The organism is Spirosoma validum (assembly GCF_014699035.1).
GTDB classification, from domain to species: domain Bacteria; phylum Bacteroidota; class Bacteroidia; order Cytophagales; family Spirosomataceae; genus Spirosoma; species Spirosoma validum.
Genome location: NZ_JACXAA010000001.1, coordinates 518696 through 634038 on the forward strand (window position 1 = coordinate 518696; position 115343 = coordinate 634038).

Annotated in this window: 88 protein-coding genes and 1 pseudogene (1 of these 89 cut by a window edge); 67 read left to right on the forward strand and 22 right to left on the reverse strand. The window is 47.2% G+C overall.

Features of this window, described 5'->3' with window-relative positions; translation table 11 throughout:
* The first annotated feature begins 208 nt into the window (after positions 1-208).
* Positions 209-1777 carry a Na+/H+ antiporter gene (locus IC230_RS02025; protein WP_191037291.1) on the forward strand — a complete coding sequence of 523 codons (1569 nt, stop codon included), beginning with the start codon at positions 209-211 and terminating at the stop codon, positions 1775-1777.
* 39 nt (positions 1778-1816) lie between these two features.
* Here the strand turns inward: IC230_RS02025 and IC230_RS02030 are convergent, their stop codons facing one another.
* The gene (locus IC230_RS02030) at positions 1817-2515 is read right to left on the reverse strand and encodes a response regulator transcription factor (RefSeq protein WP_191037292.1); all 699 of its coding nucleotides are present in this window, start codon (positions 2513-2515) and stop codon (positions 1817-1819) included.
* Positions 2516-3160: 645 nt separating this feature from the next.
* Here IC230_RS02030 and IC230_RS02035 point away from each other — a divergent pair.
* From IC230_RS02035 to IC230_RS02060, 6 genes are all read left to right on the forward strand, one after another.
* On the forward strand, positions 3161-4249 hold the full coding sequence (locus IC230_RS02035) for an efflux RND transporter periplasmic adaptor subunit (RefSeq protein WP_191037293.1): 1089 nt from the start codon (positions 3161-3163) through the stop codon (positions 4247-4249).
* A 24-nt stretch (positions 4250-4273) separates the two neighbouring features.
* On the forward strand, positions 4274-7480 hold the full coding sequence (locus tag IC230_RS02040; RefSeq protein ID WP_191037294.1) for an efflux RND transporter permease subunit: 3207 nt from the start codon (positions 4274-4276) through the stop codon (positions 7478-7480).
* Complete coding sequence (locus tag IC230_RS02045) at positions 7470-8903, forward strand: TolC family protein (protein WP_191037295.1); 1434 nt, start codon at positions 7470-7472, stop codon at positions 8901-8903. The genes IC230_RS02040 and IC230_RS02045 overlap by 11 nt, the downstream gene beginning before the upstream one ends.
* Before the next feature lie 250 nt (positions 8904-9153).
* Positions 9154-12003 carry a PAS domain-containing protein gene (locus IC230_RS02050; RefSeq protein ID WP_191037296.1) on the forward strand — a complete coding sequence of 950 codons (2850 nt, stop codon included), beginning with the start codon at positions 9154-9156 and terminating at the stop codon, positions 12001-12003.
* 78 nt (positions 12004-12081) lie between these two features.
* Positions 12082-13014 (forward strand): M20/M25/M40 family metallo-hydrolase, encoded by a 933-nt coding sequence (locus IC230_RS02055; RefSeq protein WP_191037297.1) that lies wholly within the window; start codon positions 12082-12084, stop codon positions 13012-13014.
* Between the two features lie 66 nt (positions 13015-13080).
* Entirely contained in the window at positions 13081-14508 is a 1428-nt protein-coding gene (locus IC230_RS02060; RefSeq protein ID WP_191037298.1) for an arylsulfatase, read from the forward strand.
* Here IC230_RS02060 and IC230_RS02065 read toward each other — a convergent pair whose 3' ends face one another.
* Positions 14509-15480: a helix-turn-helix transcriptional regulator gene (locus IC230_RS02065; RefSeq protein WP_191037299.1), complete on the reverse strand. Its 972-nt coding sequence runs from the start codon at positions 15478-15480 to the stop codon at positions 14509-14511.
* 172 nt (positions 15481-15652) lie between these two features.
* Here IC230_RS02065 and IC230_RS02070 point away from each other — a divergent pair, with 172 nt between their 5' ends.
* From IC230_RS02070 to IC230_RS02090, 5 genes are all read left to right on the forward strand, one after another.
* Positions 15653-16945, forward strand: coding sequence for a hypothetical protein (locus tag IC230_RS02070; RefSeq protein WP_191037300.1), 1293 nt, complete (start codon positions 15653-15655; stop codon positions 16943-16945).
* A 373-nt stretch (positions 16946-17318) separates the two neighbouring features.
* Complete coding sequence (locus IC230_RS02075) at positions 17319-18203, forward strand: ABC transporter ATP-binding protein (protein WP_191037301.1); 885 nt, start codon at positions 17319-17321, stop codon at positions 18201-18203.
* 4 nt (positions 18204-18207) lie between these two features.
* Positions 18208-21834, forward strand: a complete 3627-nt coding sequence (locus tag IC230_RS02080; RefSeq protein ID WP_191037302.1) for a M1 family aminopeptidase — start codon at positions 18208-18210, stop codon at positions 21832-21834.
* Positions 21835-22051: 217 nt separating this feature from the next.
* Positions 22052-22771 carry a 3-keto-disaccharide hydrolase gene (locus IC230_RS02085; protein ID WP_191037303.1) on the forward strand — a complete coding sequence of 240 codons (720 nt, stop codon included), beginning with the start codon at positions 22052-22054 and terminating at the stop codon, positions 22769-22771.
* Between the two features lie 383 nt (positions 22772-23154).
* Positions 23155-24078 carry an aspartate carbamoyltransferase catalytic subunit gene (locus IC230_RS02090; RefSeq protein ID WP_191037304.1) on the forward strand — a complete coding sequence of 308 codons (924 nt, stop codon included), beginning with the start codon at positions 23155-23157 and terminating at the stop codon, positions 24076-24078.
* 79 nt (positions 24079-24157) lie between these two features.
* On the opposite strand, the gene IC230_RS02095 is transcribed toward IC230_RS02090, so the two are convergent.
* The gene (locus IC230_RS02095; protein WP_191037305.1) at positions 24158-25456 is read right to left on the reverse strand and encodes a hypothetical protein; all 1299 of its coding nucleotides are present in this window, start codon (positions 25454-25456) and stop codon (positions 24158-24160) included.
* A gap of 384 nt (positions 25457-25840) precedes the next feature.
* Here IC230_RS02095 and IC230_RS02100 point away from each other — a divergent pair, with 384 nt between their 5' ends.
* The 8 genes from IC230_RS02100 to IC230_RS02135 all read left to right on the forward strand — a co-directional run bounded on the left by IC230_RS02100 (position 25841) and on the right by IC230_RS02135 (position 35370).
* Complete coding sequence (locus tag IC230_RS02100) at positions 25841-26845, forward strand: ABC transporter transmembrane domain-containing protein (protein WP_191037306.1); 1005 nt, start codon at positions 25841-25843, stop codon at positions 26843-26845.
* The gene (locus IC230_RS02105; protein WP_191037307.1) at positions 26838-28190 is read left to right on the forward strand and encodes an HlyD family secretion protein; all 1353 of its coding nucleotides are present in this window, start codon (positions 26838-26840) and stop codon (positions 28188-28190) included. The genes IC230_RS02100 and IC230_RS02105 overlap by 8 nt, the downstream gene beginning before the upstream one ends.
* Positions 28187-29785: a TolC family protein gene (locus tag IC230_RS02110; RefSeq protein WP_191037308.1), complete on the forward strand. Its 1599-nt coding sequence runs from the start codon at positions 28187-28189 to the stop codon at positions 29783-29785. Before IC230_RS02105 ends, IC230_RS02110 begins: the two co-directional genes overlap by 4 nt.
* Before the next feature lie 73 nt (positions 29786-29858).
* A complete protein-coding gene (locus tag IC230_RS02115) occupies positions 29859-30437 on the forward strand; it encodes a Uma2 family endonuclease (protein WP_191037309.1) in 579 nt (192 codons plus the stop codon).
* A gap of 106 nt (positions 30438-30543) precedes the next feature.
* Entirely contained in the window at positions 30544-32436 is a 1893-nt protein-coding gene (locus tag IC230_RS02120; RefSeq protein ID WP_191037310.1) for a CocE/NonD family hydrolase, read from the forward strand.
* 197 nt (positions 32437-32633) lie between these two features.
* Complete coding sequence (locus tag IC230_RS02125; protein WP_191037311.1) at positions 32634-33737, forward strand: vWA domain-containing protein; 1104 nt, start codon at positions 32634-32636, stop codon at positions 33735-33737.
* 65 nt (positions 33738-33802) lie between these two features.
* Entirely contained in the window at positions 33803-34684 is an 882-nt protein-coding gene (locus tag IC230_RS02130; protein WP_191037312.1) for a serine hydrolase, read from the forward strand.
* Complete coding sequence (locus IC230_RS02135; protein ID WP_191037313.1) at positions 34684-35370, forward strand: uracil-DNA glycosylase family protein; 687 nt, start codon at positions 34684-34686, stop codon at positions 35368-35370. Before IC230_RS02130 ends, IC230_RS02135 begins: the two co-directional genes overlap by 1 nt.
* Positions 35371-35433: 63 nt before the next feature.
* Here the strand turns inward: IC230_RS02135 and IC230_RS02140 are convergent, their stop codons facing one another.
* Complete coding sequence (locus tag IC230_RS02140) at positions 35434-35940, reverse strand: lipocalin-like domain-containing protein (protein ID WP_191037314.1); 507 nt, start codon at positions 35938-35940, stop codon at positions 35434-35436.
* Positions 35941-36224: 284 nt separating this feature from the next.
* Here IC230_RS02140 and IC230_RS02145 point away from each other — a divergent pair, with 284 nt between their 5' ends.
* Positions 36225-36545: a heavy metal-binding domain-containing protein gene (locus IC230_RS02145; RefSeq protein WP_191037315.1), complete on the forward strand. Its 321-nt coding sequence runs from the start codon at positions 36225-36227 to the stop codon at positions 36543-36545.
* 68 nt (positions 36546-36613) lie between these two features.
* On the opposite strand, the gene IC230_RS02150 is transcribed toward IC230_RS02145, so the two are convergent.
* Complete coding sequence (locus IC230_RS02150; RefSeq protein WP_191037316.1) at positions 36614-38146, reverse strand: P-loop NTPase family protein; 1533 nt, start codon at positions 38144-38146, stop codon at positions 36614-36616.
* Between the two features lie 215 nt (positions 38147-38361).
* On the opposite strand from IC230_RS02150, the gene IC230_RS02155 reads away from it, so the two are divergent.
* Complete coding sequence (locus IC230_RS02155) at positions 38362-39918, forward strand: IPT/TIG domain-containing protein (protein ID WP_191037317.1); 1557 nt, start codon at positions 38362-38364, stop codon at positions 39916-39918.
* A gap of 40 nt (positions 39919-39958) precedes the next feature.
* Here IC230_RS02155 and IC230_RS02160 read toward each other — a convergent pair whose 3' ends face one another.
* Positions 39959-40903, reverse strand: coding sequence for an NAD(P)-dependent oxidoreductase (locus IC230_RS02160; protein WP_191037318.1), 945 nt, complete (start codon positions 40901-40903; stop codon positions 39959-39961).
* A gap of 155 nt (positions 40904-41058) precedes the next feature.
* Between IC230_RS02160 and pdxA the strand changes: the two genes are divergently transcribed.
* From pdxA to IC230_RS02175, 3 genes are read left to right on the forward strand one after another with little or no spacing between them, the layout of a single operon-like run.
* Positions 41059-42588: a 4-hydroxythreonine-4-phosphate dehydrogenase PdxA gene (gene pdxA / locus IC230_RS02165; RefSeq protein WP_191037319.1), complete on the forward strand. Its 1530-nt coding sequence runs from the start codon at positions 41059-41061 to the stop codon at positions 42586-42588.
* 53 nt (positions 42589-42641) lie between these two features.
* Positions 42642-43529 carry a YicC/YloC family endoribonuclease gene (locus IC230_RS02170; RefSeq protein WP_191037320.1) on the forward strand — a complete coding sequence of 296 codons (888 nt, stop codon included), beginning with the start codon at positions 42642-42644 and terminating at the stop codon, positions 43527-43529.
* A 2-nt stretch (positions 43530-43531) separates the two neighbouring features.
* Positions 43532-44176: a DNA-3-methyladenine glycosylase gene (locus IC230_RS02175; protein WP_191037321.1), complete on the forward strand. Its 645-nt coding sequence runs from the start codon at positions 43532-43534 to the stop codon at positions 44174-44176.
* 80 nt (positions 44177-44256) lie between these two features.
* On the opposite strand, the gene IC230_RS02180 is transcribed toward IC230_RS02175, so the two are convergent.
* Positions 44257-46146, reverse strand: coding sequence for a pseudouridine synthase (locus IC230_RS02180; protein ID WP_191037322.1), 1890 nt, complete (start codon positions 46144-46146; stop codon positions 44257-44259).
* 252 nt (positions 46147-46398) lie between these two features.
* Here IC230_RS02180 and IC230_RS02185 point away from each other — a divergent pair, with 252 nt between their 5' ends.
* The 7 genes from IC230_RS02185 (at position 46399) to IC230_RS02215 (ending at position 55359) form a co-directional block, all read left to right on the forward strand.
* The gene (locus IC230_RS02185; RefSeq protein ID WP_191037323.1) at positions 46399-48399 is read left to right on the forward strand and encodes an acetoacetate--CoA ligase; all 2001 of its coding nucleotides are present in this window, start codon (positions 46399-46401) and stop codon (positions 48397-48399) included.
* A gap of 371 nt (positions 48400-48770) precedes the next feature.
* On the forward strand, positions 48771-52220 hold the full coding sequence (locus IC230_RS02190) for a pyruvate carboxylase (RefSeq protein WP_191037324.1): 3450 nt from the start codon (positions 48771-48773) through the stop codon (positions 52218-52220).
* A 193-nt stretch (positions 52221-52413) separates the two neighbouring features.
* Positions 52414-52803 carry a DUF4870 domain-containing protein gene (locus IC230_RS02195; RefSeq protein WP_223860185.1) on the forward strand — a complete coding sequence of 130 codons (390 nt, stop codon included), beginning with the start codon at positions 52414-52416 and terminating at the stop codon, positions 52801-52803.
* Positions 52804-52912: 109 nt separating this feature from the next.
* Entirely contained in the window at positions 52913-53236 is a 324-nt protein-coding gene (locus IC230_RS02200) for a DUF3467 domain-containing protein (protein WP_191037325.1), read from the forward strand.
* Positions 53237-53386: 150 nt separating this feature from the next.
* Positions 53387-53812, forward strand: coding sequence for a 30S ribosomal protein S12 (rpsL, locus tag IC230_RS02205; RefSeq protein ID WP_191037326.1), 426 nt, complete (start codon positions 53387-53389; stop codon positions 53810-53812).
* Between the two features lie 124 nt (positions 53813-53936).
* A complete protein-coding gene (gene rpsG, locus IC230_RS02210) occupies positions 53937-54404 on the forward strand; it encodes a 30S ribosomal protein S7 (protein ID WP_191037327.1) in 468 nt (155 codons plus the stop codon).
* A gap of 85 nt (positions 54405-54489) precedes the next feature.
* The gene (locus tag IC230_RS02215) at positions 54490-55359 is read left to right on the forward strand and encodes an aldose 1-epimerase family protein (protein WP_191037328.1); all 870 of its coding nucleotides are present in this window, start codon (positions 54490-54492) and stop codon (positions 55357-55359) included.
* Positions 55360-55451: 92 nt separating this feature from the next.
* On the opposite strand, the gene IC230_RS02220 is transcribed toward IC230_RS02215, so the two are convergent.
* The 5 genes from IC230_RS02220 to IC230_RS02240 all read right to left on the reverse strand — a co-directional run bounded on the left by IC230_RS02220 (position 55452) and on the right by IC230_RS02240 (position 62112).
* Entirely contained in the window at positions 55452-57023 is a 1572-nt protein-coding gene (locus IC230_RS02220; RefSeq protein ID WP_191037329.1) for a hypothetical protein, read from the reverse strand.
* A gap of 243 nt (positions 57024-57266) precedes the next feature.
* Positions 57267-57941 carry an OmpH family outer membrane protein gene (locus IC230_RS02225; protein WP_191037330.1) on the reverse strand — a complete coding sequence of 225 codons (675 nt, stop codon included), beginning with the start codon at positions 57939-57941 and terminating at the stop codon, positions 57267-57269.
* A 19-nt stretch (positions 57942-57960) separates the two neighbouring features.
* A complete protein-coding gene (locus IC230_RS02230; protein ID WP_191037331.1) occupies positions 57961-58539 on the reverse strand; it encodes an OmpH family outer membrane protein in 579 nt (192 codons plus the stop codon).
* 118 nt (positions 58540-58657) lie between these two features.
* On the reverse strand, positions 58658-61249 hold the full coding sequence (gene bamA, locus IC230_RS02235; protein ID WP_191037332.1) for an outer membrane protein assembly factor BamA: 2592 nt from the start codon (positions 61247-61249) through the stop codon (positions 58658-58660).
* A 125-nt stretch (positions 61250-61374) separates the two neighbouring features.
* Positions 61375-62112, reverse strand: coding sequence for an isoprenyl transferase (locus tag IC230_RS02240; protein ID WP_191037333.1), 738 nt, complete (start codon positions 62110-62112; stop codon positions 61375-61377).
* 280 nt (positions 62113-62392) lie between these two features.
* Between IC230_RS02240 and IC230_RS02245 the strand changes: the two genes are divergently transcribed.
* From IC230_RS02245 to IC230_RS02260, 4 genes are all read left to right on the forward strand, one after another.
* Positions 62393-63352, forward strand: a complete 960-nt coding sequence (locus IC230_RS02245) for a fasciclin domain-containing protein (protein WP_191037334.1) — start codon at positions 62393-62395, stop codon at positions 63350-63352.
* A 93-nt stretch (positions 63353-63445) separates the two neighbouring features.
* Positions 63446-64387, forward strand: coding sequence for an FKBP-type peptidyl-prolyl cis-trans isomerase (locus IC230_RS02250; protein ID WP_191037335.1), 942 nt, complete (start codon positions 63446-63448; stop codon positions 64385-64387).
* 195 nt (positions 64388-64582) lie between these two features.
* Positions 64583-65479: an FKBP-type peptidyl-prolyl cis-trans isomerase gene (locus tag IC230_RS02255; protein WP_191037336.1), complete on the forward strand. Its 897-nt coding sequence runs from the start codon at positions 64583-64585 to the stop codon at positions 65477-65479.
* 207 nt (positions 65480-65686) lie between these two features.
* Positions 65687-68731 carry a TonB-dependent receptor gene (locus IC230_RS02260; RefSeq protein WP_191037337.1) on the forward strand — a complete coding sequence of 1015 codons (3045 nt, stop codon included), beginning with the start codon at positions 65687-65689 and terminating at the stop codon, positions 68729-68731.
* Between the two features lie 103 nt (positions 68732-68834).
* Here IC230_RS02260 and IC230_RS02265 read toward each other — a convergent pair whose 3' ends face one another.
* The 4 genes and pseudogenes from IC230_RS02265 to IC230_RS02280 form a co-directional block, all read right to left on the reverse strand.
* A complete protein-coding gene (locus tag IC230_RS02265; RefSeq protein ID WP_191037338.1) occupies positions 68835-69614 on the reverse strand; it encodes a 3-hydroxyacyl-CoA dehydrogenase in 780 nt (259 codons plus the stop codon).
* A 141-nt stretch (positions 69615-69755) separates the two neighbouring features.
* A pseudogene (locus IC230_RS02270) lies at positions 69756-71315 on the reverse strand (FAD-dependent oxidoreductase); the annotation flags it as partial.
* Positions 71316-71343: 28 nt separating this feature from the next.
* Positions 71344-72033 carry a YjjG family noncanonical pyrimidine nucleotidase gene (locus IC230_RS02275; protein ID WP_191037340.1) on the reverse strand — a complete coding sequence of 230 codons (690 nt, stop codon included), beginning with the start codon at positions 72031-72033 and terminating at the stop codon, positions 71344-71346.
* Between the two features lie 99 nt (positions 72034-72132).
* Positions 72133-72438 (reverse strand): (2Fe-2S) ferredoxin domain-containing protein, encoded by a 306-nt coding sequence (locus IC230_RS02280; RefSeq protein WP_191037341.1) that lies wholly within the window; start codon positions 72436-72438, stop codon positions 72133-72135.
* A gap of 208 nt (positions 72439-72646) precedes the next feature.
* On the opposite strand from IC230_RS02280, the gene IC230_RS02285 reads away from it, so the two are divergent.
* Complete coding sequence (locus tag IC230_RS02285; protein ID WP_191037342.1) at positions 72647-73225, forward strand: RNA polymerase sigma factor; 579 nt, start codon at positions 72647-72649, stop codon at positions 73223-73225.
* Between the two features lie 184 nt (positions 73226-73409).
* Here IC230_RS02285 and IC230_RS02290 read toward each other — a convergent pair whose 3' ends face one another.
* Together IC230_RS02290 and IC230_RS02295 are read right to left on the reverse strand one after the other, a co-directional pair.
* Positions 73410-74867, reverse strand: a complete 1458-nt coding sequence (locus IC230_RS02290) for a Gfo/Idh/MocA family protein (protein ID WP_191037343.1) — start codon at positions 74865-74867, stop codon at positions 73410-73412.
* A gap of 135 nt (positions 74868-75002) precedes the next feature.
* A complete protein-coding gene (locus IC230_RS02295) occupies positions 75003-75365 on the reverse strand; it encodes a hypothetical protein (RefSeq protein WP_191037344.1) in 363 nt (120 codons plus the stop codon).
* Positions 75366-75615: 250 nt separating this feature from the next.
* Between IC230_RS02295 and IC230_RS02300 the strand changes: the two genes are divergently transcribed.
* From IC230_RS02300 to IC230_RS02310, 3 genes are all read left to right on the forward strand, one after another.
* Entirely contained in the window at positions 75616-75912 is a 297-nt protein-coding gene (locus IC230_RS02300) for a hypothetical protein (RefSeq protein ID WP_191037345.1), read from the forward strand.
* Between the two features lie 74 nt (positions 75913-75986).
* A complete protein-coding gene (locus IC230_RS02305) occupies positions 75987-76154 on the forward strand; it encodes a LytTR family transcriptional regulator DNA-binding domain-containing protein (RefSeq protein ID WP_223860187.1) in 168 nt (55 codons plus the stop codon).
* Positions 76155-76233: 79 nt separating this feature from the next.
* Positions 76234-77517 carry a Gfo/Idh/MocA family protein gene (locus IC230_RS02310; protein WP_191037346.1) on the forward strand — a complete coding sequence of 428 codons (1284 nt, stop codon included), beginning with the start codon at positions 76234-76236 and terminating at the stop codon, positions 77515-77517.
* 3 nt (positions 77518-77520) lie between these two features.
* Here IC230_RS02310 and IC230_RS02315 read toward each other — a convergent pair whose 3' ends face one another.
* Positions 77521-80382, reverse strand: a complete 2862-nt coding sequence (locus tag IC230_RS02315; protein ID WP_191037347.1) for a hypothetical protein — start codon at positions 80380-80382, stop codon at positions 77521-77523.
* Positions 80383-80670: 288 nt separating this feature from the next.
* On the opposite strand from IC230_RS02315, the gene IC230_RS02320 reads away from it, so the two are divergent.
* The 3 genes from IC230_RS02320 (at position 80671) to IC230_RS02330 (ending at position 86761) form a co-directional block, all read left to right on the forward strand.
* Complete coding sequence (locus tag IC230_RS02320; protein WP_223860189.1) at positions 80671-83694, forward strand: SusC/RagA family TonB-linked outer membrane protein; 3024 nt, start codon at positions 80671-80673, stop codon at positions 83692-83694.
* A 17-nt stretch (positions 83695-83711) separates the two neighbouring features.
* Positions 83712-85211 carry a RagB/SusD family nutrient uptake outer membrane protein gene (locus tag IC230_RS02325; protein ID WP_191037349.1) on the forward strand — a complete coding sequence of 500 codons (1500 nt, stop codon included), beginning with the start codon at positions 83712-83714 and terminating at the stop codon, positions 85209-85211.
* Positions 85212-85339: 128 nt separating this feature from the next.
* Positions 85340-86761: a glucoamylase family protein gene (locus tag IC230_RS02330; protein WP_191037350.1), complete on the forward strand. Its 1422-nt coding sequence runs from the start codon at positions 85340-85342 to the stop codon at positions 86759-86761.
* 80 nt (positions 86762-86841) lie between these two features.
* On the opposite strand, the gene IC230_RS02335 is transcribed toward IC230_RS02330, so the two are convergent.
* Positions 86842-88386: an FG-GAP repeat domain-containing protein gene (locus tag IC230_RS02335; protein ID WP_317171744.1), complete on the reverse strand. Its 1545-nt coding sequence runs from the start codon at positions 88384-88386 to the stop codon at positions 86842-86844.
* 227 nt (positions 88387-88613) lie between these two features.
* Positions 88614-90737 (reverse strand): S9 family peptidase, encoded by a 2124-nt coding sequence (locus IC230_RS02340; RefSeq protein WP_191037351.1) that lies wholly within the window; start codon positions 90735-90737, stop codon positions 88614-88616.
* A 118-nt stretch (positions 90738-90855) separates the two neighbouring features.
* Here IC230_RS02340 and IC230_RS02345 point away from each other — a divergent pair, with 118 nt between their 5' ends.
* The 24 genes from IC230_RS02345 (at position 90856) to IC230_RS02460 (ending at position 115121) form a co-directional block, all read left to right on the forward strand.
* Positions 90856-91566: a DUF3431 domain-containing protein gene (locus IC230_RS02345; RefSeq protein WP_191037352.1), complete on the forward strand. Its 711-nt coding sequence runs from the start codon at positions 90856-90858 to the stop codon at positions 91564-91566.
* A gap of 118 nt (positions 91567-91684) precedes the next feature.
* On the forward strand, positions 91685-93178 hold the full coding sequence (locus IC230_RS02350) for a M20/M25/M40 family metallo-hydrolase (protein WP_191037353.1): 1494 nt from the start codon (positions 91685-91687) through the stop codon (positions 93176-93178).
* A 124-nt stretch (positions 93179-93302) separates the two neighbouring features.
* Positions 93303-93710 carry an FtsL-like putative cell division protein gene (locus tag IC230_RS02355; RefSeq protein WP_191037354.1) on the forward strand — a complete coding sequence of 136 codons (408 nt, stop codon included), beginning with the start codon at positions 93303-93305 and terminating at the stop codon, positions 93708-93710.
* On the forward strand, positions 93700-95814 hold the full coding sequence (locus IC230_RS02360) for a penicillin-binding protein (RefSeq protein WP_191037355.1): 2115 nt from the start codon (positions 93700-93702) through the stop codon (positions 95812-95814). Before IC230_RS02355 ends, IC230_RS02360 begins: the two co-directional genes overlap by 11 nt.
* Positions 95815-95898: 84 nt before the next feature.
* Positions 95899-97362, forward strand: coding sequence for a UDP-N-acetylmuramoyl-L-alanyl-D-glutamate--2,6-diaminopimelate ligase (locus IC230_RS02365; protein ID WP_191037356.1), 1464 nt, complete (start codon positions 95899-95901; stop codon positions 97360-97362).
* A gap of 123 nt (positions 97363-97485) precedes the next feature.
* Entirely contained in the window at positions 97486-98694 is a 1209-nt protein-coding gene (mraY, locus tag IC230_RS02370; protein WP_191037357.1) for a phospho-N-acetylmuramoyl-pentapeptide-transferase, read from the forward strand.
* 125 nt (positions 98695-98819) lie between these two features.
* Positions 98820-99263, forward strand: coding sequence for a 50S ribosomal protein L13 (rplM, locus tag IC230_RS02375; protein ID WP_191037358.1), 444 nt, complete (start codon positions 98820-98822; stop codon positions 99261-99263).
* 6 nt (positions 99264-99269) lie between these two features.
* On the forward strand, positions 99270-99656 hold the full coding sequence (gene rpsI / locus IC230_RS02380) for a 30S ribosomal protein S9 (RefSeq protein ID WP_191037359.1): 387 nt from the start codon (positions 99270-99272) through the stop codon (positions 99654-99656).
* Positions 99657-99812: 156 nt separating this feature from the next.
* On the forward strand, positions 99813-100646 hold the full coding sequence (rpsB, locus tag IC230_RS02385) for a 30S ribosomal protein S2 (RefSeq protein ID WP_191037360.1): 834 nt from the start codon (positions 99813-99815) through the stop codon (positions 100644-100646).
* A gap of 171 nt (positions 100647-100817) precedes the next feature.
* Positions 100818-101651: a translation elongation factor Ts gene (gene tsf / locus IC230_RS02390; protein WP_191037361.1), complete on the forward strand. Its 834-nt coding sequence runs from the start codon at positions 100818-100820 to the stop codon at positions 101649-101651.
* A gap of 371 nt (positions 101652-102022) precedes the next feature.
* Positions 102023-102178: an RNA polymerase sigma factor gene (locus tag IC230_RS34730; RefSeq protein WP_394355463.1), complete on the forward strand. Its 156-nt coding sequence runs from the start codon at positions 102023-102025 to the stop codon at positions 102176-102178.
* A gap of 147 nt (positions 102179-102325) precedes the next feature.
* Positions 102326-102931 carry an RNA polymerase sigma factor gene (locus IC230_RS02400; protein WP_191037363.1) on the forward strand — a complete coding sequence of 202 codons (606 nt, stop codon included), beginning with the start codon at positions 102326-102328 and terminating at the stop codon, positions 102929-102931.
* A 15-nt stretch (positions 102932-102946) separates the two neighbouring features.
* Complete coding sequence (locus IC230_RS02405) at positions 102947-103150, forward strand: hypothetical protein (protein WP_191037364.1); 204 nt, start codon at positions 102947-102949, stop codon at positions 103148-103150.
* Positions 103147-103974 (forward strand): mechanosensitive ion channel family protein, encoded by an 828-nt coding sequence (locus IC230_RS02410; protein WP_191037365.1) that lies wholly within the window; start codon positions 103147-103149, stop codon positions 103972-103974. The genes IC230_RS02405 and IC230_RS02410 overlap by 4 nt, the downstream gene beginning before the upstream one ends.
* A gap of 51 nt (positions 103975-104025) precedes the next feature.
* Positions 104026-105024 (forward strand): DUF3078 domain-containing protein, encoded by a 999-nt coding sequence (locus IC230_RS02415; RefSeq protein ID WP_191037366.1) that lies wholly within the window; start codon positions 104026-104028, stop codon positions 105022-105024.
* Positions 105025-105068: 44 nt separating this feature from the next.
* A complete protein-coding gene (gene mscL, locus IC230_RS02420) occupies positions 105069-105401 on the forward strand; it encodes a large-conductance mechanosensitive channel protein MscL (RefSeq protein ID WP_191037367.1) in 333 nt (110 codons plus the stop codon).
* An 89-nt stretch (positions 105402-105490) separates the two neighbouring features.
* Positions 105491-106846, forward strand: a complete 1356-nt coding sequence (gene murD, locus IC230_RS02425; protein ID WP_191037368.1) for a UDP-N-acetylmuramoyl-L-alanine--D-glutamate ligase — start codon at positions 105491-105493, stop codon at positions 106844-106846.
* 71 nt (positions 106847-106917) lie between these two features.
* A complete protein-coding gene (locus IC230_RS02430; protein WP_191037369.1) occupies positions 106918-108039 on the forward strand; it encodes an FtsW/RodA/SpoVE family cell cycle protein in 1122 nt (373 codons plus the stop codon).
* A 2-nt stretch (positions 108040-108041) separates the two neighbouring features.
* Positions 108042-109133 carry an undecaprenyldiphospho-muramoylpentapeptide beta-N-acetylglucosaminyltransferase gene (gene murG / locus IC230_RS02435; protein ID WP_191037370.1) on the forward strand — a complete coding sequence of 364 codons (1092 nt, stop codon included), beginning with the start codon at positions 108042-108044 and terminating at the stop codon, positions 109131-109133.
* 69 nt (positions 109134-109202) lie between these two features.
* A complete protein-coding gene (gene murC, locus IC230_RS02440; RefSeq protein ID WP_191037371.1) occupies positions 109203-110588 on the forward strand; it encodes a UDP-N-acetylmuramate--L-alanine ligase in 1386 nt (461 codons plus the stop codon).
* Between the two features lie 37 nt (positions 110589-110625).
* Positions 110626-111399, forward strand: coding sequence for a cell division protein FtsQ/DivIB (locus IC230_RS02445; protein WP_191037372.1), 774 nt, complete (start codon positions 110626-110628; stop codon positions 111397-111399).
* The gene (gene ftsA / locus IC230_RS02450) at positions 111396-112811 is read left to right on the forward strand and encodes a cell division protein FtsA (protein ID WP_223860191.1); all 1416 of its coding nucleotides are present in this window, start codon (positions 111396-111398) and stop codon (positions 112809-112811) included. The genes IC230_RS02445 and ftsA overlap by 4 nt, the downstream gene beginning before the upstream one ends.
* Before the next feature lie 83 nt (positions 112812-112894).
* Positions 112895-114346, forward strand: coding sequence for a cell division protein FtsZ (gene ftsZ / locus IC230_RS02455; protein ID WP_191037373.1), 1452 nt, complete (start codon positions 112895-112897; stop codon positions 114344-114346).
* Between the two features lie 70 nt (positions 114347-114416).
* The gene (locus IC230_RS02460; RefSeq protein WP_191037374.1) at positions 114417-115121 is read left to right on the forward strand and encodes a DNA alkylation repair protein; all 705 of its coding nucleotides are present in this window, start codon (positions 114417-114419) and stop codon (positions 115119-115121) included.
* A 79-nt stretch (positions 115122-115200) separates the two neighbouring features.
* On the opposite strand, the gene ffh is transcribed toward IC230_RS02460, so the two are convergent.
* Positions 115201-115343 carry the 3' end of a signal recognition particle protein gene (gene ffh, locus IC230_RS02465; protein WP_191037375.1) on the reverse strand. 1177 nt of this gene lie beyond the right edge of the window, so only the last 143 of its 1320 coding nucleotides appear in the window; its start codon lies off the right edge, out of view; its stop codon occupies positions 115201-115203.

Below are 115343 nucleotides of genomic sequence, written 5' to 3' on the forward strand. Positions count from 1 at the left end.
ATTACGATCCATAAATCAGAAGGCTTTTTCAAAATACAGGCAGGTTCGATATAACCTATAATCCGCTGTTAACCAACAATACTATCGCCGACAATTACTTCTTTATTCCTTAAAAAAGGTTAAAAATCAGGTATTTGGGCCGCATTTGCCACTGTAGTGACGTAACAGGTTAAACCGGTAAGCTGGCTTATCGAATTTGAATACAGCTATGTTTGAAAGCCTTTTGGTTATTGCCATTGTTCTGCTTCTGGCAACCATCGTTTTAACGGTCATTAGTAACCGACTGGGAATTTCTGCGCCCATTTTTCTGGTGATTGCGGGCTTAGTAATCAGCCTGATGCCGGGCATTCCTCACCTGCGGCTCGACCCGGACCTTTTGTTTGTTATCCTGTTACCTCCTCTATTATACCGGGCGGCCTGGAACACCAACTGGAACGATTTCTGGTCCAACCGTCGACCGATCAGTTTGCACGGACTGGGCCTGGTTATTGCAACCGCTGTTGGCATTGCTTATTTATCGCACGCGCTGATTCCTAATTTCTCACTGGCACAAGGTTTTCTGCTCGGTAGCATCGTTGCTCCACCCGATGCGTTAGCGGCTACGTCGGTGCTTCAGCAGTTGAAAATTCGCCAACGTATCGTTACTATTCTGGAAGGCGAAAGCCTGATCAACGATGCGGCCAGCCTGATTGTGTTTCGCTTTGCGCTGGCCGCTGTCGTATCCGGCCAATTTTCATTCTGGGAAGCCAGCGCCGACTTCCTGCTGGCCAGTTGTGTAGGGATCAGTATTGGCTGCGGCATTGCGGGTCTTATGTACTTACTCCAGCGGTTTGTTCCAACGAGCCCCAGTATGGATACGGTACTGTCCATAGCCGCTCCGTACGTAATGTATCTATGTGCCGAGAAGGCAGATGCGTCTGGCATACTAGCGGTTGTTAGCGGAGGTTTCGTATCAGCTTATTATGCTTCAAAAACACTTACTCCTCAGGCAAAATTGCAAATACAGGGCGTTTGGGAAACCCTGGTGTTCATCTTAAACGGCTTCGTTTTCATCCTGATTGGCCTACAGTTGCCCATTATTATCAGCAAACTAAAATGGATTCCGTTGCCGGTTGCAATAGGATTTGGCTTGGCAATCAGCGTGGCCGTTGTGCTGATCCGGATGGTGTGGGTTTTTCCGGCTACGTATCTGCCCCGATTACTCAATCCACGTTTACGGGCTAACGATCCTTATCCGGGCTGGCGAGCTGTTTTTCTGCTGGGCTGGTGCGGTATGCGGGGTGTTGTTACGTTGGCATCGGCCCTAACGATACCTCTGTTACTGAATGACCAGCGTGTGTTTCCGTTCCGGACGCTCATCATTTTTATCGCCTTTACCGTAATCATCTTTACCCTGATTGTCCAGGGGCTCAGTCTGCCTTACCTCACTCGGTACCTGGCGCTCAATGAACCTGACAATGATGAAAACCAGCTGACTGATTTAACGAACCGATTAACCGATCGGGTCCTGGATCACCTGCTTAATCATTATAGCGAGAACGTTTTAACCCATGAGATGCGGGAACAACTGGCGCAGAAGACACTCATTATCCAGACCGATACGGAAATTGTTGTCAGTGAATCGGGTACTCCGCAGCAGTATCAGCAGTTAAAGCGGGAAATCATTACGATCCGGCGTGAAGAGTTGGCGCGACTCCGCCGTCAGAATGCGTTTAGCGAAGCAATCATACGCCAAAAAGAATTCGAGCTCGACCTCGAGCAAATAGCCTTATCTTAGTTAAGTGGCAAGCGAATAAAATTCAATAACATTCCTTCCTTACTCACCAGATACTTTCATCTGAAATCCGAAGCCTTTTCGGGTGTGAATCAGCTTCGTGTCGAAACCTTTGTCAATCTTTCGCCGAAGTGAATTGATGTACACGTTGAGTAAGTTTACTCCCGTACTGATGGGCGTTTCCCATACATACTGCTCAATTTCCTCCCGACTCAAAACGGTTCCCTTATTCCGAAGAAAGTACTCCAACAGTGTAAACTCACGGGGCGTTACGTGGATTTCCTTATTACCCGCCCGGCTTACCGTCTTTCTCCGCAAATCCAGTGTCAGGTCAGCCATGGTTAACTGGTGTGGCTTGCTCAGTTCGGGATCATAAGAAGGATAATTACGTTTCAGATGGGCCTGTATTCGGGCCAGTAATTCACTGAATTCGAACGGCTTCACTACGCAATCATCGGCTCCCGCATCAAAACACATCAGCTTATTGTCGATCGTTCCCAGCGGTGTAAGAACAATAATCGGAATCTGATTATTTTGGGTTCGGATGTCTCGACAAAGTTCGTATCCGCTGGAATCCGGTCGGTTAACATCCAGTATAACCAGGTGAAAATCGCCCGATTCTACGTCCTCACGAGCCGTGGTACTGTTAAGCGTTACAAAGACCTTAAATCCATTTTCCTTTAAGCTCCGTTGCAGAGGCACGGCCAGTTTGCTCTCATCTTCAACTATTAATATTCGCATGCGTGTACGACTTTTAAGTGTACGACCTTAATTACCGCCAAATTAGTAAACCCGTATTCGTATATAACGGCTTTAAAGAACTTCTAATCCTCTTTTAATGATTCTTTAACTTATACTCACTTCAGCTACCATAACAACAAATTATTCTATAAATTATACAATTTTAACTATCTTATGATTGTGTAACTCTGTAACTTCCACGGTATTATCCTAAAAAGGGCGATTATTTAAAGAAGTTCTAATCTTCTCTTAAGTTTCTTTTAATGTACCCCGTCTACAGGTAAAATACCTTTGTATTAATCAATGATGAGACATTGGTGATAAGGCTCTATCGGCTTTTTCTGTGGCTAGTAAGTCACTCTCCAGCTTGCCAGAGTCGACGACAACCCGTTTGTAAAACCGTACAGTTTATGGACTTGGGATCATATCAAAGCAAGCATCTTTCATGTATTAACCCAGCAACGATTTCGTTAGAGGCCGCTTTTGCCTTCTATACCTGGTTGCCTCAACTTCACGATGAATGCAGTCAGAAATACGCTTGGACGGGTTAACATGGAAAATAACTTAGTCCAATCGCAAATAAGCTTAGCGAAGGTCTACCTAATAAATAGTATCACAATAGTTCTGCGTAAAAAATAAGTCCTCATGAAAAGAATTATCATGCTCATGCTCATGAGCGTTTGTGCCTTGTTATTCTACACAAGCTGTTCACACAAAGAAGAAGAAAAGGAAGAGGAAGTTAGCTATTCAGTTACCAGTCCACTGAAGACAGACACCACTATTACGAACCAGTTCGTGTGTCAGATTCACGCTATTCAGCATATTGAATTAAGAGCGCTGGAAAAAGGCTATTTACAGAAAATCTTTGTAGACGAAGGACAGTCCGTTCGAAAAGGTCAGCTCATGTTCCAGATTCTGCCAATCCAATACCAGGCTGAACTACAAAAAGCAGAGGCTGAAGCCAGTTTTGTTGGCGTCGAATTCAAAAACACAAAAGCACTGGCCGATAGCAACATCGTCTCGAAGAATGAATTAGCCCTGGCGAAAGCCAAGCTCGACAAAGCAAACGCGGAAGTATCCTTAGCAAAAGTTCACCTGGGCTTTACGGAGGTACGAGCGCCCTTCGACGGGATCATGGACCATTTTCAGGTACGGCTGGGTAGTCTTGTCAACGAAGGCGATCTGCTAACGACACTCTCCGATAATAGTAAAATGTGGGTGTATTTCAACGTACCAGAAGCGGAGTACCTGAACTATAAAACCCATGCGCAACAGGAAAACCTGAACAGCGTAAACCTGCTGATGGCCAATCAGCGGATATATGATCATTCTGGTGTGGTTCAAACCATCGAGGCTGATTTCAACAACGAAACCGGCAACATTGCCTTCCGTGCTACGTTCCCCAATCCCAACGGGCTATTACGGCACGGTGAAACGGGCAACATCCAGATGACCTTACCGCTTAAAAATGCGCTGATTATCCCGCAGAAAGCCACCTTCGAAGTCCTGGAAAAGAAGTACGTCTACGTAGTGGATAAAGACAATAAAATTCGATCGAGGGAAATCTCTATAGCCGCCGAAATGCCGCACATTTTTGTGGTTCGATCAGGTCTGAGTAAAGATGATAAGATCCTGCTGGAAGGCTTACGTCAGGTTCGGGAAAACGAAAAAATAGCCTACAAATTCGTTCAGCCTGCTTCTGTCATCTCGAATCTGGAGTTGTACGCCGAATAATCCGATACTCTAAAACTAGAAGACATGTTCAGTAAATTCATACGAAGACCCGTATTCGCTATTGTGATATCGGTCATGATCGTCTTTATCGGTGTACTGGCTATTAAGAAATTGCCCATTTCTCAATTTCCGGATATTGCTCCTACCACGGTAAACATCTTTATCGCTTATCCAGGATCCAGTGCCGATGTCCTGGTGAAATCTACGCTCATTACGCTGGAACAAGCCATCAACGGCGTCCAGGACATGCGGTACATAGCGACTGATGCAACCAGCGCGGGTGAGGCTACTCTTCGGATCATTTTTGAACCGGGTACGGACCCGAATGACGCCGTTATTCGGGTGAAAACGCGGGTGGACCAGGTTATGCCGCTCTTACCCGAACTGGTTCAGCGTGAAGGGGTTATTATTTCGCCGGTTCAGCCCAGTATGTTGATGTACGTCAACCTCTATTCCAAGGAAAAGAGTATTGACGAAAAATTCCTGTTCAACTACGCTACGGTTAAAATGATCCCTGAAATCCAGCGGACCAAAGGGGTAGCCAGAGCACAGATACTGGGAAGCCGACGTTATGCGATGCGCGTTTGGTTGAACCCAGAGCGCATGCGGGCCTATAACATCTCTACCGAAGAAGTCATGAAGGCGATCGGCGAGCAAAGTATCATTGGTCGACCCGGTCGGATTGGTCAGAGCTCTGGTATCGCTGCCCAATCGCTGGAATACGTGCTTACCTACAAAGGCCGGTATAACAAACCGGAAGAGTATGAAGGAATTATTGTCCGGGCCAATCCAGAAGGGGAAAGCATTCACTTAAGGGATATAGCTAAAGTAGAATTAGGTAGTGAATTCTTCGACATATATTCCAACCTGGATGGCCATGCGTCGGCCGCCATTGTCCTGCGGCAGAACTACGGCAGTAATGCCAGCGATGTCATTGAAGAGGTTAAAAAGAAGCTTGAGGTAATGAAAAGCTCCTTTCCGCCGGGGGTCGATTATAAAATCAGCTATGACGTTTCTAACTTCCTGGATGCCTCCATCGAGCAGGTAATTGACACACTGCGCGATGCGTTTTTGCTGGTTGCTTTGGTTGTTTTCATATTCCTGGGCGATTGGCGTTCTACACTGATACCGATCCTTGCGGTTCCGGTATCCTTAATCGGGGCGTTTTTTGTCATTCAGGCGTTTGGCCTGTCCATCAACTTAATTACGCTGTTTGCCCTGGTGCTGGCCATTGGTATTGTGGTCGATGACGCGATTGTGGTGGTGGAAGCTGTGCATGCCAAGATGGAAGAAGAGCCGCATCTATCCCCCTTCGGTGCGGTCAGAAAAGTGCTTGGTGAGATTAGTGGCGCCATTATCGCTATTACCCTGGTGATGGTATCGGTATTCCTGCCCATCTCGTTTATGTCGGGTCCGGTCGGTACTTTTTATCGGCAGTTCTCCATTACGATGGCCAGTTCTATTGTGATTTCGGCTCTGATTGCCTTAACGCTTACCCCCGTGTTGTGTGCCATGTTGCTGAAAAATCATCATGGACATCCGCCCAAGAAAAACATATTGACCCGAACACTCGACGGTTTTAACCGGGGGTTTGATAAAATGACCGGACGCTACGTTGGCTTGTTAAGATTAATCGTCAGCCGCCGGTTCGTTACGTTCGCCATCTTGGTGGGGTTTTGTCTTGGCATAGCATTCGTGAATAAAATTTTGCCGGCAGGCTTTATTCCGAACGAAGACCAGAGTACGATTTACGCTATTATCCAAACGCCACCGGGCTCTACGCTGGAAAAAACCAACGAGGTTTCCCGACGGCTACAGAAAATTTGTGAAGAAGTTCCGGGGATCGAGTCAGTATCGTCGCTGGCGGGTTACGAGATCATGACCGAAGGACGGGGATCGAATGCCGGTACGTGTCTGATCAACCTGAAATCCTGGTCGGACCGCGACAAGAACGTGAAGGAAATCATGGAAGAACTGGAGGTGAAATCGAAAAACCTTGGGGCTACTGTCGAATTCTTCGAGCCACCAGCCATCCCTGGTTTCGGTACGTCAGGCGGTTTTTCCATGCGTTTGCTGGATAAAACGACCGATACGGACTACCGGGAGTTTGATAAAATCAACAAGGAGTTCATGGATAATTTGGGTAAACGGAAAGAGCTCACGGGCTTGTTTACCTTCTTTGCCGCCAACTACCCGCAATACGAACTGGAAATCGATAACAACCTGGCCATGCAGAAAGGCGTGTCGATCGGGAAAGCGATGGATAACCTGAACATCATGATTGGCAGTACGTACGAACAGGGGTTCATCAAGTACAACCAGTTTTTCAAAGTCTACGTACAGTCTGATCCCAGCTTCAGACGACTGCCATCCGATCTGCTAAGTCTTTTTGTCAAAAACGATTCGGGAGAAATGGTGCCTTACTCGGCGTTCATGAAGCTGAAAAAAGGCCAGGGGCCCAATGAAATCACCCGGTTCAATTTGTATAATTCAGCCGCTATCCAGGGTCTACCTGCTAAAGGCTATACCACAGCTGACGCCATACAGGCCATTCGGGAAGTTGCCGCCAAGACGTTGCCCAGAGGGTACGACATCGCGTTTGAAGGTCTTTCGTATGACGAGTCGATACGGGGGAACGAATCGCTGTATGTGTTCCTGATTGTCTTAGCCTTCGTTTACATGGTGTTGGCCGCCCAATACGAAAGTTTCATCATTCCATTGGCCGTAGTGTTATCATTGCCCGTTGGGATATTCGGTTCGTTCTTATTGTTAAAGCTCATGGGGCTGGAGAACAACATCTATGCCCAGATTGGCCTCATCATGCTAGTTGGTTTGCTGGGTAAAAATGCCGTGCTGATCGTAGAATTTGCCGTTCAGAAGCGCCAGCAGGGCGAAACGATCCTGAATGCAGCCATTGAAGGAGCCAGAGTTCGTTTCCGTCCGATCCTGATGACTTCCTTCGCCTTTGTGGCCGGATTGATCCCCTTGATCAGTGCCAGGGGGGCAGGCGCTATCGGCAACCGGACCATTGGTGCTTCTGCCATGGGCGGTATGTTATTCGGAACCATTTTCGGGGTCATCATCATCCCAGGCTTGTACTACATCTTTGGTAGTTTAGCCGATGGCCGGAAGATGATTAAAGATGAAGAAGCTGATTCGTTAACCGAAAATCTGGTGCATTCAGTAGACGTTTTTCCACAACCCGAAGAAGCTGAAGTCGATGAGCAATAAACAAATCATAAATTGGGCTGGTATCACGCTCCTTATCGGGCTTAATGCCGCCTGTAGTGTGCCGCGCCTTGTTGAGAAAACAGTTAACAAAAGTATCCCTGCGAGTTATTATGACTCGCAGGACTCTACCAATACGGCAAAGAATACCTGGAAGCAGTATTTCACGGACCCGTATCTGACTGCCCTGATTGATACAGCCCTGTATAATAATCAGGAGTTAAATGTTACGCTACAGGAAATTCAAATTGCCAACAACGAAGTACTGGCTAGAGCCGGGGCTTACCGACCATTCGTTGGACTCGGTGGCGGAGCCGGTCTTGACAAAGTATCCCGGTATACCAGCCAGGGGGCCGCTGATGCCGCTACCGAAATACGACCAGGGATCGAAACCCCTGAGATTTTGCCAAACATGTATTTTGGGGCTACTGCCAGTTGGGAGGTAGATATCTGGCACAAGCTACGTAACGCCAAAAAAGCGGCCGTAGCCAGTTATCTGGCGTCCATTGAAGGGAAAAATTTCCAGGTTACGAATCTGGTTGCCGACGTCGCCAATTCGTATTATGAGCTGATGGCGTATGATAATCAGTTAGATATCATCAAGCAGAACCTTGTTATTCTGAACAACGCGCTGTCCATCACCAAGCAGGAAAAAGAAGCAGCTAAAGTAACCGAACTGGCGGTACGTCGATTTGAGGCTGAGGTGGCTAAAACGCAAAGCCTTCAGTACGAAATTCAGCAGAAGATTGTTGAGACGGAAAACCGGATCAACTTTCTTATAGGCCGGTTTCCGCAACACGTTCCACGAAATTCCCAGACGTTCAACCAATTGCTACCGACCAACGTTTCGGCAGGTATTCCGTCGCAACTGTTGGCGAATCGCCCCGACATCAGACAGGCAGAATGGAATTTAGAAGCCGCCAAATTAGACGTAATGTCGACCAGAGCTAACTTTTATCCTTCGTTAAATCTTAGAGGATTTTTAGGCATTATGTCTTACAATCCTTTATATCTGGTGTATACTCCTCAATCGTTAGTTGCTTCGCTGGCCGGCGATCTAGTTGGACCTATCGTGAATAAGAACGAAATCACAGCCAGGTACAAAACCGCGAATGTCAAGCAGATCCAGGCTATTTATAACTACGAAAAGACGGTTCTGAATGCGTATATCGAAGTGGCTAATCAGTTATCCAATATCAATAACCTAGGTAAAAAGTACGAAACGAAAAACAACCAGGTGCAGGCACTGACTCAGTCAACTAGTATTTCGCTTAAGCTATTCACATCGGCAAGGGCCGATTATATGGAAGTGCTGTTGACACAACGTGACGTACTGGAAGCCAGAATTGAGCTTATCGAAACAAGAATGCAACAACTAAATGCCCAGGTCAATGCATACCGGGCATTAGGGGGTGGTTGGAAATAAAGAAGTGAGGTTTAAATTTAAGAAGAATGCCCTATACGACTTTGTGTAGGGCATTCTTCGTTAGTAGAGGAATGTAGAATACCATAGTCGCATAGAAATAACTTTTGATTCCTGCTCTTATCTACCACGTTATAAAGGAGATGTTTCAGCCAACAATGTGGCAAACTAGAAAGTTACACAGTTTCGCGAGTGAAAACACATCGTTCAATGTTGTTCACTAATTTGCGCTGCACCCTTTAAGAAAATGTCAATGACCGGCGATCAACAGCCCTTTCATCCGACCAGTAAACTCACCGAGCGACTCGATATTGATTTTGCGTTACAAGCGGCCGGACTCGGGGTATGGGAGCTTGACCCGCTCACTCTACAGGTGCTCCTGGACGACCGGTGCCGGGAACTATACGGATTAAAGCAAGGCAACCAACTTTCCTATAAGCAACTTATTCAGTACATCCACCCTGACGATGCAAGCCGGGTAGATAAGGCCGTACAGTGGGCAATGACGCCTGAGTCGGGCGGAGTTTACGACGAAACGTATCGCCTAATAGGAGTCGACAATGAAGCATTTCGCTGGGTACGTTTCCAGGGTAAGGGTTATTTCACGGAAGATGGAAAGTTATATCGCTTCGCCGGTGTAGGTCAGGATGTAACCCAGCAAGTGTCAGCTCAGCAACGTATTGAAGCGAGTCAGCAGCAACTGCTCACTCTTTTTGAGCAATCGCCTGTAGGTGTTGCCATTATCAGAGAAGAGAATCTGACATTCGAAATGGCAAATCCTTTTTACGGCCATCTGGTCGGTCGACAGCCCGATCAGATTGTAGGTAAGCCTTTGTTGGAAGCTTTACCCGAGCTGGCTGGGCAAGGTTTTGACGAACTGCTGAAGAACGTCATAAGCACGGGTACGCCTTTCATTGCTCAGGAGGTTGCTGTCGATCTCATTCGCCACGATCATCTGGAAACAATTTATGTAGACCTAACGTATCAACCGCTACGTGACGAGCAGCACATTTCGGGCGTACTTGTTGTGGCCACGGATGTCACGCAGCAGGTGCGTAGCCGCCGGGCAGTTGAAGCGAGCGAAACCCAGCTGCGAAGCCTGGTAGATAGCGCCCCGTTCCCGATCGGGGTTTACATAGGCCCTCAGATGCAGATTCTGCTGGCCAACCAGTCGATTATGGATGTCTGGGGGAAAGGCAACGATGTCGTCGGAAAAAGCTATAAAGAGATTCTGCCTGAACTGGAGACTCAGCCCATCTTTGCCCAGATTATGCAGGTTCTGACTACGGGCCAGGCCTTTCACGCTCGTAATCAACAAGTCGACATCGTCGTCGATGGTCGCTTACAGTCGTTTTATTTCAACTACAGCTTTACGCCCCTGTTTGATGCCGACGGACAAGTATACGGCGTTATGAACACCGCTGCCGAAGTAACCGATCTGATTCAGGCTAAGCAAGCGTTAGAAGCCAGCGAGACTCGCCTGCACTCAATTATTGCAACGGCTCCCGCTGGTATGGGTTTGTTCGTAGGCCGGGATCTGATCGTTGACCTGCCCAACCAAACCTTCATTAATATCGTAGGTAAAGGACCCGATATAGTTGGCAAGCCGCTCCGGGAAGTGATGCCTGAATTATTGACGGAAAACCAGCCTTTTCTCCAAATTCTGGACGATGTCTATACCTCGGGGAAGATGTTCCAGAGCTTCGGCTCTCGGGTAGACATCGTGCAACATGGCATAATGACCCACAATTATTATAACATCACTTATACTCCGCTGCGAAATGATCAGGGGCAGGTGTATGCGATTCTGGACATTGCTATTGACGTTACGGAAGAGATAAAAGCCCGCCAGCAACTTCAGGAGGTAGAAGCCACGCTACGGGGAGCCATAGAACTAGCCGATATGGGCACATGGGAATTGGATATGATCTCAGGGTTGACTACGTACTCGGACCGGCTTAAGCACCTTTTCGAGTTCACTCAGGATTATATTGATCGAGAACATCTATATAACCCCATTGACGAAGTCGATCGGGCACGTATTATGGAAGCAGTGGCACAAGCGTCCAGTCCTGATTCCGATGGTTTATTGGATGAGGAGTATACCGTCATCACCCAGCAAACCGGACGACAGCGCATTGTACGGGCGCAGGGTAAGGTATATTTCGACGATCAGGGAAACCCAATCAAGATGGTGGGTAGTATGCGGGACATCACTGAGGAGCGACAAACGCAATTAGCCTTGGAACAACTGGTTCAACATCGAACTGAAGAATTGGCCGCCGTGAACGAAGAACTAGCCGCTACGAACGAAGAAATAGCCGCCAGCAACGAAGAGTACGCTGCTCTCAATGAAGAACTGGAGGAAGCCAACGGGTTGTTGATACGTTCAAACGATAACCTGCAAAAGTTTGCTTATGTAGCCAGCCACGATTTGCAGGAACCCTTACGTAAGATTCAGCAATTTGGTGATCTCTTGAAGACACGCTTTGACGCTTCTACCGGCGAGGAACTAGTGTATATAGATCGTATGCAGTCGGCCGCCAGTCGAATGTCGACGTTAATTCGAGACCTGCTCGATTTTTCACGCATCTCTACCCAGCAGGACACTAGCATTTCGGTACCGCTCAATGCGATAGTAGACCAGGTGTTAACCACACTGGAGCTTGTTATTGCAGAAACGAATACTGAGGTGAAGGTCGGACTCTTACCAACTGTTACAGGGGATGCGTCGCAGTTAAACCAGTTATTTCAGAATCTGATCGCGAATGCCATTAAGTTTCGTCAGCCAACTACTCCCCCACTGATTCAGATCAATGCTTATGCCGTTTTAGCCACTGATTTGCCACCCTCAGTAAAGCCTACCCGGGCAGTAAGAACCTATTATCGGATCGATATAGCTGACAACGGGGTTGGTTTTGACGAAAAATACTTAGACCGTATTTTTCAGGTATTTCAGCGATTACACAGTAAGAGTGAGTTTGCTGGCACAGGTATCGGTTTAGCTATTTGTGAAAAGGTGGTGGCCAATCATGGAGGGGCAATTACGGCTACGAGTCGACCGGGCCAGGGGACAACCTTTATCGTGTACTTACCCACGTAATGTTTGTCATTGCTTAGTTAATAGCGGGTTAACGTAGTACTATTGTCCCGTTTTATACGACTACCACCAATAGCATTCATGAAAATCGTTCTTTGCCTTTTCTTTTTTTCGCTTGTCTTCACCGGTTTCGGTCAGCAGCCGTCCGCCAAACAGATTAGTAAACACGTACGCTACCTCGCTTCCGATCAGATGCAGGGCCGGGGAACAGGCAGTCCCGAAAATAAAAAAGCGGCCCGCTACGTTGAAAAGTACTTTAAGAAATACGGTCTGAAACCGCTGGGGACGGATGGTTACTATCAGTCGTTCACAGCGAAAGTTCGGCGGGTTGTTGTCCCGGATAGCCTAAGGGAAACCAAAAACGTCATTGGTTTTCTGGATAATGGCGCGCCGTATACGATTGTCATCGGTGCTCATTACGATCACTTAGGTTTGGGCCGACAGGGAAGCTCGCTGGATTCATTACCGCAAGGGAAAATTCATAACGGTGCCGACGATAATGCATCGGGCGTAGCCGGTCTGCTGGAACTTGCTCATTATTTCACGAAGAACAACGTAACGGAGCCGTACAATTTTCTGTTTATGGCCTTCGGCGCTGAGGAATTGGGCTTACAAGGCTCTCGTCATTTCCTGAACAACCCGACGCTGCCGCTTGAGAAGATGAATTTTATGGTGTGCATGGACATGATTGGCCGCTACAATCCGCAACGGGGTGTCGGTATTGGCGGCTACGGCACCAGCGACACCTGGCCAGCGGTATTTAAAGGCATTGAAAGCTCCATCAAATTCTTCACCGACCGGGCGGGGAACGGCGGATCTGACAACGCGGCTTTTTATGCCAAACAGATTCCGGTTCTGTTTTTTCATACCGGCGGGCATCCCGATTACCACAAACCCACCGACGATCCGGACAAAATTAACGCTACGTCGGAGGAGGCCATTCTTCGCCTGGAAATCAAACTGCTCGAAAACGCTTTACAACAACCCAAAATGACGTTTACCGCAGTCAAGTAGCGCAAGACTCATTCGCACTTTATAAACTACAACCTGTAAGTACCCACGTCAACAGTGACTTGTTCTATGACTAAACTCCTCTTCTGCCTACTTGTCGCTACGTCCATCTGCTCATTTGGCGTAGCACAGAATCGTCCTGTTAACAGACCCAATATTGTTTTCATTCTGGCTGATGATCTGGGCTACGGAGATGTGGGCATCAATGGACAAAAGCTGATCAGAACACCCAATATTGATCGGCTGGCGAAAGAGGGAATGCGCTTTACGCAGTTTTATGCCGGTACGTCGGTATGCGCCCCATCGCGGTCGTCGCTGATGACGGGCCGACACACAGGGCACACGTATATCCGGGGCAACAAAAGCGTAGAACCCGAAGGACAGGAACCCATTGCCGATTCGGTGACGACGGTTGCTGAACTCCTGCAACGCGCAGGCTACTTAACGGGTGCTTTCGGGAAGTGGGGACTGGGCCCAGTAGGGTCAGTAGGTGATCCCAATAAGCAGGGCTTCGACCGATTCTACGGTTATAATTGTCAGTCATTGGCGCATCGTTACTACCCTGATCATCTCTGGGATGATAGTCAGAAGATTACACTGGCGGCCAATCAGGACTTACGCCAGGCCAAAGAATACGCGCCTGATCTGATTCAGAAACAGGCGATGCGCTTTCTGGATGCACGCGACGATAAACAGCCTTTCTTTTTGTTTTTACCCTATATCCTACCCCATGCCGAACTGATTGTCCCTGACGACAGTCTTTTCCAGTATTACAAAGGAAAATTCCCCGAAAAGCCGTTTAAAGGTGCTGATTATGGCCCTGATGCGAAAACAGGCGGCTATACTTCGCAGGCTTATCCGCACGCTACGTTTGCCGCGATGGTCGGTCGTCTCGATCTATACGTAGGGCAAGTGATGGCAAAGCTGAAAGAAAAAGGGCTGGATCAGAACACACTCGTTATTTTCTCCAGTGACAATGGTCCTCATATCGAAGGGGGTGCCGATCCAACGTTTTTTAATAGCAGCGGAGGTTTTCGGGGTGTTAAACGGGACTTATATGAGGGTGGTATCCGCGAACCTTTTTTCGCGCGTTGGCCAAAGGCTATTAAACCCGGCTCAACCAGTGATTACATTGGCGCTTTCTGGGATTTGCTACCCACTTTCGCTGAACTAGCCGGAGCCAAAACGCCAGCCCGTATCGACGGCGTTTCGTTTGCGCCGACACTGACGAGCAAAGGCACACAGAAAAAGCACGACTATCTGTACTGGGAATTTCACGAAAACGGCGGCAGACAGGCTGTGCGGCAGGGTAACTGGAAAGCCGTACGGCTACAGGCAATGGCTAATCCAGCTAGTCCCGTTGAATTATACGACCTGGCGAAAGACCCCAAAGAAGCGCATAACGTAGCCGCTCAGTATCCAGATAGAGCCAAACAACTCAGTGAGTTAATGAAGCAATCGCATGTCGAATCGCCGTTATTTCCGTTTGCGCATTAATCAGTCACGCAGGCCACCCGGCAGATAACCAAAATAGCGCCGGAAAGCGTACGTGAAGTGTTGAACATGTTTATAACTTAACGCGTCAGCCACTTCGCTAACCGTCTGTTTACCAGCCAACAACTGCCGACGCGCGTAGGTCATGCGTAAGTCTGTCAGGTAGCTGAATACAGTGGTGTTAAACAATTCCCGAAATCCTTTTTTAAGCTTGAAATCATTCAGTCCAGCCGAACGGGCTACGTCCAGCAACGTAACGGGTTGAAGAAAATGCTCATTCAGCCACTCCTTAACCGCTATAAGTTTATCAACATCATCGGATTTGAATGAACCGGTCAAACGGGTTGTTTCTAACTGATCCATTTGCAGGGCAATCAACTCGAGTAATTTTGCCTCCAGAAATAGCCGTTTAACCATACCGACAAATGGGCAATTCAGAATGTCATATACGATAACTTTCATGGCAGGCGTGGCAAACGAGTGGTTAGGAATTATCGCGTACGGTTGCTGTTGGTCCATTTTTTCAGCCAGCCGATCTAATTGTTCTACACCCTCATCCAGAAATCGGCCGAAATAGCCATCCGCAAATTCGATAACCAACGTCGATACGGTCGACCCCGAAAACTGCATGTCGCCTTCGAAGGCAGGCGTATACATTAAGCTATACTGATTTGCCTGATACGGCCGATCGGGCTGACAGCTACTTCGAACCAGATTATGGCCCGCCAGCTGCGTAAAAAATCGCACGCTCGGTTTAGTCTGCTCTGCCCTGACGACTATGTTCCGGGTAAGCTCGCTGAACGCGTAAATGATAGAGAACTGGTCTGTAGACAACTCCGTAATTGACCACTGCGCTGCCGGATCGGGCACAATAATCTTTCGCTGCACCACGCCTGCCTGCTGGTCTACCTCGATCAGGTATTGATTCTGATAGGAGTCAAATCCTCCCTGCTCATTCTGCACCTTAACTATCATCGCGGTAGTCTATGATCGATAAACACTCGTTGACTGATCAGGAAAACAGCCGCTCTCAGTCAACCAACAGCAGATAATCCGTTTGACGTCAGTACGAATCCGCTTAGCGAAGCCGGGAGTGAAGTCAATAACCCATCTTTACCCACAGAATATAACTTAAAACAACAAGGGTATGATAAGGGTTTTCTCAGCGTATAACGTATTGGTTATCTGCCTGTTTAACGTAACGACGTCCACACTGGCTCAGAAAGTCGTCGAACAGCACACGCGCTTCCGTTTCGCGCAGATGCATCTGGGTTTCGAAGGTCAATACATACCACCTGTCAAGGGTGGGTACGTTAATGAAGCGGGTGCGCAGCAGCCTCTGACAGTCCCCGGTACGTATCACCCACGGTTTACCATTGGCGCCACGCATTTTTGGGGACTGGTCGACCTGTATGTATCCTTTCCGCTCGCGACCCTCCGCCCTAAACTAGCTGAACTTCAGGATTATGGCGTGTCCATGAACGTATCGACTGGCGCTCGAATTCATCCGTTGCAGCTACGGTATCACCGAATCAATCCCTACCTGGGTGCTAACTGGTCAACACTTTCGTATAACCAGCGGGTCAACGAGCGGCTTTCGGGAACGACGTTTACGAAAGATGTCATTGCGCTGGAAGGCGGGATCAGCTGGCTGACCGGCCATCACTGGTTTGAGCTGGGGGCGCAGCATCTGCCTGCGCGCGAATTTCGGTACGCTACGTCCCGGCAGACATTCACGCCCGTTCAGTTTCCAGCCTTTACGTTTCAAGTAGCTTATAAGTACTTGCTGGACGTAACGCGTCCGCTGGAGAAGGATGATAAATCTGATTTTGGGCAATACCTGCGTGAACGGAATCTGTTGAGCGGCTTTCACCTTGACGTCGGACCATCGGCAGCGTTTACCTTACCTCGCTCCGAATACAACACCCGCACTCGTCCTTACCTGAACAATCCATCGGGCAATAGCGCCTTCCTCGATCTGTCGGTGGGGTATTACTTTTTCAAATCCGACTTCGACATTCGGCTGGCCCATCGCCACATCGTAGCTGACCACGCAGCGTACGGACTAAGCCAACAGCTCGACCGTCGATCCTTTAGCCTGGAGGTGTACAAAAATCTCTTTGATTATAAAGGCTTTGTGCCATTTTTGGGCGTTAGTCTCTCACGAGAACAATTGGGCGTTTACGAAACCGACAATAGCGTTTCGGCAACGAATCAAACCGAAGTCCAATACACACCGGGTCTGGTCTTTGGCTGGGATATTCGCCCGGTTCGCTACGAATCTATATTGTTGCGAACTAACCTACGCTACGCTCCTTTTCTTAAAACGCAGGTCAACGGGCAAACCGTCTCGTTCCAGCAGCTTGAGTTTAACTTTATTCAGGCCGTAGTTTATCCTCAGCGCTTGCTAGCGCGTCGTCGGTTTCTGAAAAACAGATAAGTTATATCCAATGGTAGTGTCCGTATTTTATCTATGCTGATTAACGATCCGGGTTGTCTTTTTGCTCGCTCCGCCTGTCAGATACGCGACCCAACAACTCTATCTGGCCTGCGTCAGTGCTATGGTTTTAGCCGCAGGTTTGTTACTGGTAAGAATAGGGTTAGTTCGTAAACCAAAAACAGCATTCCTATCACGGATACGTGACGCACTTAGGGCGAGTTCAGGCGTAAAGAGCCTTAACCGAGTCAGTAAATTGATTCGGTTAAGGCTCTTTACTGTATCCGTTTGTCCTTATCCTACAACCATTTACCCAAAAAAGCTATCGCATTGGTAAGCCATGCTTATTTTTGGCGAAATCCCTTAAATTTCCCCTATGCAGCTGATAATCGAACACTTATCAAAGAAATACCCAAACGGCGTTCTCGCTCTTGACGACGTATCGCTGACGATCCCCAATGGCATGTATGGTTTGCTGGGTCAGAATGGCGCGGGCAAATCCACGCTCATGCGTACGCTTGCTACGTTGCAGGACGCCGATTCAGGAACCGCTATGCTTGATAATCTGGATATTCTGAATCAGAAAGACGCGGTACGTCGGGTGTTGGGTTATCTGCCGCAGGAGTTTGGTGTGTATCCAAAAGTATCAGCAACGGATTTGCTCGACCATTTTGCTATTCTAAAAGGCGTTACGAACAGCCGCGAACGTAGTGAGTTAGTCACCGCACTGCTTCATCGGGTGAATCTGTATGATGTTCGGAAGAAAGCGGTTAGCAGCTATTCGGGCGGGATGAAGCAGCGGTTCGGCATTGCGCAGGCGCTTATCGGTAATCCCAAACTCATTATTGTCGATGAACCGACCGCGGGCCTCGATCCCGGAGAACGGAACCGGTTTTATAATCTCTTATCTGAAATCGGCGAAAATGTCATTGTGATTCTGTCGACGCACATTGTGCAGGACGTCATGGAGCTTTGCAATAACATGGCCATCATTCACAAAGGCAAAGTGCTTTACAGTGGTTCTCCGCTGGATTCCGTAGCTGCGCTGAAGGGTAAAATCTGGGAGAAATCGATTACGAAAAGCGAATTACCGACGTACCAGCAACAGTACAATATCATCTCCAACAAGCTTGTGGCGGGCAAACCACTTGTTCATATTTTCAGCGAGACCGAGCCCGGCAATGAATTTCAACCGGCCCAGCCCGACCTGGAAGATGTGTTCTTCTCTACCATCGAAAAAAGCAATTTCGTAGCCGCCTAAGCCTATGTTCGGACACATATTTACCTTCGAAATTCGCTATTGGCTCCGTCAGCCGATGGTGTATATATTCCTCTTGGTTAACGTACTGATGTTTGCCTGGGCGGGCGCTTCCGACGATTTAACGATTGGCGGAACGTTTGGCAACATCTACAAAAATGCACCTTACGTCGTTCAGAATCAGTACGGTATCTGGTGCGTTTTCGCCTTGTTGATGACAACCGCTTTTGTACAAAGCGCGGCCATTCGTGACTTTACGTACAAGACCAACCAAATCGTTTTTGCGTCACCGATCCGTAAGTTCGATTACCTGGCCGGGCGATTTTTCGGCTCGTTTCTGGTCGCGTTGATTCCGTTTCTGGGCATTTCCATCGGCATTATCCTCGGCTCATGGATTGGGCAGGTAACCGGTGCTACCGACCCTGAACGCTATGGACCTATTGTTTGGTCGGCACACGTAAACAGCTTTCTGGTTTTTGCCATTCCGAATACGTTTCTGGCGGGTGCGTTCATTTTCATGCTGGCGGCCCTGACCCGGTCATCCATAACCGCGTTCATTGGTGCCATTGCTTTGTTAGTAGCGCAGCTCATTGCCGGTAATTTTTTGAGTGACGTCGAGTACGAACACCTCGCTACGTATTTCGACGCACTGGGCTTTGGTCCGTTCTCGCTCATCACGAAATACTGGACGGTTAGCGATAAGAATACCCGTTCGGTGGGATTGACCGACGGCTTGATGCTAACGAATCGACTGATCTGGGTCGGTTTTGGTCTACTTCTGCTGGCCGTTACGTATGTCCGGTTCTCGTTCGAAGAGAAAGTGAAGAAGGCTGGCTGGTGGCGGAGGAAATTTGCCGGTGACGACACAGGCAAAGCCGTTTTTACCCCCCTACAACGGCTTCCCCAAGTAGGTATGCATTTCGGCTGGTCGGCCCAGTGGGTGCAGATGATCCGGATTTTTAAAACCGATTTCTGGGGAACGGTGAAAGGCACCGCGTTTATTATTATTCTGCTGCTTGGCCTCATGAATATGGGTTTTTCGCTGCAATACGCCGGAAAATCATACGGGCTGAGTTCATATCCCGTAACGTATGAGGTTATTCAGCTCATTCGGGGCACTATTTCGTTGTTTCTGTTCGCCATCATCATTTTCTATTCGGGCGCCATCATCTGGAAAGAGCGTGACGCCGAACTCGACCAGATTTATGACGCCATGCCCCACCGGAACTGGAGCGTGTTTGTCGGGAAATTTCTGGCGATGCTGGGTATCGTGGTGATTATTCAGATGCTGTGCATCATCGCGGGCGTAACGACGCAGTTGCTAATGGGGTATTCAACCCTTGAACCAGGGCAATACGTTATTGAGTTTCTGGTGATTGCCCTGCTCCGCTTAGCGCCGATCATTATTCTGTCGATGCTTGTACACACGCTCGTCAATAACAAATACATTGCCTTCTTCGTGGTGATTGCCTTGCTGATCGCAAATGCTTATGCCTGGCGGCCGTTGGATGTGCAGAGCAACCTGGTTCAGTTTAATGCGTCGCCCGACTACACGTATTCGGACATGAACGGCTGGGGTCCATACGTAGCGTCGATCGCGTGGTTTCGAACCTACTGGACACTCTGGGCGAGTGTTCTTGGATTAACAGCGATTTTGTTCTGGGTACGTGGCAAGGATACCTCCTGGAGCAGTCGCTTTCGGGGAGCCCGGCAAGCGCTAACCGGCACGAATCGCCTGGCTTTAATCGGACTAACCGTGGCTTTACTCGTGGTAGGTGGTTTCATTTTTTATAACACGAACGTTTTGAATCGCTATGAAACGACGAAAGTGCGCGAGAAGCAGCAGGTAGCTTACGAGCAGAAATACAAACGTTTTGAGCATCGTCCGCAGCCACGTATTGCCAATGTGAAGTATACCATTGATGTTTACCCAAAAGAGCGCAATTTGGTCGTAAAGGGCGATTACGTACTGGTCAACCGGACCGATAAACCTATTGATTCCGTACACATTGCGATACCAAGCCGCCTGGATTTCAGCATTAATATAGATCGGGCGAAACGGATTCTGGATGATTCGCTGCTGCAATATGCCATCTATCAACTGAGTCCCGCACTAGCGCCGGGCGACTCGCTGCACCTGCGCTTTACGACCCGCCGACAAACGCGCGGCTTCGAGAACGAAGTGCAGTTTACCAAGCAGATTAATCAGAATGGGTCGTTTTTTGATACATTCGATATCGCTCCACAAATTGGTTATCAGGAACAAGGCGAACTGACCGATAAAAATGACCGCAAAAAATACGGTCTGCCCGAAAAAGAACGCATGCCGAAGCTGGAACGCAACTGCACCGGCGATTGCATGAATAGCTACATCAGCAATAATGCCGACTGGTTAATGGTCGAAACTGTGATCAGCACGTCGCCCGACCAGATTGCCGTAGCGCCGGGCTCACTCCTGAAAGAGTGGAAACAGAACGATTCGACGGGTCAGCCCCGACGCTATTTTCAGTACAAGCTCGACCATCCATCGCTCAATTTTTACTCGTTCATTTCGGCGAAGTACGAAGTCGCGCGGGAGAAGTGGAATGGCATCGACGTAGAGGTGTACTACGACAAAAAACACCCGTACAACGTCCGCGATATGCTGGAATCCATCAAAGGTTCACTGGCGTATTATACCGAGCATTTCGGACCGTATTACCACAAACAGGCACGTATCATCGAGTTTCCACGCTACGCCAGTTTTGCTCAGGCGTTTCCGGGCACAATGCCCTATTCTGAAGCCATTGGGTTCATTGCCAAAATTGATCCTGAAGAAGACATTGACATGGTCAAATACGTAGTGGCGCATGAAATGGGTCACCAGTGGTGGGCACACCAGGTAGTGGGTGCATACATGCAGGGGGCTACCTTACTTTCGGAAACGCAGGCCCAGTATTCGGCTCTGATGGTGATGGAAAAATCGTACGACAAGAGCCGTATGAAGCGCTTCCTGAAGTTTGAAATGGATCGTTACCTGTCATCACGCGGGGCAGAATCGTTAAAGGAAGTGCCGCTCGAACAAGTAGAGAATCAGGGATATATTCACTACAGAAAAGGCAGTGTAGTGATGTATTACCTGAAAGAACTGATTGGCGAACGTGCTGTGAATAAGGCATTACAAACGCTGGTTAGTCAATACGCATATCGCCAGCCACCGTATCCCGTTTCGTACAACCTGGTAGATTTATTTCGTCAACAGACGCCGGATTCGCTGCAATCCGTCATCACTGATCAGTTCGAACGGATCACGATTTTCAATAACCGCACAACGGCTGCGTCGGTGAAGAAGCGTTCTGACGGGCAGTATGACGTAACGATTAACGTACAGGCGGAGAAGTTTTACGCCGATTCGCTCGGTCGGGAAACGCCAACGAAGCTGAACGACCTCATTGACGTAGGGGTGTATGGTAAACCTGCCAAAGGCAAAAAACAGGGTAAGCTATTAGCCGTTCGGCGTGAACGGATGCGACAGAAAGATGGGAAATATACGTTCGTTGTGAAAGAAGAACCGTATGAAGCGGGTATTGACCCCATTAGCTTCCTCGTTGACCGCATACCGGACGACAATCTAAAGCGGGTGGATAAGCTGTAGTATACACGTCAGTAACTTCGTCAATACAGTAAAATTGGGGACACCTGCGATCTATTTTAGTCAGTAGTAATTTACGACAACTTTGTAAGGCAAAAATCAATAACCACAGAGCCACCAAGAACACTGTAAACCGCTTCCTGTGGGTCTTTGTGTTCTTGGTGGCTCTGTGGTTAATTATTCTCTTCCAAAACATTTCAAGGCTTTTATGAAAATCGCAATGATCAAGACTCTTTTGCTTATCGGCTGTTTTTCAGGATTTATCACATGTAGCAAAGCCGCTAATCTGTTCATTTCAGGCGATGCCCGCTTCAGAACTCAACACCAAAACCCTACGATTGACCCTGGTTGGCGGCAGCTTTTCAATGGCAAAGATCTAACCGGTTGGAAACATGTGGGCAAGGGAAGCATGTCGATTGAGAAAGGAATGATTCGCGGTCATAGCGGCCTCGGCCTGTTATACTGGACAAAAGAAAAATTCAGTAACTGCACGATCCGGGTCGTATACCGAATGCAAAAAGAAAACAGTAATGCTGGTGTATTTATCCGAATTCCGATTGAGCCCCGCGAAGAATGGATGCCTGTTTATTACGGATATGAAGTACAGATTGATAATCACCCGGAAACGTCCGACGAGGATGAATACCACGTTACAGGAACGCTTTATTCACTGACTAAACCGCTGGCGAAACCTGGCAAACCTGGTCCACAGTGGAACACAATGGACATTACACTGGACGGCCCACGTACCATTGTGCACGTAAATGGTGTGAAAGTGACCGATTACAGGGAAGGCGATCCGACTCCTGCCCGCAAATTTTCGTTCGAGCCTTATCGTGGCCTGCGACCTGACTCGGGTTACATCGGTTTACAGAATCACGGCGACCATGACGTTGTTTATTTTAAGGAAGTTTCCGTAAAACCGCTCATTAAAAAATGATGATTTCAGGGGTTGGTCTGCCTCCGAAATTTCTCCCGATTAACGTATCGCTATCGCCATTTCAAGCGCTTCTTTTGGCAGTCTGTCCGGCTTCGTCGTGACTTCCGCGGCCGGGCCAGATACTTTTGTCTATCAGATCATCGGCCACGGTGATTGATCGTGCCGTTTTTATTCACAACCATAAACCAACAAATCAATGAAACGCATCCTGAAAAAACTTTTAGTTAAACCTGGCAAACTCGTAAAACGCCGACAGTCAACGGGTCGTCAGCAAGTTTGGTGGGGCCATGAATAAGCCCGGCTTCTGAAAGTCGGCAACCAGCCATTATCCTTAACTGTCTACGGCCTATCTTTGCCCGATTTTTGTCCGTATCGCTCCGCTCATGGCCCAATCTCTCAGCGTCCGCCATCTGGTGGGTATAAAAGACTTGACCGAATCTGATATTCAACTTATTCTGGAAACGGCTGGTCAATTCAAGGAAGTCATTAACCGGCCTATTAAGAAAGTACCTTCGCTACGTGATGTAACGGTTGCCAACGTTTTTTTTGAGAATTCGACCCGCACGCGATTATCATTCGAACTGGCAGAAAAAAGACTATCGGCCGATGTAGTGAATTTTTCAGCGTCGGGCAGTTCTGTAAAAAAAGGCGAAACGCTGCTGGATACGGTCAACAACATTCTGGCCATGAAGGTCGATATGGTCGTCATGCGGCACAGCAGTCCCGGAGCCCCGCATTACCTCACCAAACACATCAAAGCTAACGTAGTGAACGCGGGCGATGGCACTCATGAACACCCAACGCAGGCGCTGCTCGATTCCTTTTCCATTCGCCAGAAACTCGGCGACGTAGCGGGCAAACGTGTTGCGATCATCGGTGACATTACGCACTCGCGGGTAGCGCTGTCTAATATTTTCTGTCTGCAAAAACAGGGGGCCGACGTAATGGTTTGCGGCCCTAAAACACTTATTCCAAAGCACATGGAATCGCTCGGCGTGAAGGTCGGGCACGACGTTCGGGCAGCGCTGGCCTGGTGCGACGTAGCGAACGTACTCCGGATTCAGTTAGAGCGTCAGCAGATTAAATATTTTCCTTCACTACGTGAATATTCGCTCTATTTCGGTATTTCAAAACAAATGCTCGATGACCTCGACCGACCCATCGTACTGATGCATCCCGGTCCTATCAATCGCGGGGTTGAATTAACGTCCGACGCTGCCGATTCGGTGCATTCAATTATTCTGGATCAGGTCGAAAACGGCGTGGCGGTACGCATGGCTGTGTTATATCTACTAGCGCAGTTGTAGAAGGTAGCTATCTGTATAGAGTGGGACGTTGAAAAGCATCCTTCCCAGCAATTCATCCATTCTGTCGGCGGCCAGCCCGTTATTTTAAACTACTAACCAGGCTCTGGGTCATGTCTTCAAAAAACCGGGCGGTATACGGGCCAAATCGATTAGTCTGGCTAATGGCGTAGGGACTATTTTCGGCATAATAATAGGTATCGGGAACAATTTGTCCGATGTCTCCCCCATTGTAGCTGGTGATGACCAGCGTTCTTTGCCTGGCAATAGGCAAGTCAAGTAAATCATCCGCCAGTTCGGCAGATATACTCCCCGGACAACCCACAAAGACGGTTTGGCCAATGCGTAGCGCTTTTAACTCGGCACGATAGTCGCCATAGAGAGCTTTGGCCAGCCATGGCTTCAGCCGCCAGTTTTGGCTAACACGAACCTGAGGATCATTCTGGATAAGCGGAGTCGTTTGCGCAATTAATGTGCTGTCTGTATGAAGCTCCTGACGACTCAGTATAGTGGCGATCTGGGTAGCTAGTGCCTGTGGGGTCTCGCTACGTATCTGATTCGACGGATTTGTTTCCTGTATGGCCCCAACCATTCCCAGCGTAAAACAATGGGTTTGCTTGTCAAGCTGTTGCATTGACAGACTAAAAAAATCACCCTTGGCAGCAGAATCAGTGGCCTTACCTATCGGAATCGGGCGAGCATAACTGGAGTAAATCAGGGCCGATTCGCCCGTTAGTTTGCGAAGCTGTAGCAGATGAAGGGCTTCAGCCCCAGCTCTATTGTCAGGAGCAGAAAGCTCTTTTTGGCCATTCAGATCAACCTGGGTATGGCCAATTTGAACCGTACCCATGTTTTTTTGCGCCAAGTCCACTGCTTTCAGGATAGCCTCGGTTACTTGATTGACCCGTTGTTCATCATAGGGACCAAATTGTCGTTTACCCATATAGTCCCTGGACCACCCACCCAGACCAGGCTGCGAATAAGTAGCTCCCAGGTACACATTTTTCCAGGCTAAGCCGAGCTTTGGTAGCCTTTTTTCCAGTAACTGAGCGACTGAGGGTGGCATCATCAATAAATCGACAGTAATCATAGCTGCCCGTGTCGTGCCATTATCGAGGACTAGCGCCCGCGTCTGGATGGATTCTCGTTCCTTCGCACCAGGCGAGGAAGCAGCTATTGGAGTGATGGTTACGTTTGCCCAGCCAGCCTGAATGGGGTACTTGGGATGAGGATCGCTGACAATCCAGGCGAACCGCTGCCGGGTAAAGCGATGATACAGTGAGTTCTCGTAACTACCCTTGTTAACAACGGTAAAACTCAGCCCCAGGACGTTAATGATTATCAGGGCTACGACAAAGATTACGGTTCTATAGCGACGCATGTTGTCTCCGATTTTCTACTAAATACCTTGACTCGATTAGTAGACGTATTGACTAACCTGTCAGAATAAAACTTTTTTGTTTCTAACAGTGCCTTAGTTCTACCATCCTTATTACCCAGCGACTACCGAAACAAACGGTAAGTGTGCCACTTCGCGCATACTTAGTCACGCTAGATCAGGTCAAAAATGATGTATTGATACGTTTGGGCGTGTTGTATCTGCTGACGCAGTTGCAAAAAAGCGATCTACTACAATTTTGTTAAAAAATGTGAATTCTTCGCTCACAACAACACCTTCCTGAAATTGTTATAAACCAAAAGAATACTGACGGCGTTGTAAGTTAAGGGTTTTAATGCCTTTTTAATGTTAATATTTGCTTAATCTATGGCGGTTAATACGCACCTACAGCCACCTCCGTCGCCCTTACAGCGGCTGCTACGGCTACTGGGAACCGAACGAAAAGATATTGTTTATATTCTGTTGTTCGCCATCATCACGGGGATAATTGGTCTTACCCTGCCTCTCGGCATTCAGGCCGTTTTTAATCTGGTTTCAAGCGGTATGCTTTTCAGTTCGGTCTACGTAATGATCGGGCTGGTTATCGTTGGTGTTCTGGCTGGTGGCCTGCTCACCATTGTTCAGTTTACGCTGGTTGAAATCATTCAGCAACGCCTTTTTGTCAAGGCTGCTTTTGAGTTCACGTACCGATTGCCCCGTATTAAACCGGAAGCTATGGAAGAATATTACCCACCCGAACTAATGAATCGGTTCTTTGACGTAGTAACGCTGCAAAAAGGGATGACGAAGGTCCTGATTGATCTGCCGGCAGCTGCCGTACAGATTTTGTTTGGCATTATTCTACTCTCGTTTTACCACCCGGTTTTTCTCGGATTTGGTTTTATTGTACTGCTGGTCATATATAGTGTTATCCGGCTGTTTGGCCCGGAAGGAACGCGCACCAGTATTAAAGAATCGAGTGACAAATACAAAGTAGTCGGCTGGCTCGAAAAGTATTCGAGAGACTTATCAGAAAAGCGCTCAACTGAAGGCACAGAGAATCCAATCGACCAGATTGATCGTCGGCTAGCCAATTACGTAAGCCATCGGAACGACCATTTTACAGTCCTGAAACGCTTCTATTACAGCTCTGTTGCGTTTAGAACGCTGGTGACGGGTGGCCTGCTGATTCTGGGTACGTCGCTGGTCGTTAGTCGGCAAATGTCGCTGGGGCAGTTCGTCGCTTCGGAACTGGTCATTGTCCTCATCACAGGAGCCGTTGACAAGCTAGTGTCCAGCGTGGATACGATATTCGACATGCTGGCCGGTGTCGAAAAGATTGGGGCCGTAACCGATTTACCAATAGAAACTGATACGACAACACATGCTTAATTTATCAAATCAGGAGATTGATGAGGAGGTGTTTGCCGAATATCCGCTCAAAACCTTACAGGAACTACCACATCCCCGCAGTAGTCGGCGGCTTGGCCGGTGGATGCTTTTTTTCCTCTTTCTAACTTTGGTTATCCTGTTTCTGCCCTGGCGCCAGAATATCAGCGGCTTAGGCAGCGTAACGGCACTGACACCACAGGATCGGCCTCAGACGCTCCAGAACGCCATTGCTGGTCGAATTGAGCGCTGGTCGGTTCGGGAAGGCCAGTTTGTCAAAAAGGGTGACACGTTGCTGGTCATTTCTGAAATTAAAGACGAATATTTCGACCCCAACCTGCCTCAGCGACTTAATGAACAACTGGACGCCAAGCAGGGAACCCGACTGGCCACAGACGCTAAGATTCAGGCACTTGATAGCCAGATGCAGGCATTGGGCGCGGGTGTAAAAGTAGATTTGGCTGAAGCCAGAAACCGGGTTCGCCAGGAGCAGTTGAGGGTACGTATCGACAGTGCCGATCTAGTGGCCATCCGACGCAATTACCAGATCGCCGTTGATCGGCTTGAACGGTACGAAAAAGGCTATCGGGATGGTTTATTCTCACTAACCGACCTTGAATCCCGGCGGCTTACTATCCAGCAGGATTATGCAAAAGTCGTTGTGCAGGAAAATAAGCTGAGCGTAACGCGGCAAGGACTGGCCAACGCCCGGCTCGATCTAGAACTCATTCAGGCGAAATACGAACAGGACATAGCTAAAACGATGTCCGACCGGAGTTCAGCCTTGTCCAGTAAGGCGAGTGCGAACAATGAAATTGCCGTTATGCGCAACAAAATCAGCAACGTAAATGTCCGGCGCGGTATGTATGTTGTGCGGGCTCCGCAGAGTGGCTTTGTCGTCCGGTCGCTGAAAGCAGGCATCGGCGAAACCATAAAAGAAGGCGAAGCCATAGCCACATTACAACCCTCCAATCCGACCGTCGCCGTGGAATTGTACGTACGTGCTATGGATGTACCGCTGATTCAACGCGGACGTCGGGTACGTATCCAGTTCGATGGCTGGCCAGCGATTCAGTTTTCGGGCTGGCCTGCCGTGGCGGTCGGTACGTTCGGGGGAAAAGTGGCGGTTATCGATGCTGTAAGCAGTACGAATGGCCAGTATCGGATATTGGTCACGCCCGATGCCATGCCCGGTGATCAGCCCTGGCCCAAGCTGCTACGTGTGGGTTCGGGTGTGGTTGGTTGGGTGATGCTCGACGATGTACCCATCTGGTACGAACTATGGCGCCAGCTCAACGGCTTCCCGCCAAGTTTAAAACAGGAACCTGAGAAACCGGAAAAGATATGAGGTCATTCGTTTTTCTTTTCTGGTTAGGCAGTACGTTGTTTTGGGCAGAATCCGCTTTGGGACAAACGCGTCCGACTGTACCGGCTATTGCCCCTATTCCCCGCCAGCCAACGGTTCCGGTATCCTCAGACGTTTTATCGCGAACAGCCATCGCTACGTCGGAAACCTCAATCGGTTCAGTGGCCCCGTCACTGGCTCCCCCGGCAGGGGTAGCTTTACCAGACTCGGGCATTGTATTCACTGCCGAGGAATTTTATCAGGCCGTTTTACAGCACAATCCGATCGTAAAGCAAGCTGCTTTGCTGAGTCAGGAAGCGCAAGCGCAGGTCCAGCAGGCACGTGGCGCGTTTGATCCCCGGCTGTTTTCGACGTACAACCGTAAAAACTTTGGCAATACGCTCTATTACGACAAATGGCAGTCGGGTTTGGCAGTGCCTATTTTGCCGGGTGGCCTCGACGTAAAAATGACGTATGACCGGAACACGGGTAAATACCTGAATCCCGAAAACAACGTACCACCTACGGGCCTGATTGCGCTGGGCCTAAGCGTACCCGTTACGCAGGGGCTTCTCATTGATGCACGCCGAAACACCCTGCGGCAGGCTCAACTAGCTATTAATCTGGCCGATGCTGACCGGGTTTCCCTGATCAACAAAACGCTGCTTGATGCCGCCAAAGCGTATTGGGACTGGTACCTAGCCTATCAGCAATTTCGATGGATTGAGCAGGGCTATCAGCTGGCGCAAACGCGTTTTGTGGCTGTCCGGCAGCGGGCACTGATTGGCGACGCGGCTCCCATCGATACCACCGAAGCGCTGATAACGGTTCAGGACAGACTGGTTCAGTTTCAACAAATGGCTGTCGATTTGCAAAATGCCCGGCTCGGTCTGACTACATTCTTATGGAGCAGTCAGGAAGGCGCTGTTCCTCAGCCCGTCGATCTGCCGCTTACAGTTATTCCGCAGGCCGCTCCCCCTGACCAGACCAGTCAGGTGCAGCTTCAGGAACTGCTTAGCCGAGCCGCTCAGCAACATCCAGATCTGCTTAAATTAGTCAACAAACAGCAGCAGTTGACCATCGAAGAACGCTACCGACGAGCGTTATTGCTGCCTAAGGTGAGTGTTGAAGCCAGTTTATTGAGCAGAGGTCCACTGTCAGATGCAAACTATGACGGATCAAGTTCCTATGGTTTTCAGTCCAATAACCACAAGATCGGCGTCGATTTAGCGTTTCCGCTGTTTCTTCGCGCCGAACGAGGGAAACTTCGCCAGATACAGCTTCAAAACCAACAGACAGGTCTGGAACGGCAACAGACTGGGCGCGACATTGTTAACGAAGTTCAGCGATCCTGGAATGAGCTGGTAGCCCTTGAAAAACAGATTATTACACAACAGCAGACTACAGCCAACCAGCAGACCCTTGTCCAGGCTGAAGTGAGTAAGTTCCAATTGGGTGAGAGTTCGTTGTTTCTAGTCAATAGCCGGGAAACCAAACTCATTGACTTGCTGATAAAACTGGAAGAATTACGCACCAAGCACCAGAAAGCCTTGGCGAATCTGTGGTACGCTGCCGGTTCTAATGTGGGTAGTCGGTAAGACGGAGGTAGTACGTCTTCCGGCACTCATATAAGGCTTTTTTCGTTATTTTTGGCAAAACAGCTTACAGCCAATGGAACTACAATTGCGTACGCTACATCCGCCCCGTGACCAGAAGTTCGACGATGATTTTTTCTTTACCCTATGTCAGGCAAACGAAACAACTCGGCTGGAGCGGGATTCTAACGGAAATATTATTTTTATACCCCCCACTGGAAGTGAAACTGGACGATACAACGCCGATTTGTCTGGCAAAATCTGGAGTTGGAACCGTCGTAAAAAACTTGGCTATCTATTCGATTCATCCACTGGTTTTAAACTTCCAAACTCAGCCGTACGTTCGCCAGACGTAGCGTGGGTGAACCGCAAACGATGGGACGCGATTTCCAACGCTGAACGTCAGGGCTTCGCCCCACTATGCCCAGATTTTGTCATTGAAATCCGCTCGAAGAGTGATGAGTTGAAAGAACTGAAAGAAAAGATGGAAGAATATCGCGATAACGGCTGTCGGTTAGGCTGGCTTATTGATCGGGCGGGTAAACAGGTATTCATTTATCGGGAAGATGGATCAATAGAAATCAAGCACGGCTCAGACGTTACGTTATCTGGAGAAGATATACTTCCTGAATTAAGTTTACAGATAACTGTCTAGATATTCTATTCTAAAACAAAGCAGCGTGGCCCCAAAAAGCTGCGCTGCTTTGTTTTATGGCCATAAATGCGCTACTTCACTACTTCTCATCTCTGCTAAAGACGTAATGAAACACCGCTCCTCTTTTGCAAGACTGGCCTTTGCTATCGTCTTGTGCCTTACACAGCATGCCCATGCGCAGGAAGACATTCTTAAAAAGCTACAGGAAATTGCGATCATCGAGCAGAAAGTTATGATGCCCATGCGCGATGGTGTTCGGCTGGCAACCGATATCTATCGCCCAAAAACGGATAAACCGGTACCCATTATTTTCTCCAAAACACCCTACAACTTCAATAGCTGGGGCGATGGTGAGCAAAAGCAAAACTCATATCAGGCTGCTCTGGATGCAGTGAAACGGGGCTATGCGTATGTTGTCCAGAATGAGCGCGGCAAGTTCTTCTCAGAAGGGGACTGGGACATTCTCGGCCCACCGACTACCGATGGCTACGATGCTTTTTCGTGGATGACCAAACAGCCGTGGTCGAATGGTAAAATCGGTACGCTGGGCTGCTCGTCTACCGCTGAGTGGCAAATGGCCGTAGCCGCGTTGGATCATCCGGCTCACGCGGCTATGGTGCCGATGGGTTTCGGCGCAGGGGTTGGTCGCGTTGGTCCATTCATGGAACAGGGCAACTGGTATCGGGGTGGTGCGCAACAAATGCTCTTTACCGCCTGGTTGTATGGCACTCAGGTCGATGCGTTTGCCCGTCCACTTTTCCAGAAAACGGCAAGCAGCGAAGATCTGACTCGTGTATCGCGTTTTTACGACTTAGCGCCCGAAATGCCGAAAGTCGATTGGGCGCAGGGATTGCGCTACCTGCCCGTTCAGGACATCATCAAAAATGCCAACGGGCAGAAAGGAATTTACGAGAAAATGATCGTTCGTAAGCCGAATGATCCGGAGTGGTACAAAGGTGGGCTTTATCATGACAATATGCCCTTTGGCGTTCCCAGTTATTGGTTTGCTTCCTGGTACGACGTATCGACCGGACCCAACCTCGCCTTGTTCAACCACGTTCGTAAAAATGGCGTCGATGCTCAAGTCCGTGACAACCAGTTTCTGGTCATTGCGCCCACGCTGCACTGCGCCTACAAACGTGCTACCGAAAACACCATCGTTGGTGAACGTAGCGTTGGCGATGCTCGTCTGGACTACGACGCGATGATTTACGGCTGGTTTGATGTCTGGCTCAAGGGCGAAAGCAGCGACGTAATAAAAAACATGCCCCATGTTAAATATTACACGATGGGTTCCAACAAATGGCAAACGTCGGACACCTGGCCACCTGCTACGTCTGAAATGACGACGTATTACCTGTCCAGTGCCGGACGGGCGAACAGTCTGTATGGCGACGGAAAACTAACCACAAAACCACTGGGTAAAGATGAAAAACCCGATGCGTTTGCTTACGATCCTGCGTTTCCGGTGCCGTCGTATGGAGGCAATGTCTGCTGTACGGGAACGGCGGTACAGGGCGGGGCCTTTGACCAGCACCAGATGGAAACCCGGCAGGATATTCTGGTCTACACCACCGAACCGTTTGCCAACGGCGTTGAACTAACCGGTTCGATTGAAACAACACTCTACGTATCGTCGGATGCGAAAGACACGGATTTTACCGTCAAGTTAATTGATGTGTATCCCGATGGGAAAGCGTATAATCTGGACGAAACCATTCTCCGTGCCCGCTACCGTGACGGCTTCGCCAAAGAAGTCTGGATGGACAAAGGAAAGGTGTATAAACTCACCCTAAGCCCAATGGCTACGAGTAATTTTTTCGCACCGGGGCATAGCATTCGGGTGGAGATATCGAGCAGTAATTTTCCTCGTTTTGACCGAAATATGAACACGGGCGGCAACAATTACAGTGAATCGAAAGGCGTAATTGCTCACAATCAGGTATTTCATTCGGCGCAATATCCATCGATGGTCCGGTTGCCGATTGTGAAGAAATAGAACGCAGATCGTTATGATCTATATGATCAATAATCCTAATGAATCATAAACATCATAACGATCTGCGTTCTATCATTCACTAGCCAGCAAAGCGAACAAATCCGTAAAACGTACTGTTCTTTCGACGTACCCATGAACCGTTCGGAATCTATTTTTAATACGTAGTGACCAGCGACTGACTACTAACGACTTTACTGATGAAAGGCTTTCAATTTTCAGATTACGTACCACCCGAACAGAAAGAAGGCAGCAACTTCGACAAGCTGCTCAATATTTTCCAGCAATTGCTGCTACTAACCTCCGGCGATGTCGAGCAGGCCATGTCGTGGATGAGTCAGCTTGACCGGCAATATGGCTTAACCGACGATAAATACGGCATCGGCAATTTCTTCGATGATCTCAAAGAAAAAGGTTATCTGACCGAAGAAAATCAGGAAGGTAAGATCGTCATGACGCCCAAGAGCGAGCAGACAATTCGGCGTAGTGCACTCGAAGAAATTTTCGGGAAACTCGAACGCTCGAAGTCGGGTGGCAATCACCAAACACCCTATACGGGTACGGGCGACGAACTGAGCAGTGATATCCGAACGTATCAGTTTGGTGATTCGCTTGAGCAAATTTCGATGACCGAATCGATCCGCAACGCGCAGATTAACAGCGGTGTAGAAGACTTTACGCTCATGGAACGGGATCTGGAAGTGACGCAGAAAGAGCAGAAAACCCAGACCTCGACCGTGCTCATGATCGACATTAGCCACTCGATGATTCTGTATGGCGAGGATCGCATTACGCCCGCTAAAAAGGTAGCGCTGGCGCTGGTCGAACTGATTAAAATCAAGTATCCCAAAGACACGCTCGACATTGTGGTGTTTGGGAATGACGCCTGGCAGATTCAGGCTAAAGATCTGCCGTATCTGGAAGTTGGCCCGTACCATACCAACACCGTAGCGGGTTTAGAACTGGCCATGGATCTGCTACGTCGGCGGAAGAACAAGAACAAGCAGATTTTCATGATTACGGACGGGAAACCGACCTGTCTGAAAGAAGGGATCAAGTACTACAAAAACTCGTTCGGGCTGGATCGGAAAGTGGTGAGCAAGACCCTCACGCTGGCTGCACAGGCGCGCCGACTGGAAATTCCGATCACTACGTTCATGATTGCCTCCGACCCGTATCTGAAGCAGTTCGTGCAGGAATTCACGAAGGTCAACAATGGTCGGGCTTACTACAGCGGTTTGCAGGGGCTGGGCAATATGATGTTCGAGGATTTTCAACGCAATCGCCGGAAGAATATCAAATAAATTTATGGCTTATGGGTTTCGATTTATAGTTTTGGGTACACTGCATAGACAACCCCTCTTCTGCTATGAATCGTAAATCCCAAACGCTGCATCATCCAAATAAAGTCGGAGCCTTGGTTCCGACTTTGTTTTTGCTACTGAGCATGGCAACAACTTCCTTAAGCCAGTCTCAACTAACGGATTCACTAACCGCTTATCTCCGCCACTTACCAGAAACGGCGAAAGTAAGTCTGACAACAAAATCGCTGACGAACGGGAACGTAACATTTAGTCATCGTGCCGATGAACGCGTACCGTCGGCTAGTGTAATCAAGTTGCCGATTATGCTCGAACTAATGGAACGCGTTAAAGCTGGTTCGCTGAATCTGGACGAAATTTATGTGCTGAAACCTTCCGATAAAGTAGGCGGTTCGGGCATATTACAAACCTATGCCGACCAAAGCCGCTTAAGCTATCGCGAACTGTTACGTCTGATGCTGGTCGAGAGCGACAATACCGCAACCAATATTCTTATTCATCGACTTGGTCGCGACACCATCAATCAGCGAATGCGAACAATTGGTCTGAAGCAGAGTCAGCTAAACCGAATCATGATGGATACGCTGGCCGTTAAACAGGGGCGCGATAACTACGTAACGGCGGGGGAAATGGGTGCCGTCTTAGAAAAAATCTACCGGCATCAGGTTGCTGCGCCCAAACTCTGTGATGAAATGATCACCGTACTGAAGCAAGTACCTGGCAACCTAACGATGTGCCGCTTATTACCGAAAGATATTGCTGTTGCTCATAAAACTGGCTTACTGGCCTACGTTCGGGGCGATACCGGCATTATCTATGCGAAAACCCCTTTTCTACTATCCGTTTTTGTAGAAGGCGTACCAACACCGGACGCCGAGCGAATTATTGGCGAATTAGCCCTTATCTGTTACACCTATTTTTCGCGCTGATGACTACGTTCGCCGATAAAGCCATTACGTATTACAATACACTTTCCGCGCCTACTAAGTTGCCACCGGGTGTTGGCGTCATGAATCCATATCAGCAGTCTGACGTACAACGTATTGTGGAGGAATTTTACACGAAGTTTTATAGCGATACGAATCCGCGTGTTTTCATACTAGGCATTAATCCCGGTCGATTTGGCGCTGGCGTTACGGGCATTTCGTTTACGACTCCACAGAACCTGCGTCGCTATTGTGGTATTGAGAATGATCTGCGCGACACCCCCGAACTATCGAGCCGGTTTATTTATCAGGTGATTGACGCGCTGGGAGGAGCCGAAGCGTTTTATGGGCAGTTTTTCCTGACATCTTTATTTCCGTTAGCGCTCACGAAAGACGGAAAAAACTACAATTTTTACGACGACCGCAAGACGACTGAAACGCTCTGGCCCGCCATCACCGAAACCGTGCGAACACAACTCAGTTTTGGATCATCCAGACACGTAGCCGTTTGTTTGGGTCGTAAGAACGAGACATACCTGCGTCGGTTAAATGATCAACAGGGCTTTTTCGAGCGTATCGTTACATTGGATCACCCACGGTATATTCTACAATACAAAAGTCGTGATGTTACCAGTTATCTGGAGCAATACGTCCGCACGTTAGCCGATTGTCTTCCCGAATTAAACTAGCAGAAGCCGTGCTACAGCGTTAAACTGTAGCACGGCTTCTGATTTTACGTTATCTACTGTCGATTAGGCGCGCTTGAACTCAATGGTCTGCGTGAACGTGTCTTCTACGCCATCTTCATCAATATCCTGCTTCAGCTGAATGCTCCAGGTCATTGTGTTACCGCTACTTTTCAGGTCATACGTTTCAGTACCGTCACTATCCGTAATACTCACTTTATTACCAGATACCTTCCAGGTAGCTTTGTCTTTTGCCGGATTGTACTCATCTGAACCCGATTGGCAGGCAGGCGAAGGCGTTCCGGTAATGTTACTATTACCCAGGAACGTAATTTTCGTATCGGTCAGACAGTTTACAGCGTCCTCGCCACCAATTGCCTTCATAAGATCGAAATAATCGAAATTCCCTTTTGGGCTAGTTCCTTTCATACTCGAAACTTTCCAGCTTCCTTCTATCGAATTTGGGGTTATTGGATTGCCACCGCCGTTATCCTTCTTACAGCTACCGAGCCATACTGGCATGGCTACTACTATCGCCCAGGCCAGCAATCGGCTTACATTCATTGTTTTCATGTTCTCTGTGGATTGACTTGTTTTTAGTTTTGCACAAAGGTATATGCACAAAATAGCGCTGTCAGGAGTAAATGATACGGACCGGTAAAATCAAGGATTGAACTGCCATATTAGCCTCTGAACTGCTGAATTGCCTGCCTGGTCAATAGCGGAATAAAGACGATACGGTCCAATTTGACCCTTATACGGTATTAGAATATGATGAATGGCGCTTAACTAAAGCGACAACTGTATAAATTTACGGTCACAATGCCAACCCTTGCTTACTCATCAAACTCCCTTTCATGCTCGTAACTACTACTTCTAATATTGAAGGTAAGCATATCACCAAATACGTAGGTCTGGTCAACGGCGAGGCTATTATTGGTGCTAACCTTGTTAAAGATTTCTTCACGACGATTCGTGATGTAGTCGGGGGCCACTCGGGGGCTTATGTGCAGGCGCTACGTGAAGCCAAAAGTATTGCGCTTAAAGAAATGGTCGACCAGGCTACCCGGCTGGGCGCCAATGCCGTTATCGGAGTCGATTTAGATTATCAGACCATTGGCGGTAACGGATCTATGCTGATGGTCAGTGCGAACGGTACGGCCGTCATTATGGAATAAGCCAAAGACTGGATACCAAAGCAGTGTCACTACCTCAATATCCAGTCTTTGGTGTATACTATTTATGTTTAGAAGCGGTCGTCGTCGTCCTCTTCCTCCTCTTCCCCAAAGTCCTTTCCAGGATTGAACATAGAGCCAAGCAAATCTTTAAAGGATAAGCCTGTATCCATTGCTTTTTTACCGACCAGTGAATGCTCAGCTAATCCATGCAGCGCAAACTCCATCATGAACAGTTTTTCGGCTTTGCTCAGGCGAGGATGGTAAAAGTCCACTACGTCATCTAGGCCATCAATGGTACGTAGCCGGGCATCATAGTCGCGGTTGGTCAGATCGTTCAGGATATCCATCGTATTACCGTCACCAAACCAATCCGTAATTTTTTTGTATGGATTACCGCGTTTGTCCTTTTTAGCCTTCTCTGGATTCGGGAAATACGCTAAAAACTGGTTACGAATTGCTTTGCCAATCAGATTTTGCGCCACAATAACCGGACCTTCCACTTCCCCTTCATAGACCAGCTCTACCTTACCGCAAATAGCCGGAACAACACCATATAGATCAGCAATCCGAACGTGGGTTTCCTTTTCACCATTCAGCAACGCCCGACGCTCAGCTGAAGAAAGTAGATTTTCGTAAGCTGAAATCGTCATCCGCGCCGAAACACCACTTTTTGAATCCACGTATTCGCTTTCGCGGGCTTCCAGGGCAATCTGCTCGATTAAATCAGCGATCAGATCGTTGGTTTTTACCATGCCTTTCTGCTCCGTTTTAACAACGGCTTCCTGCATGGTAATTTTTTTGCCGATTTCAATCGACTTCGGATAGTGCGTCACGATCTGCGAGTCGATCCGGTCTTTCAATGGGGTTACAATACTACCCCGGTTGGTGTAATCCTCCGGGTTAGCAGTGAACACGAACTGAATGTCAAGTGGCAGACGTAGCTTGAAACCCCGAATCTGAATATCGCCCTCCTGCAGAATATTGAACAGCGATACCTGAATACGGGCCTGTAAATCGGGCAACTCATTGATAACGAAAATACACCGGTGCGAACGTGGAATCAGGCCGAAGTGAATCGTGCGCTCATCCGAGTAAGGCAATCGTAACGTAGCAGCTTTGATCGGGTCAACATCGCCGATAAGGTCAGCTACCGATACGTCGGGCGTAGCGAGTTTTTCGGTGTAACGATCGTTGCGATGCATCCAGGAAACGGGCGTCTGATCACCCTTTTCGGCAATTAGATCCAGCGCAAAACGCGACAGTGGCTGCATCGGGTCATCGTTCAGTTCAGATCCGGCCACAACGGGTATGTACTCGTCCAGCAAATTCACCATCAGACGGGCGATCCGGGTTTTAGCCTGACCACGTAGCCCTAACAGGTTAATGTGGTGCATGGACAGAATAGCCCGCTCTACGTCCGGAATAACCGTGTCTTCGTATCCCCAGATGCCTGGAAAAACAACCTCTTTTTCTTTAATACGCTCAATCAGATTGTCGCGTAGTTCCTGCTTGATTGAGCGAGATTCGTACCCGGCGGCTTTGAGTTCGCCAAGCGTAGTAATAGACAATAATTTTGATGCTTTCAGGCTGCGATAGTTCATTTGCGAATTCTTGTTGGAGCATATAGAATGATCAATGTTTACCTAGACGCCTTCATGGTAACGTAATTTCTTAAAGAGTAGCGTCGTTATCTATAGTTGATCGTCATTAACCATTCCTATACTTCCTAACAGGCATTCTAAAGAAATGGTTTTTAGACGTCTAAATTGACTAATTTTACCCATTACGTACCAGTCACGGGTTGCCGTTGCTGCCTATGAAATCAACTATACAGCTTCTCTTTTTCTTTGCTTTAATACTTAGTGTATTAGGTTGTCGTATTCAGAGCACCCCCCCGGAACTGATCAGTTTATCGGACAGGCAAGCCCTTGTCGGTAAGAATATTACCCTGACGGGGCACCAGTTCGGTTCCGCTCCTGTCGTGTTATTCGGTGTGGCAACGTCTATAATAAGCGCCACGATTGTCAGCAACGATGATAATAGCATTACGGTTAAGGTGCCATACGTAGCACCTGGCCTTACGCAGATACGTGTTCAGACTGAACAGGGTACCACCGACCCGCTGCCCTTTATCGTACTGCAACCAAGTCCAGAGGTTGTTTCCATCACCCCAACGAATGGATTACCCGGCACAGAGGTTGTTATAACGGGTGATTTTCTCAATCGTATCAAATCAATTCGTTTTGACGGTGTCAATGCCATTATAAAAGATACTTCCGCCCAAAAACTGATCGTTCAGATACCATCCAACGTTCCGCGTGGTTCTTCATCAGTGTCTATCGAAACCCAGGGCGGTTTGTTCACCAGTAGCTTTATTGTGGCTGGAACTCCGCAGATCACCAGCCTGTCGCCACTGAAAACCAGACCAGGCGCACCAATCGTCATTAAGGGCGTGAACTTGTCCGACGGCGTAGTACTCATCAATGGTCGGTCGCCGGATAAAACGCAGACTACCGTTAGCGACAGCGAAATTCGCACGGTGGTTCCTATAGAAACGCCGTCGGGACTAGTGACCGTTACGGTTTTTGATAAATTGGTAGCGACCAGTAAGGATACCCTACAAATTTATCAGCCTCCTGTTATTGCCCGACTGTCCGAACAAAACGTGGTTGCTGGCGACAAGATTATTGTGGAGGGCCGCAACTTAAGTACCGTGTCGGCTCTGTCCTTTGGTAACGTAACGGCTACGTTCCGGGTGTTGAGTGATACACAGCTTGAAGCGGTCGTCCCCCTCGTACCGTCGTCAGCGGCTACAACGGTTTCGGTCAGTAGCCTCGGAGGAAATGCCACCTCGTCAGTATCTTTATTCGTTTATTTAGCGCCTTCGGATGTTACGTTTACGCCAACGCGCCAAATACGGGGATGGTCTATTACCGCTACCGGCAAGAATTTTTATCGGCTTACAGACGTTCGGCTGAACGGAATTTCTGCTCCCATTACGGCCACTACCGAAGGAACGAGTGTAACGTTCAATGTCCCTACCAATGCCATGAGTGGTCCGATAACGATTGCGAACCGGGCGGGTCTGTCGTCCAGCGCAGCTTTACTGGTGGTTGTCCAGAATCCAGTAGTGTCAAGCTTTCTTCCGGCAAAAGCGCAGGTAGGCCAACGCGTTGTTATCCAGGGTGATTTCCTGCTAAATGCCCAGATTTTCTTTGCCGGCTCACTTACCCCCGCGGTCGACGGAGGTAAGATTACCGATACGGAGCGATGGGTACTGGTACCTTCCGGTGCGCAAACGGGGCCGTTACGTGTGCTTAACGAAACTAATAACGCAACCACCACACCTACTTCGTTTACGGTGTTGCCCTAAAGAAAACTATACTGTAACCCTCAGCAGCTACGATTATTGATTACGCCTTACTTTCAACGAGTTGCCTTACCAGCACCTCATTAATTCGTACGTAGCTTTCGTGGGTCCAGCCCGCTACATGTGGAGTCAGTACAACCCGATCCGACTGGCGCAAATAATCAAAAGCAGCCTGCTGATCGGGCGTCAGTTTCGCCAGTTTTTCGTTTTCTAATACGTCCAAACAAGCCCCGCGTATTTTTCCACTCTCCAGTCCGCGCACCACAGCAGCCAGAGATACGATTTCCCCCCTGGCGATATTAATCAGGTAAAACGGTTTGGCGAAACGCTCAACAAACGTATCGTTGATCATCATTCGCGTTTCGTCGGTCAGCGGTACATGCAGACTCAATACGTCGGCTTCGGCTATGATCTGGTCCAGCGTAGCTTCTTCGGCAAATGAGTCAGCGTAATTGGTCAGGAATTTATCATAGGCTAGTACCCGGCAATTAAATCCACTGAGCCGCTGGGCCGTAGCGCGACCATTGTTACCATAGCCAATAAGGCCAACGGTCAGGCTCCCAAGTTCGTAACCTCGATTGCCTTCCCGATCCCATATTCCCTGACGTACTTCCCGATCGGCTTTCAGAATATTTGCCAGTAAGGCTAACAACATGCCAACGGTATGTTCAGCCACAGCGTCGCGATTGCCCGCACCGGCATGAAACACCCTGATATTTCGTCGTTCAGTGGCTTCGAGGTCAATTAAATCCAGTCCAGCTCCAGCCCGACCAATGAATTGCAAATGGGGAGCCCGACTTAACAGGTCTTCATCAACAGTTGTTTTACTTCGAATAATGAGTCCGTCGAATGGCTCAAGTTGCTCCAGAAGCTCTGAACGAGTGATTTTAGGTTGATAGATATACGTAAAGCCAACTTCATCGAGCATGGCAAAGAGCGAAGGGTGCATCTCATCGGCAATGAGAATAGAAAGGCGATTCTGGGACATCCGTAGGTTTTCGTAACTTGCAACTATATTAATGTAGAATGTAAAATGAAGAGTGAAGAATAGACGGACTCGATTAAGTTATTTACCTTTTATTCTTCGATCATTATTCTGCAATCTTCACTATCTAAATTTTTTGGCGAAACTACAAAAAGTGCATGGAACAACGCCAACCCGACGAACCAGGTCAGCAACATAACATCCCGTCAACCGAGCCAGTAGTTGACGCGCAATCAGGTACTATAGACGTTTCCGATAGTCAGACACCGGCACAACAATTGGGTGAGCAACCGGTTAAAAACCGGCAGGAGAATCCCCAGCGTAATCACCGAAATGGTGATCCAAAGCCAGCCAATGAAGTTAATGCCCCAGTTGAGGAACGACCAAATCGACAGGTACCCAACCAGCGGGAAAATCGCCAGCAAAACGATCGTAACACCGGCCAACGGGAATCTAGCCAGCGAGAAAACCGACAACAGACGAATGGCCAACGCCCAAATGAAGCTCGTCAGCGGGATAATCGACCAGATCGGGAACGCGCGAACGCAGGGGCGGCTAATCAGACGCGTGACTTTATAGCGGATGGCGAAGGCACCCGCGATTCAGGAAACGTAACCACTCCTGAACCTTCGGGACGTAGCGATGATCGACTGGTGATCGGTATTTCGCTTGGCGATTATAATGGCATCGGTCCTGAGGTTATCCTTAAAGCGTTGCAGTACAATCGGTTACAAAAAATCTGCACGCCCGTCATTTACGGATCTATGCGTATCTTGAACCGGTACCGTAACCTGTTAAATATGAAAGACTGGAATTTGAATGGTGCCCAAAGCATCGGACAAATCAGTCATAAACTAACGAACGTCATTACGTGCTGGCCAGATCAGAATCAGGATATTCAGCCGGGTCGCGTAACGCCCGAAGCGGGTCAGGCTGCTTTTGCCTGTTTGCAGCGGGCCGTCGACGATCTGAAGGACGGGAAATTAGACGCCCTCGTAACAGCGCCGATTAACAAATACAATATTCAGTCGGAAGAATTTAAATTTCCGGGACATACGGAATACCTGGCACAGGAGTTCGGCGTTCAGGACAACCTCATGTTTATGGTTAGTGAGACCTTGCGCGTGGGTGTGGTAACGGGTCACGTACCGCTGGGCCGGGTTCGGCAAAACGTAACGCGTGACCGTATCCTGCAAAAACTGAGTCTGATGACACAGTCACTGAAGCAGGATTTTGGTATCGAGAAACCTAAAATCGCGGTACTGGGTCTGAATCCACATGCCGGCGAAGAAGGCTTGCTGGGCAATGAAGAACAGGATATTATTAAGCCACTTCTGACCGAACTACGTAATAAAGGTCAGCTCGTGTTTGGCCCTTACCCTGCCGACGGCTTTTTCGGCACACGTGGCTATCGAAATTTCGATGCCGTTCTGGCGATGTATCACGATCAGGGTTTGATTCCATTTAAGTCCATCGCTTTCGAAGAAGGGGTAAACTTTACGGCCGGTATGCCCGCCATCAGAACCTCGCCCGACCACGGTACCGCTTATGACATTGCGGGCAAAGACTTAGCCGACGAAACCTCTATGCTCCAGGCGATTTACACCGCTATCGACGTAGCACGTAATCGGAAGGAATTTCTGGAACTGGAAGCGGGCGCACTCAAAAAACAATCCGTAGAAAAATAACAGATTTACGATTCGCCAATATAAATAGGCAGGTAAATCACAAACTACATCCTATGCTCAAATCAATGACCGGCTTCGGCAACGCGACCGTAGAAGCCGGTGGTCTATCGGTAACGGCGGAAGTCAAAACCCTGAATTCTAAATTCTTAGATATTTATTGCCGCATTCCCCGGCAGTTTTCTGACAAAGAAATTGAACTGCGTGCTTTTTTGACTCAGAAGCTGGAACGTGGTAAAGTTGAGCTATCACTGAATCTTGCCCGCACGAACGCTATCCGGCCAGGCGTAACAATCAATCGACCGCTGGTTCTTGCCTATGTGTCTGACTTGAAAGAAACCGCCAACACGATGCTGATGAGCATCCCCGACAGCGACGTATTGCAACTGGCTTTACAACAGCCCAACGCTTATCTGACTGAATCCGCCGATCCAACAGCCGACAATTCTGATTGGGAAACCGTGCAGGCTGCGGTTCAGGAAGCCATTCGGCGATGTGATGCCTTTCGTCGACAGGATGGTGCCGTGCTGGAAAATAAATTTCAGGAATACATTCAGATCATTACCGATCGGCTGGCTGACGTAGAGGAACAGGATGTTAAGCGAATTCCAGCGGTGCGCGACCGGATGCGTAATTCCGTAAAAGAACTGCTGGACAGCGAAACGTTTGATCAGAATCGTTTCGAGCAGGAATTAGTATACTACGTTGAGAAGTTCGATATCTCGGAAGAAAAAGTCCGGCTAAAAAACCACTTAAGCTATTTTCTGGAAGTTCTTTCGACGGAAGAAGCCAACGGAAAAAAACTAAATTTTATCTCGCAGGAAATCGGACGGGAAATCAATACAATCGGCTCCAAAGCCAACGACGCTACTATTCAGCGATTAGTGGTGCAGATGAAGGATGAGCTGGAGAAAATTAAGGAGCAGACGATGAATGTGATTTGACCATGACTTTGCCCACTCTCGACCATACTTTTTACCAATCCCACGACACACTTACGCTCGCTCAGCTTTTGCTGGGCTGCGAATTGGTTCATGATTCCCCAACAGAAGGCGTAACGGCGGGAATAATAGTTGAGACAGAAGGCTATCTTACCGGTGATCCGGCCTGCCATGCGTACCGACGACAAACCCCACGTAACGCAGCCATGTTTGGCCCTCCCGGCACGCTGTATGTTTACCAGATTTATAATCACTACAACTGCATCAACGTAGTAACCGGACCGGAAGGCGTAGGTGAAGCTGTCTTGATACGTGCTCTGGAACCCACCGAAGGCATTGAGTTAATGGCCGTTCGCCGTAATGAAGCGTTTAAAACGGGCTTTGAACGTTACCGAAACAACACGGTAAATCCAGAAACAGCCGACGGGCAAAAGAATTTAGCGAACGGTCCTGGCAAACTCACCATTGCCCTGGGAATCAGTCGGCAGATTCACAATGCTTCTTCACTGGTAACCGGCGAAATTTATATTCGTGGGCCAGTTCTGCACGATTTCGATATGGTAACGACAACCCGAATTGGTTTAACCCAGGGAGCGGATTTGCCGTATCGATACTACATCAAAGGAAACCGGTTCGTAAGCAAGCGATAAATAGCAAAGACGAAAAAAGGACAAGGGAAAGAGCGTTGGTTATCATCAGCTCTTTCCCTTGTCCTTTTTTCGCTTTTTGTTTAATTAAAATACTTTAGCTTCACCACCTCTTTCGGGTCGAGGAAACGCCATTTGCCACGAGGCAGTTCCTTCTTGGTTAAGCCAGCATACGTAGTGCGATCAAGTTTGGTTACTTCGTAGCCAAAATTCTCGAATATCCGTCGGACGATGCGGTTACGACCCGAATGAATTTCAATCCCAACCACGTGTGCGTCAGGCGTGATGATACTCAAAGCGTCGGGCTTAATAGGACCATCTTCGAGTTCAATACCTTTTTTGATAGCCTCAAAGTGTTCATCCGTGATCGGCTTATCGAGCTCAATCTGATAAATTTTGCGGATATTGTTTGATGGATGCGTTAGTTTATCCGCTAATTCGCCATCATTCGTCAGCAACAGTAATCCTGTCGTATTACGGTCCAGACGTCCTACTGGATACATACGGAAGTTACCGGCATCAGCCACTAGCTCCATAACCGTTTTACGCTCTTCCGGGTCTTCAGTCGTCGTAATATAATCTTTTGGCTTATTCAGCAATACGTAGACAAACCGCTCAGGATTCAGCACTTTGGTGCCGTATTTAACCGTATCGCCTTCCTTTACTTTATAGCCCATTTCGGTCACGACTTTACCGTTAACGGAAATATCGCCCCGGCCAATTAATTCGTCAGCTTCTCGGCGTGAGCATACCCCCGAGTTAGCAATGTATCGGTTCAGTCGTGTTGTACCGTCATTGGCAGGTGCTCGTTTAGGAGTCTCGGAACTGCCTTCCTGCTCGTCACGAGGTTTGCCCGAACGTCCTTGTTTAAAGGAACCCTGGCTACGAGGTTGCGCTAAACTATAGTTTGGAGCTTTGGTAAAAAATCCAGTACGTCGGTCGCCGGACTCCTTACGCTGCTGACCAGAAAAACGGGTCTCATTCGTCCAGCCTTCCTCGCGCGAGTCTTTACTCCGAGCTTCACGTCGACCACCACTACGTTGATTATCATCATTAAAACGGGCTTTATTGCGCTCGTCGGCCTCCCGGCTAAATCCGCCCACGCGCTTAAACCCTGGCTTGTCCGACCCACTATGACCGCCACTGCGGTTCACATCACGCGAAAAGCGAGGCTTTTGATCGTTGTTGTTCCGGTCAGAGTCCTTAGTTGGAAACCGATCGTTACGATCATTCCCATAAGATCGTGAAGATGACTCACCACGACGCGGGCGGTTTCCGCCACCTTCACGCCGGTCATTGCTTTTAGTACGATCGGCATTAAAACGCGGACGTTCCTCACGGTTAGTACGTTGGTCAGGACGGTCCCGGTCAAAACGTGGTCGGTCGTTATCATTACGTTCCGGGAAACGCTCGGTTCGCCGGGGTGGCTCATTGCCAAAGCGATTTACATTCCGGTCTGGACGATTGTTATCGCGATCAAAACGAGGTGTCTCATCCGTACGGCCAAAACGGTCATCCCGACGGTCGGAGAAAGGCCGACGCGGCTCTGAATTACCGGAGCGGTTGTCACGGTCGAAGCGGGGACGTGATTCATCCGTACGACTGTCCCGTCGATCTTTATCAAAACGCGGCTTATCATCTCGCGAACGATTGTCGCGATTAAAACTTGGGCGACTGTCGCGGTCAGAGCGCGGACGACGATCATCATTGTTATGTTCGTTGTTCCGGGAGCCTCCATCACGCTCGAAACGTGGTGGTCGGGAATCCCGATTGGGTGTTCGAGCGTCCCCATCGTTACGGGGCTGGCGGTCGAACTTGTTATCCCGCTCAGTAGCCGGGTTATCGTTGCGGCTACGGTTAAAACGCGGGGTATCTGCATTCCGGCCGTCATCCCGACGGTCGAAGGGACGCCCCGACCGCCGAAGCGGTTCACCATCACGGCGGGGTTTGTCCCGATCTGAATCCTGATTCATGGAAAAATACAGTAAAACGTACTTTTTAGGAAAGAAATAGCGCTGATTGTCAGCGCACTTATTAAGGTAACTGTAAAATGGGGTACAAAGGTATGGCTTTTCCAGATAAGCTTGTTACACCTGTTTTATCGAAACGCATTTTATTGAAAAAACAATCCACAGACCGGTAAAGTCGTTAGTCGTTAGTCGGCAGTTAGCAACAGTCACTGGTGGTGACTATCGACAGATAACTCACGATTATTGACTTGCTTTATGCCTCGCCCAACACTAGCGCCCCTGTATACTCCCGATCGTCGCATGGCCGAACAATCGTTGATGAAGCAGTACATCAATTGGTTATTTGTTAAAAAGGGATTGTATTTCCGGGATTATGACGATCTGTGGGACTGGTCGGTGACCGATCTGGAAGATTTTTGGGAGAGCATCTGGCAGTTTTTCGATGTTCAGAGTCACACACCTTATCAGCAGGTTATTTACAGGCCCAGTGATGAGGATATGATTGGCACCGAGTGGTTTATAGGATCTACCCTTAACTATGCGGAGCATATTTTCCGGCATAAAACAGCATCTGGCCGGACGAACCCTGCCCTGATTTTTGCCTCCGAGCGACAGGGGATAACCGCTATATCCTGGAGTACGCTGGAACAGCAGGTCGCGGCAGTCGCTACGTATCTTCGTCAGCAGGGTGTTGGTATTGGTGATCGGGTAGTGGCCGTGCTCCCTAACATTCCCGAAGCCATTGTGGCTTTTCTGGCAACGAATGCCGTTGGCGCTGTCTGGTCGAGTTGCTCACCGGATTTTGGTACGTCCAGTATTGTCGACCGTTTCCAACAGATCGAACCGAAAGTTTTGATTGCTGCCGATGGCTATACGTACGGAAATAAACCGGTTGATAAAACAGACACCATTTACGAGTTACGCGAGACTCTACCAACTCTCAAACAAATAATCTGGGTACCTTATTTAAACCGGAATAGCCTTCCCTCTCTCCCCGAGAGTATTCTTTGGCAGGAGGTATTGAATACACCGTCTCCCGATGGCTTAACCTTTGAGGCTGTACCATTTCAGCATCCGATCTGGGTGCTGTATTCATCAGGTACCACAGGCAAACCCAAGGCCATTACACACAGTGTGGGCGGCTGCCTGCTTGAGCATATGAAGGTACTCGGTTTACATCAGGACGTACGCGTTGGCGAACGATACTTCTGGTATTCGACTACGGGCTGGATGATGTGGAATTTCGCCGTCGGCTCCATGCTGGTTGGCGCAACCCTGGTTCTTTACGACGGCTCAGCAGGTTATCCTAACCTAAACGTACTTTGGCGATTAGCCGAAGAGGCACGTATTACTCATTTCGGTGGAGGAGCGGCTTATTATTTAGCCTGTATGCGAGCTGGTCTGAAGCCAATTGATACGTTTAAGCTATCATCATTACGTAGTATCGGCTCAACGGGTTCTCCCCTGCCACCCGAAGGTTTCCGATGGATCTACGATTGTGTAAAGTCGAATGTCTGGCTGATTTCGTTCAGTGGTGGCACAGACGTGTGCAGCGGTTTTGTGGGTGGGAACCCGTTGTTGCCCGTGTATGAGGGCGAAATTCAATGCCGGTTGCTCGGCAGCTATGTTGAAGCATTCGACGAAAATGCTAAACCCGTTCGGGGCGAATTGGGCGAAATGGTGATTCTGGAACCGATGCCCTCCATGCCTATTTATTTCTGGAACGACCGTAACAACGATCGCTATCGCAAAAGTTATTTTGAGGACTACCCCGGCATTTGGCGGCACGGTGACTACATCCGAATTACCGAACGTAATGGAATCATCATCTATGGACGGTCCGATGCGACGCTTAATCGTGATGGAATCCGTATTGGTACCAGCGAAATCTATAGCGCCGTTGAAAGCCTGCCCGAAATTACGGATAGTTTAGTCGTTGGCCTGGAACAACCTGGCGGTCAGTATTTCATGCCTTTATTTGTGGTACTTAAAAATGGTTTCACGTTAACGGACGATTTGATTACCCGGATCAAACAAACGTTACGTAGTCAGTTTAGCCCCCGGCACGTTCCTGACGCCGTGTACTCAATTGACGAAGTACCGTATACCATCAGCGGCAAGAAGATCGAAACGCCCATTAAGAAGATTTTGGCGGGGGTCGACGCATCTCTGGCAACCAGTAAGGATACACTACGTAACCCGGCCGCACTGGATCAATTTATTGAATTCGCCAGTCAGCATCTAAAACCGAATTAGCTATTCACTTACCCGCTTGTTAATTGTGATTGCTCAATCAGAAGCCGTTTTAGACGGATGACCTATTCTTTGGTCACAGGTTGCAGAAAGAAAATACAAATTTTTTATAACTAGACGAATACAATGTTCCACTAAATGCGGCTAAATCAGACTCACATAAGTCATGGTGTATGATATAGCTGTATTGTAGGGTAACTCTTTCTTCAGAAGATAGGGTATCAATAGAATCTGAGCTAAACTTCTGTAGTATTTCTCTAAAAAACTATCTTTTCCGATGATACTATCGTAGATGGCAACTTTTTCAAAATTTTCAACAATCTTGCTATGCTATTTGGCACGCCCATAACCCAAAGCTGCTTTTATTGAAAATCATGAAAGAGTACATCCGACCGATAAAACGCCTTCTTGTCGCCAACCGGGGCGAAATTGCCATCCGTATCATGCGGGCCGCTACTGAGTTAGGCATTACCACCGTTGCTGTTTACACATACGAAGACCGTTATTCGCTTCACCGCTACAAAGCTGACGAAGCTTATCAGATCGGGCGAGATGAAGACCCGCTGAAACCGTATCTGGATGTAGAAGGAATCATTCTGCTTGCCAAGCGGCATAAGGTCGACGCGATTCACCCTGGTTACGGTTTTTTATCGGAGAACGTAAAGCTGGCCCAGCGTTGCCGGGATGAGAATATTATTTTCGTTGGTCCGTCACCGGAAGCGATGGATGCCTTGGGTGATAAGGTACGTGCCAAGAATCTGGCCACGAAAGCCGGTGTTCCCCTGATTCCGGACTCCCGCGAAGAAAACATGACGCCAGAATTCGCTCTGACCGAAGCCGAGCGAATTGGTTTTCCGGTTATGGTGAAAGCCGCAGCCGGTGGTGGTGGACGGGGAATGCGCGTAGTACGTAATGCCGACGATTTTTCGAAAGCTTTTACCGAAGCGAAAAACGAAGCGCGAAATGCTTTTGGCGATGATACGATTTTCCTCGAAAAATTCATCGAAGATCCTAAGCACATTGAAGTCCAGTTACTGGGTGACCAGCACGGCAATATCGTTCACCTGTATGAACGCGACTGTTCGGTACAACGGCGGTTCCAGAAAGTTGTCGAAGTAGCTCCGTCGTTTGGTCTGCGTCAGGAAACAAAGACGAAACTGTATGACTATGCGCTACAGTTAGGGCGGGCGGTCAATTATTCGAATGCCGGAACGGTCGAGTTTTTGGTCGACAAAAACGAAAATATCTATTTCATTGAGGTTAATCCCCGAATTCAGGTTGAACATACGATTACGGAGGAAGTAACGGGTATCGACATCGTCAGAACGCAGATTCTGATTGCAATGGGTTACCAGCTCTCCGACAACGGCATCTACATCAATCACCAGGATGAGATTCCCCTAAATGGCTATGCCATCCAGTGCCGTATTACTACCGAAGATCCTGTGAATGGCTTCAAACCGGATTTTGGCACCATTACTGCTTACCGGAACGCAGCTGGTTTTGGTATCCGACTAGACGAAGGCAGCAGCTACGCGGGTATGAAAATCTCGCCCTACTTCGATTCGATGATCGTGAAAGTTTCAGCGCGGGGACGTACGCTCAAAGGCGCCTGCCAACGGCTGATGCGGGCACTTGTTGAGTTTCGAATTCGGGGGGTTAAAACCAACATTGGTTTCCTGGAGAACGTAATACGGAATCCGATTTTTCAGCGGGGCGAAGCGCGGGTGTCATTCATTGAAACCCATCCTGAACTGTTTAACTTCCGCAAACCTCAGGACCGTTCAACACGGGTACTCAACTATCTGGCAGACGTAATCGTAAATGGGAATCCAGAAGTCAAGAAGAAAGATGATTCAAAGATTTTCAGAACGCCCGTTGTTCCCAAATTTGATATCTATAGCGCTTATCCCTTTGGTAATCGTGATCGACTGAAAGAGCTGGGTCGTGAAAAATTCGGGCAATGGGTGCTTGATCAGAAATGCGTACTCTACACAGACACTACGTTCCGCGACGGACATCAATCCCTGCTGGCAACGCGTGTTCGAACGCAGGATCTACAGAAAGTCGCTGAAGGCTTCGCAAAAAATCATCCCGAGCTTTTTTCAATGGAAGTTTGGGGGGGCGCTACGTTCGATGTAGCGATGCGTTTTCTTTACGAAAGCCCCTGGCAACGCTTAGCCGCTCTACGCGAGGCCATGCCGAATATGCTTCTGCAAATGTTATTTCGTGGCTCTAATGCCGTTGGTTATTCGGCCTACCCTGATAACCTGATCGAAAAGTTCGTCGAGAAATCATGGGAAACAGGGATTGATGTTTTCCGCATTTTCGACTCTCTGAACTGGGTGGAAGCCATGAAAGTAAGTATCAAAGCTGTCCGAGAACGCACCGATGCGCTCTGTGAAGCCGCGATTTGCTACACCGGTGATGTGCTTTCGCCAAATCAACATAAATACACGCTCCAATATTACCTCGACATGGCCCGTCAGCTCGAAGATGAGGGCGCGCATTTGTTGGCGATTAAAGACATGGCCGGGTTGCTAAAACCCCTCTCAGCTGAGGTGCTGGTCCGTGAATTGAAAAAGGCCGTAAGCATTCCGGTTCATTTGCATACGCACGATACAGCCGGTATTCAGGCCGCTACGTATCTGAAGGCCATTGACTCTGGCGTTGACATCATTGATTGCGCCTTAGGTGCTTTGTCAGGTCTGACCTCGCAGCCCAATTTTAACTCGGTGGTAGCCATGATGGAAGGGCATGAGCGCGAATGTGCCATGAACCTGCCCTCACTGAATGCCTATTCAAACTACTGGGAAGATGTTCGGGAGTATTATTATCCGTTCGAGTCGGGTATGAAAGCTGGGAGCGCTGAGGTATATGAGAACGAAATTCCGGGAGGACAATATTCCAACCTAAAACCACAGGCAATTGCTACGGGTCTGGGCGATAAGTTCGAAACCCTGAAAAAGAATTATTCCGTAGCCAACCAGTTGTTCGGCGACATTGTCAAAGTGACGCCGTCCTCAAAAGTAGTAGGCGATATGGCTATTTTCATGACGGCCAATAACCTCACTGCCGACGATGTATTGACGCGGGGCGAATCGTTGTCTTTCCCCGAGTCGGTCAAAGAACTGATGAAAGGAATCCTGGGTCAACCCGTTGGTGGCTTCCCGGAAGACATTCAGCAAGTGGTTTTAAAAGGCGAAGAACCCATTACAGGTCGACCAAATGAACACTTGAAACCGATTGACTTCGACGCTGATTTTACAGCTTTTCAGGAAAAATATCCCCTTAGTGACGGTTTCGTTGACTATTTGTCGTACCAAATGTATCCAAAGGTGTATGATGAATATTATAAAGCGAATGAGCAGTATGGTAATGTAAGTATAATTCCAACGCCAGCGTTTTTCTACGGCTTAAAAGAGAACGAAGAGATTCTGATCAACATCGAGGAAGGAAAGAATATCCTTGTGCGGTTGTTATTTAAGTCAGAAGCCGATGAGTTTGGGATGCGTACCATCACGTTCGAATTGAATGGTCAGAGTCGGCAGGTACGTGTTCGTGACAAAGCTTCCAAGGTTGAGAAAGCCATGAACGCTAAAGTCGGTAAAGCTGGTGACGTTGGCGCTCCGTTGCAGGGTCGTCTGACAAGAATTCTGGTAAAGGAAGGGGATGTAGTCAAAAAGAATCAGCCCCTGTTTGTCATCGAGGCCATGAAAATGGAGAGTATCGTAGCAGCGCCTAAAGAAGGAAAAATCGCGCAAACTATACTAAAAGAAGGCTCTTTAGTCGAACAGGACGACTGGGTGATCGAATTAGCCTAGAGCTTAGCCAATATGAAAAGCGGGATAGTTGTCTAATGCGGCTATCCCGCTTTTCATTTATAGATATGTATACTCGAAAACCTCATAAACTAGTGAAACCGTCAGTGTAGAATCTCAACCATTTGTTAAGATAACATTGTGTTAGACAAAATTTTACGCCAAATTACCTATTCAAAACGAACCCAGCTGCTCCATGGAAAACCAACCTCCAACCCCTCCCTATGCGCCCACTCCTATTCCGATGAGTGAGTCTGATGCCCGTATGTGGGCTATGCTTGCGCATCTGAGCGCACTAACAGGTTTAATAACTGGTATTGGTAGTCTGCTAGCCCCAATCATTATCTGGCAGATTCAGAAAGATAAGTCGGCTTATGTTGATTATCATGGTAAAGAAGCCGTAAACTTTCAGATTACGATGGCTATCGCTTTTGCTGCATCCTTCCTGTTAATGCTTATCGTGATCGGCGTATTCCTGATTTCTATTGTCGGCATAGTATGGCTTGTTTTCACTATTATTGCCGCCGTAAAAGCTAATAACGGAGAATACTATCGCTATCCCTTGACGATTCGATTCATAAAATAGGCCACCTAATGGCTGCTCCCTGTTGGCATTTCTAAACTAAGTTATACATACGGCATTTATCAGCAGCAATCACACATTGCCTACTCTACTGCCAGCTATTCTAATCAATATGAGTTCACAACAGCAAAACCCAGAGGGGGCCATTGACGTCGAATTAAGTGAAGAAATTGCAGAAGGCGTCTACGCCAATCTGGCTATGATTGCTCACTCGAACAGCGAGTTCATTCTGGATTTTATTCGGCTCATGCCGGGCGTTCCGAAGGCTAAGGTGAAGGCCCGTATCATTTTAACCCCCGAACATGCGAAGCGGCTACTGGAAGCACTTCGTGAGAACATTGGTCGCTACGAAGAAGCCTACGGGGGTATAAATGAACCAAACGATACGTTCCGATTTCCATCAGGTGGCTTTGGTGGACCAGTAGGGCAGGCATAAGCCATTTAGCAGTCGCCAGGGTGTAGTTGACCACTAAAAACATCTGTCTAACACACGACTATTGTCGGATGGCTGTTGACTTTCAAGCAGTTTTCCGTATCTTTGCACCTCAAAATTCGGGAAGACTGTTTTTTCGTAAACAAAATTCAAATGCCTACTATACAACAATTAGTGCGTAAAGGCCGCGAGAAACTTGAATTCAAGTCGAAATCGCCGGCTCTTGACGCCTGCCCACAACGTCGGGGCGTGTGTACACGTGTGTACACAACGACGCCGAAGAAGCCGAATTCGGCTCTCCGGAAAGTTGCCCGGGTTCGGTTAACGAACCAAAAAGAAGTAAACGCCTATATTCCAGGTGAAGGCCACAATCTTCAGGAACACTCGATCGTATTGATTCGTGGTGGTCGTGTTAAAGATCTGCCAGGTGTTCGGTATCACATCGTTCGGGGTGCGCTCGACACGGCCGGTGTAAGTGGTCGTCTGCAAAGCCGCTCGAAATATGGTGCGAAACGCCCAAAACCAGGTCAGGCACCAGCAGCTGGCAAAGGTGCGCCAGCAAAAGGCAAGAAAAAATAAGAGAATTTTAAATGTGTAATTGCTGATTGTTAAGTTACAAGTCAACAAATATACATCGTCAATGAAATTAGACTGGGCGTTGGAAAGACTACGTTCAGAGTAAGATCAAAAATCTGAAGAAAACATGAGAAAGGCGAAACCGCCCAAGCGTTACGTACTACCCGACCCCAAATATAAAGAGGTCCTCGTAACCAAATTTGTAAACAATCTGATGTACGAAGGCAAAAAGAGCCTGGCGTACTCCATTTTCTACGACGCACTTGACGCAGTTGCAAAACGCACAAGCGAAAGTGGTCTTGATACTTGGAAGAAGGCATTGAACAACGTCATGCCATCAGTTGAAGTAAAAAGCCGTCGCGTCGGTGGAGCTACCTTCCAGGTGCCAACCGAAGTACGGGCAGACCGGAAGGTTGCGGTAGGCATGAAATGGCTTATCCGGTACGCTCGTTCGCGAGGTGAGAAAACTATGGTAGACCGTTTAGCAGCTGAAATCGTTGCAGCCTCGAAAGGTGAAGGCGCAGCTGTGAAAAAGAAGGATGATACGCACCGTATGGCAGAAGCCAACAAGGCGTTCTCGCACTTCCGGTTCTAAACCAATTAAAACTGGCCAAAACCCGATGGCCGTTGAATCAACAAAAGCTACCCAACATTGGGTGGCTTTTGTTATTTTTGACGCCATGACTACTTTAGAAAACGACCTCCTCCGCGTTTCAATCCGACCGAAAGGTGCTGAACTGACTTCTATTTATCATAAGCCAAGCGGTATTCAACACCTCTGGCAAGCTGATCCATCCATATGGGGTTGGCATGCCCCTAACTTGTTTCCAGTGGTAGGGGGTTGTTTAAATAATCAACTGTTGATTGATGGTAAAACATATCCCATAGAACGCCATGGGTTTGCCAGACAGTCAATTTTTGAGACGACTGAATCCACGACAACGCACGCCATTTTCTCATTACGTTCCAGCGACGTAACACGCGTTCATTTCCCCTATGAATTCGAGTTTCAGATTATCTACGAACTCATCGAATCCCGTTTGACCGTTACGTATCGGATAGTCAACGACGATGAGAAGACTCTTTTCTTTTCCGTAGGGGCGCATCCCGCTTTCGCTGTTCCATTTCACGTGAATGAAACGTATGACGATTATTTTATCGAATTCGAGCAGCCTGAATCCTTAGAGACCCACATGCTTTCCTCCGGTGGATATTTTACGGGTGAGACAAAGGCTATTCCAACACAAGGGCTTCAGCTACCTTTAACGGAGCACTTATTTGATCAGGACGCCCTGGTTTTCAAAGATCTGAAATCTCGAAGCGTAACGCTTCGAAGTGACAAACATGATCGTAGCGTGACGGTTAACTATCAGGATTTTCCATACCTGGGTTTATGGGCTAAACCTGGTGCGCCGTTCGTTTGCATTGAACCCTGGCTTGGCTGCGCTGACAGCGAAGGCCAACCGAAACCTATTCAGCAAAAAGAAGCGATCCAGCAGATCGAAATAGGAAAGGTGTTCGAGGCTTCATTTTCAATCACCGTCCGTTAGATAAATACTCCTTACATAAATACCCCCAGATAAAATGGTTTGATAACCGTTTTATCTGGGGGTATTTATGTAAGCTAATTCTCAGAAGGGTTCTACTGCGTTTCATCCAACACAGTAAAGTCTTTAAATGTTCGTTTAATGGCTTTATCAGTTGCTTCTTTCTTACTCTGCCAATTCGCGTCCAGTTCTAAGGCGACTAAACCACTTAAGCTCATTGCGTTCCGGAAATCATCCATTCTCTTAATAAACTCACCATTACGTCGAGTAGATTTCAGAGAAAATTCACGAGCAAATACATCACCCTTATTTTGTAGCTCAGCTTTCTTTCCTAAAACGTAATTATAACGATCGAGTAAATCTTTCATTGATTTACCAATGACCTCTGTAGCTTCAAGTGTACCCATAGTTAGCACAGCTGTACCACCAACGGCTGAGATAATTCTCTGAGAGCCGGGATCATTACTTGTTATAGCTGGTGATACTCCTGTAACTGCTCCTAGCGATGCATTCGCTACCGACCGATTGCGTTTACCACCCTTAGCTCTTTTATAATCGTGTTTCAGCTGTTCTTCTTTCTCACTTAATTGTTCTACCAGTCCCCAGGCCTGAACCAGCAGTTGGCGGTACTGTACATAATAATATCGATCTTTCTCAGCCTCATTTACGGTATTCAGCACAGTAAATGTAATTCGCCGTTCGGCACGATTCTGCGCTTTATCGAGTACATAAAATGTGATCTGAACACCAAGCGAATCATAAGGGTCTTTTACAAAATCGTAGCCAGGTTGCCAGATAAACTCATACTGGTTATCTGTATTTTTCACAAGTGCACTCTTCGGAATCTGTTGATTGTCAGACAAAAACCCGAAGTTAGCAACATCATCTTCTCCATTTGGATCTGAAAGATAAAATTTCAGATTAACTGTTGCATTTTCACGCAGCTTATAGTGTTTTTCCTCTGGAATAACCGTAATGTCAGGCGGCAAATCCATTTGGGTAACTTCTACTTTTAAACGGCCTTTGGTACGCGATTTAGCAGGCTGATCTTCTACCCAAAATTCGATATACTGGGGCGCCTGCTTAAGTTTATTAAATTGATTTAACGACAGTGTCCAGGTTAGTTCACCCTGTGAAGAAAGCTTACTGCCTTCTGGCATCTGATCAGCAATCGGAATAAACACAAGGGGATCACCGTCTTCATCACGAACCACCTGCGAGTCCAGCTTATAGGTGTTAAGCGTCTTATAGCTCACATAAAACGGGCGTAATTCACCAATTGAAGGTGGGCGGTTTACGTGTACCACTTTAAAGTCTACGGTATGAGAAGCTGTCTGCCCGCGTTGGTTCCGCACGTCAAAACTCACAGGATATATTTTGGTAGTCTGAATTCGATCAGCCAAATCAAAGCCAGGCGTCCAGCTAAAATGGCCCAATGAGTCAAGCTGCATCCCTTCCTGCTTGTCAGACCCAAACGAAAACCGTAACGTATCAGTAGAAGGACTATTCGTCTTCAGGTCAAGTCGAACGGTGTTGCCTTCGGCTACAACGTTCCAATTAGTTTGTGTGGGAAATACAAATTGTAATGATTTGGAATCCTGCGCATGGGTGTCGATGACCGTAACGATCATTAGTATCCATACTATTACACCGGCAGTTCGGTTCATATATGATGTTGGAAGGTGGTCTGTTTTGAAAAACGTAAAAGTAGGTCCGAAGATTTTGTCTCAGTAAATCTATCTGCTTGTTTTACTATTTTTCTTAGAAAAAATCTGGTATCATCTAAATATAATTACATTTTTCCAAGAACGTAGTTTTCATGCTGAAAGTAACAATGTACTGAACACGGACCAAAAAAAGGTCGCTTTCTGAGATAGAAAGCGACCCTAAATTTTACTGATTTCAATCAGTTAGTTTTTCTTAGGCGTTGTTGCACCAGCACCCGTCGTAGGCTTGGTTGCTGTCGGTGTGCCACCACCTGTTGTAGCTGGTTTAGCTGCAGCAGCTGCCTTGGCGGGGTCTATACCTAATTTTTTCAATACTAACTCCGTAATATTGTTTTCTTCAGGTGCTACCAGCAAGATAGGAATCGTGTTGGCACCAGCATCCAGGTTAAATACGTACTGATAGCCGCTTTCTTTCGCCACAGCATCAATAGCCTTCTGAATTTTCTGTACTACGGGATTTACCAATTGCTGATACTTCGTTTGCAGGGATTGCTCAGCCGTCCGACCAAACTCCTGAATCCGAGTCTGAAGACCCTGAAGTTCGGTTTCGCGATCTTTGCGGATAACGTCCGACATCTGAGCTGCGCCTTTTTCATAGGCTTCATATTTATCCTGAAGTTCTTTCTGCATCCGTTTCAGTTCGTTTTCTGACTGTGTACGCTGAATCGTAAGCTGATTTTGGATGTCTTTTGCTTCAGGAGTTTGCGACAGAACGTAATCAATGTTCGTATAGCCTAACTTAAGCGGTCCAGCTGCTGCGGTAGTCGTAGCAGGGGCTGCAGTTGGGGCTTGTGCCTGTGCGTTTAAACCGCCCATCAGAAGAGCTGCAGCAAACGCCATGACGAGGTTTTTCTTCATTTCGAATTGATTGTTTGTATTACTTAGGATTTGTGGTTGCTTTGTTTGTATTTGTTGGATTGCCGTTGGTAGCCGTTGGTTTAATCTCTAATCCAAGCTCTTCCATTACGTAGTCTGAGTAATCGTGCCGAGGGTTCGTGTAGAGCATAACAAAATCGGAAGCTTTATCGAAAATAAAATCCAGCTTTTTTTGAAGTGCTACTTTTTCAACGGCTCGGTTCACCATATCCATTGGCACCTTCATCAGTTCCTTTTTTTTCTCGTATAAGAGGCCCTGATAGCCAAATACTTTGTTGTTATAGTCTCGAGCCTCTCGTTCTCTCTCGCTGAGCACACGTTGTCGATCACGCTTCATATCCTCAGTCAGCAAAATTTCTTCTGCCTGGTATGACTTTTGCAACTTGTCAATCTCGACGTACTTGTCCTGAATATCTTTTGACCATTTCTCAGCAAACTTGTCGATTTCGGTCAGTGCCTTTTGATACTCGGGCATTTTACCTAGAATGAACTCGGTATCAACGTAACCAAACTTCTGTGCGTGAGCAGGGGTTACTGACCAAACAGCGGACAAAAGTACGAAAAATAAGGCTTTTTTCATTACGTAGCCAGTCATTTTTTGCAGGAAGTGATTGATTTTCAGGAATGGTTATTAAAACCTATAAGGTTATTAAGACCTTATAGGTTTCTTAGATTAAAACGTTCACCATTCTCAAATCTTATCTGAGCTGCTGCCCAATCGTGAAGTGGAACTGACCAGAGGCTTTGTCTTTCACCCCCGGAATCGTATCGAAGCCATACCCGTAATCAATCCCGATCAATCCAAAAGCAGGCATAAATATCCGAGCACCAAAGCCCGCTGACTTTTTTAGATCAAACGGATTATACTGTTTGTACGTGCCCCAGTTATTACCCGCTTCCAGAAAGCCCAGTACGAAGATCGTAGCCGATGGATTCAACGAAACAGGATAACGCAATTCAGCAACGAATTTGTTATAAACAACCCCACCCTGGCTACGGGCAGTTGCATCAGAACTGCGGTTATAGTCAGCGGTATAAACACTACGGTCGTCGTAGCCACGTAGACCAATAATATCCTGAGCCAGCGCGAATTGCCCTTGCCCAGCCAAACCTGATCCACCTAATACAAACCGCTCAAAAGGACCAATATCGGTACGTTTATTATAGCTGCCTAAGAAACCTAAGTGAGCGCGCGTATTCAACACCAGTTTACCAAATACAGTCTGGAACCAACTGGCATCGAACATCCATTTATGGTATTCCACAAACTTATACTTATCCTCCGGCTTAGCACTTTCATTGGTTGTTTTAAACGCTGAATACGGCGGTGTAAACGATCCACTTAGCGTAAATGATGATCCATTACGTGGAAACTGCGGATTGTCGATGCTATTCCGTGACAGGGTTGTATTGAACGTAATGTTGTTCGAAATCCCGTTCCGATAGTTGATATAAAACAAATCAAGGTTGTTCAGGTCATACCGCTGATAAGAGATCGAGTGGCTCAAGCTAAAATAATCATCAGGGACTTTCAACTGACGACCCAATCCAACCGTAAGCGCTGTATTCGTATAGGAACCCGTTGGGGTACGACCTTTCAACGATTGGTAAATACTGTATGGATTTGATGGATCATAGAAGGTCTTATAGACCGTATGGCTAGCGCTGACCGAGAATGCATTCGGTTTACGACCACCAAGCCAGGGCTCGGTAAACGATAACGAATACACCTGATACTGACTTCCGTTGGCCTGAAAGCGCAATTGTACACGTTGACCATCACCAGCCGGCAGCGGACGCCACGCACTGAAGTTAGGAATGTTACGCGCCGAGAAGTTATTGAACGTCAGACCGAGCGTACCGACAAAGCCGACGTAACCACCCCAACCACCTGACAATTCAATCTGATCGGATGGTTTTTCTTCAACCGTATATTCAATATCCACCGTACCATCGTTCTGCGGCACGGGATTGATACCGATTTTTTCCGGATCGAAGTATCCCAACGTAGCAAGTTCGCGCTGGGTACGTATCAAAGCTGTTTTTGAAAATTTCTGTCCTGGCAACGTCCGAACAGTACGCATTACTACGTGATCACTGGTTTTTGTATTACCGTTGAGAATAACGCGGTTAATCGTTGCCTGCTTTCCTTCGAAGATGCGAATTTCCAGATCGATTGAGTCGCCATCAATGGCTTTTTCAACAGGTTGAGCATTATAATACAGATAGCCTAGATCCATATACTGTGAACTCAGATCTTGACCGGGATTACCATTCATCCGCTTTTCCAAATCCTCAGGATTATAAACGTCGCCTTTGGTTACACCCAACACCTGTCGGAGTTGATCGGCCGTATACAGATAATTACCCGAAAAATCGATTTTCCGATAATAGTATTGACGGCCTTCGTTCAACTTCATGTTGATACTGATGGTATTACCGCCGTTGCCGATTACTGTATCGTGTTCAATTGTAGCGTCACGATAGCCAAGTTTGTTATAATATTCTAACAACTTCTGCTTATCCTCTTCGTACTTTTTCGGAACGAACTTTGAGGGGGTAAATAAACGGCCAAATCGCATTTCTTTGGTGCCTTTCATCTTCATGCGCACCGCCGACTCATCGACTTCATTAAGCCCTTCGAAGTTTATTTTAGCAATTTTAACTTTTTGTCCTTTGTCGACCAATACGCGCATGGTGGCGTTGTTGCGCGTGCTGTCGGGGATTGTGGTTATTTTAACCTTAGTATTCAAATACCCTTTATCGACAAAAAACTTGCGAACAGCCATTTGAGTATTCTTGGTGATCGTGTTCGTTACGATCTTACCCAGATTGAGCTTCACTTTATCTTTTAGGTTGTCTTGCTCGCCTTTTTTGACACCCATAAAATTGACCCGATAAAGTCGGGGCCGCTCCTGCGCCCGAAACATCAGCGTCACTTTCCCCTCACCGGCATGGTTGGCAAACAATTCAACGTTGTCCAGCAAGCCTGACTCCATCAGTTTTCGCACTGACGAGCCAATGGCTTCGCCCGGAATGCGAATTTTATCACCAACTTTTAATCCAGCCAGTGAGACCAGTGAATTTGGATCTAAGTAGCGGGTACCCGTCATGGTTAGCCCAGCAATTTCATATTCTTTAGGACTGGCGTAGTTCAATAATTCATCACCACTAACCGGAGTTTCCGTTGGTACGCCCACCCCTACACGTACCTGAGCCTGGACAGTTGCGGGTAACAGACTGAAGAATAGGCAAACGGCACTCAATATGACTTTTATACGGTGTTCCAAGTTTCGTTACGTATTATGTTGTTGGTTGTCAGGATTCGTTTTGAGAGGACAAGGTTGGAATCAGCCCGGCTTAATTTATTACGTTAGGCGGCTACCCCATTCTTACGTCAGACCGAATTTCATTTTTACTTAACTAATTGTTCGCTGGTTTTACCAAACCGACGTTCGCGCTGTTGATAATTCAGAATGGCCTCATATAAATGGTTTTTGCGGAAATCGGGCCAGAGTACTTCGGGCATGTAAAACTCAGCGTAGGCCAATTGCCAGAGCATGAAATTACTGATGCGCATTTCGCCACTCGTTCGGATCATCAGCTCAGGTTCAGGCATACCATCTGTAGCAAGATGGTGGCTAAACACCGTCTCGTCGATCTGATCCGGTGTCAGTTTTCCGTCGCGTACTTCGGCTGCCAGTTGCCGGGCAGCTTCCAGAATATCCCAGCGCCCACTATAGCTAAGAGCCAATACCAGCGTGAGACCGTTGTTACTCTGTGTTTCACGCATGGCCTCGGCTAATTCGCGCTGACAATCGGTGGGGAGACTTTCGGTATTTCCGATTGTCGTCAGCCGCACGTTATTGTCCATCAGCGTTTTGATTTCTCCCCGAATCGTATGCACCAACAAGGTCATCAACGCATCGACTTCGTACTTCGGACGATTCCAGTTTTCCGTTGAAAAGGCATAAAGTGTCAGATACTTTACCCCTAATTCAGCGCAGCCTTCCGTTACCTCACGCACAGCCTTAATCGCATTTCGGTGGCCAAATACCCGGGCTGCTCCCTGCCGTTTGGCCCAGCGTCCGTTTCCATCCATGATAACGGCTATGTGCTTAGGCAGATTGCTCGGGTCAATGTGTTCCTTCATCCCAGTAGGGGAGTTTTAACAAGAATTAACAAGACCGCGAAGATACGCAAATTTAGTCGGTCTTTAGGACCGCTACGTTGAAACCCAGCGCAAATAATCGAATAAATAGCATCGGCTTTCGATTTTAAACCAATGCTTGCGGAGGGTTTCGGATGCTGGAAGTCAATGCTGTTATACCAACGCACGAACTATCTCTCGTATCTTTGTAGCTAAGGAACCATAAATCAGGCTTATAGTACGTTTTGTGGGTACAAGCCTGTTATTTGATTTGCTACGTTATATGATGACTTCATTTTCGGGGCTACCTGGCCGGATTTCTATCCTTGCTTTGTTGCTGCTGGTTGCGGTAAGTTGTAAAAAAGGTGATGATACGGTGGCGGCCCCCCAAACCATTCCTGACCGGGTTCTGGAAGATAGCCAGTTTAGTTTATTACGGGTCGCTCTTGCCTACGCGGGCGTTAGCGATGCCCTTAAATCAGGAAATCTAACGCTATTTGCGCCAACAGATTCTGCTTTTCAGGCTTCAGGATTTGGCAGTATATCATCCATTCAATCGTTGTCCAGGGATCAGGTGCGCTCCATGATGCTATATCACGTGCTCTATGGTTCAGTTACGTCGGCACAAATTCCGTCAGGGTTCAATGCCGTAGAAACAGTTGGGAAAGGCATTGCCTTTTTTACTAAAAGCAATGACGGGACTATTTATATCAACAATGCGAAGTTAACGCAGCCTGACCTGGTCACAGCGAATGGCTATATCCACAAAGTTAATCGCCTACTAACGCCCTCCGCTGGAAATCTGCTCACTACTATCCAAAGTAATCCAAACTTAACGTTCTTAGCGGCAGCAGTTAAGCGCATCGGTACCAGTAATCCGACTTTGCTGGCAACCCTTAATAATTCATCATCCACAAATACGGTAACCGTCTTCGCTCCAAATGATGAGGCTTTTAAGGCGGATAGCCGATATAATACGATAACAGCCATCGAATCGGCCGATCAACAGACGCTGGCGAATACGCTTTTATATCATGTTACGTCGGGAGTTCTATTCTCTAATCAATTGAAGACGGGTACTCTTACGTCGTTGTTCAATACTAATAAATTTACCGTGACTGTTGCACCAAATCAGATAACCCTAAAAGGCAATCGAAATGCAACATTCGCCACAATCAGGCAGGCCGATATACCCACCACGAGTGGCTTGATTCACGTTATTGATAAAGTATTGCAACCCTGATGATTTACTGGATTGATTGCCCAGATGTAATCCAACTCTTTTTAGCAGAGAAGGGTCAGTAACTAGTTGAATTGGTTAAGTTATTCTCGATCCATGTATAAACTTTCTTTTTTGATTCTTTTTGCTGCCCTGATTGGCTGTTTGAGCTCTTGTAGTACAAGTGTTGATCCTGAGTCTACTACGGCTGCCGCTACGTTAGATTCAAATAAAACGGATATTATGACCTATGCCACGAGCGAAGGTTTGTCTGGAACCATGACGACTTCAGGACTTTATTACGTATTCAATAAGCCAACCTCTTCAACTGTAGTGCCTGCTTACGGCCAGGAGCTTGAGTTTAATTATACGCTCTATGTTCTGAATGGCCCCAGTAATACCACTGTCACTACTGGTGTTACCGATCGGAAAATTGATTCAGCCTATGCGACTACTTCCATTTTCTATCCATTCTTCGCCGGTTCCCTAAAGTCAGGCTTACAGGAAGGTTTCCAACTTATGCATGAAGGCGACCAGGTTACACTGCTGATTCCGTCAGCACTGGCTTTTGGCAATGCCATCTCTCCGGACGGGAACGTTCCGGCTAATTCGCCCGTACGGTACGATATTACGTTGAAACGAACCCGTACGGAAGATCAGCAGATTACAGAATACATCGCTCAGAATAACCTGACGGTTACACAGACAACGTCTACTGGATTACGATTTATTAAAACGGCATCCGTTACCGACACAACCACCAACAAGTTACCAACCACCAATCAAACAATTACTCTTAGATACACAGGGCTGCTTCTGCGATCTACAACTCCTTTCGAGAATACAGGAACTGGTACTGTTTCTTTCACGGTGGGACGGTTTCCGGCTGCTGGGGTGAATGAAGGCTTAGCAAAACTTAGACGGGGCGAGAAAGCAACGTTAATTTTTCCCTCCTCTCAAGGCTACACAACAGTAGGCACTCTAGCTACTAATGGAACGTATATTGTTCCACCCAATGCACCATTACGGTACGATGTAGAAATAGTTTCGATACAATAAAATCGTCTTATAATCAGTACTTTATGAATAATAAACTAATCTATAAGGCAATAAAAGCGAAACGGTGGTCGTAATCAAAGAGGTTAATTGATTGTTCCCATTAGCCGTTTTATAAATAAATTTTATCACTAAGATTCCAGCGCTTTGCCACATTTTCGGGTCAGTAAGCGTAGTACTATTTGTTTCCTCTATCTTATGCGTAAGCTTCATTCATTTATTTTTGGTGCATTGGCGCTCGGTACAATAGCAGCCTGCACGAACAACATTGATCCCAGTACGGATACAAACGCTATTTATCAGTCAAATTTAGCGGATATAAGTACCTATGCCGCTAGCAAAGGCTTAAACGGCAAGTCAACAAACACAGGGCTGTATTACGCCATATCGAAACCCAGTAACTCATCCATAGCAACCGCAATTGGCCAAGAAGTTGAGCTCAATTATACGTTGTATTCGTTAACAAAAAGTACGGGCAATCCCTCTGTTATAGTTGATCGAAAAGTAGATTCAACTTATGCTACGACCTCGTTGTATGGTCCGCTTACAGAGAGTAATTCGGGGTTAATCGAAGGGTTGATGTATATGCATGAAGGTGATCAGGCCGTTTTATTGCTCCCTTCTCTCCTTGCATTCGGCAACCAGTCTGCTTACAACGGACTAGTCCCGGCCAATTCGCCTGTACGATTCGACGTAACACTTAAGCGTGCCCGGACCGAAGATCAGCAAATCAACGAGTATATGACGGCGAATAAGCTGACGCCAACAGAAGTAACCAGCAGTGGCTTACGTTTCATTAAAACACTCGATAATTCCACAGGAGCCACACCAACAGCAACCCAAACACTTATCGTCAAATACAAAGGTAAGTTATTACGATCTGTATCGGCCTTCGACAGTACCGGTACAGGTACGTATCCAACTACAATTGGAAAATCTATCGCTGGCTTCGATGAGGGCTTGTCTAAATTAAAAGTCGGCGAAAAGGCAACAATTATTTTACCGTCAAAAATCGGATATGGTACTACAGGCTATCAGCAGATTCCGCCTTATGCTCCAATGCGCTTCGATATAGAACTAGTTTCAGTGCAATAGTCTGCTGAAAAATAGCTCAAAAAAATGCCTGTATTCTGATGAATACAGGCATTTTTTTGAGACGAATCAGAAAATGCGCGTCTAAGGAAAATGATACGAAATCAGCTTAATCTTTGGCTAAAGCCATTCATCTCCAAATAATATAACCTCACTTTGGTTACATACTTAATTTTAACTTAACTTGCGCGCTTATTAACTTTATTTTTTATGTCTAATCAATACAAATTGAATCGTTTTCTGCTGAGTGGAGCCCTTTGGTTGCTCACCCTCACTGCTGCATTAGCCCAGGGCATTCAGGGGCACGTAACAGATGTCAAAACTAAAGCTGGTATTCCAGGAGCAACGATCGTAGTAGCCAATACCAACATTGGCGCAACAGCCGATGCCAATGGCGATTTTACCGTAAAAGTTAATCCGGGAAGTTATACGCTGCGGGTTAGTTTTGTCGGCTACGAAACCCAGACTGTTACTGTAAATGTCACAGGAAATGAAACCATAAACGTTGCCCTTTCGGAATCAACAGCGTCATTAAGCGAAGTGGTGGTAACGGGAACCAGAAGTGCCGGTCGGGTGAAAACGGAAAGTCCGGTGCCTGTTGATATTATCAGCATTCAGCAGTTGACAACCCAGGCTCCGCAGAACAACCTGAATCAGATTATGAACATGGTTGCGCCTTCGTTCACGTCCAATACAACAACGGTAGCTGATGGTACTGACCACATTGACCCTGCTCAGCTACGCGGTTTAGGTCCTGATCAGGTACTGGTGTTGCTGAATGGCAAAAGAAGACATACGTCGTCATTGGTGAATGTGAACGGTACGCCCGGTCGTGGTTCGGTCGGTACTGACTTAAATGCGATTCCGGCTTTTGCTATTGATCGGATCGAAGTTTTACGGGATGGTGCTTCGGCTCAGTATGGTTCAGATGCCATTGCCGGGATCATCAACGTGAAAATGAAAGAAGCGACGGGCAAATTAGCGTTATCCGTGTTTGGTGGTGGTAATTTTTCACAAGGCTCCAATAACTTCAAAGGGGGTATGGACGGCGGAAACGTCCAGATCGATGCGAACTACGGTGTGCGTATCGGTAAAGCAGGCTTCATCAATGTTACGGGTTCGGCACAGATGCGTAACTCAACAAGCCGTGCACTGCCCAACACAGCGGCTTTGCTGAACCGCTACAATGCAATCGAATACAGAACCTTACAGGCAGGTGGTAATGTCAATACGTTACCCACTGATCTGGCTTCTATCAAGAGAAATGCTTTAGGGGTAACGTATTTCGACGCAGCGACCCAGGCAAGCATTGCCGGAGCAACTACTCTAACCGGTCTTCAATCTATTCTGGCTACCGACGTAACGGATAATGAGTTAGCCGCTCGCGGATTAACAAGAGGAGATTACAGCATGCGCGTTGGTCAGTCGAACCTGCAAAGCATCCAGTTTTTCGCTAACTCGGCTATCCCAATCAACGAAAACCACGAGTTCTATGCGTTTGGTGGCTACGGTCGTCGGACAGGTGATGCGGCTGGTTTCTTCAGAACACCTAACCAGGCACGCGCTTATACGGGTATTTTCATCAATGGTTTCTTACCGGAGATTCATTCCGAAATTATTGACGGTTCGTTTGCTGCAGGTTTTCGTGGCAAACTAGGGTCGTTTAATTATGACTTGAGCAATACGTTTGGTTCGAACACCTTTAATTATGGCGTTGAAAATACCGTCAATGCTACGTTGTTAGCTAATTCGCCCACGGTGTTCAAAGCGGGTGGGCTGAACTTCAAGCAAAACACCATTAACTTCGACCTGAGTCGTAAGTTCGACGTAATGGCGGGCTTGAACCTGGCTTTTGGCGCAGAAGGCCGTTTTGAAAATTACCGAATTAAGGCTGGCGATGAAAATTCCTGGGCCCGGTACGATATAAACGGAAGGGTAATCACTACATCAACTCAGGTTGCCCCGTCTGACTTCTTTGGTGCTGCTCGCCCAGGTGGTGCACAGGTATTCCCAGGTTTTAGACCAGAAAATGAGCGGGAAACCCAAAACGCAAATCGCCAAAGCATGGCGGTATACGCCGACGCTGAGTTAGACGTAACGAACCGTTGGTTAGTGGAAGGTGCTGTTCGGTTCGAGAATTATTCGGACTTCGGTAGCACAACCAATTTCAAATTGGCGACTCGCTATAAACTGACCGATAACATCAACATTCGCGGAGCGGCATCGACAGGTTTCCGGGCTCCTTCTTTGGCACAGATTTACTTTAACTCAACCTCTACGCAATTTGTAGGTGGTGTGCCATTTGAAGTAGGTACGTTCAGTAATGCATCCAGACCGGCCGAATTACTGGGTATTCCGAGATTAAAACAGGAAGAATCAAGAAGCATTAGCGCTGGCTTTACGGCAAAAGTACCGAGTGCGAATTTGACGATTACGGCTGATGGCTATTTTGTTCGAATCAATGATCGCGTGATTCTAACGGATCAGTTTTCAAGACCAAGTGGTACGGTAACCGGCCCAGCTCTTACGTTACAGCAATTGTTCGATCAGGCGAACGCCACAGCCGCTACGTTCTTTGCGAATGCGATCGACACAGAGTCTAAGGGTATTGATTTAGTTATTACGCACCGAGCTACGTTTGGTGGAGGTGTTACGTTACGGAATGATTTAGCCGGTACAGTTTCGCAAACGAAGCAGGTTGGCGGTATTAAAGCTTCCCAGGTTCTGGCTGATAATGGTCAGATTAACCGGTATTACTCTGAATCATCAAGAGTGTATCTACAGGAAGCTGTACCAAGAGTGAAATTTAACCTGAGTCACACTCTGACATTGAATAAGTTCGATTTCTTCCTCAGAAACGTGTATTTCGGTAAAGTTACCGACCCAAATACGGTCGATGTGAATGGAGACGGCATGATCGGTGCAATCGTTGTCAATGGCCAGGCTGTTGAAAATGAGCATCCAGTCTGGGGCGCACGAGTCATTACGGACTTGTCAATCGGTTATCAGGTCGTACCTGCGTTGAAAGTAGTAGTTGGCGCCAACAACCTGTTTGATATTTACCCTGATAAAAACTACGGCCCAGTATCGGCCAGAAGACCAACGGGCGTAGAAGCGAATGGTAATATCGTTTATGGAGCAGCCGCTTCAACTGTTGATCTTTCTAACTCAAACCAGTTCGTGTATTCACGGAATACGTCTCAATTTGGGCAGAATGGTCGATTCCTGTTCGCTCGTTTGAACTTTACGTTTTAATTGACTGGCACGTATCGTGTTGTCATCAGTATAAAAAAGAGTCGCTCATATGGGCGACTCTTTTTTATAGGTAACTACGTACGCACGCACTGAACCTCTACACTTATTTCGGGGCCATCCGAATTGCGCCATCTAACCGAATTACTTCGCCGTTAAGCATTGGATTTTCGATGATACTTTTAGCTAACATCGCGTATTCAGTTGGTCGGCCAAGCCGTGATGGAAAGGGCACCTGCTGGCCAAGTGACAACCGTGCGTCTTCGGGTAATCCGGCCAGTAACGGCGTTTCGAACAAACCGGGCGCGATGGTCATTACCCGAATACCGGACCGGGCCAGATCGCGGGCAATAGGCAGTGTCATACCGACAATCCCACCTTTTGATGCTGAGTAAGCTGCCTGGCCAATCTGACCGTCGTAGGCGGCTACCGATGCTGTATTAATAAGGATGCCCCTCTCTCCTTCCGGGTTTGGTTCATTACGTTCCATCGCAAGGGCCGCCAGTCGGATAACGTTGAACGTACCGATGAGGTTAATGGACACGACCTTTTGAAAAACCGCTAGGGAATGCGCACCATAAACGCCATCAACTTTGCCAACCGTTTTCCGAGCTTCAGCCACACCTGCACAGTTGACGTTGATCTGTAAACCGCCAAAGGTTTCGACGGCTAGATTGATAGCAGCCTGTACATCTGCCTCATCCGTTACGTTGGTTTTACAGAATCGAACGGTTGAGCCTAGCTCTTCGGCCAGAGCGTTACCCCGTTCATCATTCGTATCAAGAATCACTACGTTAGCTCCATTGGAAACCAACATACGCGTTGTGGCCTCACCCAACCCCGAAGCTCCTCCGGTAACAATGGCCGTTGATTTTGCGATTTGCATGTAATTTTTGTCATGCTGACGAAGGAAGCATCTTCGGTAGCTGGAAATATAAGCTGCTGTTAGCGAAGATACTTCCTTCCGCACCGGTGGACCGGTCAGCATGTCAAAAACTCACTTAACTAGTTGATCACTCTGTGCCTGAATCAAGCGCTGTAGTTTCGGTACGTCAATATCCTGAACGGCTTTCTTGCTGTCAATGGCCAGACAAGCCGCCTGTGCTGCCGATTGGCCCAGTACCATAAAAACCGGCTCCATTCGGATAGAACCGTACGCAATGTGACTGGCCGATAAACAAACCGGTACCAGAAGGTTCTGAATACTGCCGCGCTTTGGAATAATGGCTCGATAACTAACCGGATACGGCGGAAATCCGCCAACCTGTACATCGCCTTCATTACGTACCTGAGCAACGGCTCCCGGACCCTCAACAATTAACCGCTGGCAGTTATGCGAATCCATTGTGTAAGCGGCCATGCCAACAGGATCTGACACAATCGTTTTTCCTTCGCAGTTTGCCTGCGTCATTACGTACTCCCCTATCATCCGACGACTCTCGCGAATATATAATTGGGGCGTAAAATGGTCATTATCGACATATTCATCTTTCGGGTAGCCCCATTGCAGCATTTCGTCGCGCAGGTGTTTCGGCATCCGTGGGTCATGGCCGATGAAGTAGAAAAAGCCTTTTGTATATAGTTCGTGCTCACGAATAATTTCAGCACGACGAGCGTAGCTTCCATCCGGGTAGTCGTAGTTAGCGCCAATCATATCGGTTGAGAAACCTCCGCAGTTATTGATGTCAGTTTTGTGATTGGGCATCATCACGAAGTGCATCAGATTCCAGGTCAACTCCTTCGGCATTTTTTTGGCAATCTGACGTAACAGCAACTCATACTTCGTTGAATCGTAGCCTTCGGGACGCGTAATGGGGATGCGGTTAGCGGGATCATCCGTAAAGCATAAGCGAAAATTATAAACCTGTACATTCCGGTCGGCCGTGCCATTAGGGGCAAGTTTAGCGGTGCTGATTCCCCACAGCAAACCGCTCTCGGGTTTTCCGGGAATCACGTACGGATCGACTCCATCCGGAAACTGATGCTTATCCCGGAACTGCACCCCATTGAGTGATTCATTGTATTGACTAGCCGATTCTCTACCAACCGTATACGCTACGCCTGCTTTAGCCATCAGATCCCCCTCGTACGAGCAGTCGATAAATTGTTTCGCCCGAACGGTTCGGTTTCCTGATGGATTTCCAGCCTGAGCCGATTCAAGCGTAATCTCCTGAATCTGGTTATTCTGCGTTTTTGCGGATGCCAGCCGATACTCATACCAGACTGGTACGTCGGCTTCTTTGATATATTGATTGAATACAGCTTCGGCTACGTGTGGCTCAAATGTCCACTGCTCCGGCTGACCGTAATGTCGACCAACACGTCGATAAAATCCTCGTGAAAGACCGGTAATGGCCTGTTTATTACCAATATCGGTCGCTCCTAATCCACCCGACGACATGCCACCGAGATGCTTTCCTGGCTCAATTAATACAACTGATTTACCGGATTTCTTCGCTGAATAAGCCGCAATCACGCCCGCTGACGTACCACCGTAGACACACACATCAACGTTTATGGATTGTGCCTGCAGCAGAAAAGAAGAAAGGCAGAAGCAGAGAAGAAACGGTCGAAAAAGGTGATACATAGCTGGGTTCAGACTTTTCACATAGAGGTTATAAAATGTCTATAAGTTCATTCCAGTGGCGAACGTCGTATGTGGATTTGTCGTCTACAACCATTCCCTGCGGATTATAAAAAACCGTATCCATACCTACGCTTTTGGCCCCGAGAATATCCGCTTCATAATTATCACCAATCATCAGGCTCTCTGACACCGTAGCGTTACTGATTTCCATGGCATATTGAAACACCAGTGGATCGGGTTTCTTGGCATTCGCTTTCTCGCTGGTAATGACGTTCGTAAAGTAATGAGCGATTTCAGAGCTGTTCATCTTTACCGCCTGGATTTCAGCGAAGCCATTCGTGATGATGTGCAAAATATAGCGCCCCTGCAGATAATCCAAGATTTCACGAGCCGACTCCAGCAAATGCGGTTTAAGCGGTAAAAGACGCAAATATTCGACATTGAGATCCACCTGAACGGCCGACTCATCTATGCCTAACGCGCGCAGGACCAGTGGGAAGCGGTGCTGTCGAATGTAGCTATGCTCGATCAGATTTTTGTCGTAGTCAGCCCATAACTTCCGGTTGATAGCGATAAAGTGTCGACTAAATTCTTCGGACGAAGGAATGCCTACATCCGCCAGCCGGAACGTATCGAATAACTCAGCAATACACTCTGCCGAATTCCGATCGAAATCCCATAACGTATGATCGAGATCAAAAAAGAGATGTTTGTACATAGTCAAAGAGTCAATAGTCGTCAGTCGATAGTTATTTATAGGTTATAAATAGCCTTGATGAACTGTTCGTTCTGGTGACTATCGACTGACGATACTGGCTTAAAAATCTAATTTTAGTCGCTCAACGGGCTGGTTATTAACTAAATGACTATCAACAATTTCGTTAACATCAGATAGCTGAACATTTCCATAGTAAGTTCCTTCAGGATAAACGACTAAAGTGGGACCAAACGCGCAGGCATCCAGACAACCTGTTCGCTGGGCACGCATTTCCTTAAGCAAGCCCCGTTCGGCAAGGGCCGCTTTGAACGCGTCGACTAATTCGTTACCGTGTGCCTCACCACAGGATTTTTTTGGCGCTGCTTTCTGATTGTTGCAAATAAAAACGTGCTTTTTGTATTTCATAAGACCATGTTGAATTCGTATTCAAAGGTACATAATGAAGCCCATGCAACGGTTATTCATTTTATCAGCGTATGTATTGAATAAAAACCCAGCATTAATAAAAAACTAAATTAATTATTGCTTAGTTAGCATGTATATACATGAATTTACCGGGCGGCTTTTCTATGTACGAGCTGTCTGGGATCAACCCACCTGAAACGAACGTAGCGTGAACGAAACTTTTATTATCCATCCAACCATAAACAGCTCAGAATCTTTAGGTAATGGAGAGAATTTTTTGAACGGATTAAACACGGATACGACCTCTGCTTTTTCGGCTTTGTATGATCAATATGCTGCTATGCTGCTGGGTGTTATTGTGAAGATTGTCCGTGATGAAAACGAAGCCTTACCCTTGCTCGAAGCAACGTTCAGAAACGTACGTTCACAAATCAGCGAGTTCCAACCTGCAAAGCAGCCTTTGTTTACGTGGCTATTGCTCATTGCCCGGAATACGGCGTTGGACACGCTGGAGAAACGTAAAGCCATAAACCAATCAGCTTTTCAACTTACTACGTCAGGAAAGGTTACCGTTTCTGGTTCACCGTCAGCCAATATGTCTCTGCTGACCAGTGCTTCTGCCCAGTCCGTTGATTTACAATTAAAAGAACTACTAGATAAGGTACTCTTTAAAAATTGCACGCCCGAAGAGGCTGCTAACTCACTCGATATACCCGTTAAATTGGCCAGACAGAAGCTACGTTTAGCCATGCAGCAATTACGGTCTTCACAAAAGATTGATCAATAAGAAGTGCTTAGGCATAAATAGATTTCATCCTTCATTGGTGCGCCCCCATCCGAATCAACGCTTTATAGTCCATATGGCTTCTATAAATAGTTGATTCGGATGGGGGCGCACCAAGATCGAAGCTTAGTTGACCTTTACTCAAGTACTGAAACAAATCCGTTACGGATAAGCGGCTTTCAGCTGTCTAGGTTTTGCGGTTCGTTCCCTTTGCCGATGCTATTATTTTCTTCTTTGGCGTAGAAGGCACTTTATCCAGTTTCTTTTGTGTCATTGTAACGGGATCCCAATGCACCACTTTCTGCTCGAAGAAACTTTCGTTGCAGGCAAGTACCGGCGCGGCTGCCCGGAAACCAAATACAGGATCTTCGAGCGTTCCCTGACTACCGCTGCGGACATTGGCAAAAAAGTCGCCAAAATGCTTAGCGTGGGCATCGTCATCTTTAGGAGCCGTAAATTTCACCTCTTTTACAGGTTCGGCAGTACGTGTTTCGGGCGGATATTTGGCATCGTATCCCTTAACGAATTCCTGCTGTACCGGTTCAGTGAACGTAAAGAAACTGTCGTAACCCCCATAACCCGGTGCTATTGGCAATTTCTTTTTCGTCATGATGAGATTATTCTCCGAAAACTCAATTTGTCCTTCGTTGCCAATGATGCGTGTTACGTCGTTGATTTTACCCGCATTGGCAAAATTGACACGTAGCACCATCTGAAACGCTTCATGCTGGTCAGTTTTAGGATAATCCATAATACACGCCATGATATCGGGCACATCGCGGCCGTCTTTCCAGTAGGCCAGATTACCCGACGAGAAAATGCGCGTGGGTCCCAGCGTATTCGTTACAAAATGAACGCCTGTAATGAGGTGGATAAACAAATCGCCTGCTACGCCCGTACCGTAATCTTTATAATTCCGCCAGCGGAAAAAACGGTTAGCATCGAACGGCCGCTTGGGTGCGTCGCCGAGGAACCGATCCCAATCGACAGTTTGGGGTGACGCATCGGGTGGGACAGAATAATTCCAGGCACCAATGGCGCTAAAGCGGTCACTGTTCGACTCAATGTAGTTGATCGCACCAATTTCGCCCGCCTGAACAAGTCGTTTTGCTTCCTGAAATGAGGCACTACTAATCCGCTGGCTACCCACCTGCATGGTTTTTCCCGATTTTTTCCAGGCATCAATCACGGCTTTGCCTTCGCTCAGATGCTGCACCATTGGCTTCTCGCAATAGACGTGCTTACCTGCTTTTAGGGCCGCAATAGTAATGTGATCGTGCCAGTGATCAGGCGTAACCACCAGAACCGCATCCACATCCGGACGAGCCAGAATTTCGCGATGATCTCGGGTGGTGAAGAGTTCTTTATCTTTTCCAAACGCCGTTTTTGCGTGTTCGAGTCGACCGGTGTAGAGATCCGCTACGCCGACCAGTTCAACATCAGGATTACGTAGAGCCGCCTGCGTATCGAAATTTCCCTGAATACCCATACCGATGGTGGCAATACGAATCTTGTCGTTGGGGCTGATTTTCGCCAGGTTCGGAATATAGGCTGGAAAACCGAAGGGCTTAGCGATACTTTCAGTAGCAACCAGCGCTGAAGCGGCCGATATGCCTTTTATAAACGTGCGTCTGTTGGATTGCATGAAGAGCGAATAATTGCGTGTATACGTATCAAAGTGAGCGTACACAGCAATTTACCCACTCGCCCGTATATCCATTACGTCCCAACGGGTTAAAGCCGGTTGCAATGCATATAGTTATATCTCTTACGACCAGTTTTAACCCGTTGGGACGTAACAGCAGTTATTTTTTATCAAATTAGCTACCCACTGGCGATCTGTTGGTACTTTGTGCGTAGCATTCCAAACGAACATAGCTTGTTCCAATGCTACGTTCAATTGACGTTTGGTTTGTTTACGAGCGATATTCAGGCAGCGATTTACGGTTTCTTCGTAAATTAATTTCTGCTCATCCGTATAAAAGCGTACGATGCAGTGGCGACTTTTGACTGGGGTTTCAACAACCCAGAATCCTTCACTAGAGATTAAGGATTCTTTTTTGGTTTGAGCCTGTGTGCTAAACGAAGCGGCCAGAAATAATTGAGTCATTACGGCCAGACGGAGTTGTGAGATGGTGTTCATAGTACGTGTGTTTTATGTGTTTGCTTTAGTCGGCAACTGCGTCAAAAGTAGAAACACACGCCATTGTCCGCTCAGTTTTTCGCCCTCCTATACCTGTCTGTCGCTACACGTCATTTTATTGTCTATCAACGTGTTTCCCCACTTAATACGGTTGTTAAGCGACCACACGTTGTCGTTGGTCGACAATTGAGTCAGCCTATAGGCGAAGACGCTCCGTTTGTCTATCTTCGGCTTAGCAATCGGCTAGTACATGCAACGTCTGAGCAACGAATTTGCCTTCTCTAATCAACTTCGTCAACGCCTGGCGAGGCACGGGTTGTTCTGGTTGGCCTGGATTCTCTTTTTTGCCTTTACATACGGCTTTTTACCGTTCGGAGCCTTACTTCAAAAAGGCATTAGCTGGAACGTAGCCATCTTCCAGGGATTCTCAATTGCCTTTATTGATGCAGTCTTGTTCATGCCAGCCCACATGTTTCTCACGTATTTGATTCTATATTGGCTAGTTCCCCGGTTTCTGTTGAAAAATCGATATGGATTTCGTGCGTAGTTTACAACAGCCACCCAAAGTCATTTTTACAACGGCCTACCGGAATTATGCCCTGGATGGTTTCGAACTAAGAAATGCTACCGGAAACCAGCTTCCTACGTATCCACCGCTCGTTCATTGTGGCTATTGATAAAATATCAGCCTACACGTCGAGTTACGTCGACATTTCCGGGCAGGAGTTTCCTATTGGTCGGCTCTATCATAAAGACGTAGGACAGGTCTTAAAAATGGGCGCAGAATAGGGTCACGTCTATAGTAGATTTTAGAAGGAACCTACTATTGATAATCAGTAACGTAGCCATGATCCATTGACCCTATCACATGACACTTCAACCCAATCGTCGGGAATTTCTCAAGCAAGGCAGTGCGGCTGCCCTTAGTCTGGCTTTGTTTCCTGATTTTAAACGAAAAGTCGCTCCCAGCGACCGCGTACGTGTGGCTCATATTGGCCTGAATGGCATGGGCACCAATCATCTGAACTGGTTTGCCAAACTGCCAGAAGTAGAGGTTGTGGGTCTGTGCGATCTGGATGAAACGCACCTGAATAAAGCACTAAATACCCTACAGACCTTACAGCCCAATACAACGGCGAAAACTTACGCCGATTTTCGGCATTTGCTCGATCGAAAAGACATTGACGCTATCACGTGCGCAACGCCCGATCACTGGCATGCTCAGATTGCGATCATGGCATTTCAGGCTGGCAAAGATGTGTACGGCGAAAAACCGCTGTCGTACAGTGTTCGGGAAGGCCAAAAGATGCTGAAAGCCCTGAATCGTTATGATCGGATTTTTCAGTTAGGTACGCAGATCCACGCGGGCGACAATTACCACCGCGTCGTAGAAATCATTCAGTCTGGAGCTATTGGCAAAGTGCATACCGTACGACTCTGGAAAACAGGCTTTCCGCCCGTACTTGGTCCCGCTAATTACCAAACTCCACCCGCTACGTTAAATTGGGATATGTGGCAGGGGCCCGCTCCTGTTTCGCTTTACACACCCGAGCGCTGTCATTTTACGTACCGTTATTTTCTGGATTATTCGGGTGGAGTTTTTCAGGATTTTTGGTGCCATATTGCTGACGTCGTGTGGTGGTCTATCAACCCTACAGGCTTGAAACGTATCAGCGCAAAGGGCGAAGCACCCGAAGGCATCGGTGATGCGCCCAAATGGATTGACATTGACTATGAATTCGACGAGTTAAATCTCCATTGGACCAGTACGCCACCCAACGTACCGGGTGCCGAAAAAAAAGGTATTGGTGCTTATTTCGAAGGTGATAAAGGAACGCTACTCTGCGATTATAACACTCGTGAGATCACCATCAATGGCGTAACAATGACTGACGTACCAGAAATCCCCATTACCCTAGAACGGTCGCCGGGGCACCAGCAGAACTTTATTAACGCGGTTAAATCACGCAAACAGCCTGAGTCCAATCTAGCCTACGCCCGACAAATGACGATGCCGATGCACCTTGGGCTGATTTCGTACCGACTGGGTCAGCCGCTGGAATGGAACGCCCGGAAAGAGAAGTTCAGACACAATTCCCAAGCCAACGCCTTCCTTTCGAGAGAATACCGGAAAGAGTGGAACTTGATGTGACGGTTAATATTTGATCATAAATTCGCTCAGATTCGTATCCGCATCTAAATCGAGCTTTTTACGTAACCTGTAGCGCTTTAGTTCAACGCTTCGGTGCGTAATATTCAGCAGTTGAGCGATTTCTTTGGTCGAAAGATTCATGCGCAGATAAGCTGCCAGTTTCAGATCACCCTGACTTAGGTCGGGGTAATGTTCGATGAGGTGTTTTAGAAACTGTTCATGGACTTTATTAAAGTTTGCTTCAAATAACTTCCAGTCCTGTTCGCTCGAAATGTTCGTCTCAATCAATACGTTTATGCGTTGAAAATCATCGCCCGACACCCGGCTGCCCGAGCGAACTTTTACCCGATTGAGTTCATCTTTGAGCTGCATCAATAGCTCATTCTTCTGAATAAGCGACATGGTTGAGTTCGCCAGTTCTTCCGATTTCTGAATCAGCCCCTGCTCCAACTGCTCTTTTTGCAATAAAATGATTTCCCGCTGGCTTTGCTCTTCCTGATGACGTAATTTTTCTTCCAGTTTTTCCCGAATTTGATTCTGCTGTATAGCCACCCGCCGAAGATGCAGTTGGTAAAACAGCCAGACGAAGCATCCAAACAAGGCCGCGTACAGCAATTTACTCCAGTTGTTCCAATACCAGGGAGGCTGAATGACAAATGTGAGTGTGCTTTCTTTGGGGCTGAGGTTCGATTTTAGATGAAATACGTACTGGCCGGGCGGCAGGTTATTAAATTCTTTCTGATAAATAGCCGCATACGGTGTCCAGGTATACGTACTGTTTTCGAGCCAATAGCTGTATTTGACAGGTCGAGTATAATACGGTGTCGAGAACATAATAAGTATAGTTGATTGCTTGTACGAAAACGATAGTTCCGTTGGGAAATTAGATTGCTGAAACGTACGTTTTGTCCTGGGTTTATCGCCCGCCGTTACGCTCCGGATTATTGGCGGAGGTACTAACCCACTTACGATCTGCTTTAAAGCCATGCGAGGTAGTAGGGCAAACCCATTCTCCCGACAAACTGCAACATAGTTTGTATCGAGTGCTACAACATTTTCGTATTCTTCCACCCACTGATTACTTTTTACCGGGATATCAACGGGCAAACTACCAGCTTTGATCCAGCTTAACGAGCCATCCTGTCGAAGTAAAAACAGCCCGGAATCTTCCAGTGGAAAGAGTTTGCGAATGTCTGACGTCAGCCAGGGATAAACAGTCTGTGCCGAGCCGAATTGTCTCGTATGAGCCTTGTAGTTGAATAGGCCTTTAGCCGAAGTCACCAGAATCTGTTGCTGAATCTTATACAGATTACTAGCTGGTCCACCGAACGTACCCTCTCTATATTCTTTGATGGCCTCTACGCGACGCAGATCAGCTGACAAACGGAGTTGCTGTATACCTCGATTCGGTGATTTATTGACCCATATTTCTTCATTATCATCTTCTTCCAATTGCCGGACTGGCGCTGAAAAGCCACTGATCGTATGCGAGAATACCCATTGTCCCCTAGCGTCTTTCCGGTAAATACACAGATTGGTATATGTTCCCTGAATAAGATAGTCCGGGTGATGGTTTAGCTTACGCACTACCCAGCCGCCCGTGATAGCCGATAACAAACGAGCTTTCGCTCCAGCAATACGGAATGTACCCTGGTTATGCCCACATAGCAGCTGATTGTCAATGACAGCTAAATCCCAGACCTGCCCCTGCGTACCCGAAATCAGTTGAAATGGTGTTCCATTCCGGTTTAAAGGTTTGTAATAAACGCCCTGATTCGTGCCGATATACAACGTATCGCCGTAACGGGCCATGTCGTAGGGTGTTCCCAATTCACCTTTTGTATCTGTAAAATACCGAATCGGGGAATCCAGGTTTACCAGATTGATTCCTTTATCCAAACCGACCCACAGATTGCCGTCAACCTCCTGACACATCGACAAAACGGTGCTATTCTGTAGGCCATTTTTTTGGTTGAAATGATACCGAACCTGACCATCAGCCGTTGTAATTAATACGCCATCGAGTAACGTACCAAACGCATATAAATCAACTCCGATACGTATGCCCCGATTTAGGCGATTTTGCTGAATGAACGTATTGAGCTGGTTATTAAACGGTTTAAACTGGCTGCCGTCATAGCGATAAATAGCCCGCTCTGTACCAACAAGAAAATCGCTATCGCCAATGGGTAGAATCGTATTAACGGTTTCCCGGCCCAGAAACTCACTTCCTTTTAGAAGAACGTAATGGTCACCCCGCAATTCATAAAGTCCTTTCCCAATTATTTCCACTAAAAGCCGATTACGGACCTGATGGATAAACAGTAGACTTGCAGGTGGATGTAGCGATTTAATCTGGTTCTGATGATACCGATACACAAAGGCAAATGACTGAAACAACACGCCCTGTGGAGTAATCAGGATATTCCAGATTTCTTCGTTCAGAAAGGTTTTCTCCTGAATTAACGGTGCTAGTGAATGATACGTTAGCTCACCATCCCGCCCCGGAAGCCAATAGCCAAATTCCCCAAGAGCACCTGTATAGATTCGTCCCTGTTTATCAATAGCCACTGATCGGACTTTCTGTTTGCGAGGCAGTTCATACGCCTTCCAGCTACTGCCATCAAATTCGAGTAAGCCTTTAGAGTTGGCAAAATACATGAAGCGCGTTTTTGGATGCTGAGCCACGCCCCAATTCTGATTATAGGCACCGTACGTCTGGCGGGTATAGGCAATCAACTCAGGTTGGCAAAAGCTATAAGACGACTGTGCTAAACTAAGCGCCCCGTTCCCGAACAAGGGCCAAAATGCCAAGATAAATCCCACAAAAAAATGGTTCACTTGATCGACTTTACCTTTTTCCATGAAAATCAGCCCTTAAACAACCCTGATGTATTAAAAATCCTTCAATACAGGTTAAAAAGAGCGATATGATGTAGTAATGATGTAGCTAACATTTAGGAGTAAAATTAACACTCCCCTACTTTTGTGCAAAAAAATATTAGAAAGTTAGTGCAAAAACCAGTTAATCTAGTTATGAGCGAGTACTTGATGCAAAACTCATACTCAGCAGAAAACTTAAGCTAATTCATTATGACAAACACTTCTTTACGTAAAAAATGTAGGAGACTGGCTCTACTGTTTTCAGGGCTTATGCTTGTCCTATCGATCAGTCCGGTTGAAGCCAGCGCGGCTCCGATTCGGATAACGGGTAAAGTAACAGACGGTCCTTTTGGTATAGGATTGCCGGGCGCAACCGTACAGGTAAAAGGAACAACAACGGGTACGGTAACCGACGGTAGCGGTGTCTATTCGCTTCAGGCCGAAGAAAACGCTACGTTGGTTTTTTCCAGTATTGGTTTCCAGAAAATGGAGGTGGCCGTTGGGGGTCGCACAACCATTAACGTTTCGCTGCTGGAGGACACGAAATCGCTGACAGAAGTTGTTGTTGTTGGGTACGGTACCCAGCGCAAAATCGACGTAACGGGCGCGGTAGCGCAGGTAAAAGGCGAAGAACTGGTACGTCAGCCGGTGCTGTCGGCTACGCAGGCGCTGCAAAGCAAAGTGGCTGGCGTGCAGATCATCAACTCAGGTGCACCCGGCCAGGCGCCCGTCGTCCGGATTCGGGGAACAGGTACATTGCTCGGTGGTGCTGATCCGCTTTACGTAGTAGATGGAATTATTACGGAAGACATTCGGAACATTAATACATCAGACATTACGTCGGTCGATATTCTGAAAGATGCATCGGCAACCGCTATTTACGGGGTTCGGGCCGCAAACGGCGTCGTTCTGATTACGACCAAACGGGGCAAAACGGGAGCACCACAGGTTAGTTATGACGGCTACGTGGGCATTCGGACGCTGACCAATCGCGTAAAGATGGCTGACTCTCAATTGTTTGCTCAGTACAACAACGAAGCGGTACGGTATGACAGCCCAACTGACCCACTCCCGTTCGATCCCAACGCGATTACGACGAACACCGATTGGTTGAAGGCTATTACCCGAACCGGTTTCCAGCACAACCACGCTTTATCCGTCAGTGGCGGTAGCGATAAGACAACGTATCTCTTTAGCGCCGGTTATTTCACGGAAAAAGGTATTCTACGGAATAACGATTATGACCGCTTAGTGCTGCGTCTGAATAACGATTACACTTTGTCGCCCGTACTGAAATTAGGGCATAATCTGAGTCTATCGAACAGCAATTCTACGCTGGCAGACGCGGGTAGTGTTTTACTAGAAGCGACCGATAACATCAGCACTACGTCGCCTGTTCGGGGTAGCGGTTCGATTTATTCAGCATTCACAACGGCTTATCGGCAGGCTCCGCTGGTACCGGTTCGAAACCCGGATGGCTCTTATGGCTATTCACCCCGTAACAACGTAGCCAATCCCGTTGCGCAAATAGATTATACAAACTTCCAGGCGAAAGGGCTGCGTTTACAAGGTTCTTTCTTTGCAAACCTCACCATTGCCAAACACATCGCCGTCATTTCCAACTTCGGCATCGAGTCAAACAATCTACGATCGTACGAGTATCTGCCCGTATACCGCGTATCGTCAAACCAGCAAAATCAGACCAGTAAATTAACGGTTGGCCGATCGAATAACACCCGCTGGCTCTGGACGAATACGGCCGAATACAGCAATACGTTTGCCGAAAAACACAGTGTAAAGTTGCTGGCTGGCTACGTAGCCGAACGTTTTCAGGGCGATGTGTTACGTAGCGTACGGCAGGACGTACCGCCCCAGTCGAACTATTTTTACCTGAACACGGGTAGTGCGTCATCGGCGACAAACGAGCAGACCGGCACACTGGAAACGCGACAATCGTACATCGGCCGGCTTAACTACAACTACCGCGACCGATACATATTGACCGCCACTGGCCGTTACGATGGATCGAGTAAGTTTCCGACCAATAACCGCTGGGGCTTTTTCCCTTCGGTCGGCGCAGGCTGGATCATCAGCGAAGAACCGTTTATGCTGGGCGCAACTCCCTTCGACCTGCTTAAAGCCCGTGTAAGCTGGGGACGTACCGGTAACGACCGAATACCAGCCAGTGCCTTCTTCAGCACCATAGCAGGCGATCTTGACTATGCTTTTGGTCCAAACCAGGTTACTCAACAAGGACGTACCATTACGAATCTGATCGATCCAAACCTGCACTGGGAAGTAACAACGGGTACTGATATCGGGCTGGAATTTGCGCTGGCTAAAAATCGCCTGTCGGGCGAAGTGGCTTATTACAACAAACGGACACACGATGCCCTGTTCCAGAAGCCGATTGATGCCATTTTCGGTGATGTAGATGGTCAATATTTAACCAATGCAGCTACGGTGCTCAACCAGGGCGTAGAGTTTTCCCTGAACTGGCGAAACACGGTCAATACTGATTTTCAATATAACGTTGGCTTTAACGTAACCGCGAACAAAAACCGGCTCGAAGATGTACAGGGAGGTCTACCGATCAATGAAGGGGGGATTGGCAATGGTCAATTCACCACACGTACGGCCGTAGGTCAGCCAGTCGGTAGCTTCTGGGTATGGCAGACGAACGGTATTTTCCAGAATCAGGCAGAGATTGATGCGGCCAAAGCCAAGGTTGAAGGAACTAAGCCAGGTGATTTCCGATATACGGATCAAAACAACGATGGTATCATTGACGACAAAGACCGGATTTTTGTCGGCTCGTATCAGCCCAAATTGTATTTCGGTGTAAACGGTGGCTTTACGTATCACGGCTTCGATTTCTCGACCGACTGGTACGCCAATTTTGGCAATCAGGTATACAATGGCAAGAAAGCACAACGCTTCGGTAACGAAAACATCGAAGCCAGCCGCGCTAATCGCTGGACGGCCACTAACCCCAGCAATACCGAACCTCGCGCCAGCAATGCCGTCCCGATTTCGTCGACTTACTACGTTGAATCGGGTTCGTTCTTCCGGGTTAATAACATAACTCTGGGCTACAAGTTGCCGCAGGCTGTCGTATCGAAGATGAAAATCAATCGGGCGCGGTTCTATATAACGGCACAGAATCCGTTCATCATTAAGTCATTCTCGGGCTTTTCACCCGAATTACCAGGAGGCCCCCTAAACTCAGGTATCGAACTGAGTGGCTATCCGGTCTCATCAGCGTATTTGGCAGGTGTAAATCTTGGATTTTAAGCAGACAACAAACTACTATGAAAACATCGTATAAACTAGCTACCCTCGCCCTCATCGGCGGCCTGACTTTGGCAACGTCCTGCTCCAAAACGTTTCTGGACGTACCACCCCAGGGTCAACAAACACCTACTGACTTCTTTTCGAGTAATCCGAACGCAGCCACTACGTTGGTAAATGCCGTATACGCCAAGATGCTCGACTGGAATTTTATTTCGTTCTCCTGGAATGGCGTATCGAGCATGACCTCCGACGATGCGGATAAGGGTTCCTCGCCGGGTGATACGGGAACAGATAAAGATCAACTGGATAACTTAACTTTCACTTCGTCAAGTTTATCGTTCAACGAAGTATGGGTAGGCCAGTACGAAGGCATTGCCCGCGCCAATCAGGCATTGGACAACCTGCCAAAACTGACCATCGGCGATACGCTCAAAACCCGACTGATTGGCGAAGCGAGTTTCCTGCGGGCTTATTTTTACTTCAATCTGGTTCGTTGCTTCGGGGGCGTACCTCTCGTTACGAAAGTTGCTGACCCGACGAATCAAGCTGATATTGACCAAGGCCGTGTTCGGGCTACAAGTGCTCAGATCTATGCTCAGATTGAGAAAGATCTTCAAACAGCCGTAACGGGCCTTCCTGAAAAATCGCAGTACAGCAGTGCTGAACTGGGCCGGGCTACAAAAGGAGCCGCTAAAGCTCTGTTAGCGAAGGTATCGATGTATGAGAAGAAATGGGACGTCGTACAGCGATTAACGGACGAGATTATTGCATCGGGCCAGTATTCACTGCACCCTAACTATGGTGAACTCTGGCGCGAATCCACAGAAAACGGTGTTGAGTCGATTTTCGAAATTCAGGGTAAAGGCACTACGCCAGCACGGGGTGCACAGGGTTATTTTGTCAGCCAGGGCGCTCGTGGAGATGGTGGCTGGGGATGGGGCTTTAACACGCCCTCCGAAGATCTGGAAAAAGCCTATGAAACGGGCGATACTCGCAAAGACGGTACTATCATAAAACGCGGTGCCACACTTTGGGATGGAGTTGTTGTTGGTACAGCGGTTGAGAACCCGCGTTATAACTACAAGGCGTATATCAGCAAAACGAAGGAAACCTTCAACGGCGAAGACTGGGAAACCAACAAAAACGTTCGGATACTACGGTACGCTGACGTGCTGCTGATGAATGCCGAAGCCGCCAACGAACTGGGGCAGTCAGCTAAAGCGTTGGCATCTCTGAACTTAGTACGGGCGCGGGCGCGGGGTGGTGCTACGGGCGTATTACCGAACGTAACGACAACCGTACAGACTGATTTACGTACGGCGATCTGGCGCGAACGACGCGTAGAGCTGGCGATGGAACACGACCGTTGGTTCGATCTGATTCGTCAGGGCCGGGCAGCCACCGTTTTTCAGGCGCTTGGAAAGAACTTCGTTGCGGGCAAGCACGAATTGTTCCCTATTCCGCTGAACCAGATTCAGTTGAGCGGAGGTGCGTTAACCCAGAATGCCGGTTACTAACTGATACTACGTAACACTGGGTTAAAACCCAGCACAATCGATCAAAACAGATGTATTGCGCTGGGTTTTAACCCGGTATTCCGTAACGTCACTCACATCGACAATACCTGTTTGGCAAGCTCAACGTTATGAAGCACTTTCTGACTTTTCTTATTTTTTGTAGTTCTCTGTCGATTGTCTGTTGCCAGTCTGTTCCGGAGCCCGGAACTTCGGCATCTTCACAGACGACCCTGACAACGGCCGACAATGCCTTCTTAGACAGTCTGCAGCGCGATACGTTCCGTTTTTTCTGGGAAACGACGAACCCTGCGAATGGTATGGTTCCTGACCGGGCTCCTTCTCAATCGTTCGCCAGTATTGCTGCCGTGGGGTTCGGATTAACGTCTTATCTGATAGGCGTTGAGCGTAGCTACATAACTCGTGACCAGGCGGCTGAACGTACCGTAAAAACACTTCGTTTTTTTGCCCAGGCACCACAATCGGACAAAGCTACAGGCGTGACCGGTTACAAAGGTTTTTTCTACCACTTTCTGGACATGAAAACCGGCGAGCGTTTCAAAGAGGTCGAGCTTTCTACCATCGATACAGCTTTATTGCTTGGCGGTATCCTGAGCGCACAAACGTATTTTGACAAGGATACCCCCGTTGAGGCAGAAATCCGTCAATTGTCCGGACAGATTTACGAACGTGTTGATTGGACGTGGATTCAGCCCCGCAAGCCTTTTGTCTCGATGGGCTGGCATCCCGAAAAAGGGTTTATAGATGCCGACTGGAAAGGCTACAACGAAGCCATGTTACTCTACGTACTGGCCTTAGGTTCGCCAACGCATCCGGTTGGCTCAGATACCTGGGCTGCCTGGACAAAATCGTATCCATGGGCAACGTTCTACGATCAAACACATGTAAATTTTGATCCTTTATTTGGCCATCAGTATTCACACTGCTGGATTGATTTCCGGGGCATTCGCGACGAATACATGCGCGGACGGGGTATCGATTACGCTGAAAACTCGCGTCGGGCTACCTACGCTAACCGAGCCTATTGCGTGAATAATCCCGCTAAATGGCAGGACTACAGCTCAACTATCTGGGGGCTCACCGCCTGCGACGGTCCAAAAGATACGACGGTTGGCAGCCGAAATTTCTTTTCATATCGTGCTAGAGGAGCCGCTTCGACGCAAATTGTCGATGATGGTACTATTGCTCCTACAGCAGCTGGCGGCTCAATGGCTTTTGCGCCCGAAATATGCGTACCTGCTTTACGAGCCATGAAAACGAAGTACGGTAGTAAGCTTTATGGCCAATACGGCTTCCGCGATGCCTTTAATCCGACGTACCGCTACGCTTCATCTTTTGCCAACGGGCCTACGACTAATGGCGAATCCACGCCGGGCTGGTTTGATGTAGATTATCTCGGTATTGACCAGGGACCAATTCTGATAATGGCCGAAAACCTACGTAGCAATTTTGTCTGGAATCTTATGAAACGCAATCCAAATATCCAGAGAGGGTTAAAACGCGCGGGCTTCACAGGTGACTGGCTGAATTAGGGCCTACCTGTTAGTCGGCTTCTAAACGCAACATCTCGAAAGGTTCAATCTTTCGGGATGTTGCGTTTATATTATTTCGCCTACCGCGTCTTATTCTTCAGCACGATTAACGGTAAATGCGTATCCCATTTCGGCTTCAATTCTTTCTGGATAATAAACGTCTTTGAAAAGTTACCCAGTACAATATCCGCGTCGCCATCCTGATCGAAGTCGTTCACATCCATACAAATCCATCGTCCATACGTATTAACGGGTAATGCATGCGGCCGAAATTGCAGTGATTTTTTCTGCTCGAAATAAAGACAACTTTCTTCAGGATTATTTTGAAAATCAGCGAAGAAGGCAATTGCGGCAATGTCTAAATCGCCATCCTGATCGAAGTCGGTCGCAATCGCTTTTGTACAACCATTGATGGGATAGAAATAAGCTTGTTTGTATTGAAAATCACCCTGATTGAGATAGATATAGACGCCGTGATACGGCTTCAGAATTTTCGAGAAATCACTGTTATCCCCACAGGTATACAGAATATCCAGTTTGCCATCTTTGTTAAAATCAACTAACTGAAAGCTGGTTGACCCATAAACGGGCGGAAACTTCAGCAAATTTCGTTCCGTAAATCCCCCTTGTTTATCATTCAGAAAAAGCCACACTCCCTCGTCGGCATGAGCGAACAGTACCATCAGATCAGGCCAGCCATCTGCATTGAAATCGCCGGGAATTGCCTGAACAGCTCCGGCAACTTCCCGAATAGGAATTTTAGTGAACTGATGCTTCGGCTGTTGTTTTAGCCAGTATAAACCACCTCGCAAATGACCAAAGCCACAAACAATCCAGTCCGTCAATCCATCTTTGTTTATATCAGCGGCAACGGATTGGAGAGGCCGAGGTAAATCGGTATAGATGGTTGATGAATCCTTTGCCTGTCGGTCGGTTATCTGTAAATTGATGACGTCTCCCCGCGAAATATCAGCCGCTCGCATCGTACCCAGACTAGTGAACACTCCCCTTTCGTTTCTGTCAGAATCCCGAAAAAACTGAGCATGAACAGCCGCAGACCGAAGTTGCTTAAACCGGCCTGGGCGAAGCTGCTGATCCCACTGGGTAATGTCGCTACGTAGCGCATCGCTTGAATATAGTCGATGACTAATGGTATCCACCGCCACTAACGTCGTCATAGCTGTTTGGAACGTATCACACCGGGGTAATTCAAGCGAAAAAACAGCCCAGTTCTCTTCAGTAGCAACTGATCTCTGACTTGCGTCTAACCGTTCCGGAGCGAGGGTTTGGTAATAAGCAACAATCTTCTGCCAGTCATCATACGAAAGAGCCGCATTACGTCCAGCGTAATAATGACCGCCTGGATATACCTCTAAACCCAGATTAGGTGCCATAGCAGGCAAAACATGCTTAGTCCATGTATCTTTATTCAAAGCGCCAGGTTCAACAAATAAATGACAGGTATTACAATGTTTCTCAGCCAACCGCTGCCCAACGGCAATAGCAGGATCATCCAGTGCATCGTTACTGCGCGAATGACAACTACCGACAAGAATACAAAGAGCTGCAACGAGCAGGAATACAGTGTAGAGTTGAGAAAAGGACAGTTTTTTAGAAATTATCACAGAAACCAGTTCTTATTTTCATTGCGACGTTTCGATCGCGTTCAGTAAATCATTTCAAAATACTAAGTGGTGTTATGCTACACCGGGTTTCAACCCGGTGTAGCATAACACCTGATACTAAATATCAATACGATTTGACCCCGCTGGGGTCAGATGTTTATAGAAATAAGTAGCTATAAATATCTGACCCCTAGCGGGGTCAAATCGTATGTATAGAAATAATCGAACTACTGTCTCGTACCTATCAGATTCAGGATAAACGCATATTCCAGTGCGATTTCTTTTAATGCCTGAAAACGCCCTGACGCCCCGCCGTGGCCTGCTTCCATATTCGTATGGAGCAGTAACTGGTTGGTGTCTGTCTTCATCGCCCGGAGTTTAGCCACCCATTTAGCTGGTTCCCAATACTGTACCTGCGAATCATGAAGGCCGGTCGTTACGAGCAGATTGGGATACGCTTTCTTCTCAACGTTATCATAAGGCGAATACGAAAGCATGTAGTCGTAATACGTTTTATTTTTCGGATTACCCCATTCCTCAAACTCACCGGTTGTCAGCGGAATACTTTCATCAAGCATCGTTGTTACTACGTCCACAAAGGGAACGGCGGCTACGACGCCCCGGTACAATTGCGGAGCCTGATTGATGACCGCGCCCATCAGCAAACCACCCGCGCTGCCACCCATCGCAAACAGCTTGTCGGAGTTGGTGTATTTGTTTTTGATCAGGTATTCCGATACGTCGACAAAGTCGTTGAACGTGTTTTTCTTCTTCAGCATTTTACCATCCTCATACCACCGACGCCCCATTTCCTGTCCGCCCCGGATGTGAGCAATGGCATAAATAAAGCCACGATCCAGCAAACTCAGACGCGTAGAACTAAAGCCAGGATCCATGGAAGCTCCATACGAACCGTAGGCGTATTGCAATAATGGAGCGGAACCATCTTTCTTCGTGCCTTTTCGGTACACTAATGAAACCGGCACCTTCACGCCATCGCGGGCAGTTGCATAGACCCGCTCTGATTCGTAGTTATTCTTGTCGAAGCCGCCCAAAACTTCCTGTTGCTTCTTCAGCGTTTTTTCCTTCGTATCCATATTATAATCGAAGGTCGAGTTGGGCGTGGTCAGTGAGGCATAACTGTATCGTAGGATGTTCGTGTTAAAATCAGGATTGTAAGCAATGCCCGCTACGTAGGCCGGTTCGCCGAAATCAAGATATTCATCAGCCTTCGTCTTTTGATTTATAACCCGAATGTTGGTTAACCCAGCTTTTCGCTCACCCAACACAAGATGATTCACAAACACATCCATATTCGCCAGATACACGTCGGGGCGGTGGGCAATTACTTCTTTCCAGGCTGCACGGTCGGTCGTTTTTCCTTCGGGCACTTCCATCAATCGGAAGTTCTCCGCTTTCCAGTTCGTGCGGACGTAGAATTTATCCTTGTAATGCACAATGTCGTACTCATGGCCTTTCTCTCGCGGCAGAAAAACCTTGAATTCACCCGTCGGCTGACTGGCTTCCAGCAGTCGGTATTCGGTTGCTACGCCATTATGATCAACGCCAATCTCAATGTATTTTTTTGACTTTGATCGGCTCAGGCCCATGTAGAACTGGTTATCTTTCTCTTCGTAGACCAGTACGTCGCTTTTCGAGTTAGTGCCCAGTACGTGCCGATAAACCTGATACCCGAGCAGCGTTTGCGGATCTTTTTTAATGTAGAAAAGCGTCTTGTTATCTGTTGCCCAGGCAAAGCTTCCAGCTTCCGTATCCTTGATTGCTTCGGGATAAATCTTACCGGTTTTCAGATTTTTGATACGTAGCGTGTACAGTCTTCGGCTAACCGTATCCTCCGCAAAAACAGCGAGTTCATCATTATCCGAAACTTCGTAGCCACCGAGCTGGTAATAGTTATGGCCTTTTGCCATTACGTTCCCATCGAACATAATTTCCTCGGCACCTTGCAGAGAACCCTTTTTCCGGCAGTAAATGGGGTACTCACCACCCGTAATGAATCGACTGTAGTAATAATAATTTCCTTCTTTGTAGGGAACCGACTCATCCTGTTGTTTGATCCGCCCTTTCATCTCATCAAATAACTTCGTCTGAAGGTCTTTGACAGGAGCTAGTACCTGATCAAGATAAGCGTTTTCGTCTTTCAAATACTTGATAACTTCCGGATTTTCACGCTCGTTGAGATAATAGTAGTTATCGATCCGTTTATGGTTGTTAGTAACGAGTTCTTTGGGTTTAACAACGGCTTTAGGTGCAGTCAGTACGGGAGTTTGTGCCTGAGTCATGCTGGTCAAAATAAACGTAGTAAGTAACGGAATATAAATTCGGTTCATGGCGGTCCGTCGTAATGGATCGGTTGTGAAGATTAACCGTAAAAATACGGTTTTCCGCCATCTTTGCGCCGGAATAATGCCACACGTCTACACTACGTTTTTATTCGGCTAATCTGTTATGCCTACAATTGAGCTCGTCGTTGCCCACTATAATGAAAACCTTAACTGGTTACGTAACGTACCAAAGGGACTACGCGTAACTGTGTATGATAAAGGCAATAGCAGCTTAACAGACTGGGAGGCCATTTCACTACCCAATGTGGGACGGGAAGCCCATACGTATTTGCATCACCTTGTTAATCGATACAACTCGTTGGCCGATTGGACAATCTTCTGCCAGGGCAAACCCTTCGATCATGCTTACGACTTCAAGAAAATGCTACGTGATCTTGTCGCTGATCCTAACTCATTATCCACAAACTATCCACAAGGATTCGGTTGGCTTGGTCATTTGATTGATACCGATGATAACCAAGGACATCGGCTTTTCAAGCCGTGGAGTAAAAATGAAAATGGGCGTGGTCTTGACCTGCGTGGTTTTCATCGGGCTTTGTTTGACACGGATGGCCCCGAGCATTACATCTTTGTCTTAGGCGCACAGTTTGCGGTGCATGGCAACGTAGTGCGACAAAGACCTGCCTCCTTTTACAAACGGGCTTTAGACGTATCAATTTCTTTTCCAGACGCAGCGCATTGCTTCGAACGTAGCTGGGATCGTATTTTTGGGGTAACGGGCATTGATTCTGAGTGGCTTGCTGGTCGACTGACGGTTCAGCTAAAGCCAATGAAACATCAATTACCAACTGACACCACGTTGACCGTAAAATAAACGAGTCGCTATTTTTTGAGCTGAATCGAACGCTTTATGCCCATAATGCGTCTAACCAGTTGGTATTGATAATCTGTGGCGCTTTCCCTATATTTAAGAAAGAATTTCTCCTCCTCTTATGGCCCGAACGTTTTACGTGCCTCGTTTCCGAATTGCGCTGTTCTGTCTTAGTGCAGTTGGTTCATTAACTGCTTTTTATCCTGACAAACTTTCCCTTCAAAAAGTCTTTACCCGCATAAACGAGGAGGTAAAAGGACATAGTCGTGCTTATGAAACGCTGGCTGATGCGTCAAAACAGGTAGGCCACCGCCTGACGGGTAGCTCAAACGGCACCCGCGCTGAAACGTATGCCTTCGATCTATTAGCATCCTATGGTTTCAAAGAAATTCGTTATGAACCTTTTGAGGTAGAAGCCTGGACACGCGACACCGTTACGTTGTCGGTGGTGCCGTACCGTAGCGACAATTTCCGGGAGGTATCGGTCGTAGCACTGGCGCACTCACCCGTTGAAGCGCACATACAAGGTGAAATCATTGACGTTGGCAACGGGTTGGAAGGCGATTTCGCGGCCATTAAAAATAAACTAAAAGGCAAAGTCGCCCTGGTGAACATTGGCCTGGCTGCGCCAACAAAAGGCGCCCGAAATTTGCATCGGTCTGAAAAAACAGCGCTAGCCATTCAATATGGCGCGTCAGGTGTTATTATGGTCAATCTGGTTCCGGGCAACGTATTACTGACCGGTACCGCTTCCGTTACGGGCAAGCTAATTCCAATTCCGTCAGTCTGCATTTCGCTCGAAAGTGGGCAGGCGTTACGAGCCTGGATGCAGGAAGAGCGCAGCCCACTTCATGCCCTGATCGACATGACGAACACAAGTCGTAAGATCCGCGCCCGTAACGTAGTGGCGACACTCAGTGGCTCAAAATATCCTGACGAAAAAATCATTGTCGGTGGTCATCTGGATTCGTGGGATCTGGCTACGGGGGCGATCGACAACGGCATCGGTTCTTTTGCCGTCATGGATATTGCCCGAACCTTTAAAGCCTTAAAACTTAAACCTAAGCGGACGGTCGAGTTTGTCTTATTCATGGGTGAAGAACAGGGACTACTCGGCTCGCGGGCAATGGTTGATGAGCTAAAACAAGCGGGTCAATTGGACAAGGTGCGCTACATGATGAACCTTGACATGACCAACGATCCCAATGGGCTGAATGCTTTTGGACGTTCGGATATTGTACCGTTTCTGAATACCGTTGGTGAAACGATGCAACAGGTCGAACCAGCCTTTGCCAATCAGATGCAAAATCAGGCTGGCCTTCATTCCGATCATCAGCCTTTTATGCTCGAAGGCGTACCCGTAGTAGGTATGAATGGCCATTTATCCAAAGAGGTTCTTAATTGCTACCACGCCAATTGCGATCATATAAACCTCGTCAATGCCGATCAGTTGAAAAATACGGTCCGTTACGCCACCATGCTGCTGTATGCTCTTGCTGATGCCGACGACATTCCAACCCGACGGCAGACCGACACCCAAACCCGCGATTACCTCGTCACGCAGGGGTTACGAACACCTTTGCAAATCGCTAACGAATGGCGCTGGAAAGAATAAAAAAGTTAGCTAAACTGTCTAATTTTTTTACCGGTAAAAAATCTTTCTAAGAAAGGTTTCGTCGTTGTAAGCCCAGGTCATACTATTTGTCTTTCTTTGTAAATATATCGCATCCTAACCCGTCATGGCTAAAAATACTTTCCGGGAACCCGAACGTATCGCCCAGCAGGCTCAACAGAAGAAACAACGTCGCAAACTGAAACTGGCATCGTGGCTGAATGACTTTATTGGGTTAGATCGACTGTTTGGCGAAGACAATAGCTGGCCCATTCGGCATATAGACCGTATTCTGTGGGTTACGTTTCTGCTGATTATTTACATTGGCCTGAATCACAATGCAGAACGACTGGTTCGACGGATTCAGCGCATGACGGTTCAGGTAGACGAGCTCCGTTCGCGGGAAACGGTTCTGCAGGCTGACTTTGATAAGAGCGGTAAACAATCCGAAATCAGCAAGCGTGTCGCTTCGCTTGGCCTTTCCGATAGTCAAACTCCTCCACATAAAATCGTTGTTAAGACCCATGAACATTAAGCAGGATATCATTCAGCGGGCCAATCACGTCTTCTACATAGTTATTATTCTTGCCTTTGGAGTCATCACACGACTAGTCTATGTGCAGTATTTTCAGACCTTTAAAGGCAAGTTCTGGAGCGAGCGCGTAGCTGCCACCTTAATCCAGCGTGATACGATCCGGGCCATGCGCGGTAACATTTATGATACCGATGGCAAACTATTAGCCACCTCGTTACCCTCATACGTTGTTGGCTTAGATCCAACCGTGGCCAAACCAGAATACTTCGCCAAAAAGATCGATTCCTTAGGTCTGCTGTTGTCGCGAATCTATAAAGACCGCTCCGCCCGCGACTATGCCGACGTTGTTCGGGATGCTCGCAATCGGAAACGTCGTTACGTCCTGTTAAACCGTCGGCGGGTAACGTTTCAGGAGCGCCAGGAGATGCTTAAATGGCCCTTTTTCCGGTCTACGCCCAAAGTAGCTGCTCGCGGAGGGGTGCTACGCCCCTACTATGAGCGCTATCATCCATTCGATCGTATGGCCGAACGTACCATCGGGAATCTTGACGCCAAAACGGGCCGGGGTCTTATTGGTCTGGAAGCCAGTTTTCAGCCTGCTTTAGCGGGCAAGAATGCCGTTGGCCTAGTTGAAGTGCTATCAGGGGGGGTTCGTAAACCCGTTAACGACGGCCCGGATATGAAGCCTGAGCCCGGCATGGATCTTTACACAACGATAGACGTTAATTTCCAGGACATAGCTGAATCATCGCTGCACGAAGCTCTGGAAAAATATAAGGCTGATAAAGGATGTGTTATTGTGATGGAAGTTGCTACCGGTGAAATCAGAGCCTTAGCTAATCTAACCAGACGAGGGAATCGGTACGTCGAGAACTTTAACCATGCTCTGGCGGGACGTACTGACCCCGGTTCTACGTTCAAGTTAGCCACAATGATGGCCCTGATGGAAGAGAAAGCCATTTCGCTGAATCAGACTGTTGAAACAGGCCATAGTGCTATCCGTTACAATGGCCTCCGAATAGCCGATTCCAACGGGGGCGGCTCGGGAACAATTACGGCCCGGCAGGTCTTCGAGAAATCGTCGAACATTGGTACTCATTTGCTCATGCGAAGCTATTTTTATAGTCGCCCTGATTTGTATTGCCAGTATCTACGCCAATTCCATTTAACTACGTCGACGGGTATCCATATGAAGGGCGAAGCAGTACCGGTGGTTCGTAACCCTGATATGAAAGGCTGGAGCAAATATTCGCTGCCATCGATGTCGTATGGGTACGAAATGCAGATAACTCCGCTGCAAATGCTTACGTTTTATAACGCTGTTGCCAACAATGGTTATTGGGTACGCCCTTTACTCGTGAAGCAAATTAAGCTTGCCGATGAACTGATTGAAGACAATAAGCCCTACGTATCATCTAGCCCTATCTGCTCCTCCGAGACCATACGTAAGGCCCAGGGATTGCTACGGGGCGTCGTTGCCAATGGTACGGCCAAGCACATTAACAACCCCCATTACGGTATCGCGGGTAAAACAGGAACCGCCCAGAAAATTATCAACGGGCAGTATCAGCCTGGTCGTTATTATACTTCTTTCATCGGCTATTTCCCTTCCGACAAACCAAAATACAGCATGATTACGGTAGTCGATAATCCGCATCAGGGGGAAAATAAAGGCAGTCTATACGCAGGAGCCGTATCAGCCCCTGTGTTTAAGGCCGTAGCCGATCGGATTGTTGCCTCCGACATTCGGATGCATGCCCCTATGCAGGCAAGTGCGTCGCGGCCACAATCGTCAACGGATTTAGTAGCGGGTTACGCCGACGATTTACACACGATCGGATCAGCGTTGAAATTACCCAACGAACCATCGACTGAAGGTTGGGTTGAAGCCTCACCAGATGGCCGCTGGAAATCCCGTCCGACTCGCCCCGGTCAGGTACCCGATGTTCGTGGTTTAAGCTTACGTGATGCCTTATTTCTACTCGAAAATCGTGGCTTTCGTGTGCTGGTTGAAGGTCGTGGGAAAGTAAAAGAGCAATCCGTTGAGCCAGGTGCCGAAACAACCAAAACGGCTCAAAAGGTGATTACACTCACATTGGGATAAGTACCAGCACGTAAAATTAGGTAGTCCGACTGCCAATCTGTTTTTTTGCAGACGACAAACGAACAGCTTGTTCGTTCTATCCGTATGCAACTCAAAGACCTTTTCTATAAAATTTCGCTGCTGGCTACGTCGGGTAGCATGAATACTGACGTAACAAGTCTGACAATGGACTCGCGTAAGGTCGGTTCCGGAAGTTTATTCATTGCCGTACGAGGAACTGTCACCGACGGCCATAATTTCATTGAAACAGCCGTTCGTCAGGGAGCGGCTGCCATTTTATGCGAAGAATTTCCGGCGGAGATCAACCCCACCGTTGCCTATGTCCAGGTGCAGGATTCATCGCGGGCAATGGGCTTGGTTGCCGCTATTTTTTTTGATCATCCTTCACAAAAACTCAAGCTGGTTGGCGTGACAGGTACTAACGGCAAAACCTCCGTAGCTACGCTGCTTTTCCGGCTATTTCGATCATTGGGCTATCGCTGTGGACTCCTATCGACCGTTCAGAATCAAATTGACGATGAAGTAATCCCAGCCACGCATACTACTCCTGATGCTATAACGACGAATCAACTGCTTACGAAAATGCTTACCCATGGATGTACCCATGTGTTCATGGAAGTAAGCTCGCATGCCGTCGTGCAGGAACGTATCGCCGGTTTAACGTTTACCGGAGGAATTTTTACCAATATAACCCACGATCATCTCGACTTCCACGGTACGTTCGATCACTACATCCGGGCAAAAAAGAGCTTCTTCGATCAACTTCCTGCTTCAGCTTTTGCGCTGACAAACGTGGATGACAAACGTGGTTTAGTGATGTTGCAGAACACGCCTGCCCGGAAGGAAAGCTATTCCTTAAAAACGCTGGCTACGTTCAAAGGGAAAGTAATTGCCGATAGTTTGTTCGGGCTACACATGCTGGTAGACAACCAGGAAGTCTGGTTTAAACTCATCGGCCGCTTTAATGCGTATAATCTTCTGGGCGTTTATGGCGCAGCCATTTTACTGGGAGAAGACCCTAATGAAGTATTAACATTATTGTCGGGGATCACCCCTCCGCCGGGCCGATTCGAACAGGTTGTTTCAGACGATAAGATTGTAGGCATTGTCGATTATGCCCATACACCCGATGCCTTGCAAAACGTTCTGGAAACAATCAATGACCTTCGGCAAGCGAATGAGCAAATCATCACGGTCGTAGGCTGCGGGGGCAATCGTGATGCGGCCAAACGCCCGATCATGGCTGAAATTGCCTGCCGGTTTAGCGACCGCGTCATTCTGACCTCGGATAATCCACGTAATGAAGATCCGATGGTTATTCTGGAACAAATGCAAACTGGTGTCTCCCCTGTCGACGTCAAAAAAACGAAAACGATTGAAGATCGGCACGAGGCCATTCATCAGGCGGTAACACTTGCAAAGCCACACGACATTATTTTAGTCGCTGGCAAAGGCCATGAAACGTATCAGGAAATCAAAGGTGTAAAATACGACTTCGACGACCGGACCGTATTACGTGAAGCTTTCGCAGAACGCGGAAATCAGTAACTTTGACGTGTGTGTAATTTGAATGACTGATTGATAGAAGGACTGGGCCGCCGGAGCGGTGATTAAATGTCTACGCCAGCTATTCGATCATTCTATCAATCAGTCATTCGCTCATTATAATTTATGCTTTATTACCTCTTTCAGTTTCTTGACGATCGCTACAACTTCCCTGGTGCCGGGGTTTTTCAATACATCTCCTTTCGCGCGCTCGGTGCCGTGGTAACTTCTCTGCTCATTGCTGCTGTTTTCGGGCGACGTATTATCGACACGCTTCGTAATCTGCAGATTGGTGAGTCCATTCGCGATCTTGGTCTGGAAGGACAGATGCAGAAACGCGGAACACCAACAATGGGCGGTTTTATAATTCTGGCCTCTCTGCTGATTCCATCCCTTCTTTTTCTGAAGCTTTCTAACGTCTACGTAGTGCTGGTATTGGTTTCAACTATCTGGACCGGTATGATTGGCTTTCTGGATGATTACATCAAAGTTTTCAGAAAGAATAAAGAAGGCTTACAGGGTAAATTTAAAGTAGTGGGACAGGTGGGACTAGGGCTTATTGTTGGGCTGACTTTATATTTTAACCAGTACGTCAAAATCCGTAAATATGCCCCACGCTTGCTGAATACCTCGGATGTGCCTGATGTTTATACTGATATTAAATCGACACTAACAACCGTTCCATTTGTCAAAAACATTGACTTCGATTATAGTGCGCTCCTGTTCGGTTTTCTGCCAGATAGCTACACCTGGATCGTTTACGTACTGGTCTGTATTTTTGTCGTTACGTTTATTTCCAATGGCGCTAACATTACTGATGGGATTGATGGACTGGCAGCTGGCACATCCGTCATTATTGCGTTAACCCTAGGCGTATTAGCCTGGTTATCAAGCAACAAAATTGCTTCTCAGTACCTGACCATTATGTATATACCCAACTCAGGTGAGTTAGTAATTTTCTGCGCTGCTTTTGTTGGAGCTTGTGTTGGATTTTTATGGTATAATTCATATCCTGCTCAGGTTTTTATGGGTGATACGGGCAGTCTAATGCTAGGAGGAGTTATCGCTGTCTTATTTTTAGCCATTCGTAAAGAATTCATGATTCCGCTCGTCTGCGGTATTTTTCTGGTTGAAAACATGTCGGTCATTATACAGGTTAGTTATTTTAAATACACGAAGCAAAAGTACGGCGAAGGCAGACGTGTCTTTCTTATGTCGCCTTTACACCACCACTTTCAGAAAAAAGGCTATCACGAGGCTAAGCTCGTCACTCGTTTCTGGATCGTCGGCATTATGTTGGCTGTTCTTGCCCTGGCAACGTTGAAGCTGCGTTAAGACGAATTCTCAAGTATATCCTTGTTTTTCAGACCCATATCACCTATATTTGCACTCCCGTTTCAGACCGGGACACACCTTAGTGTGGATAAATTATTAGAAATCAACCAATTAGTCTCCATAAAGTGAATACGCTCAGTTACAAAACCATCTCTGCCAACAAAGAAACGGCGCAGAAGGAATGGGTTGTGGTTGACGCTCAGGGTGAAATCCTCGGTCGGCTAGCCAGCCAGATCGCACGCCTGATTCGCGGCAAACACAAAACCAACTTCACTCCGCACGTCGATTGCGGAGACAACGTAATTGTCATCAACGCCGACAAGGTGCGCCTGACGGGTGCTAAGATGACCGATAAAGTTTACGTTCGCCACACAGGTTATCCCGGTGGTCAACGGTTCGCATCGCCCCGGTTGCTGCTCGAAAAACACCCTGAGCGCATCATTGAACATGCTGTGAAAGGTATGTTGCCGAAAAATCGGCTTGGTCGGCGGTTGTACACCAACCTGTATGTTTACGCTGGTGATCAACACCCACACGACGCTCAGCAACCCACAGCAGTTAAATTCTAAGTCATAATGGATCGTATTAATACCATTGGCCGCCGTAAAACTGCCATCTCCCGCATCTACATGTCGGCAGGCAGCGGAGCCATCTCGGTGAACGGAAAAGATTACAAACAATATTTCCCGACCGAAGTCCTGCAAATCATTTTGAATCAACCGTTCGCAACCGTTAACGGTGTGGGTGGTTACGATGTGAAAGTCAACGTTCGCGGTGGTGGCGTGGCCGGACAAGCTGAAGCAACTCGCATGGCTATCGCTCGTGCTTTAGTTGAAATGAACGCTGATTTCCGTCCCGCTCTTAAAAAAGAAGGATTCCTGACACGGGATTCGCGCATGGTTGAACGGAAGAAGTATGGTCGCCGGAAGGCTCGCCGTCGTTTCCAGTTCTCGAAACGTTAATTCTGCATGGAGGCTGGCGCCCGGAGCATGGTATTTTTACTCCCTGCTCTTTGCATCCAACACCTTGCTTACTTGTCCAGACTGCGCTTAGATGATGCCGATGCGTGGTGCTGCGTATTTTTTTATTAATCATTTTTTACTAGTTCATTTTCAGAAATGGCACAAATCGAATATAAAGACCTCCTAGACGCTGGTGTGCATTTTGGCCACCTTACGCGTAAGTGGGACCCCCGGATGGCTCCGTATATCTTCATGGAGAAAAACGGCATCCACATTATTGACCTCAACAAAACGGTTGCAGCTCTGGACGAAGCAGCCAATGCCATCAAAGGTATTGTTCGCTCGGGTCGGAAGGTGATGTTTGTAGCAACAAAAAAGCAGGCACAGGAAATTGTTTCGGAAGAAGCACGCCGTCTGAAGATGCCTTACGTAACAGACCGCTGGCAGGGTGGAATGTTGACGAACTTTGCTACGATTCGTAAGTCACTGAAGAAAATGCAAACGCTGGATAAAATGCTGAAAGACGAGGAGACCGTCAAAGGTATTGCTAAGCGTGAACGTTTGATCCGTACTCGTGATAAAGAGAAACTGGAGCGGGTATTAGGTGGTATTGCCGATCTGACTCGTTTACCAGCCGCCTTGTTTGTTGTTGACGTAAAGCGTGAACACATTGCTGTTGCTGAAGCGCATCGTTTAGGTATTCCTGTTTTCGCGATTTGCGATACAAACTCGAATCCCGAATCTGTAGATTTCGCTATTCCAGCTAATGATGATGCCTATAAGTCTATCTCATTGATTACGCTTGCCATCGGTAAAGCTATTGAAGAGGGTCTTATGGAGCGGAAGCAGGATAAAGACGATCAGCGGATTCAGGATGAAGAAGAAGCGAAACGTAACGAAGATCTTGCGCAAGCTCGCGCCGAAGGTGAAACACAGCCAGTAGCTGACTCTTCGCCAGCTGCCGTTGCTGAAGACGAGCAGGAAGCATAATTTAGTCGGTTTATTAGTTTGCCAGCTGATGGATTATTGGATTGGTAACTGCTGACTAATCGACTATAAAAAATAGCCCGTAGCCAGTTGCTATGGGCTATTCCATTTCAACACATAATTAGCCAATTGCCAAAGAAATTTTGGCAATTCAAACAAACAACCCCTTTTATCATGGCAATTACCGCTGCTGACGTAAATAAACTTCGGCAAGAGACTGGAGCCGGTATGATGGACTGCAAAAAAGCCCTTACCGAAGCTGATGGCGATTTTGACAAAGCAAAAGAAATTCTGCGTAAGCAGGGTCAGAAAATAGCTGACAAACGGGCCGACAATGCAACTGCAGAAGGCATTGTATTGGCACACGTCAGTCCAGATGGAAAAACAGGTAAAGTGATTGCACTCGCCTGCGAAACTGAACCCGTATCGAAAGTTGCCGATTTCCAAAACCTGGCGATGGCTGTTATCAGTACAGCTGTTGCTACAGAGGCCACCGACAAAGCTGCTTTATTAGCTACTCCACAAGCCGATGGTCGCTCGCTGCAAGATCACATCACTGATTTGATGGGTAAAATCGGTGAGAAAATTGATGTAGCTTCTTTTGAAACTGTATCAGCCGATAAAGTGGTATCATACATCCACTCAAATGGTAAACTGGGCGTTCTTGTTGGTTTAACCAATACCAATGGCACTGATGTAGCGGAAGTAGGTAAGGATATCGCCATGCAGATTGCTGCCATGAAGCCAGTTGCTTTAGACAAGGATGGTGTTGATGCTACGATCGTTCAACGTGAAATCGAGATCGGTAAGGAACAGGCTCGTCAGGAAGGCAAGCCAGAAGCTATGCTGGAAAAAATTGCAATGGGCAAACTCAATAAATTTTATAAAGAGAACACCCTGTTGAATCAAGAATTTGTTAAAGATAACTCTCTGACAATCTCACAGCTGTTAGATAAAACCAGCAAAGGCTTGACCGTCTCGGCTTTTAAGCGTGTCGCGATTGGTTAAGATTATATAACTGCTTTATAAAAAACCCGACTTTTTGAGTCGGGTTTTTTATTTTTTGAGCCAAGCTGCTTGAGCCAAAACATAAACCGCTATCCTTATTCTCAGCCTATTTTTATTTATTGGTTATTCTTCTTCAACATACATTTAAATATCATTTATTATAATATGTTAATTTATATATGACAAAATTTCAGCACATTTGCGCTATAGTAGACATAAATTATAGTTGACTCGGATATGTTCCAAAATTTTACGGATGAAGAACTAGCTAACAGCTTGCTTAAAACTAAACGTAGCGATTACGTTAGCCAATTCGATAAGCGCTTTTCCAATAAAATCTTTGAAAGAGTCTTTCATTCGCAAAAGGTAGAATATATGCCAAAGATTTAGCACAGAATGTATTCTTGAGACTATTAAGTGATTGTAAACAGCAAGCTAAGTTTTCAACTTGGATTTACTCCATTACCTATCATCAGTGTATTGATACTATTGAACGGACTCAGTATCGTCAGAATCTGCTTCTATAAATACTCAAACTCTTTATACTTGTATGTTGTGAAAAAATAATTGCTGGCCTATCTGTTCAGTATTCTCTGTTTGTTTCCTATATATTCAGTAACGAGTTATGTTACTTTTACATCTCTTTTAAGTCTTAATAGCCACCACCTCAAAAAATGCAGCATTTTTCGGATGAAGAGTTAGTCCGGTTGTATGTCGAGACTCAACGTAATACCTATTTTGAAAAGTTATATGAGCGTTACTGTGATAAAGTATATCGCAAATGCTTGTCTTTTACAAAAGACCCCCTTCGTGCTGAAGACTTGACTCATGACATCTTTCTGAAGTTAGTCGTCAAGCTTAGCAGCTTTCGGGAACAAGCTAAATTTTCAACCTGGTTGTACTCGATTACCTATAATTATTGCACAGACCAACTACGCTCGCATAACCTACGGCGGGAGGTATATATGGATGATAATTGGGAGCGACTGGATGTAGAATCAGATGATGGCTTAGCGGAAATGGCCGAAATGGAAGCTAAGCAACTTGAAAAAGCGTTGCACCAGCTTGCCCCGGAAGAACAAACAATGCTGCTGATGAAATATCAGGATGATATTAGTATTCGTGATATTGCTTCTATCAATGGATTAACTGAGAGTGCTGTAAAAATGCGTCTTAAGCGTTCACGCGATAAGCTTCGCAAGAATTACCTTGAAGGAGCACTATTCTGGTTATTGTTGGCAATCAAAGTTGCTCTGTCGATCCGCTGGCCTTTTCGTTAATTAATCTGTCATACTATGGAAAGCCCAAATCCATTTAAGGAGCTTGAACCCGATGCCCAATGCCCACCGCATTTGAAAGCTGAATTAGTTTCGGAGATTGATCTGATCCGTAATGCTATAACCGTTATTGAACTCTATGTAGGCGATTTGTTTGGGCTGGCATCGGCACTGGTCAATCCTAATCAAGTGAATTCCGATGACACAAACTTTCCTGTATGAAACAACTTCCTGAATTAGCCGACGTACTACGTAACACTTTTCAAACTCTTATTGATCAATTTGTCGAATTTGTTCCTCGATTACTCGGAGCAATCGTCATTCTATTAATCGGAATAGGCTTTGCCCGGCTTGTTGCTCTTATCATAAAGCGCATATTAGGTCGGGTAGGGTTTGATAAAATTGGCAATCGCTTAAATGAAATTAGTATAGTCAAGCAGCTTAAGACAGAAATTAAGTTAAGCGAGATTATCGCAAAGGTTCTTTATTACTTCATTCTGCTGGTATTTATCAAGGCGGCAACAGAAAAATTAGGAGTAGCGGCTATTTCTGAGATGGTAGCCTCGCTCATCAATTTTATTCCTAAATTAATTGCTGCCGCCATCATGTTGCAGGTAGGTGTACTAGTAGCCGATGCATTACGTAGTGCCGTATTAAACCTGTGCCAATCCTTTAATATTGCCTCGGGAAGATTGCTCAGCATGATTGTCTTTGCTTTCTTCCTGATCATCACAGTCATCAGTGCCTTAGGGCAGGCCGGGATCAATACTGAACTACTGGAATCAAGTTTTAATCTCATCATTGGCGGTGTAATTTTTGCCTTTGCTATAGGATATGGCATAGCGTCTCGCGACATAATGGCTAATATCCTATCGTCTTTTTACACAAAAAATAAATACAAAGAAGGCCAGACAATTCAGATCGAAGAGATCAGGGGAGAGATTATTAAAATTGATACAATGTCACTGACGCTACGTACTGGCGATACAACTACGGTTATTCCCTTACAGACATTACAAACGAAAAAAGTAGAAGTTTTCAACTAATCGATTGTTCCACAGTACAGCACCTTTTTAACCGTAAATCGTACATAACCTATGAGAAAACATGTCCTGTCTATACTGCTTGTCGGGCTTTATTTAGGTAAGACATTCGCCCAGGATTCGACCCGCACGACAACAAATTTTAAGGATACAGTAGCCGTAAAACCTGATACGTCTTATTGGCAAAAATCATTTAGTGGCGGTATCAATTTTAACCAGGCATCATTTAGTAACTGGTCAGGAGGAGGTGTCAACTCACTGGCTATAGGCGGTGTGATAGCCGCCCGTGCGTTTTATGAAAAAGAAAAAACCTCCTGGGACAACACGGCAGATCTTCAGTTAGGCTACGTTACGCAATTAGGTAATACCCGTAAAGCGGCCGATCAAATTATTATCATTTCAGTATTGGGTCGTAAAATTGCGCCTAAATGGGATATGTTCGTTTCCGGTACGTTCAATACGTTTTTCGCTCCAGGCTATCGCTACGATAAGCTTCCCAACGACCAAACTAGTCTGCGCGTATCGAATTTTTTTGCACCCGCTCAGTTAACCCTATCCGTTGGTGTCGCTTACAAACCGAATGATTGGTTCGCCGTACGGATCAGCCCGCTAGCTCCCCGTTTTACGTTTTTATCTGACCAAGGAGTACGTGTGAGTGCCGATCAGACAACAGGCCTCTTCCGACCAGATCCTAATGCTACGGTTTATGGTGTCGCTCCGGGTAAGAACTCTCGAACTGAATGGCTGGCTTTTCAATTACAAACGGTTATTAATCGTAACATTACTGAAAATATTTCTTTAAATGCTCGCTATCAGCTTTTTACAGAGTATTCGCAATTAGATAATATTAATCACCGACTTGACTTGCTGATGACCGCGAAAATAAACCGATACCTAAGTACAACGTTTGGCCTGATAGCTCTTTATAACAAAGACTTCAGTACTGAGCTGCAAATTCAGCAAACACTGGCTATTGGATTGGTTTATAATATCAGTAACTTCCGCACTAAAAAAGAACCCGCTAAACCAACCGACCCTAATGGTCGGTTTTAATTAACAGTAACGTACTTAATTTTTTAACCTAAAAAGAGACCCTTATGCTTAGCGAATTTCGCACGTTTATTGCTCAAGGCAATGTTCTTGATCTGGCCGTCGGCGTTATTATTGGAGCCGCTTTTGGTAAAATCACAACTTCTCTGGTTGAGGATGTTATCAATCCTATACTGGGATTAATTCTGGGTGGTATTGACTTCAGTCAGCTAAAAATTGTGCTGAAGGAAGCGGTTGGTACAACGCCCGAGGTTGCTATTCGGTATGGTAATTTCTTTAATACGATGATTCAGTTCTTAATTATCGCCTGGGTGGTTTTCTTAATTGTTAAACTGGCAAATCGTGCTCGCTTGTCAAATTCGCTGGCGCCAAAAGAATAAGTAGAATTTAGAAAAATAATTGAAAAGCCCTGATCTATAGTCGGGGCTTCTTCATTTATGCGTTATTTTGCCGATAGTATAGATTTACTATGTCAGTTCAAAAGATAGTCATTCTCGGTGGGGGCGAAAGTGGCGTTGGTGCAGCGCTGCTTGCACAGGCAAAAGGCTTTGAGGTTTTTCTGTCAGATAAAAGTTTACTAAAAGAATGCTACCGAACAACGCTGCAAAATGCGGGTATTCCATTTGAAGAAGGCCAGCACACAGAGGAACGAATTTTAAGCGCATCTGAAGTCATTAAAAGCCCAGGAATTCCAGCAACGGTTCCACTCGTTCAGAAGCTCCGCACACAGGGAACGCCGGTTATCTCTGAGATCGAATTCGCAGCCCGTTACACGAAAGCCAGGCTTATTGGCATTACAGGAAGTAACGGTAAAACTACCACTACGTTACTAACCTATCATCTGCTCAAAACGTCAGGTTTGAACGTCGGCTTAGCGGGTAACATAGGTGATAGTTTTGCGGAGCAGGTCATTACGGATAGGTTCGACTATTACGTATTGGAACTCAGCAGCTTTCAGTTGGATGACATGTATACCACGCATCTGGACGTAACGGTTCTGCTGAATATTACGCCTGACCACCTTGATCGTTATAGCTACAACTTCCAGAACTACGTCGACTCTAAATTCCGAATTCTCCAGAATGCTCAGCCGAGCGATGACTTTATCTATTTCGCCGAAAGCCAGCCTATTGTAGATGAGCTATCAAAGCGCAAACCTGAGGTTAATCAATTACCTATTTCTCTGGAAACAGCGATTACTGAAGGTGGCTACTTATCTAACGGTGCATTAATCGCCAAGAATAGGGATCGCTCATTTACTATACTGCAATCGGAAACACCGCTACGTGGTCCGCATAATGCAATCAACATGTTGGCGGCTATACTTGTGGCTCAATCGGTAGGCATTTCCCAGGAAGCTATCAGCGCTGGTCTGAAAACTTTCCAGAATGCAGCGCATCGTCTTGAACCAGCAGGTACGATTGGGGACATTCAATTCATCAATGATTCGAAAGCAACCAATGTTGACTCCGTCTTTTATGCGTTGTCGAGTATGGATGCGCCAACTATCTGGATAGCTGGCGGGCAGGACAAAGGCAATGACTATAGCCAATTAGATGAAGTTGTTCGCCGGAAAGTAAAAGCGCTGATTTGTCTTGGTGTTGACAATCATAAATTAGTAGATTACTTCGGTAACACGATTTCCTCTATTTATGAAACTCAGGAAATTACTGATGCCGTCGCAAAAGGACTTGAGTGGGGCCGACCGGGTGATGTTGTTTTATTATCTCCGGCTTGTGCGAGTTTCGATTTATTCAAAAATTATGAAGATCGGGGCAATCAATTTAAAGCAGCAGTTCAAAATTTACTAGTGAATGATAAATGATGATCGAGTCGCCGTCGGATCGCCGAAGACTCGATCATCATTTATCATTCATAAATTCATCATTCGAAAACATGGCTCTCCGCGACTGGATTCGTACCCACCTTAAAGGCGACCGCCAAATCTGGTGGATTGTGCTTTATCTATCTATTATGAGCGTGCTGGTCGTTTACAGCGCGACAGGTACGAAGGCTTTTCGCGAACTCGACGGCAATACTGAAGTGTTTCTGATAAAACACGGATCTCTCCTGCTTATTGGTTTAGCCTGCACCTATTTTGCCCACAAAATCAATTACGTTTACTACGCCCGTCTGTCGAAATACGGCTTATGGTTGTCCGTTCCGTTGCTATTATGGGCGTTTTTTAAGGGTACAAACTTAAATGATGCTTCGCGTTGGGTCACGATTCCTATTATTAATCAAACGTTTCAGCCATCCGATTTAGCAAAGCTAGCGCTCATCTCTAATCTCGCGGCCATGCTGGCCAAGCGGCAGCGTTTCATGAGTGATCCTAGTGTGTTGTTTAACCTTATTTTTTGGATTGCCTTAATCTGCGCCCTAATTATTCTATCCAATACGTCTACCGCTTTATTATTGGGGGCAACCTGCTTTTTACTGATGTACATTGGCCGCGTGCCTGTGCGTTATTTGGGCTATATGATCGCGGCATGTGTCCTGTTTGGTGGAACAGCTCTCTTAGCAGGTCAGCGTTTCGGAACAGCCACCAATCGGATGAAAAGCTTTATGGATTCCGATACGATTGTATACCAGGTTGAACAGTCCTACATCGCGCTTGCCAACGGTGGATTAACGGGTCAAGGTCCAGGCAACAGCCACCAGCGCAATACGTTACCCAACCCTTTTTCTGATTTCATTTACGCGATTATTGTCGAAGAATACGGACTTCTGCTAGGTGGGATTCCAGTGGTCTTGGCGTATTTATGGTTTTTGTGGCGAGGCATGAAAACGCTTCAGAAAGCTACCCGACCTTTCGGAGGATTGTTGTCGGCAGGTCTCACATTCAGTATTGTTTTTCAGGCATTCGCCAGTATCTGCGTAGCTATTGGTCTGGCACCTGTTACGGGGCAGCCGCTTCCCTTATTAAGTATGGGGGGCACATCGCTCATATTCACCGGCTTAGCAGTCGGCATCGTGCTGAGTGTTAGTCGGGAAGAAGTTGACGAAAGCAAAATTTAACAATGAAAATTATCATCAGCGGAGGTGGCACTGGCGGGCATATTTATCCAGCTATTGCCATTGCCAACGAACTGAAGGCCATAGACCCAACTACTGAAATTCTCTTCGTAGGCGCCGAAGGGAAAATGGAGATGGAAAAAGTGCCCCGGGCGGGTTACACGATTGTAGGATTACCAGTTGTCGGAATAAAACGCGAATTAACGTTAGCTAATTTGGGGTTTCCGCTCAAACTAGGTCGCAGTTTACTCCGGGCCCGACAAATCGTTCGTGACTTCCAACCAGATGCAGCTGTAGGTGTGGGTGGGTATGCGAGTGGGCCTTTGCTTTTAGCTGCCTCCTTAAAAGGTGTTCCTACGCTGATTCAGGAACAGAATTCGTACGCCGGTATAACGAATAAAGTACTGGCTCGCTGGGCAAAACGTATTTGTGTAGCCTACCCCGGCATGGAAGCTTTCTTCCCAGCCAATAAGATTAAGCTGACGGGTAATCCCGTTCGCAGCGATATTCAACTTGCTGATCAGCAGAGGGAAGTCGGCCGAGAACTATTTGATTTAGAGGACAACCGCCCGACATTACTAATTATTGGTGGTAGTCAGGGAGCCCGAACAATTAATGAGAGTATAGAAGCTGGATTAAAGCGTTTTGTGGATGCAGGTATTCAGGTGATTTGGCAAACAGGACCTGCTTTCATCGAGCGGGCTCGTGAAGCCGTTGCGACTGTCGGCTCTCCATTGATCAAAGCGTACGATTTCATTTACGATATGGACAAAGCATATGCCGTAGCCAACGTAGTGGTATCGCGAGCAGGTGCTTTATCGGTTTCAGAGTTATGTCTGGTAGGACGCCCGGCCATTCTGGTTCCTTTTCCAGCAGCTGCCGAAGATCATCAAACGAAAAATGCTATGAGTCTGGTAGAACGTAACGCAGCTCTGCTTGTCAACGATCGGAACGCCCGTGAAGAACTCGTTACGGTTGCACTCAACCTACTCAACAATCCGATTCAACAAAAACAGTTAACTACAGCAATTAAAACACTAGCCAAACCTAATGCCGCCCGAGATATCGCGCAGGAAGTAATTAAACTTATAAATTAAGGAGCAGGAAGATGGAAATTGATAACTCCTCTTTCCCTTTTTCGCCCTCCCTTTCTTCACCGTTAACAAATGACTTTAGACCAGTTCAAGTATATTTATTTTCTCGGGATCGGCGGCATCGGTATGAGTGCACTGGCTCGTTGGTTTCAGGTAAATGGCTATCCTATAGCCGGATACGACAAAACATCTACTGCGCTAACAGATGCCCTGGAAGCTGAGGGTATGAGCATTCATTTTACGGAAGATGTTGATCAGATACCGGAGCCATTTCGGCAGAATCCGGCCGACACGTTGGTAATTTATACCCCTGCCGTTCCAAAAACCCACCCGGAATACATTTACTTTACGGAACATGGATTTACGCTCCAAAAACGTTCTCAGGTGTTAGGTTTATTGGCGGGCCAGATGACCACTATCGGTGTAGCTGGTACGCATGGCAAAACGACTACGTCGTCTATGGTTGCCCATATCCTGCGGGATGCCGGAGTCAACTGTGCCGCTTTTCTGGGAGGCATTACCAACAATTACGGTACTAATTTTTTACTCAATCAACCTGCCGATGATCTTCGGTCGGTAGTATGTGTTGTAGAAGCCGACGAATTCGATCGTTCGTTTCTGACATTGTTTCCAAAGTACGCCATTGTTACGTCAACAGATGCTGACCATCTGGACATTTATGGTGCTCACGACGCGGTATTGGAATCGTTTGGCAAGTTCGTTAGCCAGATAGAATCCGATGGAGTTCTTTTCATGAAAAAAGAATTAACTCTTGCAGACAAAACAAAAGCAACGGTTCGGCAGTATTCGTTACAAAGTGGTGACTATTACAGCCAGAACCTTAGAATACAACAGGCCTCTTTCGTGTTTGATCTTGTCCATCCGCAAGGAGTCATTTCGGATATTCAATTAATGATTCCAGGCTTTCACAATGTGGAGAACGCCGTAGCCGCCGGAGCAGTGGCACTGGAGGTCGGTGTTTCGCCAGAAGCGATCCGCACAGCACTCAACAGTTATCGGGGTGTTCGCCGGCGATTTGAATATATTCTTAAATCAGATGAAGCGGTGCTTATTGATGATTATGCACATCATCCAGCTGAGGTACAGGCTTTTTTGTCATCGGTAAAAGCGCTCTATCCCGATCGTGAATTAACGGCCATATTTCAACCGCATTTATTTAGTCGTACCCGGGACTTTGCAGTAGGCTTTGCCGAGAGTCTGTCTTTAGCTGACAATGTTATCCTGCTTGATATTTATCCAGCGCGTGAATTACCGATAGAAGGTGTAACGTCAGATTTAATATTTCGGGACGTAAAATCGAAAACGAAAAAAAAATGCACCAAAGCTGAATTACCTAACGTTGTGCAGAAAATGAAGCCATCGCTGCTTGTAACCATTGGCGCAGGGGATATTGACCAGCTCTTACCAACCCTGAAAAACACAATGATGTACCAGTAAATAAAAATATTCGATAAACAGTTTAGGTAATTTACAAATGTTAACTACCTTTAAATCATCCAAAAAATGGTTACTCGTAGTCGGGGGTGTTTTAAGCCTGTCTGGCCTTATCGCTTTTACCGAGATTCGGCAAGCAGCGAAGCGCGTTCGGACAGTCAACGTTCGACTCGATCAGGTAGATGGACACCAATTCCTGACGCGTCGGGACGTAATGGGATACCTGACCAACGGTGGGGCAGATCCGATCATTGGTAAAGAGTATACCGATGTTGATTTTCGCCAGTTGGAGCAACGATTACGTCAACATGGTTTGGTGAAAAATTGCCAGGTATCGCGTGACTTGACGGGGGATTTACTCGTCGTGATTGAACAACCTCGTCCGTTGGCTCGCCTTATGGCATCCAGCGATAAAACGCGACCTGTAGTAGGGCAGTACGTTAGCGAAGAAGGACGTTTTTTCCCTGTGTCAATGAATTACTCAGCGAGAGTTCCAATTCTGACCGGGGACTATTTTAAACAGAATCGTTCGCTGACAAATGAACGTAACCGGCCATTACTGGATTTATTGAAACAAATCCATGATGATCCGTTCTGGCGGGCGCAAATTGTCGAATTATCGATCGACGATAAAAGAGACGTAACGATGTGGCCGCAAATGGGCAATCACCGGATTGAGTTTGGGCCGCCGACTGACCTGAGTGCAAAATTTAAGAAGTTAAAATTAGTCTATACAGACATTTTACCGGCTAAAGGATGGGATCGCTACAGCCGGGTAAATGTTCAATACCGAAACCAATTAGTTTGCGAATGACAACAACGGGCATGGACGAGAAAATTGTAGTGGGTCTGGATATCGGCAGCACCAAGGTATGTGCCGTGGCCGGACGGTTGATTCGTAATAACAAAGAGCAGGAAACTCTTGAAGTGCTGGGTGTTGGCGAAACATCTCTAACGGATGGCGTAGCCAAAGGCTCTGTTGTGAATGTCAATAATACAGTTAATGCCATTCGGCGGGCTGTATCGGAAGCTTCCAACCAATCGAATCTGAACATTCATTTAGTCAATGTCAGTTTCAGCGGTTCGCACGTTACGTCGGTTAAGTCGAGCGGAAGCATTACCCGGTCATCGTCGGGCGATGAGATCCAGAGCGAAGACATTGATCATCTGCTGAATGATATGTACCGCACGTCGATCCCGGCGGATAAAGAAATTATCCACGTCCTGCCCATGGACTTCATGGTGGATACGGAAATGAACGTAAATCAGCCCGTTGGTCGAAACGGCGTTAAACTGGGTGCTGATTTTCAACTGATTACTGCTCAGGCGAATGCGGCCCGCAACATTCGTAAATGTATCATGCGCAATAACCTGGCGCAAGATACAATGATGCTATCGGCTTTAGCTTCAGGGCTGGCCGTACTGACGGACGAAGAGAAATACGCTGGTGTTGCTCTGGTCGATATTGGTGGCGGAACAACTGAAATGGCCATTTACTATCGGAACGTACTACGCCATGTAGCCGTCTTCCCATGGGCTGGAAACAGTTTAACCTCTGACATTCAAGCCGGTTGCAAAATCTTACCGAACCAGGCGGAACAACTTAAAAAGAAATTTGGTAGTGCGAATCCGGCGGAATACAACTTAAACGAAGTTGTGGCCGTGCCAGGGTTGAGTAATCGTAAACCCAAAGATGTGCTGCTGAAGAACGTAGCGGTCATCATTGAGGATCGCTTACGGGAAATAGCCGCTTTGGTACAGGCTGAAATCATGCGGTCGGGCTACGATGGTAAATTATTAGGTGGTCTTGTCCTGACCGGAGGGTCAGCATTGATTCCAGGGGTCGAGCATATCTTTGGACGAGTTACGGGCGTTGAGGAAGTACGGGTTGGTTTTCCAGAGCATCTTGAACCCAATGGACGTGCCGACTTAGTGGGAGATCCGGCTTATGCTACGGCTGTCGGCCTGGTTTGGGCAGGTTATAAGACCATTGATAATCGGATTTCGTTCATCAGCGATCCGAATCGAGCGGTTTATAACGAAGAATATCAGACGCCACCTTCTCCTCGTCCAACGTACAGCCACCCGCCGGTTGTTAGTCGGGATAAACTCGTTGAGAAAAAGCCAGCCGAGAAGACAGAAAAAGAGCCCGAGGAAGGAGCCGTTATGCGTTGGTTACGTAAATTGACGCAGCCAATACGCGGCAACGAAACTGATCCGTACTAGTGCCTATAATAAGCCGGTTTATCACCGGCTTTATGATATTTACCCAGTTTTTATATAACAAAGAGACATCACATACTGATACGATGAATAGTCAGGGCTATAGATTCGAAATTCCAGACGAGAACCCAATTATAATCAAGGTTGTCGGCGTAGGCGGCATGGGCGGCAATGCTGTCAAACACATGCACGAACTGCAAATGCAGGATGTGAGTTTTGCAGTATGCAATACGGATCGTCAAGCGCTTATGAGCAATCCCGTTACAACCAAGCTGCAATTGGGAGATGGTTTAGGTGCTGGTACAGAAGCAAAAGCAGGCGAAGATGCAGCTCGTAGCAGTATTGAAGAAATTCGTCATTTGTTAGCCCCTCCCACCAAAATGGTCTTCATTACGGCCGGTATGGGTGGAGGTACAGGTACAGGTGCGGCTCCGGTAGTTGCCGAAGTTGCCCGTGAAATGGGCTTACTAACGGTAGCCGTCGTGACTGCACCCTATTGGTACGAAGGCACCGACAAGAAAGAACAGGCTCGTGAAGGTATTGAGAAACTAAAGAAAAGCTGCGATACGGTTCTGGTCGTTTTAAACGACAAACTAGCAGAATTATATAGTGAGTTAACCTGGACAGAAGCTTATGCCCATGCTGACGATGTGCTCGCAAACGCGGTAAAAAGTATCGCTGAAATCATCACAACGCAGGGCGACATCAACGCTGACTTTGCCGACGTTAAGAAGGTACTTGAGGGCGCTGGCCAGTCGGTAATGGGATCGGCTGAGGCTGCAGGTGAAGATCGGGCGCTACGTGCCATCGAAGCCGCCTTAAACTCGCCCTTGCTCAATGATCACGACATTCGGGGAGCCAAACGAATTCTGCTAACGATTTCATCAAGTAAGGCCCATGCCATGCGTCTGAAAGAGCAGATGGCGATTTCGGAGCACGTAGCAAAGAAAATTCAGGCCGAAGCCCGCATGTTTAAGTTTGGTGCCATTACGGACGAAAACCTGGGAGAAAGCCTGCGGGTCACAATTATCGCAGCTGGTTTCGACGGTACCACTACGCTGATGGACCAGCTTAAAAGCCCGGCTACAACAGCTGAAGCCGAAGTACCCACCGACCTGGTTGATGCACCAGATGGGTTAGCAGAGGGCCTTTTAAATGAAGAAGACCCATCCGGCGACTTGGTGCTCGTTGATGACGAAGGTGATTCCATGGGTCCCGATCCAGTAGGAATAAGCGTAAAGGGTGATGATAAGCAAACCCCTACTGGCTATAACGGTACGACAATCATTCGCCCGGATATGTCGGGAACGACTCGTTCTTTCCCGCAGGAAGAGCCTGCATCTGACGTATTAATCCTGGATGAGGAAGAGCGGCCTAGTGATGCTGATCTTATTAAACGTACTGTAGATACCTTCGTTAAAGGTCAATACTTAGCTGCCGACCTCGACCGGCCTACTTTTGAACGTAACAAAACAATGCTTTATGCTCTGCCATTATTATCTGAGCAGGAGTTTGTACGCTCAAAATTGAACGACTAATAGCGTATTATGCGCCTATGTAAGTAGCAGGGATTCGTAGGAGTCTCTGCTTTTTTATTTTCTGTCCTGTATGGAACTGACTTACCCCAACGTAAAGAACGCCCTTTTTGCTTTGGCCCAACCCGATCGTGCTGTATTAGTCGCTCGCTTTTTCAAAGCGGCACCGGGGCAATATGGTGAAGGTGACAAATTTCTGGGGCTTTCAATGCCGCAGCAACATAAGGTGGTAAAGCTTTATCGACATCTCCCAATAAATGAAACGGAGCAGTTAGTACGTGATCCTTATCACGAATGTCGTATGGTGGGGTTGCTCATCTGGGTTACTCAGAATCGAAAAGCGGGAGCAACGCTACAGGAAGCCATTTTAGAGAGGTATTTGGCGAATCGACAGTACATTAATAACTGGGACTTGGTTGATGTTACCTGCCCACACATTCTTGGGCGATACGTAGCACGGGGAGATCGCTCCATTCTGTATGATTTGGCCAATGAAGAAAATCTATGGACCCAGCGCATGGCCATTATCTCAACTTTAGCGCTTATTCGGCTAGGTCAATTCGGCGATACGTTTGCGCTTGCTGAACTGTTGTTACCCCATAAGCACGACTTAATTCATAAAGCTATTGGCTGGATGCTCCGCGAAGTAGGTAAGCGCAATCCGGATGCACTGGAAGAGTTTTTGCATGATCATGTCGGGCAAATGCCCCGCACGGCGCTTCGTTACGCGATCGAGCGCTTCGAACCCTCCCGCCGACGATATTATTTGGAGCTATAAAAGTAATTTAGGTTGGGCTAACGCAAAAAAGAAAGCCTGCTTTAACCCAACCTAAACCGAAAAATTCAACTATATATTTTTACCGCATCATCTTATTCAACTTACCCGATGCCTGCATGGTATTCATTTTCTTCATCATCTTACGCATCTCATCGAACTGTTTCAACAGGTTATTAACCTGCTGAATGTTCGTGCCACTACCAGCAGCAATACGTTTCTTGC

Coding starts and splice junctions, on each gene's coding strand:
- IC230_RS02135 (WP_191037313.1), top strand. CDS start 34,684: ATGACTACGTTCGCCGATAAAGCCATTACGTATTACAATACACTTTCC.
- IC230_RS02355 (WP_191037354.1), top strand. CDS start 93,303: ATGGCTAAAAATACTTTCCGGGAACCCGAACGTATCGCCCAGCAGGCT.
- IC230_RS02225 (WP_191037330.1), bottom strand. CDS start 57,941: ATGAAGAAAAACCTCGTCATGGCGTTTGCTGCAGCTCTTCTGATGGGC.
- IC230_RS02245 (WP_191037334.1), top strand. CDS start 62,393: ATGATGACTTCATTTTCGGGGCTACCTGGCCGGATTTCTATCCTTGCT.
- IC230_RS02430 (WP_191037369.1), top strand. CDS start 106,918: ATGGCTCTCCGCGACTGGATTCGTACCCACCTTAAAGGCGACCGCCAA.
- IC230_RS02140 (WP_191037314.1), bottom strand. CDS start 35,940: ATGAAAACAATGAATGTAAGCCGATTGCTGGCCTGGGCGATAGTAGTA.
- IC230_RS02315 (WP_191037347.1), bottom strand. CDS start 80,382: ATGGAAAAAGGTAAAGTCGATCAAGTGAACCATTTTTTTGTGGGATTT.
- IC230_RS02120 (WP_191037310.1), top strand. CDS start 30,544: ATGAAACACCGCTCCTCTTTTGCAAGACTGGCCTTTGCTATCGTCTTG.
- IC230_RS02410 (WP_191037365.1), top strand. CDS start 103,147: ATGAAACAACTTCCTGAATTAGCCGACGTACTACGTAACACTTTTCAA.
- IC230_RS02325 (WP_191037349.1), top strand. CDS start 83,712: ATGAAAACATCGTATAAACTAGCTACCCTCGCCCTCATCGGCGGCCTG.
- IC230_RS02340 (WP_191037351.1), bottom strand. CDS start 90,737: ATGAACCGAATTTATATTCCGTTACTTACTACGTTTATTTTGACCAGC.
- IC230_RS02190 (WP_191037324.1), top strand. CDS start 48,771: ATGAAAGAGTACATCCGACCGATAAAACGCCTTCTTGTCGCCAACCGG.
- IC230_RS02265 (WP_191037338.1), bottom strand. CDS start 69,614: ATGCAAATCGCAAAATCAACGGCCATTGTTACCGGAGGAGCTTCGGGG.
- IC230_RS02400 (WP_191037363.1), top strand. CDS start 102,326: ATGCAGCATTTTTCGGATGAAGAGTTAGTCCGGTTGTATGTCGAGACT.
- IC230_RS02130 (WP_191037312.1), top strand. CDS start 33,803: ATGAATCGTAAATCCCAAACGCTGCATCATCCAAATAAAGTCGGAGCC.
- IC230_RS02170 (WP_191037320.1), top strand. CDS start 42,642: ATGCTCAAATCAATGACCGGCTTCGGCAACGCGACCGTAGAAGCCGGT.
- ftsA (WP_223860191.1), top strand. CDS start 111,396: ATGACAACAACGGGCATGGACGAGAAAATTGTAGTGGGTCTGGATATC.
- IC230_RS02080 (WP_191037302.1), top strand. CDS start 18,208: ATGTTCGGACACATATTTACCTTCGAAATTCGCTATTGGCTCCGTCAG.
- rpsB (WP_191037360.1), top strand. CDS start 99,813: ATGGCACAAATCGAATATAAAGACCTCCTAGACGCTGGTGTGCATTTT.
- IC230_RS02320 (WP_223860189.1), top strand. CDS start 80,671: ATGCTTGTCCTATCGATCAGTCCGGTTGAAGCCAGCGCGGCTCCGATT.
- IC230_RS02125 (WP_191037311.1), top strand. CDS start 32,634: ATGAAAGGCTTTCAATTTTCAGATTACGTACCACCCGAACAGAAAGAA.
- IC230_RS02085 (WP_191037303.1), top strand. CDS start 22,052: ATGATCAAGACTCTTTTGCTTATCGGCTGTTTTTCAGGATTTATCACA.
- ftsZ (WP_191037373.1), top strand. CDS start 112,895: ATGAATAGTCAGGGCTATAGATTCGAAATTCCAGACGAGAACCCAATT.
- IC230_RS02030 (WP_191037292.1), bottom strand. CDS start 2,515: ATGCGAATATTAATAGTTGAAGATGAGAGCAAACTGGCCGTGCCTCTG.
- IC230_RS02160 (WP_191037318.1), bottom strand. CDS start 40,903: ATGTCCCAGAATCGCCTTTCTATTCTCATTGCCGATGAGATGCACCCT.
- IC230_RS02065 (WP_191037299.1), bottom strand. CDS start 15,480: ATGATAGTTAAGGTGCAGAATGAGCAGGGAGGATTTGACTCCTATCAG.
- IC230_RS02150 (WP_191037316.1), bottom strand. CDS start 38,146: ATGAACTATCGCAGCCTGAAAGCATCAAAATTATTGTCTATTACTACG.
- IC230_RS02090 (WP_191037304.1), top strand. CDS start 23,155: ATGGCCCAATCTCTCAGCGTCCGCCATCTGGTGGGTATAAAAGACTTG.
- IC230_RS02100 (WP_191037306.1), top strand. CDS start 25,841: ATGGCGGTTAATACGCACCTACAGCCACCTCCGTCGCCCTTACAGCGG.
- IC230_RS02275 (WP_191037340.1), bottom strand. CDS start 72,033: ATGTACAAACATCTCTTTTTTGATCTCGATCATACGTTATGGGATTTC.
- mraY (WP_191037357.1), top strand. CDS start 97,486: ATGCTTTATTACCTCTTTCAGTTTCTTGACGATCGCTACAACTTCCCT.
- IC230_RS02115 (WP_191037309.1), top strand. CDS start 29,859: ATGGAACTACAATTGCGTACGCTACATCCGCCCCGTGACCAGAAGTTC.
- IC230_RS02240 (WP_191037333.1), bottom strand. CDS start 62,112: ATGAAGGAACACATTGACCCGAGCAATCTGCCTAAGCACATAGCCGTT.
- IC230_RS02255 (WP_191037336.1), top strand. CDS start 64,583: ATGCGTAAGCTTCATTCATTTATTTTTGGTGCATTGGCGCTCGGTACA.
- IC230_RS02095 (WP_191037305.1), bottom strand. CDS start 25,456: ATGCGTCGCTATAGAACCGTAATCTTTGTCGTAGCCCTGATAATCATT.
- IC230_RS02215 (WP_191037328.1), top strand. CDS start 54,490: ATGACTACTTTAGAAAACGACCTCCTCCGCGTTTCAATCCGACCGAAA.
- tsf (WP_191037361.1), top strand. CDS start 100,818: ATGGCAATTACCGCTGCTGACGTAAATAAACTTCGGCAAGAGACTGGA.
- IC230_RS02175 (WP_191037321.1), top strand. CDS start 43,532: ATGACTTTGCCCACTCTCGACCATACTTTTTACCAATCCCACGACACA.
- IC230_RS02310 (WP_191037346.1), top strand. CDS start 76,234: ATGACACTTCAACCCAATCGTCGGGAATTTCTCAAGCAAGGCAGTGCG.
- IC230_RS02260 (WP_191037337.1), top strand. CDS start 65,687: ATGTCTAATCAATACAAATTGAATCGTTTTCTGCTGAGTGGAGCCCTT.
- IC230_RS02345 (WP_191037352.1), top strand. CDS start 90,856: ATGCCTACAATTGAGCTCGTCGTTGCCCACTATAATGAAAACCTTAAC.
- IC230_RS02250 (WP_191037335.1), top strand. CDS start 63,446: ATGTATAAACTTTCTTTTTTGATTCTTTTTGCTGCCCTGATTGGCTGT.
- IC230_RS02300 (WP_191037345.1), top strand. CDS start 75,616: ATGCAACGTCTGAGCAACGAATTTGCCTTCTCTAATCAACTTCGTCAA.
- rpsI (WP_191037359.1), top strand. CDS start 99,270: ATGGATCGTATTAATACCATTGGCCGCCGTAAAACTGCCATCTCCCGC.
- IC230_RS02060 (WP_191037298.1), top strand. CDS start 13,081: ATGACTAAACTCCTCTTCTGCCTACTTGTCGCTACGTCCATCTGCTCA.
- rpsL (WP_191037326.1), top strand. CDS start 53,387: ATGCCTACTATACAACAATTAGTGCGTAAAGGCCGCGAGAAACTTGAA.
- IC230_RS02365 (WP_191037356.1), top strand. CDS start 95,899: ATGCAACTCAAAGACCTTTTCTATAAAATTTCGCTGCTGGCTACGTCG.
- IC230_RS02040 (WP_191037294.1), top strand. CDS start 4,274: ATGTTCAGTAAATTCATACGAAGACCCGTATTCGCTATTGTGATATCG.
- IC230_RS02330 (WP_191037350.1), top strand. CDS start 85,340: ATGAAGCACTTTCTGACTTTTCTTATTTTTTGTAGTTCTCTGTCGATT.
- IC230_RS02195 (WP_223860185.1), top strand. CDS start 52,414: ATGGAAAACCAACCTCCAACCCCTCCCTATGCGCCCACTCCTATTCCG.
- IC230_RS02360 (WP_191037355.1), top strand. CDS start 93,700: ATGAACATTAAGCAGGATATCATTCAGCGGGCCAATCACGTCTTCTAC.
- IC230_RS02220 (WP_191037329.1), bottom strand. CDS start 57,023: ATGAACCGAACTGCCGGTGTAATAGTATGGATACTAATGATCGTTACG.
- IC230_RS02200 (WP_191037325.1), top strand. CDS start 52,913: ATGAGTTCACAACAGCAAAACCCAGAGGGGGCCATTGACGTCGAATTA.
- IC230_RS02145 (WP_191037315.1), top strand. CDS start 36,225: ATGCTCGTAACTACTACTTCTAATATTGAAGGTAAGCATATCACCAAA.
- IC230_RS02290 (WP_191037343.1), bottom strand. CDS start 74,867: ATGCAATCCAACAGACGCACGTTTATAAAAGGCATATCGGCCGCTTCA.
- IC230_RS02070 (WP_191037300.1), top strand. CDS start 15,653: ATGATAAGGGTTTTCTCAGCGTATAACGTATTGGTTATCTGCCTGTTT.
- IC230_RS02035 (WP_191037293.1), top strand. CDS start 3,161: ATGAAAAGAATTATCATGCTCATGCTCATGAGCGTTTGTGCCTTGTTA.
- IC230_RS02280 (WP_191037341.1), bottom strand. CDS start 72,438: ATGAAATACAAAAAGCACGTTTTTATTTGCAACAATCAGAAAGCAGCG.
- pdxA (WP_191037319.1), top strand. CDS start 41,059: ATGGAACAACGCCAACCCGACGAACCAGGTCAGCAACATAACATCCCG.
- IC230_RS02025 (WP_191037291.1), top strand. CDS start 209: ATGTTTGAAAGCCTTTTGGTTATTGCCATTGTTCTGCTTCTGGCAACC.
- IC230_RS02055 (WP_191037297.1), top strand. CDS start 12,082: ATGAAAATCGTTCTTTGCCTTTTCTTTTTTTCGCTTGTCTTCACCGGT.
- IC230_RS02075 (WP_191037301.1), top strand. CDS start 17,319: ATGCAGCTGATAATCGAACACTTATCAAAGAAATACCCAAACGGCGTT.
- IC230_RS02295 (WP_191037344.1), bottom strand. CDS start 75,365: ATGAACACCATCTCACAACTCCGTCTGGCCGTAATGACTCAATTATTT.
- IC230_RS02105 (WP_191037307.1), top strand. CDS start 26,838: ATGCTTAATTTATCAAATCAGGAGATTGATGAGGAGGTGTTTGCCGAA.
- murD (WP_191037368.1), top strand. CDS start 105,491: ATGTCAGTTCAAAAGATAGTCATTCTCGGTGGGGGCGAAAGTGGCGTT.
- murG (WP_191037370.1), top strand. CDS start 108,042: ATGAAAATTATCATCAGCGGAGGTGGCACTGGCGGGCATATTTATCCA.
- IC230_RS02180 (WP_191037322.1), bottom strand. CDS start 46,146: ATGAATCAGGATTCAGATCGGGACAAACCCCGCCGTGATGGTGAACCG.
- IC230_RS02460 (WP_191037374.1), top strand. CDS start 114,417: ATGGAACTGACTTACCCCAACGTAAAGAACGCCCTTTTTGCTTTGGCC.
- IC230_RS02110 (WP_191037308.1), top strand. CDS start 28,187: ATGAGGTCATTCGTTTTTCTTTTCTGGTTAGGCAGTACGTTGTTTTGG.
- mscL (WP_191037367.1), top strand. CDS start 105,069: ATGCTTAGCGAATTTCGCACGTTTATTGCTCAAGGCAATGTTCTTGAT.
- IC230_RS02050 (WP_191037296.1), top strand. CDS start 9,154: ATGACCGGCGATCAACAGCCCTTTCATCCGACCAGTAAACTCACCGAG.
- IC230_RS02155 (WP_191037317.1), top strand. CDS start 38,362: ATGAAATCAACTATACAGCTTCTCTTTTTCTTTGCTTTAATACTTAGT.
- IC230_RS02445 (WP_191037372.1), top strand. CDS start 110,626: ATGTTAACTACCTTTAAATCATCCAAAAAATGGTTACTCGTAGTCGGG.
- IC230_RS02350 (WP_191037353.1), top strand. CDS start 91,685: ATGGCCCGAACGTTTTACGTGCCTCGTTTCCGAATTGCGCTGTTCTGT.
- IC230_RS02405 (WP_191037364.1), top strand. CDS start 102,947: ATGGAAAGCCCAAATCCATTTAAGGAGCTTGAACCCGATGCCCAATGC.
- IC230_RS02305 (WP_223860187.1), top strand. CDS start 75,987: ATGCTACCGGAAACCAGCTTCCTACGTATCCACCGCTCGTTCATTGTG.
- rpsG (WP_191037327.1), top strand. CDS start 53,937: ATGAGAAAGGCGAAACCGCCCAAGCGTTACGTACTACCCGACCCCAAA.
- IC230_RS02230 (WP_191037331.1), bottom strand. CDS start 58,539: ATGAAAAAAGCCTTATTTTTCGTACTTTTGTCCGCTGTTTGGTCAGTA.
- murC (WP_191037371.1), top strand. CDS start 109,203: ATGACTTTAGACCAGTTCAAGTATATTTATTTTCTCGGGATCGGCGGC.
- IC230_RS02185 (WP_191037323.1), top strand. CDS start 46,399: ATGCCTCGCCCAACACTAGCGCCCCTGTATACTCCCGATCGTCGCATG.
- IC230_RS02415 (WP_191037366.1), top strand. CDS start 104,026: ATGAGAAAACATGTCCTGTCTATACTGCTTGTCGGGCTTTATTTAGGT.
- IC230_RS02045 (WP_191037295.1), top strand. CDS start 7,470: ATGAGCAATAAACAAATCATAAATTGGGCTGGTATCACGCTCCTTATC.